This is a genomic window from Streptomyces sp. NPDC000345, from assembly GCF_042898825.1.
Classification (GTDB): Bacteria; Actinomycetota; Actinomycetes; order Streptomycetales; family Streptomycetaceae; genus Streptomyces.
Window position 1 is genome coordinate 55321 of record NZ_JBIAZE010000010.1, and the last position, 113897, is coordinate 169217.

Sequence of the window (113897 nt, forward strand, 5' to 3'; positions counted from 1 at the left end):
ATGTCCTTGCTGGCGCCCTCGGCGTCGCGGATGAGCTGCTGGCCGAGGTCGTCGCAGACGGTCCGTACGGCCGCCGCGAACTCCTCGTGCTGCGGGGTGACGCCGGAGGCGCCGGAGGCGAGCAGCAGCACCGTGTCGTTGGTGGACATGCAGCCGTCGGAGTCGACCCGGTCGAAGGTGACCTTGGTGGCGGCGCGCAGCGCCCTGTCCAGGGTCGCGCTGTCGAGGTCGGCGTCGGTGGTGAGGACGACCAGCATGGTGGCCAGGCCGGGGGCGAGCATGCCCGCGCCCTTGGCCATCCCGCCGACGGTCCACCCGTCGCCCTGGACCACGGAGGTCTTGTGGACGGTGTCGGTGGTCTTGATGGCGATGGCCGCCTTCTCGCCGCCGTGCGGGCTGAGCTGGGCGACGGCCTTGTCGATGCCCGGCAGCAGCTTGTCCATCGGCAGGAGCACACCGATGAGACCGGTCGAGCACACGGCGATCGTGCCGGCGGCGTGGCCGCCCGTCTCGTCGAGCCCGGCGCTGTTGAGGGACTCGGCCGCCTTCTCCGCGGTGGCGTGCGTGTCCTGGAACCCCTTCGGTCCCGTGCAGGCGTTGGCGCCGCCGGAGTTGAGGACGACCGCGGTCAGTTCGCCGCTCTTGAGGACCTGCTCGGACCACAGGACCGGCGCGGCCTTGACGCGGTTGGAGGTGAAGACGCCCGCGGCGGACAGACGGGGCCCGTTGTTGACCACGAGGGCCAGGTCCGGGTTGCCGTTCTCCTTGATCCCGGCGGCGATGCCCGCCGCCGTGAATCCCTTGGCTGCCGTGACACTCACGGTGCGACTCCGATCGTGGAAAGTCCCAGCCCCTCGGGGAGACCGAGGGCGATGTTCATGCTCTGGACGGCACCGCCCGCGGTGCCCTTGGTGAGGTTGTCGATGGCGCTGATCGCGATGATCCGGCCCGCGGCCGCGTCGTGGGCGACCTGCACCTGAACGGCGTTGGAACCGTACACGGACGCCGTGGCGGGCCACTGGCCCTCGGGGAGGAGGTGGACGAAGGGCTCGTCGGCGAGGGCCTTCTCGTAGGCGGCGCGGACGGACTCGGCGGTGACGCCCGCCCGGGCCTTCGCGCTGCACGTGGCGAGGATCCCGCGGGACATCGGCGCGAGGGTGGGCGTGAAGGAGACGGAGACCCGCTCGCCCGCAGCGGCGCTGAGGTTCTGGATCATCTCGGGCGTGTGCCGGTGGCCGCCGCCGACGCCGTACGGCGACATCGAGCCCATGACCTCGGAGCCCAGCAGGTGCGCCTTGGGCGCCTTGCCCGCGCCGGAGGTGCCGGAGGCGGCGACGATCACGGCCTCGTTCTCGGCGAGCCCGGCGGCGTACGCGGGGAACAGCGCCAGTGAGACGGCCGTGGGGTAGCAGCCGGGGACCGCGATGCGCTTGGACCCCTCCAGCGCGGCGCGGCCGCCCGGCAGTTCGGGGAGGCCGTAGGGCCAGGTCCCGGCGTGCGCGGAGCCGTAGAACCGCTCCCAGTCGGCCGCGTCCTTCAGCCGGAAGTCGGCGCCCATGTCGACGACGAGGACATCCGGGCCGAGTTGCTCGGCGACGGCGGCGGACTGTCCGTGCGGGAGGGCCAGGAAGACGATGTCGTGTCCCGACAGGACCTCGGCGGTGGTGTTCTCGAGGACGCGGTCGGCCAGCGGCAGCAGGTGCGGCTGGAGCGCGCCCAGCTTCTGACCCGCGTTGGAATTGCCGGTCAGGGCGCCGATCTCGACCTCGGGGTGCGCGAGGAGCAGGCGCAGCAACTCGCCGCCCGCATACCCGCTCGCTCCGGCCACTGCCGCACGTACCGCCATGGACTCCTCCTCTAGACGGCATGACTATACGTTTCGCTGCACGTTTATGCAATCCACGCTCGAGCCGTTCCGCGGGTGTCAGAATCGGCGAGCCGATGATCATGTCTACGACAAGGGGGAATACCGTGATCGCCATGACGCCGATGACCGGCCTCGACCTCACCGGCTTCACCGAGCGCGAGCCGGGGGTGTGGACCGATGAGGCGGGGCTCGTCCTGTCGGTCCACTTCTTCCCGCTGGTGCCCGACCTGCCGGCCCCGCTGCACGAGCCGGAGCGGCTGCGGGCGGGGCTCGCCCACGGCACGGCCGGAGCGGGTGGGGGTCTGATCGAGGCGGTGCCCGGTGCCGTGGACGGCGTCCCGGCCGTCCGCCAGCTGGTGAAGATGCCGCTGGGCAGCCGGCCCGGGCAGGCCTTCCTCGGCACGTGGACCGTGCCGAAGGAAGGGTGCAGCACCGTGGTGAAGGTGCAGGCCGCCGAGGGCGCGACGACCGGGATGCGGGAGGCGATGGTCATGGCCCAGGTGGGGCCGGCCGACTACTTCCGGCCGCACCCCTACGTGGGGGACCAGATCGGCGGTCTGCCGTACCACGTGGGTGACGAGGAGCGGTGGGACGCGCGGTTCCCCGGCCATCCGCTCACGCTCGTCCGTGCGGCGCTGGGGCGGATCACGCCGACGGTGACCTTCGACGAACGCTTCAAGGCGCTGCCCCCGTTCGGCGGACCCGCCCCGCAGTCGCCGCCTCCGCCGCCCCCGGCACCGGCGGCACCGTCGGCACCGCCGGCCGGACGGGGCTGGTTCCGGCGCAAGGACGCCTGACGGGCGTGGGCGGCGGCCGCCCACGCCCGTCGGCACCCGCTACCGCTGCCTGATCCTCAGGAAGGTGATCGAGTTCGCCGGGAAGGTGTACGTGAACGTGCCGGCGACTCCGGTGAAGGTGGACGTCACCGGGGCGACCGGGGTCTGCGTCTCCTTGTTGACCGCGTCCGGCGCCGCGGCCAGGGTGGTGACGCGGGCCTTGGACGCGACCTTGGCGCCGCCCAGATCGATCGCCGTGCGGGCGTCGGCGGACTGGGCGTTGACGACCTTCACGATCAGGTCGCCGGTCCTGTCGTCCTTGGTGACGACCTGACGGAACGGCTCGGCCGGCTTGTCGTCGGTGAAGCCGCCCCACTCCCGGCCGTCCAGGTAGAGCGTGACCTGGCGGCCCCGCACCTTGATGTCGATGTCGTAGGCCCGGCCCGTCTCGATGGTCCCGGCCTTGGAGATCAGTGTGGACTTGCCGCCGTCCACGGCCTGCTCGACGGCGGTGGTGGTGTTGTTCCAGCCGCCCAGGTTCCACCAGTAGTAGTTGCCGGTGTCCTTGACGCCGAAGGCGACCAGGAAGCCCTCCTTGCCGGACGTCTTGGTGGCCCTGACGTGCAGGTCGTAGTCGTGCCAGTGCACGTCACCGGCCGAGACCATGGTGTTCTCGGCGGCGACGTCGGTCTGCGCGTACTGCCCGTCCTGGAGGGACCAGCTGCCGCCCCCGGTGTGCGTCCACTGCGAGGCGTCGCCCGAGAAGTCGTCCGTCAGGAGCGTCGCGCCGTCCGCGTCCGTCACCTTCACCTCGTCGTACGCCGCCGTCGTCGCCCAGGTCGACAGGCCCACGGCGCCCGTGATGGGGCCCTGGAGGGAAGGGGTCCCGGTGGCCGTCGAGGGCACCACACGGTCGCCGACGTTGGTCATGAACAGTTTCTGGACCTCGTAGTTGGCCGAGTTCCAGGAGGCGTGGTTGTTGAACCACACCAGGTCCGGGCTCCACTGGACGTAGTCCTCGTTGGCGAACAGCGGGGCGTAGGAGGCGAGCTTGACGACGTCCGCGTTGCGTTCCAGGCCGGTCATGAAGGCGGCCTCGGCGAGGCCGTTCTTGAAGGCGTTCCCCCAGGAGGCGTACTCACCGAGGAAGACCTTCGGGCCGCCGCGGTCGTAGGAGTCGTAGCGGTCGTTGTTCTGCAGGAACCACTGGGGGCTGTTGTAGTAGTGCTCGTCGACCATGTCGACGCCGGCGTCCCGGTTGAGCTGCCAGGCCGTGTCGAAGGTGGAACCGGCGTCGTCCGGGCCCGAGTTGGAGATCACCGTCATGTACGGGTACTTCGCCTCGATCGCGGCGCGGAACTGCTGGAAGCGGGCGAAGAACTCCTCGGGGAGGTTCTCCTCGTTGCCGACCTCGATGTGGGTGAGGCGGAAGGGTCTGGGGTGGCCCATCTGCGCGCGCTTCCTGCCCCAGGGGGAGGTGACCGGGCCGTTGGCGAACTCGATGAGGTCGAGGGTGTCCTGGATGTGCCGCTGGAGCAGCGCGTCGTCGACGACGGCCTTGTTCTGGCCGCAGCCGGTCACCAGGGCCGGGACGACGGGCAGCGGCATCGCGCCGATGTCCTCGGCGAAGCGGAAGTACTCGTAGTAGCCGAGCCCGTAACTCTGGTTGTAGCCCCAGACATTGGAGTTGGTGGCCCGCTCCTCGACCGGGCCGACGGTGTCCTTCCACTGGTAGGAGCGGGCTCGCTGCCAGCCGGAGGCCTCGCTGTAGTCCTGCATGGAGCCGGTGTTGACCAGGCAGCCGCCGGGGAAGCGAACGAAGCCCGGGTGCAGGGCGGCGATCTTCTCGGCGAGGTCCTTGCGCAGGCCGTTGGGCTCGTGCTTGTAGGTGTCCCGGGGGAACAGGGAGACCATGTCGAGGGCGGTCGCGGCGGACGAGGCGACGGTCAGCCGGCCCTCGCTGCTGGTGCGGGTGGCGGTGAAGGAGGCCTGGTACTTCGCCCAGCCGCCGGCGCCCACGGCCACCTGGCGGGCGGTGGCGAGCGTGCCGTCGGCGTCCCGCAGGGAGACCGTCAGGGTGGTACCGCTCCCGGCGCGGGCCCACACCGAGAAGTCGTACGTCTCGCCCTCCTCGACGCGGACACCGGTGTTGTAGCCGGCGTTGGTGACGGACGAGCCGGCGCCCAGGGAGAGGTAGGCGCGGTTGCGGTCGTTCAGACGGCCCTCGTCGTTCACGACGTTCGCCGTGCCGGACACCGTCCAGGAGGTCAGCGGGGTGTACGCCTTGTTGTCGACGGTGGAGTACTCGAAGGACCGGTTCTGCACGAGCTCGGCGTACAGACCGCCGTCGGCTGCCCGGTTGATGTCCTCGAAGAAGACGCCGTACATCGTGTCGTCGATCTTCGCGCCCTTGGCGGCGGGGTCGACGGTGATGGCGTAGTCGGTGGCCTCGGCGGCCCCGGCGGGGGCGGGGACGAGACCGGCGGCCAGCAGGAAAGCGCTTGCTCCGAGGCCGAGCCTCAGACGGTTGCGGGTGGTGCGTGGCATGGACACTCCGCGACTCTCGGGGTCATGTGCAGTTGTCACAACACATGCGATCGTGTTCGAAATACAGAACAACGGTCAACACGTCGAACGGCAACATAAGGACGGGGCATGAGCGCGTCAATGGGGCGGGCACGTATCGTCGGGGGCGTGGATGCTCTGGTGCCCTCGCCGACGGAAGGGCCGGCCATGCCCGGCGGGTGCCGGCCGGTGGAGGACGTGCTCACCCATCTGGCCGGGCGCTGGCGCGTGGAGCGTACGGTGCGGGACCTGGCCGGAGGCGGCGAGGGGCACTTCCACGGCACCACGCTGTTCAGCCCGCTGGACGGCGGGGGCCTGCTGCACGAGGAGTCCGGCACCTTCACCTGGCAGGGCGTCTCCCGCCCCGCCGAGCGCACCCTGCGCTTCCTGCCGGGCCGGGCGCCCGGGACGGCGGACGTCCGGTTCGCCGACGGCCGCCCCTTCCACGGCCTGGACCTCACGACGGGCCGGCACACGGCCGACCACGCCTGTTCCGCCGACCTCTACCGAGGCGAGTTCACCGTCCGGGACGCGGACCACTGGCGCACGGTGTGGCGCGTGGGCGGCCCCGCCAAGGACCTGCTGCTGACCACCGACTACACCCGTGTGGGCTGAGTCGGCGCCCCCTCGAGCCGGAGGTTCCAGCGCCCGCCGCGGCCGGTGACGGTGGTCGTCGACAGCGGGCGGACGTCGATGTTCCAGTACGTCGACGGCGGCGCCTTCAGCGCGTACACGAGGGCCGCGCGGATCACGCTGGGTTCGGCCACGGCGACGATCCGGTCGCCGTCCGCGATCGGCCGGGTGTCGAGCCAGCCGCCCACCCGGGAGATGAACTCCAGCAGCGACTCGCCGCCGTGCGGAGTGGCCCGCGGGTCGGCCAGCCAGGCGTCCACGGCCTCCGGCTCCCGCGCCATCGCCTCACCGAGGGTGAAGCCGCGCCAGCGGCCCATGTCGCAGTCCCGCAGGGCGAGCTGCACGAGCGGGGCGTATCCGAGCGCGTCCCCGGTGGCACGGCTGCGCGGGGTGGGCGAACAGTAGCGCAGCTCGGCGGCCGCGAGCGGCACGAGGTCCGCGGCCACGCGCTGCACCTCGTCCCAGCCGGCCTGGTCCAGCGGCCGGTCGTCCTCGAAGCGCTCCGCCAGCAGCGGTGAGCTGCGCGCGGCGGCGACGAACGTGACCCGAAGTGGCATGCGGTGATGGTGAGCCGCACAAGTGCGCAGGTCAAGAGGCGGTGGGCGGCCGCCTGCAAGAAAACTTACCGACGGGTCAGGACCTGCCCGGACAACTCACGCCAAAACGAGCGTGCCGCTCACGCCGCGCCGAGCTTGTCGAAGATCAGGGCCATCCACCGGTCCGGCTTCTCCAGTGCCTCGAAGCCGGCCTTCTCGTACACGCCGTGCGCGTCGTGCGTGGCGAGCAGGATCCTGCGCAGCCCGTGGGGCAGCAGATGGTCGCGCACGGCCGCGGCCAGCGCCGTCCCGAGGCCCTTCCCGCGCACCGCGGGGTCCACGTACACGTCGCACAGCCACGCGAAGGTCGCGAGGTCCGTCACCACGCGCGCGTAGGCGACCTGCTCCCCCGAGGCGGAGTCGTACACCCCGAAGTTGAGCGACCCGGCGACGGCCTGCTCCTGCTTGTCCCGTGCGCGCCCGATCGCCCAGTACGCGTCGGTGGACAGCCAGCGGTGCACGCGCTCGATGTCGAGGCGGCCGGGGTCGGTGGAGATCTCGTAGCCCTCGGCGAGGGTCGTGCTGTCGCTCATGGCCCGGATCCTCACAGCAGGGCGCGGATCATGTCGAACGATTTCCCGGGAGTACCTCGTCGCAGGCCACCCGCAGCCGGCGCACCCCTTCCGCGATCTCCTCGGTCCCGGCGACGGCGGCGAAGCTCAGCCGGACGTGGGCGGCCGGGGGTTCGGCGCTGAAGTAGGGGCGGCCGGGGGTGAGCGCGACGCCGGCGCGCAGGGCGGCGGCCGTGAAGGCGGCCTCTCCCCCGGAGCCGAAGGCCCGGGAGGTGTCCCCGGTGCCGTCGGGCAGCCGCAACCACAGGTGGTAGCCGCCGGACGGGACGTGCGGGAGGGCGAGTTCGGGCAGGCGCAGCCGCAGCGCGGAGGTCATCGCGTCTCTCCGGGCCCTCAGTTCGGCCGCCACGGACCGCAGATGGCGCGGCCAGGCGGGCGAGCCGACGAGTTCCAGGGCCGCCTCCTGCAGCGGGCGGGGCACGAAGAAGGTGTCGACGACCTGGATGGCGCGCAGCCGTTCCAGCACGGGCCCGCGGGCGGCCAGGGCGCTGACCCGGAAGCTGGGCGAGGTGGCCTTGGTGAGCGAGCCGACGTGGACGACGACTCCGTGGGGGTCGTCGGCGACGAGCGGACGCGGCAGCGGCCCGGCGTCCTCGTGCGCGAGCCGCCGGACGAAGTCGTCCTCCACGACGAAGGCGCCCGCCTCCCGCGCGATGCGCAGCACCTCACCGCGCCGGCCGGGGGCGAGGACGGCGCCGGTCGGGTTCTGGAACAGCGGCTGGCAGACGAACACACGGGCGCCGGTGGCCCGGAAGGCGTCGGCGAGCAGGTCCGGCTTCACGCCGTCGGGGTCGACCGGGACCGGTACCGGGCGCAGGCCGGCGGAGCGGGCGATCGCGAGCATGCCGGGGTAGGTCGGTGACTCGACCAGCACCGGCGCCCCGGGTGGGGCGAGCGCGCGCAGAGCGGTGGTCAGCGCCGCCTGGCCGCCCGCGCCGATCAGCACCTCGGCCGCGCCCACGGCGCCGCCGATGGTGCGCGCGAACCATTCGCGCAGCTCCGGCAGTCCCTCCATCGGCGGCCGGCCCCATGCTCCGGGACGCCGTCCGGCGCGGGCCAGCGCAGCGGACATCGCGCGCTCGGGTTGCAGCGAGGGATGCAGATAGCCGCCGTTGAACTCGATCACGCCGGGCGGCGGGGCGGCCAGCGAGACCGTGACGCCGGAGGCGTCCACCGAACGCGGGACGAGGTCGGCGGCGCCGTCCGCGCTGAGCGCGACCTCCTGCCAGGAGGTGTCCCCCGCCGCCGCGACCGCGGGGCGCGGCCGGGCGCGGAACGCGCCCGCGCCGGGCCGGGTCACCACCAGCCCCTCGGCGGCCAGGTGGGCCAGCGCCCGCGAGACGGTCACCGGGCTCACCCGGAACCGTTCGACCAGCGCCCGGCTCGACGGGAGCTTTCCACCGGGAGAGTAGCGGTCCAGCTCCCGTCGCAGTTGGTCGGTCAGTTCAGCCACACTGCTACGCTCATGCATGAGGACACAGAGTAGCGCTATCGCCTCGGCGCCGATAGCAGTCAGCACCCCGTCGCCCCAGGGCCTCGGCACCCTCCAGGCCGCCCTCGGCGTCGTCGCCTTCTCGCTCACCTTCCCCGCCACCGCCTGGGGCCTGGAGGGCTTCGGCCCCTGGTCGCTGGTCGCCGTGCGCAGCGTGCTGGCCGCGCTGATCGCGGGCGGGGCACTGCTCGCCCTGCGGGTGCCGGTGCCCGTCCGGCGGCACTGGGCGGGCCTCGCGGTCGTGGCCGCCGGAGTGGTCGTGGGCTTCCCCCTCCTGACGACCCTGGCGCTGCGGACGTCGACCACCGCGCACGCCGCCGTCGTGGTGGGTCTGCTGCCGCTGACCACCGCGCTGCTGTCCGCCCTGCGCGTCGGCACCCGCCCCTCGCGCACCTTCTGGACGGCGGCGCTGGCCGGGGCCGCGGCGGTGGTGGCGTTCACCGTGCAGCAGAGCGGCGGGGCCCTGACCACCGCCGATCTCTATCTGTTCGCGGCGCTGCTGGTGTGCGCGGCCGGCTACACCGAGGGCGGCCGGCTGGCCCGGGTCATGCCGGGCTGGCAGGTGATCGGCTGGGCGCTGGTGCTCTGCCTGCCCATCGGCGTGCCCGCCGCCGCCCTCGCCGTCGCGTACGAACCCGTCCACCTGACCGCACACAGCGTGGCCGGGCTGCTGTGGGTCGCGGCGGGCTCGCAGTTCCTCGGCCTGGTCGTCTGGTACCGGGGCATGGCCGCCGTCGGCATCCCCAAGGCCAGCCAGTTGCAGTTGGCCCAGCCCCTGCTCACACTGGTGTGGTCGGTGCTGCTGCTGGGCGAGCACCTCACGCCCGCCGCTCCGCTGACGGCCGCGGCCGTGCTGGTCTGCATCGCCGTCACGCAGCGGGCGCGCGGCTGAACACGGCCGAGATCGACAAGACGGACCACTGCTCTCTCCCAACAGGCGAGGAGGCCCCGCAGATGCGTGCAACCGCGGGCGACCAGTTTGTCCAGCACGGCAGGGTGGTCGGCCAACACGACAAGATCGGCGAAATCGTCGAAGTACTGGGCCAGGACGGCAACCCGCCGTTCCGGGTCCGCTTCCAGGACGGCCACGAGGGGCTGTGCTCCCCCGGCCCCGACACCGAGATCCGTCACAGGACCAGGACCGAGGAACAGCGTTAGGTCAGCGCGGGGGCTTCGCCGGCTGCCCGTAGTGGTCGGCGACCACCCGTGCCATCGCGCCGATCCGGTCCTTGCGCACGTCCCCGGCGGCGAAGAACACGTGGCCGCGTACCTCCGGGTGCTTCTTGGCGAGGGTGAGGTGCCTGGTCAGCTCGGCCTTGTCGGCCCAGGCCCTCGGCTGCCCCGGGGCGCCGGCCTTGTAGAGGCCCTCGCCCAGGTAGAGCCGTGTACGGCTGCCCTTGGCCACGGCCGCCCACCAGGCCACGAGCTTGGCGTAGTCGGCGGCGGAGTTGCCGATCTCCCAGTACAGCTGCGGGACGACGTAGTCGATCCAGCCCTCGCGCACCCACTTCCGGCTGTCCGCGTGGATCTCGTCGTACGACTGGAACGCCCGGGTGTCCGAGCCGCGCGAGTCGGTGGAGGCGTTGCGCCACACCCCGAACGGGCTGATCCCGAACCGGGTGCCCGGCCGTACGGCCCTGATGCGGGCGGCCGTCTCCTGCACCAGCTTGTCGACGTTGGCGCGGCGCCAGGCGGCCCGGGTGGCGAAACCGCCGCCGTGCGCCTTGTACGCGGCGTCGTCGTCGAACCTCTGGCCGGCGACCGGATAGGGATAGAAGTAGTCGTCGAAGTGCACGGCGTCGACGGGGTACTTCTTCACCGCGTCCATCATCGCGTCCTGGACGAAGGCCCGGACCTTCGGCAGACCCGGGTTGTAGTACAGGCGCCCGCCGTGCTCCACCACCCAGTCCGGGTGCCGGCGGGCGGGGTGCGAGGCGACCAGCCGTGAGCGGTCGGCGTGCGTGGCGACGCGGTAGGGGTTGAACCAGGCGTGCAGCTGAAGCCCGCGGGCGTGTGCCTCGGCCACGGCCGTGCCGAGCGGGTCCCAGCCCGGCGACTTCCCCTGGGTGCCGGTGAGGACCTGCGACCAGGGTTCGTACGCGGAGGGCCACAGCGCGTCGGCGGTGGGCCGCACCTGGAAGAACACCGCGTTCAGCCGGTTGCGGACCGCCACGTCGAGCCAGCCGATCAGCTCCTTGCGCTGCTGAGCGGCCGTCAGCCCCGGCTTGGACGGCCAGTCGCGGTTGGCGACCGTCGCCAGCCACATGCCCCGCATCTCGCTCTTCGCGCGGCCTTCTCCCGCTCCGCCTGCCGCGCCCTCCCCTCCTTCCTTCTCCGCCTTTCCGGCCCCTCCTGCCTCTCCTGCCTCTCCTCCTCCAGCTCCCGCTCTCGGCGGAGCCGGAGCGGCCGCCGCGCCCGTCGTGGTGAACGCAGACAGCGCCGCCAGCGCGAACGCCCGCCGGGTCAGTCGCCCCATCGCACCCATCCCCACATCACTCTGCGGATCCGCTCGGTCACGGATCGTCTCCGCGCACAGCATGCACCCACCCCGGTGATCGATCATCGATACTTGCTAGTAACGTGCACGATCGGAGCAGGCCGACCGGGACCCGGCAGACCTGTCACAGTCGTCGTCAGTGTCAGCGCAGCGAAAGGGACGATGTGACCGACATCGAACGCGTGGGAGTGGTGGGCTGCGGCCAGATGGGGGCGGGCATCGCCGAGGTCTGCGCCCGCGCCGGACTTGACGTCAAGGTCGCCGAGACCACCGGCGAGGCCCTGGAGATCGGCCGGACCCGGCTGTTCAACTCCCTGGCCAAGGCCGCCGAGCGCGGCAAGATCAGCGAGGAGGAGCGGGACGAGACGCAGGCGCGCCTCAGCTTCACCACGGACCTCGGCGAGTTCGCCGACCGCGATCTCGTCGTCGAGGCCGTCGTCGAGAACGAGCAGGTCAAGACCGAGATCTTCCAGGTTCTCGACCAGGTGGTGACCCGCCCGGACGCGATCCTGGCCTCCAACACCTCCTCCATCCCGCTGGTGAAGCTGGCGGTCGCCACCGCACGGCCCGACCAGGTGGTCGGCATCCACTTCTTCAACCCGGCCCCCGTGCAGAAGCTGGTCGAGCTGATCCCGGCGCTGACCACCTCCGAGGGCACGCTGAGCCGTGCGCAGCTGTTCGCCGAGAAGGTGCTGGGCAAGCACGCGATCCGGGCCCAGGACCGCTCCGGCTTCGTCGTCAACGCGCTGCTGATCCCGTACCTGCTCTCCGCGATCCGGATGTTCGAGACGGGCATCGCCAGCCGCGAGGACATCGACAACGGCATGGAGATGGGCTGCGCCCACCCGATGGGCCCGCTGAAGCTGTCCGACCTGATCGGCCTGGACACGGTCGCCTCGGTGGCGCAGAGCATGTACGACGAGTACAAGGAGCCGCTGTACGCCGCTCCCCCGCTGCTCCAGCGCATGGTGGACGCGGGCCGGCTGGGCCGCAAGACCGGCTCGGGGTTCTACACGTACTGAGCACCTGCCGCGATCGGCCGGGCCCGGCACTCCGCGGAGTGCCGGGCCCGGCCGTTTCACACACCGTGTGCGCACCGGGCCCGCATATGCCGCACGCACACGCTCCCCTCCGGTCCACCCGGGGGGTTGACTCATCATGCGCATGCAAGGGATGCGGTACCACCACGTTCGACTACGGAAAGGAGTGGACCCGTGACCGCCGATCCGGAGCATCCCGTGGTCCATGGTGAACTCGCTGAGTTACGCCGTCGCCTCGATGTGGCGTACGCCCGCGTCGAGGGAGGACTGGCCCTGCTCAGCCATCGCACCGAGGAGACCGCGAAGGAACTGGACGAGCTCAACACCCGCATGATCTCGCTGGAGCACGCGCGCTGGCCGCTGCCCTCGCTCGCGGCACTCACGGCCCTGGGAGCGCTGGTCGTGACGGTCTGGCAGGCGCTGGCCCGCTAGGGCCTGAGGTGATGCAACAGCAGTAGCGCGGCCGCCATGTTGGCGGCCGGGACCTCCCCCCGGGCGACCATGTCGGGTACGAGCTTGAGGGGGACCCACTCCCGGCGGTCCGACTCGAAGTCGTCCACCGGGTGTCCCACGTACTCGCCCCGGTCCGACCAGTAGATGTGGTGGACGGCGTCGGTGAGGCCGTTGGACGGTTCCACGCTCATCAGGTGGTGCAGGGGCCCCGGTCGCCAGCCGGTCTCCTCCTCGAGTTCGCGGGCGGCCGCGTGGGCGATGTCCTCGCCGTCCTCGACGACGCCCGCCGCGAGCTCCCAGCCCCAGCTGTCGGTGATGAAGCGGTGGCGCCACAGGAGCAGGACCTCGTTCGCCTCGTTGACCACCGTGGCCACGGCGACCGGCCGCAGGCGTATCAGGAAGTGGTCCAGGTGCCGGCCGTCCGGCAGTTCCACATCGGCCAGGTTGACGCTGAACCAGCGGTTTTCATACACAGTTTGTTCGTTCTGTTTCGTCCACTGCACGGTTCTGCCACCTTCCGTCGGGTGAGTGGCAATATCGCAGCAGGGACTAGGGGACGCCGGTGTTCGTGTTCCCCTCGCGGAACCTCCGGGAAACGGTCCGCACGACCTGTCTACAGCGGTACGCGCAGTGCTCCGTCGATGAGTTCGGCGGCCTCGGCCGTGCCCGCGCAGTCGCTGCGCACCAGGTGTTCGCGCACCGCCCGGAGTCTGTCGCGCAGCCGCTGGGACTCCATTCCCCTGGCCTGCTCGGCCATCTGCACGGCGGTGACCACCGCCTTGTCGGCGTGGCCCTGGCGCAGTTCGATCGTGCTGAGCATGGCGAGCCGGTGCACCCGGCCCCGGTCGTGCGCCGGAGTGCCGACGGCGGCATGGGCGTGTTCGGCGGCCGCGGCGATCTCCCCGAGGCTGAGCAGCGCCTCCGCCACCTGGACGTTGACCAGACCCGGCTGGACATAGCCGGTCTCGTCCGGCTCGTGCCCCCGCCGGATGTGCTCGGCTGCCGTCTCCGCCCGCCGGATGCACGACAGGGCGCTCGTGCCGTCGCCGAGGTGGGCGTACGCCTTGGCCTGCATCGCGTACAGGTCGGAGGCGAGGGCGGGGGTGATGTGCTTGCCCGCGGCGCGCAGCGCGGCCTCCGCGAAGGCCACGGCCTGCCGGTACTCCCGCATGAACAGCGACTGGTTGACGAGGAGCGCGATGACGTACGCGCCAAGTCCCCGGTCCCCGCTGGCCTTCGCGAGTCTGAGCGCCTGGTGGAAGTAGCGCTGGGCGAGTCCGTGCGCGTCGGAGTCGTACGCGCAGATTCCCGCGACCGCCACCAGCCCCCCTGTGGAGCGGTGCAGTTGACGTCCCGTCTCATCGGTGTAGCTGCCCCGCAGCAGGGGCGCCGCCTCGGCGTTGAGGAAGCCGACGATACGGCTGCGGGTCGCGATGCCGCCCGCCTTGCGGTACATCTGCTCGTAGTGGGTGCGGGCGGCACGCAGCATGGCGATGTCGGCGGACGTGACGCGATGCCGGCCGCCCCGGGAGACGTCGACGTCCTCGGGCGGATTCTCCCACTCCCATACGGGCATCACGGCCGGGGTGCCGGTCACCGCGGGCGCGCCGAGGATGTGCGGGCGCTGCTGCTCGTCGGAGCGCCACAGGGCGGTGGCCCGCTCGACGAAGCCGGAGAGCGAGCCGCCGTGCGGGCTGGACGGCTCCCCCGGGACGCCGAGGCCGATGTCGTCGAGGGTGACCGGCCGGTGCAGGCGCCCGGCGAGGACCTCGCAGATCAGGTCGGGCACCTGGCCGCGCGGGCGCTGTCCTTTCAGCCACCGGGCGACCGCGGTGTGCTCGTACCGCAACGCGAGTCCGCGCGCCCGCCCGGCCTGGTTCACATGGGCGGCGAGGCCCGCGTGCGAGATGCCCGCCTCGTCCAGGATCGCGTCGAGCAGAGTGTTGGGCTGCATTGGGTGCCCCCCGGTGCCTCGGTGCCGCAAGCGTAGTGGGTCCGCCTTCACACGGGGTGTGAACGGAGTGCGCGTATCCGCCCTGTGCGCGCGCTGTCGCTGACGGTTTCCGCCCGCTTGACTGAAATGCCTCGCAAGAGGTTCGCCGGACCGTCGGCTCCCCCTCATAAAGCGGCGGTCCGGCGTTTGACTCCCAGGCACCGGACGCGCATCGGACCGGCCCCGAAGGACCGGTCCGATGCCGGTGCGGCGGTCGCCGCCGGAGTGTTTCGTCAGCCCCGCAGGACCGCTCCCGTCCGCTCGCCCGCGAGGGCGACCGCGGCGTCCCGGGCCGCCGACGCCTCGTCGACGGTCAGCGTCCGGTCCCCGGCGCGGAAGCGCAGGGCGTACGCCAGCGACTTCTTCCCGTCGCCGAGCTGGTCGTCGTTGACGTACACGTCGAACAGCCGGATGCCCTCCAGCAGGTCCCCGGCCCCCTCACGCAGCGCGGCCTCGACCTCGGCGTGCGGGACGAACTTGTCGACGACGAGGGCGACGTCCTGGGTGGCGACGGGGAACGTGGAGATGCCCGGCGCCTGCGGGGTGTCGTCGCCGACCGCCTCCAGCACGTCGAGGTTCAGCTCCATCGCGGAGGTGCGGGCCGGCAGACCGAGCGCCTTCACCACCCGCGGGTGCAGCTCGCCGGCATGGCCGACGACCCGCTCGGCACCGTCCACGACGACCACGAGCTCGGCGCACCGGCCCGGGTGCCACGGGCCGTACTGGCCCTGGCGGACGACCAGCTCCGCACCGGCCTCACGGGCCACGGCCCGAGCCGCCTCGACCGCGTCGGCCCAGTCGGCCGGGCGGCCCCTGCCCCACCAGCCGGCCTGCTCGCGGGCGCCCGCGAGGACGGCGGCGACATGGCGCGGCTGCTCGGGGAGCACGGCGTCGAGCGCCGCGAGCTCCTCGTCGGTCGGACGGCGGTCGACCGGGAGGTGGCCGGCGACGCCCTGCTCCTCGCGGGGGTGGAAGACCAGCCCCGTCTCGAACAGCGCGAGGTCGTGCGAGCCCCGCCCGTCGTTGCGCCGCAGCGCGCCCAGCAGGCCCGGCAGCAGCGACGTACGGAGCGCGGGCTCCTCGTCGTTGAGCGGGTTGGTGAGCTTGACGACACGGCGGGCCGGGTCGTCGGCGTCCAGGCCGAGCTGGTCGAAGACCTGCTCGCTGACGAACGGGTAGTTCGGCGCCTCGACGTAGCCGGCCCCGGCCAGGGCGCGGCCGACGCGGCGGTGGAGACGCTGGCGGTGGGTGAGACCGCGGCCCGAGGGGGGCTTGGGCAGCGTGGAGGGCAGGTTCTCGTAGCCCTCCAGGCGGATGACCTCCTCCGCCAGGTCGTTGATCTCGGTGAGGTCGGGCCGCCAGGACGGGACGGTGACGATCAGCTCGTCCTGCCCGTACACGTCGCAGCCGATCTCCTGGAGGCGGCGCACCACGGTCTCCCGGCCGTAGACGACACCCGCGACCTTGTCGGGGTGGTCGGCCGGGACGGTGACGGTGTGCGGGGCGGACGGGGCGGTGATCTCCGTGACGCCCGCGTCGGCGGTACCGCCCGCGAGGAGCACCAGCAGGTCGACCGTGCGCTGGGCGGCGGCCGCGGCGGCGGCCGGGTCGACGCCGCGCTCGAAGCGGCGGGAGGCCTCGGAGGACAGCTTGTGCCGGCGCGCCGTCCGCGCGATCGACACCGCGTCGAAGTGGGCGGCCTCGATGACGACGTCCACCGTGGAGTTGTCCACGTCGTCGTGGTCGGCGATCTCGGTGTCGGCGCCGCCCATGACTCCGGCGAGGCCGATCGGGCCGCGGTCGTCGGTGATGACGAGGTCCTCGGCGTGCAGCTTCCGGGTGACACCGTCGAGGGTGACGATCTGCTCGCCCTCGCCGGCCCGGCGGACGCCGATGGTGCCCTGGACCAGCCCGCGGTCGTAGGCGTGCAGCGGCTGGCCGAGCTCCATCATCACGTAGTTGGTGATGTCGACGGCGAGCGAGATCGGGCGCATGCCGACCTTCTGCAGCCGGCGCTTCAGCCAGATCGGGGAGCGCGCCTCGGGGCTCAGACCGGTGACGGTGCGGGCGGTGAAGCGGTCGCAGCCGAACGGGTCGGAGACCTGCACGGGGTAGCCGAAGGCGTTCGGCGCCGGTACGTCGATCAGGGCGGGGTCGCGCAGCGGCAGACCGTAGGCGATGGCGGCCTCGCGGGCGACGCCGCGGATGGACAGGCAGTCGCCGCGGTTGGCGGTGACGGCGATGTCCAGGACCTCGTCGACCAGCTCCAGGAGCTCGATGGCGTCCTTGCCGACCTCGGTCTCCGGCGGCAGCACGATGATGCCCTTGGTGCCGTCGTCGCCCATGCCCAGCTCGTCGCTGGAGCAGATCATGCCGTGGGAGGTCTTGCCGTACGTCTTGCGCGCGGCGATCGCGAAACCGCCGGGGAGGACGGCGCCCGGGAGCACGACGACGACCTTGTCGCCGACGGCGAAGTTGCGGGCGCCGCAGACGATCTCCTGCGGCTCGCCGGTGCCGTTGGCGGTGCCGACGTCGACGGTGCAGAAGCGGATCGGCTTCTTGAAGCCCTCCAGCTCCTCGATGGTCAGCACCTGACCCACGACGAGGGGGCCCTTGAGGTCGGCTCCGAGGTGCTCGACGGTCTCGACCTCGAGGCCGGCCGACACGAGCTTGGCCTGGACGTCACGGCCGGTTTCGGTCGCCGGCAGGTCGACGTACTCCCGCAGCCAGGAAAGCGGGACCCGCATCAGATCTCCATCCCGAAGGGCCGAGTGAACCGGACGTCACCCTCGACCATGTCTCGCATGTCTTCGACGTTGTGGCGGAACATCAGCATCCGCTCGATGCCGAACCCGAAGGCGAACCCGCTGTACTTCTCCGGGTCGACGCCGCAGGCGGTCAGCACCTTGGGGTTGACCATGCCGCAGCCGCCCAGCTCGATCCAGCCCTCGCTGGAGCAGGTGCGGCAGGGACGGTCGGGGTTGCCGACGGACTCGCCACGGCAGACGTAGCACACCATGTCCATCTCGGCGGACGGCTCGGTGAAGGGGAAGAAGTTCGGCCGCAGCCGGGTCTTCATGCCCTCGCCGAACAGGGCCTGGACCATGTGGTCCATCGTGCCCTTGAGGTCGGCCATGGTGAGGCCCTCGTCGACCGCCAGCAGCTCGACCTGGCGGAAGACCGGGGTGTGCGTGGCGTCCAGCTCGTCGGTGCGGTAGACGACACCGGGGCAGATCACGTAGACCGGCAGCTCGCGGTCGAGCAGGGAGCGGATCTGCACGGGCGAGGTGTGGGTGCGCAGCACGACACCGGACTCGGTGCCGCCCTCGGGGCCCTGCACGAAGAAGGTGTCGGCCTCGCCGCGGGCCGGGTGGTCCGGGCCGATGTTGAGGGCGTCGAAGTTGAACCACTCGGCCTCGACCTGGGGGCCCTCGGCGACCTCGTAGCCCATGGCCACGAAGACGTCCTCGATGCGCTCCGAGAGCGTGGTGAGCGGGTGGCGGGCGCCGGCCGGGACGCGGTCGTACGGCAGCGTGACGTCCACCGCCTCCTCGACCAGCACCCGGGCGTCCCGCTCGGCCTCCAGCTCCGTCTGGCGGGCCGCGAGCGCCTTGTTCACGGCTCCGCGGGCCTGGCCGACGCGCTTGCCGGCCTCGGCCTTCGCGTGCGGGGGCAGGGCGCCGATCTCGCGGTTGGCGAGCGCCAGCGGGGACGTGCCGCCGGTGTGGGCGACCTTGGCCTCCTGGAGCGCGTCGAGGGAGTCCGCGGCGGCGAAGGCGGCGAGCGCCTCGTCCCGCATGCGCTCGATCTCATCCGGTTTCAACGCCTCGACCTCGACAGGGTCGTACGACTTATTGGGTGCCGACATCTCTTCCCGTGCTTCCGATTGGCTGGCTGACGTCCCCGTCACCGACTCGTGGACAGATCGTCACGGTTTTTGGGACACAAAGGTGCCAAAGGCCGAGTCTAACGGGGTGTGGGTGTACGAACGCGCCCGCGGGCCGCTCCGGCGGATCTCACGCTCTCAGGCGAGATAGGCCGGGGCCGCCACGGGCAACGTAAATCGGAACTCCGCGCCGCCGCCGGGGGCGCGGCCGACCGTGATGGTGCCGCCGTGGGCCTCGACGATGCCCTTGACGATGTACAGCCCGAGGCCGGTGCCGCCGCGCTTGCTGCCCCGCCAGAAGCGGGTGAAGACGCGGTTCATGGACTCCTCCGGGATGCCGGCACCCTCGTCGCTCACGGTGACCGACGTGCCGGTGTCCTCCCCTTCCCGGGGGGACGCGGCGGGCGTGACGTCAATCGTGACGGTTCCCTCGCCGTGGCGCACCGCATTTTCGATCAGGTTGCTGAGCACCTGGTCGATCTTGTCGGGGTCGGCCCACAGGGCGGGCAGCGGCTGCTCGATGCGGAGCAGGAACCGGTCGGCGGGCTGCCCGGCGGCGACGTAGGCCTGGATGTGGCGTCCGACGGCGGCGCCCATGTCGACCGGCTGCCGGCGCACCTCCAGCCGTCCGGAGTCGATCCGCGATATGTCCAGGAGCTCGGCGATGAGCCGGGTGACGCGGTCGGCGTCGGCGTCGACGGTCTCCAGCATCAGCCGCTTCTGGTCGTCGGTGAAGCGGGCCCACTTGGCGAGCAGGGTGGCGGTGAAGCCCTTGACCGAGGTGAGCGGCGAGCGCAGCTCGTGGGCGACGGTGGCGATCAGCTCGGCGTGGCTGCGTTCGGTGCGGCGGCGGGCCTCGGTGTCACGGAGGGAGACGACGACGCGGCGGACGGGTCCGGTGGGGCGGGTGCGGACGTACCGCACGGACACGAGCACCTCCCGGCCGCCGGGCAGCAGCAGGTTGCGCTCGGGCTGGGCGACGCGGATGGCGAGGCCGCCGTAGGGGTCGGTGAGCTGCCACCAGCGGCGGCCCTCGAGGTCCTCTAAGGGAAGGGCCTTTTCCAGCCTCTGGCCGAGCGCCTCGGCGGCGGGGACGGCGGTGATGCGGGCGGCGGCCGCGTTGAAGCAGATGACCTGGCCGTGCTCGTCGGCGACGACGAGCCCGTCGGGCAGGTCGTCGGGGTCGATGCCGAGTTCGGCGAGGTCACCGGCAGGGCGGGCCGCTCCCGGTGCGCTGCTCGTGCCGACACTCATCCCCGTACCTCAACTCCCGTCCCTCTGGAAGAGGCCCCCGAGCTGGTCACCCTACTAGCTCTCGGTGACGGAGCGGCACCCTCCGGAGGCGCGCTGTGCACGGGCCGACGCGTAGAGACATACGGCCGCGGCGGTCGCCAGGTTCAGGCTCTCGGCCTTCCCGTGGATCGGGACGCGCACGACGGCGTCGGCGAGGGCGCGGGTCTCCTCCGGCAGCCCCCAGGCCTCGTTGCCGAACACCCAGGCGGTGGGCCCGCCCATGGTCCCGTGGTCGAGCTCGTCGTCCAGGTCGTCCTCCCCCGCGCCGTCGGCGGCGAGGATCCGCACCCCGGCGCCCTTGAGTCCGGCCACGGCCTGCTCGACGGGGACGCCGACGGCGACCGGCAGGTGGAACAGCGAACCGACGGAGGCGCGGACCGCCTTGGGGTTGTAGAGGTCGACGGAGGCGTCGGTGAGCACGACCGCTTCGGCTCCGGCGGCGTCGGCGCAGCGCAGCACGGTGCCGGCGTTCCCGGGGTCGCGCACGTGCGCCAGGACGGCGACCAGCTTCGGCCGTGCGGCGAGGATCTCCTCGAAGGGCGTGTCGACGAACCGGCAGATCCCGACCAGGCCCTGCGGGGTGACGGTCGTCGAGATGTCCGCGATGACCTGCTCGTCGGCGAGATGGATCCGGGCGCCGCTGGTCCTGGCCTCCCCGATGATGTCCGCGTACCGCTCCGCGGCCTCGACGGTGGCGAACAGCTCGACCAGCGTCTCCTTGCCGTACGCCGCCGCCTCCCGCACGGCCTGCGGCCCCTCCGCGAGGAACAGCCGCTCCTTCCCCCGGAAGTTCCGCCGGGCGAGCCGCCGGGCGGCGGAGACCCGGGGGGAACGGGGGGAGACGAGGTCGGGACTGGCGGAGGGCATCTTCTGGTCACCTTCGGAAGCTCAGTGGTTCCGGTACCGCCGGGGCGGCCCGCACCCACACGACGGCCCATGGGGTCAGCAGCAAAGGACCCGCAAGCCATAAGCCTGCGGGTCCTCGGTCACGTCGGCTCAAGGCCGGCGCAGCGTCACGCGGCCTTCGGCGCGTTGACGTCCGACGGCAGCGCCTTCTGCGCGACCTCGACGAGCGCGGCGAACGCGCCCGCGTCGTTCACGGCGAGCTCGGCCAGGATCTTGCGGTCGACCTCGACGTTCGCGGCCTTCAGACCCTGGATGAAGCGGTTGTAGGTGATGCCGTTGGCGCGGGCAGCGGCGTTGATGCGCTGGATCCACAGCTGACGGAAGTCGCCCTTGCGCTTCTTGCGGTCGTTGTAGTTGTAGACCAGCGAGTGGGTGACCTGCTCCTTGGCCTTGCGGTACAGGCGCGAACGCTGACCGCGGTAGCCGGAGGCCTGCTCGAGGATCGCCCGGCGCTTCTTGTGGGCGTTGACTGCCCGCTTGACGCGTGCCACTTGTTAACTCCTTGTAGCGGGGCCGTGGGTGTCGTCACACGGCCCGGAATCGATTGGGTCCCGGTGTCTTGGGAGGGTCAGGCGCTGAGCGCCCGGCCTCACTTGCCGAGAAGCTTCTTGATCTTCGCGGCGTCGCCCGGGGCCATCTCGGCGTTGCCGGTGAGGCGACGCGTCACTCGGGACGACTTGTGCTCGAGCAGGTGGCGCTTGCCGGCGCGCTCACGGAGCACCTTGCCGGAGCCGGTGACCTTGAAGCGCTTGCTGGCACCGCTGTGCGACTTGTTCTTCGGCATAGCGCCGTTCTCTCCTCGTCGGTGGCGCTCCGGTGCCCGGTCGTGAAACCGGGCACGGTGGAGCGTCGCTGCTGTTTGGGTTGCATCCAGGGGACTCGCGTCCCTCGGATCACGCCTCGGCGGAAGCCTCGGCCGGGGCCTCGGCGTCTACCTCGGCGTTCACGGCGTCGGCGTCCGCGGCGTTCTGCGAACGGCCGGGGTTGGCCTTCGCCTCGGCCTTGCGGGCCTCCTGCGCCTGACGGGCCTCGGCCATCGCCTCGGTCTTCTTCTTGTGCGGACCGAGAACCATGATCATGTTGCGGCCGTCCTGCTTGGGGTTCGACTCGACGAACCCGAGCTCCTGGACGTCCTCCGCGAGGCGCTGCAGCAGTCGGTAGCCCAGCTCGGGCCGGGACTGCTCGCGACCACGGAACATGATCGTGATCTTGACCTTGTCGCCCTGCTTGAGGAACCGGACGACGTGACCCTTCTTGGTGTCGTAGTCGTGCGGGTCGATCTTCGGCCGGAGCTTCATCTCCTTGATGACCGTGTGCGCCTGGTTCTTGCGCGCCTCACGGGCCTTCATGGCCGACTCGTACTTGAACTTCCCGTAGTCCATGAGCTTGCAGACCGGCGGGCGGGCGTTCGCCGCGACCTCGACCAGGTCCAGGTCGTACTCCTGCGCAAGCTCCAGTGCCTTGGCCAGGGGGACGATGCCCACCTGCTCGCCACTGGGACCGACAAGTCGCACCTCGGGAACGCGAATCCGGTCGTTGATGCGGGGCTCGGCGCTGATGGATCCTCCTCGGTAGCACCACGCGGCGGTCTGGCGGACGGCCGCGTAACGTCTGTGTTCGTTAGGCCTGTAACCACGCCGAAGCACAAAAAATGCCCCGAACGATCACACGCGGGGCTCCAAGCACTACCGGAGCACCTTCGCGGGGAACGCGGGGCGCACTACCGGGCGACTCCATCGTCCGTACGGAACGATGGTGGCCGCCTGACCGGGGTGACCCGCCGCCCCAGAGGGCAGTCGGGTGGGAGCTCGGAGTCTCCACTTGTGGGCCGGGCCCGCTTGCTGAGGGGCACGCGTGTCCGACCGGTCGTTACACGAGATTACCAGGCCGCGCACGCGTGCGCTAATCCGGTGTCTCATGCCTCCTGCTGTCAAGGGGGCGGGCGACGGGCCCTATCGTGTCCTGCATGAGTGAGACCTCCCCCGCCGGCTCCGCAGACGGCCCCGGTTCCCCCGACTTCGACGAGATGACCCGCGACATCGCCGAGGTCCCGGCCGTCGAGGTGATCGTGACGGTCGCCGTCAACCTGATGAGCGCGGCGGCCGTGAAGCTCGGGCTGACCGAGGAGGGCGACAAGTACAAGGACCTGGACGAGGCCCGCAAGCTGGTCACCGCCCTCGCCGGGCTGCTGGACGCGAGCGCGACCGAGATCAGCTCCTTCCACGCGGCCCCGCTGCGCGACGGCCTGAAGTCGCTGCAGCTGGCGTTCCGCGAGGCGTCGATCGTCCCGGACGAGCCGGGTCAGGGCCCGGGCGAGAAGTACACCGGACCCGTCTACGGCTAAGCCGGTCCCACGGCCGACGGCTGTGGCTCACGGCCACGGCCGAGGGCTAGGGCCGCACGTACAGGGGCTCGCCCGGAGGCGTCGTCCCGGCCGGCAGCAGTGCCAGGTCGAGGCCGCGCACCAGGCGGGCCCTCAGTGTGTCGTCGGCGGCCAGGCGCGCGGCGACGGCCCGGGCGGCCTCGGCGGGAGCGGCGGCCGGGTCCAGGACGAGCGCGAGGGTGCCGTCCGCCTGCCCCGGCCCGAGGTGGGCGCTGACCACGGCCGACTCGGCGGCCACCGCGTCGCGCACCGCGTCGCGCACCGCCGGGTCGGCGAGCGGATCGGCCGTCGTACGGCCCTCGGCGAGCGCCAGCAGCGCCGGTCCCGTCAGTTCGAACGCCACCGGCCCCGCCATGTCGAGCACGACGGTGTCCGCCTTCTCGTGCGCGGCGGCCTGCAGCGCCTGGTGCAGCGGTACGGCGACGGGGCGGGCCGCGGGGTCCCAGCGGGCCAGCGAGTCGGTGGACGTGAAGGCGGGCAGGGCGGTGCGGGTGCCCGCCTTCAGGGTGGGGACGGCCATGTCGCTGGTCTTCTCGCGGCGCAGTCCGTTCTCGTCCTCCTCGACCTCACCGAGGACGGCCACCACGGGCACGAGCAGCCGGGTGCCCTTGAGCGCCTCCAGGACGGGTCCCACGGCGCTGCGGTCCTCGGCCCAGGCGGCGAGCGCCGCGGCGAGCCGGGGATCGGCGGAGCCGTCGTCGTCGGAGTAGCCGGGGTCGGGAATGTTCTTGTTCGCCACGGTCACCGACCTTATCGGGGGGATGCTGCTGGGCTTGTGCGGGGGCGGAAACGTGACGGTGACGACTTTCACAGGATTCTCAGTCTCCGCTGACGTACCTCTTACGTCCGTCTAACGGCCCGCACAGTCGCCGCCGCCACGATCACGGGCATGGAGTCTCGCAGAGCCCGTCGCAGCCGCCGCGCTCGCCCGTCCCGGCGCCGTCCGCTCCTCTACACCGCGCTCGCCGCCGTGGCCGTCCTCGGCGCCACCGCGGGCGGAACCGTCTATGTGAAGGCCCAGGCGCACTCCGGTACGGGAGCCGTATCGTCGTCCTCTCCGGCGCCGTCGGCGTCGGCGTCGGAGTCGGTGGACGGAGGAGTGTCGGTGGAATCGGTCGCGGCACCGGAGGTGGACCACGACGCGCTGCTGGCCGAGGCGATGACGTCGGTGACCGTGCCGGGCGACGCCTCCGTGTCGGTGGCCGTGCTCGACCTGGACTCCGGGGACGGTGCCACGTACGGCGACGCCGCGTTCGACACGGCGAGCATCGTGAAGGTGGACATCCTGGCGACGCTGCTGCTCCAGGCGCAGGACGCGGACCGGCGTCTCACGGCCACCGAGAAGACGTACGCCACCGCGATGATCGAGAACAGCGACAACGCCTCGGCGTCGGCGCTGTGGCGGTCCATCGGGAAGGCGCAGGGGCTGGACGCGGCGAACGAGCGGTTCGGGCTCACCGGCACCGAGGGCGGCGACGACATGCTGTGGGGGCTGACCCAGACCACGGCCGCCGACCAGCTCACGCTGCTGCGGCAGGTCTTCGGGGAGGACTCCGAGCTGAGCGAGGCCTCCCGGTCCTACATCCAGGGGCTGATGGGGCAGATCGCCGCCGGTCAGCACTGGGGTGTCTCGGCGGCTGCCGACGGCTCGTCGTGGGCCCTGAAGAACGGCTGGCTGGCGCGGAGCACCACCGGTCTGTGGGACGTCAACAGCATCGGGCGGGTGACCGCCGGCGGGCGCGCGTACCTGGTGGCGGTGCTGTCGAACGGCAACGCGACGCAGGCGAAGGGCATCTCGCTGGTGGAGGCGGCGGCGCGGGCGGCGGTGGCGGCGTTCGCGGACGACAGCACGTCCGCGTCGGCTTCGGCTTCGGCTTCGGCCACCGAATAGCCGGGCGTCAGTAGGTCTCGAACTCGTCCGGCTCGCGGCGGCCGCGCCACAGGACGACGGCGCCGATCAGGAGCACCACTCCGGCGCCGCCCGCGACCGGGGCGGCCCAGCTGGAGGTGTCGTCGTCGGAGCGGGCGGCGTCGGGGCCCGAGCCGAAGTACCGATCGCCGTAGGAGGCGGACTTCAGTCCCTCCGGCTTGAGACCGGCGGCGGCCCTGATCGCGGCGGCGGGGTCGATGAAGCCGAAGCCACGGGAGTCGTCGCGGCCGCCGGAGGGGGCGTTGCGGGCGGTGTCCTCCAGGAGCTTCTTGATCTGCGCCGGGGTGAGCCCGGGGTGGGCGGCCTTGACGAGCGCCACCGCTCCCGAGACGAACGCCGACGCCGCGCTGGTCCCCCACCCCTGGTAGTACTTGTGGTCGGGGTCGGCGATGACGACGTCGACGCCGGGCGCGCTGACCGTGGCGTACCAGCGGCGGGTGGAGAACGACGCCCGGGTGCCGTAGCGGTCGACGGCGGTGGCGGCGATGACGCCCGGGTAGGCGGCCGGGTAGGAGATGTGGTCGCCCTTGTCGCCGCCGTTGCCGGCCGAGGCGACCACGACGGCGCCCTTCTTCAGCGCGTACTGGACGGCCTCGTCCTCGGCGGGTTCGGGGTGGGCGGAGGCGGAGTCGTCGCCGAGGGAGAGGTTGATGACGTCGGCGCCCTGGTCGGCGGCCCAGCGGATGCCCTCGGCGAGGGCGTTGCCGCGGGTGTTGCGGGCCTTGGTGCGCTGCGGGTCGCCGTCCTCCAGGATCACCCGGACGGGGAGGATCCTGGCTTCCGGGGCGATGCCCATCACGCCGTCGCCGTCGTCGTAGCCGTGCCCGTGGCCCGCGATGATGCCGGCCATGGCGGTGCCGTGCCGGGCCCAGGCCCGGTCGCCCTCCTTCGCCCCGAAGCCGACCATGTCCTTGCCCTCGAGCACGTTCCCGTCGAGGTCGGGGTGGTCGGCCTCGACCCCGGTGTCCAGGACGGCGACGGTGACGCCCTTGCCCTTGGTGGTCTGCCAGACCTCCTGGGTGTGCAGGGCGTCGAGGGCCCACTGCTGGGCGCGGATGCTGTCGGCGTACGCGGGGGCGGCGGGCAGCAGGGCGACGGAACCGGCGAGGAGGCAGCACAGGAGCCCGGCCCCGCGGGTGGTCCTACGACGGCTGCGACGGCTCATGAGGGCTGCTCCGAGGGCGGCGTGACGGCGGTCTTGCGCAGGCTCCGCTCGATGCGGTCGGCGAGGCCCTGGGCCTCGTTGCCGACGCCGGCCTGGGCGGGGGCCGTGGTGGCGCCGGTGGCGGTGGCCTGCCGGGCGGGCTCCGGGCTGTCGACGGTACGGCCGTCGGCCCAGCCGGAGACGGCGTACACGACGACGGGCGCGTCGGTGAGGACGGAGATCGTCCACGAGGCACGCTGCTTGTCGCCGAAGCCGGCGGCGACGGTGCCCTTGGCGGCGTACGCCCGGGGCATCAGGTCGGTCCGCCTGGTCAGCCCCTCCCTCTCGAACCGGGTGCCGAGGGAGCGCATCGCGGTCGCGTCGGCGGTGGTGAACAGCAGGCCGACGGTGGTGACGTAGCTCTGGGTGGCGTCGGTGTACGTGGCGCGCAGGAGCCGCCGGCAGCCGACGGGGGTGAGGGCCTGGCGCAGCAGCGGGTCGAAGGCGTCGGCGCAGCCGCTGTCCGGGGCTACGGCGATCCGCGTCCAGGTCCGGTCGGCGCCGCCCGGACCCGCGCCCTGTCCCTCGACGGTGGGCGGGAACAGCTCGTCCACGGGAACGTTGTGCCAGAGGCCGCCGGCGACGGCGTACGTGTCCCGCCCGACGCCGCCCTCCGCGTCCCCGATGAGCCAACTCCCGGTGACGGCACCGCCGATGAGTCCCAGTCCGAGCACGACACAGGCGGCGGCCATGACGGTACGAGTCCGCCGGCCGACCCCTCGGGGCGCGCCCCCGAAGCCTTCCGGCTGCGCGAACGTGACGACCGGGCGGGTGGCACCGGGAGCGCCGCCCGGGACCATGGGAGCGCTCCAGGACAGTGCCGGGTCGGGCGAGACCCCGCCGGCGCCGGCATCGGGCGCCCCATCAGGACGTGGCGGAATCACCCCCGGGCCGAATCCGGAACGGTGCGGGCCGGTACGGGGTGCGGCGTCAGGGCGAGAAGGGTGGGCGCCGGGGACGGCCGCAGGGCGCGGGGGGTGGTCGCCGGAGGGCGCTCCCGTGCGAGACGGGTAGGCGCCGGGGGCCGCCGCGGGGCGCGGAGGGTGGTCGCCGGGGGCGGCCTCGGGGCGAGCAGGACGGGCCCCGGAGGGGGCTCCAGGGCGAGAAGAGTAGGCGCCGGGGGCCGCTTCAGGGCGCGGAGGGCGGGCGCCGGAGGGGGCTCCGGGACGTGACGGGGGCATGGGGGGAGCGGGCCGGGCGGATGTGTCCTGGCTCGCCGACGGCACGTCGAAGTCGGGATGCCGGACGGGCGAGGCGGGAGTCCAGGCCGGCTCCACGTCCGCGGCGGGCGGCGGCGTACCGGGACGCGGTACGGAGGCGGCGCCCCGCGGCGCGGAGCCCTGACCCGCGTCCGCCCGGACAGCCCGGTTCGGGGCAGGCACCCAACCGCGGGGCAGCGGGCTCCAGGCGCTGTCGTGAGCACCCTCGGCAGCGGAACGCGCACCGCCGGAGTCCCGGGCCTGTGCGGCCGCCGCCTCTCCGGGACGCGGCGCCCCCGGCGTACCGGGGCGCGAGCCGCCGGAACCGTCCCGGCGCGAGCCACGGGGACCGGAGCCCGGCTCAGCGGCCGGACCTGCCGCGGAACCCGCGGAACGCGGCACCGCCGGACCGGACGAACGAGGCGCCGCAAGACCGAACGGCCGAGCCGCCCCAGGCCCAGCGGAAGGAGACGCCCCCGGACCGGAAGGACCACGTGTACCCGAGCCGGAGGACCGAGGCGCCGCCGGCCCGGAGGAAGGGGACGCCGCCGGGCCGGCAAGCCGGGATGCCTCTGCCTCGGACGAACGAGGTGCCACGGGACCGTAAGGCCGAGCCGCATCCGGCTCCGCGGAAGGAGACGCCCCCGGACCGGAAGGACCGGCTGTGGTCGGGCCGGACGGCCGAGGCGCCGCCGGGCCTGCCGAACGGGACGCCGCCGAGCCGGAGGACCCAGGCCTGTCCGGGCCGGAGGGCCGAGACTGCGCCTGCCTCGGGGAGGCAGGCGGCGGGTCCGAGGGTTGAGGCGCCGCCGGGGGCGCGGAAGCAGGCGCCGGCGGGCCGGAGGGACGGGAGACCGCCGGGCCGGTGGAACCGGAGGGAGCCGGGGCGAAGGGGCGGAACACCGCCGAGCCCGCGGAGCTGGCGGAGGGGGCCGGGGCCGAGGGGCGCCGGGTGGTCGGCGTTCCGTCGCCGGGTTGATCCGGGCGGCCGGGACGGTGGCCGGGCGGGTGCGGCGCGGTCGAGCCGGTCGGGTGCGGGCCGGACGGGTGCGGGCCGGTCGGGCCCGCGGCGCGGGACGGGTGCGGGCCGGTCGGGCCCGCGGCGCGGGACGCGGCCGGGCCATCAGCGCGGGACGCGGGCACGCCGTCAGGACGGAACACGGCCGGGCCATCGGTGCGGGGCGCGGCCGAGCCCTCGGTGCGAGACAGGGGCACGTCGTCAGGACGGGGCGCCGCCGGGCCGTTGGTGCGGGGCGCGGACACGTCATCGCTACGGGGCGCCGCCGGGCCGTCGCCCCGGGGCGCGGGCACCTCTCCGGAACGGGGCGCCGCCAGGCCGTTGCCCCGGGGCGCGGGCACCTCTCCGGAACGGGGCGTGGCCGGGGCGTTGCCCCGGGGCGCGGGCACCTCTCCGGAACGGGGCGTGGCCGGGGCGGTGCCGGGGGAGCCTGCCGGTCGGGGGGCGCCGGGGGCCGGGGGGCGGGCGGATTCCCGCGAGGGCGCCTCGTCGTGTGCGGTCGGGCGGCCCGCCTGGGGCGGGGTGTCCGGGAAGCGTGCCGACGCGGGCGGCGGGGGCGGGTTCATGGGGTCCGTGGGGTGGGGGGAGGACGAGGTCCGCCGGGGAGGGGCGGCGTCGGAGGCGCGCGTCCCGGGCACCGGTGCGTACGGCCGGACCCAGGGCGGGGTGTCCCTGCCCGCCGGGGTGTCCCTGCCCGCCGGGGTGTCCCTGCCCGCCGGGGTGGACGTGCCCTCCGTGACGGCCCCGTCGGTGCGCGCCCCGGAAGAGCCCGGTATGCCCGGCTCGGAGGACTCGGACGTACCCCTGCCGAGAGAGTCCGGCGTACCCGGCTCCGAGGAGGCCTGCGTGCCCGGCTCCGCGGGGGCGGACGGGGGCTGGGGCGGGGGCGGGGGGGTGGTGGGCTGGGGCGGGACGTTCGGGCGTGGAGGGATCTGGGCGCGGCGTGCTTCCGTGCTCATGCACCCCCCGTTTCCTCGTGCCCGGGCCGTCGTTCTCGTACTCGGGCCGTCGTGCGTGTGCCCCGGCGGCCCGGTGCGGACGCGGTGATCCGTCCAGGCACGCATACCCGCGCGGACGGGCCGGCATCCCGGCGCGGATCTCCGGCCGGAGCCGTCCTCCGTGCGTGCGCGTCACTCTACGGCTTGTTGCCGGGCGAACGGGAACCAGTCCGCGACCTGCGGGGCATCTGCCCGGAACGTCCCCCTACCCTGCGGTAATCCAGTCTGGCAGGCTTCGTTCATGACTGCGCGCGCCGCCGACCGGGCCCGGTACGACCGGGCCACCGAGCATCTCGACGCCCCTCTCGCGATCGTCGACCTGGAAGCGTTCGACGCCAACGCCGAGGACCTCGTCCGGCGGGCCGGCGGCAAGCCGATCCGCGTGGCGAGCAAGTCCGTGCGCTGCCGGACCCTGCTGGAACGCGTCCTCGCGAAGGACGGCTTCGCGGGCATCATGTCCTTCACCCTCGCCGAGTCCCTCTGGCTCGCCCGCTCCGGCTTCGACGACATCCTGCTCGCCTACCCCTCCGCGGACCGCGCCGCCTTCGCCGAGCTCGCCTCCGACCCCAAGCTCGCCGCCGCCGTCACCGTGATGATCGACGACGTCGCCCAGCTCGACGTGATCGACGCCGCACGCGGCGGCGGGACCGAAGTCGTCCGTGTCTGCCTGGAGTTGGACACCGCGCTGAAGCTGCTCGGCGGCCGGGTACGGGTCGGTGCGCTGCGCTCCCCCCTGCACTCCCCCGCCCAGGTCGCCGACGTGGCACGCGCGGTGGTCCGCCGGCCGGGGTTCAGGCTCGTGGGGATCATGGCGTACGAGGGGCACATCGCCGGGGTGGGTGACGCGGTCGCCGGGCGGCCCTTCAGGTCCCGGGCGATCCGGCTGATGCAGGCCGCGGCCCGCCGGGAACTCGCCGAGCGGCGCGCCGCCGTGGTCCGCGCGGTGCGGGCCGTCGCACCGGATCTGGAGTACGTCAACGGCGGCGGCACGGGCAGTGTGCAGCACACCGCCGCCGAGGACGCCGTGACGGAGATCGCCGCCGGGTCGGGGCTCTACGTCCCGCGTCTCTTCGACAACTACACGTCGTTCAGCGGGCGTCCGGCCGCACTGTTCGCCCAGCCCGTGGTGCGCAGGCCCGGTGTCGGGGTCGTCACGGTGCTCGGCGGCGGCTACCCGGCCTCCGGTGCGGCGGGGCCCGACCGGCTGCCGGTGCCGTACCTCCCGGAGGGCCTGCGCTACGACCCGCAGGAGGGCCCCGGCGAGGTGCAGACCCCGCTCCTCGGCTCCCCCGCCGACGACCTGCTGATCGGCGACAAGGTGTGGTTCCGGCACGCGAAGGCCGGTGAGCTGTGCGAGCGGTTCGACGTGCTGCACCTCGTCGAGGGGGACACGGTCACGGCGACCGTGCCCACCTATCGCGGCGAGGGCCACACGTTCCTCTAGGACGCAGGACGGCAAAGTCCTACAGCGGAGTGACGTACGCCCCGGCGATCCCGCCGTCCACCAGGAAGTCGGTGGCGTTGACGAAGGAGGAGTCGTCGCTGGCCAGGAAGGCGACGGCGGCGGCGATCTCCTCGGCCTCGGCGAACCGGCCGACCGGGATGTGCACCAGACGGCGGGCCGCCCGCTCCGGGTCCTTCGCGAACAGCTCCTGCAGCAGCGGGGTGTTGACCGGCCCCGGGCAGAGGGCGTTCACGCGGATGCCCTCCCGCGCGAACTGCACGCCCAGTTCACGGGACATGGCCAGCACGCCGCCCTTGGAGGCCGTGTACGAGATCTGGGACGTGGCCGCGCCCATCCTCGCCACGAACGACGCCGTGTTGATGATGGAGCCCCTGCCCTGCCGCCGCATGTACGGGATGGCGGCCTTGCAGCACAGGTAGACGGAGGTCAGGTTGACCTCCTGGACGCGCTTCCAGGCCTCCAGGCCGGTCTCCAGGATGGAGTCGTCGTCGGGCGGGGAGATGCCCGCGTTGTTGAAGGCGACGTCGACACTGCCGTAGGTGTCGTAGGCCGTCCTGAACAGCGCCTCGACCTGTTCGGGGTCGGTGACGTCGACCTTCACGAAGGTCCCGCCGATCTCCTCGGCGACCGCCTTGCCGCGGGCCTCGTCGACGTCGCCGCAGACGACGTGCGCGCCCTCGGAGGCGAGCCGGCGCGCGGTGGCGAGGCCGATGCCGCTGCCGGCTCCGGTGATGACGGCCGTACGGCCGACGAGACGGCGGCAAACGATGTCTTCGGTCACTGTGCGGAGCCCTCCGTGCTGATGAAGACGTTCTTGGTTTCGGTGAAGGCGGTCAGGGCGTCCGGGCCCAGTTCACGGCCCACGCCGGACTGCTTGAAGCCGCCGAACGGGGTCCAGTAGCGGACGCTGGAGTGGGAGTTCACGGACAGGTTGCCCGCGCGCACGGACTGCGAGACGCGCAGGGCGCGGCCGACGTCCCGGGTCCAGACGGAGCCGGAAAGGCCGTAGGGGGTGTCGTTGGCGAGCCGGATGGCGTCCGCCTCGTCGGTGAAGGGCAGCAGGACGGCGACGGGGCCGAAGATCTCCTCGCGGGCCGCGTCGGAGTCGGGCGCGGCACCGGTGAGGACGGTCGGCGGGAACCAGAAGCCGGGCCCCTGGGGGGCGGTCCCGCGCAGTGCCCGGGCGTCGTCCGGCACGAACGACCGCACCCGGTCCACCTGCTGACGGGAGATCAGCGGGCCCATCTGCGTCGCCTCGTCGGCCGGATCGCCGACCACGACGGCGGACAGGGCGGCCGCGAGCAGGTCGGCGACCTCGTCGTACACGGACTCCTGGACGAGGATCCGGGTGCGGGCGCAGCAGTCCTGGCCGGAGTTGTCGAGGAAGGAGAAGGGATCGACGGCGGCCTTGAGGTCGGCGTCGGCGAAGACGAGGTTCGGGCTCTTGCCGCCGAGTTCCAGGGTGACGGGTTTGACCTGCCGGGCGCAGCGCTCCATGACCTCGCGGCCGGTGCGGGTGGAACCGGTGAACACGATCTTCGCCACGCCGGGATGGTCGACGAGGGCGCGTCCGGTGACGGCGCCGTGGCCGGGCAGGACCTGGAACAGCCCCTCGGGCAGGCCGGCCTCCAGCGCGAGCCGGGCGAGTTCCAGGGCGGTGAGCGGGGTGGTCTCGGCGGGCTTGAGGACGACGGCGTTGCCCGCCGCGAGGGCCGGGAAGGAGCCCCAGGCGGCGATCGGCATGGGGAAGTTCCAGGGGGCGATCACGCCGACCGTGCCGAGCGGCTCGTGGAAGGTGACGTCCCAGCCGCCGGGGACGGGGATCTGCCTGCCGAGGAGCCTTTCGACGCCACCGGCCGCGTAGAGCAGCAGGTCACGGGCGTTTCCGGCTTCCCAGCGGGCGTTGCCGAGGAGGTGGCCGGCCTCGCGGACCTCCAGCTGCGCGAGCTCTTCGAGGTGGGCGTCGACGACGTCGGCGAAGCGGCGCAGCAGCCGGGCCCGGTCGGCGGGGGCGGTGGCCGCCCAGACGGTCTGGGCGGCGCTCGCGCGGGCGACCGCGCGGTCCACGTCGGCCGCGTCGGCGGCGGGGACGGTGGCGACGACCTCCTCGGTGGCGGGGTTGAGGACCGTCAGCTCGTGCGGGTACGGGTCGGACACGGAAGGGCCTTTCACGGGCGGGTGCGGCACGGGCGGACGGGTCACAGACGTTCGAAGGAGCGGCGCAGCTCCCAGTCGGTCACCGCGGCGTCGAAGGCCGCCAGCTCCACGCGTGCCATGTTGTGGTAGTGCGCGACGACCTCCTCGCCGAAGGCGGCCAGGGCGATCGGGCTGTTCGCCCAGAGTTCGGCGGCCTCGCGGAGGGTGGTGGGGACGTGCGCGTACTCGGCGGTGTAGGCGTTGCCGGGGCAGGCCTCCGGCAGCTCCAGCTTCTGTTCGATGCCGTACAGCCCGGCCGCGACGAGACCGGCGACGGCGAGGTGGGGGTTGACGTCGCCGCCGGGCAGCCGGTTCTCGAAGCGGGTCGAGCGGTCGTGTCCGACGACCCGCAGCGCGCAGGTGCGGTTGTCGTGGCCCCAGGCGACGGCGGTCGGGGCGAAGGAGCCCGGCTGGAACCGCTTGTAGGAGTTGATGTTGGGGGCGTAGAGCAGGGAGAAGTCGCGCAGGGCGGCGAGCTGTCCGGCGAGGAAGTGCCGCATGACGTCGGAGAGGCCGCCGTTCCCGGCGGCGAACACGTTCCGGCCGTCCGGGTCCGTCAGCGAGAGGTGGATGTGACAGGAGTTGCCCTCGCGCTCGTTGTACTTGGCCATGAAGGTGAGGGAGACGCCCTCCTGGGCGGCGATCTCCTTGGCGCCGGTCTTGTAGATCGCGTGCTGGTCGCAGGTGACCAGGGCTTCGTCGTAGCGGAAGGCGATCTCGTGCTGGCCGGGGTTGCACTCGCCCTTGGCGGACTCGACGGTGAGTCCGGCGCCGGCCATCTCGTTGCGGATGCGGCGCAGCAGGGGCTCGATACGGCCCGTGCCGAGGACCGAGTAGTCGATGTTGTACTGGTTGGCGGGCGTGAGTCCCCGGTAGCCCGCGTCCCAGGCCTGCTCGTAGCTGTCCTTGAAGACGATGAACTCCAGCTCGGTGCCGACCTGGGCGGTGAAGCCGTGCTCGGCGAGGCGCTCGAGCTGGCGGCGGAGGATCTGGCGGGGGGCGGCGACGACGGGCGAGCCGTCGTTCCAGGCGAGGTCGGCGATCAGCATGGCCGTGCCGTCGTTCCAGGGCACGCGGCGCAGGGTGGACAGGTCGGGGTGCATGGCGAAGTCGCCGTAGCCCCGGTCCCAGGAGGACATGGCGTATCCGTCGACGGTGTTCATCTCGGTGTCGACGGCGAGGAGGTAGTTGCAGCCCTCGGTGCCGTGCTGGAGGACCTCGTCGAGGAAGAACCGGGCGGCGAAGCGTTTTCCCTGCAGACGCCCTTGCATGTCGGGGAAGGCCAGGACGACAGTGTCGATCTCACCGCCCGCGACGAGGGTGTGCAGTTCCTCGACGCCGAGCGGGGGTGTGCGGTCTGCCACGGGAGGGCCTCCTTGGGGCTTCCCCGGCTGATTCGGGCAGCCGGGAGCCATAAGGTATTGCCGAGAACCATTGCTTGGGAAGGGGGCACGGCCAGATGTCGGTGGACGCTGACGGCGGACTGGACGACCGGTTGACGCCGGTGCTGCGGCCGGTGCGGGCGGGGAACGGCTTCGAGGAGGCGCTGGAGCAGATCCTGCAGGTCGTACGGCTGGGTCTGGTGCCGGGGGGCGAGCGGCTGCCGGCCGAGCGGGACCTGGCGGAGCGGCTCGGGATCAGCCGCGTGACCCTGCGCGAGGTGCTGAAGGTGCTCCAGGACCAGGGTCTGGTGGAGTCCCGGCGGGGCCGCTACGGCGGAACGTTTGTCCTGCCGCGCGCGGACGCCGGCGGCGAGGACGAGCTGCGGCGCCGGATCGCCGAGGTCGACATCGAGGACGTCCTGCGGTTCCGCGAGGTGCTCGAGGTCGGCGCGGCGGGGCTGTGCGCGGCGCACGGGCTGACCGGCGAGCGGGCGCAGCGGCTGCGCGACGCGCTCGCCCGGACCGCGGACGCCCCGCTGGCCGACTACCGCCGCCGGGACACCCTGCTCCACCTCACCCTGGCCGAGCTGTGCGGCTCGCCCTCGCTGACGGCGCAGTACGCCGCCGTACGGGCGACGGTGAACGACCTGCTCGACTGCATCCCGCTGCTGGTGCGCAACCTGGAGCACTCGCAGCGCCAGCACACCGCGCTGGTCGAGGCGGTGCTGGACGGGGACGCGGACGGGGCGCGGGAGATGATGCGCGAGCACTGTGCGGGCACGGCGGCCCTGCTCAGGGGCTTCCTCGCATGACATGCTATTGGTCTGGAGACGGTCCATTGCGGGGGCGGGAGGCCATATGACGGACGGCGGGCGGCCGCTGATCGGCGTCAGTACGTATCTGGAGGCCGGGGCGCGCTGGGGCGTGTGGGAGCTGGAGGCGGCGCTGCTGCCGGCCGGCTATCCGCGACTGGTGCAGCGGGCGGGCGGCCTGGCCGCGATGCTCCCGCCGGACGCGCCGGAACACGCGGCGGCCACGGTCGCCCGTCTCGACGGGCTGGTCGTGGCCGGCGGCCCGGACGTCGAGCCGGTCCGCTACGGCGCCGAGCCCGACCCCCGCACCGGTCCGCCGGCGCGGGAGCGGGACGCGTGGGAACTGGCCCTCATCGACGCCGCGTTGGCGGCGGACGTCCCGCTGCTGGGCATCTGCCGGGGCATGCAACTGCTGAACGTGGCCCTCGGCGGGACCCTGACCCAGCATCTCGACGGGCACGCGGAGGTGGTCGGTGTCTTCGGCCGCCATCCGGTCAAGCCGGTCCCGGGCACGCGGTACGCCGCCGCCGTCCCGGAGGAGAGTTCCGTCCCCACGTACCACCACCAGGCCGTCGACCGCCTCGGCAGGGGCCTGGTCCCGAGCGCGTACGCGGCGGACGGGACGGTGGAGGCCGTGGAGCTGCCCTCCCCCCGTGGCTGGGTGCTGGGCGTGCAGTGGCATCCGGAGATGGGCGAGGACGTACGGGTGATGCGGGCCCTGGTCGAGGCCGCCCTGGCCGCTACGGCCGCTCCCACCGCTTCCTGAGCCAGGCGAGCGCCGCCTCCCCCTGGGCGCGCTGGAAGGCGCGCAGGGTGGGCAGACCGGGCGGCGACGGGCGCAGGGAGCTCTCGGCGAAGTAGCCCGCCAGCGCGGCCAGGGCGACGGTCACGCGGTGCGGGTCCGCGTCGCGGCCGCAGGGGTGCGCGGTGAACAGCTCCTCCGGGTCCGGTCCGCCCTGGGCCCGCACACAGGGCAGCATGACCAGCAGGTCGAACCAGGGGGCGGCGCGCACGGCGTGCGGCCAGTCGACGAAGACGACCCGGTCGTCGGCGGTGAGCAGCATGTTGTCGGCGCGCAGATCGCCGTGGGCGAGGGTGTCGCCGGCGGTGGCGTCCGCCCAGCCCGCGGCGAGGTCGGCGAGGGCCGGCAGCCGGGCGAGGGCCCAGGGGTCCAGGCGGGAGCGCAGGGGCAGCGCATCCGGCGCCAGCAGGCGCTCCCAGCCGGCGAAGGACTCCCCGAGCGACTCGGCCGCGGGCGGGGCCGGGACGGGTGCCGGGGTGAGGGCGCGGCTCAGCTCGGCGACCGCGCCGAGGACCCGCCGCAGCTCCGGTGGGCGCCAGGGGACGTGGGGCTGGCGGCCGGGGACCTCCTCGAAGAGGAGGGCGACCCAGGTGCCGTCGTCGTAGGTGCCGAGGAGGCGGGGTGCGGGGACGCCGGGTGGGAGGGCGGCGGCGTTGCGGGCCTCCGCACGGTGCAGGTCGGGACTGTGCGGGTTGGTGTCCGCGCTGACCGCCTTGACGAAGGCGCGGTGGCCCGCGGCGGTGCGGAGCCTGGCGGCGACGCCCGGGGAGAAGCCGCCGGGCTGGGTGGCGGCATGGGTGACCGGCGCGCCGAGGAGGTCGGCGACGGCTGTGCGGACGGGGGTGGGCAGGGCTTCCCAGGGGGTACGGGTGCCCTCGGCGGGCGGCGCGGGGGTGGTCATGCAGCATGGTGGCCGCCGTACACGCCGTCGGGCCAACGGTTTTCGCCCCCGCCACCCTCGCGCCTCCCGTCCCCGACGGCACACCCCTGCCATCCCGCACGCGGGAGCGGTGGCCCCGCCACCCCTGCCCGTCCGCCCCCGGGGGTGCGCCCACCACCCTGCGCGTCCCGCCCCGGGCATGCGCCCCGCCGCTCCCTGCCGGCCCGCACCCAGGGGTGCGCCCACCACCCTTGCGCGTCCCGTCCCCGACGGCGCCCCCGCCGCCCATCCCGCCTCGCACCCGGGGGTGGTGCGCCCCCGGCCACCCCTGCCCGTCCGCCCCCCGGGGGTGCGCCCCCACCACCCTGCGCGTCCCGCCCCCGGGCATGCGCCCCGCCGCTCCCTGCCGGCCCGCACCCAGGGGTGCGCCCACCACCCTTGCGCGTCCCGTCCCCGGCGGCGCCCCCGCCGCCCATGCCCGCCTCGCACCCGGGGGTGGTGCGCCCCCGGCCACCCCTGCCCGTCCGCCCACCGGGGGGAGTCGCCGCCACCCTTGTGCGTCCGGTCCCCGGGGGCGCTCCCCTGCCGTCCCGCGCCCGAGGGCGGTGCGCCCCGCCACCTCCGCCCGCCCCGCACCCGGGGCGCCCGGATCCCCGCCGTCGGTCCTCGACCCGTCTCGTCCTCGGGCCTCGGGCGGCGGGTGGGCTGTGGCGCTCACCCTCGGGTGAGGGAGAGCAGTTCTCTTGCCGGGCCGGTCGGTCGGTGTCCCGTCGGCCAGACCGCGCGGAGGTCGCGTGCGAGGGACACGCCCTCCACCGGTATGCCGACCAGCCGGCGCAGCGCCAGCTCCTCCCCCACCGCCAGTTCGCTCAGCACCGCCGGCCCGGCTCCGCCGACCGCCGCCGCCTTCACGGCCGTCGTGGAGGACAGTTCGATCAGGGGCCTGGCCAGGCCGCCCAGGGCCGTGTCCAGGACCTGCCGGGTGCCGGAGCCCCTCTCCCGGAGGATCAGCGGCGTCGACGCCAGCTCGGCCGCGGCCAGCGCGCGCCGCCGCCGGGCCCACGCGTGCCCCGGCGCGACGACGACGATCAACCGGTCGTGGGCGATGACCGCGGAGTCCAGCCCCGTGGGCACCGTCAGCCCCTCCACGAACCCCAGATCGGCCTCTCCGGACAGCAGCCGCTCCGCCACCGCCGCCGAGTTCCCTGCGTGCAGCGACACCGCCGTGTCGGGCCGGCCCGCGCGCAGCGCGACCAGCCACCCCGGCAGCAGGTACTCCGCGATCGTCATGCTCGCCGCCACCCGCAGCCGCGAGTCCCGCCGGTCCCGCAACGCCTGCGCGCCGGCGTCGAAGGCCTGGGCCGCCTCCACGATCCGCCGCGCCCAGTCCGTCACCAGCGCCCCGGCGTCGGTGAGCCGGGATCCGCGCGGCGAACGGTCCACGAGCGCCACGCCGAGCTGCCGTTCCATGGACCGGACCCGGCTGCTCGCGGCCGGCTGGGTGATGCCCAGCTCGCGCGCGGCCGCGCCGAGACTGCCCAGCCGGGCCACGGCCAGCAGCAGCTCCAGCGCCCCGAGATCGGGGACGCGATGCGCCAGGGGCCCGCCCGCCCCGGGCTGTTCCTCGGCCGTACCCGCCCTGTCCGCGTCACCCATAAGGCCAGTTTATGCCCTCATAGAGACATCGTCCCTGGTCGCGAACGTCTCGGTGGACGACGGTGGAGCCCATGATCACCGACGCCCCGCCGCCCCCGCCCCTGGCCCTGGCCCTGTCCCTGCGCACCGCCGTCCGGCACCTCGGACCGAACTGGTACGCCACGGTCATGGGCACGGCGATGGTGGGCACGGCGGGAGCCGCGCTCCCCGTGCGCCCGCCGGGGCTGCGCCCGGCCTGCGCCGCAGTGTGGGCGCTCTCCCTGGCCCTCCTGCTGGCCCTCCTCGCCGCCCGCGCGCTGCACTGGCGCCACCACCCCGACCGGGCCCGCGCCCACCTGCGCGACCCGGCGACGGCACCCTTCTACGGCTGCCTCGCGATGGCGCTGCTCGCCGTCGGCGGCGGCGCCCTCACCGTCGGGCGGGACTGGATCGGCACGGACGCCGCGGTCGCCCTCGGCGCCGTGCTGTTCGCCACCGGTACGGTCGTGGCGCTCGCGGCCGCCGTCGGAGTGCCGTACCTCATGGCCGTACGCCACGCGGTGCAGCCGGGGCAGGCGTCGCCGGTGTGGCTGCTGCCGCTCGTCGCGCCCATGGTGTCGGCCGCGTCGGGCCCGCTGCTCGTGCCGCATCTGCCGCCCGGTCAGCCCCGGCAGACCCTGCTCCTCGCCTGTCTCGCGCTGTTCGGGCTGAGTCTGCTCGGCACGCTCCTGATGCTGCCGGTCGTGTTCGGCCGGCTGATGACCGGCGGTCCGCTGCCGCTCGCGCTCACCCCGGCCCTCTTCCTCGTCCTGGGCCCGCTCGGCCAGTCCACCACCGCCGTCGGGAAGTTCGCGGACGTCGCACCGGGCGTGGTGCCGGGGCCGGACGGCCGGGAACTCACGGTGCTCGCCGTGCTGTACGGCGTGCCGGTCATGGGGTTCGCGCTGTTGTGGCTGTGCCTGGCCGGCGCCCACCTGGTGCGCGCACGCCGACAGGGGATGGGGTTCTCGATGACGTGGTGGGCGTTCACCTTCCCGGTCGGCACCTGTGTGACCGGATCGGCGGCCCTGGCCCGGCACACCGGGCTGCTCGCCTACGACGGGCTCGCCGTCGTGCTGTACGTCGTCCTCGCGGCGGCCTGGGCCGTTGTCGCCGCGCGCACCGTCCGCGGCGTCGTCAGCGGAGCGCTGCTCGCAGGGCCCCGCCCAGCGCCCGTGGTGCTTCGGCGAGCGACGGGCCGTACCACGTCAGGTGCCGTCCGCTGACGAGCGCGCAGGGCAGGCCGGGGAACGCCTCGGGGCCGTCGTCGGGGGTGAAGCGGTAGGGCTCGTCGGGCAGGACGACGAGGTCGGGGGCGGCCGTGCGCAGTTCCTCCAGGGGAACCTTCGGGTAGCGCTCCTCGTGGGCCGTGTAGAGGTGGTCGACGCCCAGGCGGGCCAGCACGTCGCCGGCGAAGGTGTCCCGGCCCAGCACCATCCAGGGGCGGCGCCAGATCGGTACGACGGCCGTCCTGCGGGCGCCGAACCGGTCCGGCGCGGCCCACGCCTCCTCGGCCTCGTCCAGCCAGCGCGGCCGGGACCGCGCTCCGCACGCCGCCAGCACCCGGGCCAGTTCCCCGAAGGCCTGCGGGACGTCCCGCACCTCCGTGACCAGCACCTCCAGGCCCGCGGCCCGCAGGGCGGCGAGGTCGGGCACGCGGTTCTCCTCCTCGTTGGCGATCACCAGGTCGGGGTCGAGCGCGGCGATGCGTTCGACGGCCGGGTTCTTGGTGCCGCCGATCCGGGTGACGCCGAGGTCCGCCGGACGGGTGCACCAGTCGGTGGCGCCGACGAGCACGCCGGGCAGGGAGACGGCCACCGCCTCCGTCAGCGAGGGCACGAGGGAGACGACCCGCACTACCGCTTCCGGTTCCGGACGGCCTCGATGTGCTCCGCCACGGCGACGACGACCACCCGGGTGTCCGGGACGGTCGCCCGCCAGCGGTGGCGTACCCCGCCGGTCAGGTAGAGGGTGTCGCCCCGGCCCAGACGGTAGGCGCGGCCCTCCGCCTCGATCTCCACCGCGCCGTCGGCGACGAACAGCAACTGGTCGTTGCGGTACTGGAACTCACGGCCGGCGTCGTGGTCGCCGGTGAACTCCGTGGCGTGCATCTGGTGGTGTCCGCGCACCAGGGAGCGGGAGCGCGGCTCGGGACCCGGCGGCTCGGTGTCCTCGGCGCGGACGACGTCGACGCTGCACGCCGGGTCGGCGGCGGCGAGGAGTTCGACGGCGGTGGTGCGCAGGGCGTCGGCGAGCTTCTCCAGGGAACTGGTGCTGGGCCGTGCGCGGTCGTTCTCGATCTGGCTCAGGAACGGGACCGACAGGCCGCTGCGCTCGGCCACGACGGCGAGGGTGAGGTCCAGGGAGCGGCGTCGCCGCCGCACGGCCGCGCCGACCCGCAGGGGCTGCTCTTTGTGGTCGCCCATCGCTCCGGCTCCCTCCTTCGCTCGTCGGAATCCTCGGTGCTCTGATGAGTTCTCTGCACCCTACGCATGTTCGGCAAACCGTTTCATGGGCCCGTCACATCGAGGACACGCGACGTCACGCACGACCTCACAGATCGCGCCAGCCGATCGGCCCCGGGCACCCGCCGGGCCCGGACGCGCACGGCTCTTTTCCGGTTCAATGCGCGAACGGCCGCCGGTGTTCCCGCTCGTCCCGGGAGTCACGGAAACGCGCCTCAGGCCCGGGCGTAGCTGTGCGTGGTTGGCCGGATCCTTGCCGTGGCGACGGCGGGAGGATCGCGTCGGCAGCCCCGCGGGATCGTACCGACAGCACGAGGGGGCGGGCCCCGCCGCACGCGTCGCGTCGCACGTCGGTGCCCGCCCCCCGACAGGCGGTGACGGGGCTGTCAGGTCACCCGGCCGCCCGGCTCTTCCCCGCCACGCCGGCCACCGGCGCCCATCGGCCGGCCAGACCGGGGTGGGCCTTCAGCCAGATGCGCACCGCGTCCTGCAGCACCGGTCATGCGCTCCAGGTAGAGGGCGAGGACGACGATGCCGAGGCCCGCCTCGTTCGGGGACGGGGACGGAGGGCGCGGTCGCGTCCGTGCGGAGTTCACCTATGGGCGACGTCCTCATGGATCGCGAATGGTTGACCATGCAACCGGCACCGCTCCGAAGCGGCGCCTGTCCTGGCCCGGTGGGGTCAAACGCGCGAGTGGCTCAGTTCACAGGATGCGCAAGCGTCGTTCACGTGTGCCACGGGAGTGAATACCCGCCGGTCACCGGGGCACCCGTGCGGCATGATGCGAGGCGTGACCGGACGACTGATGCTCCTCGACACCGCCTCGCTGTACTTCCGCGCCTACTTCGGCGTCCCGGACTCCGTGAAGGCCCCGGACGGCACGCCGGTGAACGCCGTGCGCGGACTGCTCGACTTCGTCGAACGGCTGGTCCGGGACCACCGGCCGGCCGAACTGGTGGCCTGCATGGACGCCGACTGGCGCCCGAAGTGGCGGGTCGACCTGATCCCCTCCTACAAGGCGCACCGTGTCGCCGAGGAGCACGCGGCCGGTCCGGACGAGGAGGAGGTGCCGGACACGCTCTCGCCCCAGGTGCCGGTCATCGAGGCCGTGCTGGACGCGCTGGGCATCGCGCGGGTGGGCGTGGCCGGGTACGAGGCGGACGACGTGATCGGCACGTTCACCGCGCGGGCGAAGGGCCCGGTCGACATCGTCACCGGCGACCGCGACCTGTACCAGCTGGTGGACGACGCGCGCGGGGTGCGGGTGCTGTACCCGCTCAAGGGTGTGGGCACCCTGCAGAGGACCGACGAGACGTGGCTGCGCGAGAAGTACGGCGTGGACGGGCGCGGGTACGCCGATCTGGCGCTGCTGCGCGGAGACCCGAGCGACGGACTGCCGGGCGTGGCGGGCATCGGGGAGAAGACGGCGGCCAAGCTGCTGGCCGAGTTCGGCGACCTCGCCGGGATCATGGCGGCGGTCGACGACCCCCGGGCGAAGCTGACCCCGTCGCAGCGCAAGCGGCTGGACGAGGCGAGGCCGTACGTCGCCGTCGCGCCGACGGTGGTCAAGGTGGCCGCCGACGTGCCGCTGCCGGACGTGGACACGACTCTGCCCCGCACGCCGCGTGACGGGGCGGCACTGGACGCGCTGGCCGAGCGCTGGGGCCTCGGCGGATCGCTCCAGCGGCTGCTGCTGACGCTGAGTGCCGTCGGGGCGGCAGGCGCGTAGGCATGTTCTCGCGGCGCGGCACGACCGGCGCGGTGACGGCAAGCCGTCCTCGACGAGGGAGCCGGATGAGCCTGAGGAAGCCGAGGGCGTCACCAGGGGCATCTCCGGGGGGAGAGATGCTAACTTAGGTAACCCTAACCATAGAAATGGGAGGCCGTCATGGCAGAACGTCCGGCGCGCAGGCCGCGGAAGCCCCACTCCGCGCAGGTCGTCCGCACCGAACGGCTGACCCCGCACATGCAGCGCGTGGTGCTCGGCGGCGAGGGGCTGGCCGAGTTCTCGGCGGGCACCTGCACGGACCACTACGTGAAGCTGCTCTTCGGGCCCGAGGGCGTGACCTACCCGGAGCCCTTCGACCTGGAGCGCATCCGCGCCGAGTTCCCGCGCGAGCAGTGGCCCGTGACCCGGACGTACACCGTGCGCCACTGGGACGCCGAACACCGTGAGCTGACCCTGGACTTCGTGATCCACGGCGACGAGGGGCTGGCCGGACCGTGGGCGGCACGCGTCCAGCCGGGCGAGACCGTGCGTTTCATGGGCCCCGGCGGCGCCTACGCCCCCGACACCGGCGCCGACTGGCATCTGCTCGCCGGCGACGAGAGCGCCCTGCCCGCGATCGCCGCCGCGCTGGAGTCCCTGCCCTCCGGCGCCGTGGCGCACGCCTTCATCGAGGTCGCCGGCCCGGAGGAGGAGCAGAAGATCGACTCCGACGTGGAGGTCACCTGGCTGCACCGCGGGGACCGGCCCGTCGGCGAGAAGCTCGTCGAGGCCGTCCGCGCGCTGGAGTTCCCCGAGGGCCGGCCGCACGCGTTCGTGCACGGCGAGGCCTCCGCCGTGAAGGAACTGCGCCGGATGCTCCGCGTCGAGCTGCAGATCCCCCGCGAGGACCTGTCGATCTCCGGCTACTGGCGCCTCGGCCACAACGAGGACGGCTGGCAGGCCTCGAAGCGGGAGTGGAACGCGCGCGTGGAGGCGGAGCAGGAGGGCGCGGCCCCTGCCGTGTAGCCCTCACGGCGGGGGAGCGTGAGGAGTTGGGCCCGCACCGGACATGACGGCGTGACGCCTCCGAAACAGGGCGTCCCTAATTTCTGTCGCCCGACAGGAATTCGCGCCCAAGGCAGGTGCCGCCGTGACGACCACCTCTCCCACCGACGTACGTCCCGACCCGCCGCACCCGGCCGCCGACGACCGCTCGCTCACCGAGTTCGGCTACCGCCAGGAACTGCACCGCAGCCTGGGCCGGTACGCCTCGTTCGCCGCCGGGTTCTCCTTCATCTCCGTCCTGACGACCGTCTTCCAGTTCTTCGCCTTCGGGTACGCCTTCGGCGGCCCGGTCTTCTTCTGGGCCTGGCCGGCGGTGCTGGCGGGGCAGTTGCTCGTGGCCGCGTGCTTCGCGGAGCTGGCGGCCCGCTATCCCCTCTCGGGCGCGATCTACCAGTGGTCCTCGCGGCTGTCGACGCCGTCGTTCGGCTGGTTCGCCGGCTGGATCATGGTGATCGGCCAGATCGTCGTGGTCGCGGCGGCCGCGCTGGCGCTGCAGATGGTGCTGCCGGCGATCTGGTCCGGCTTCCAGCTGATCGGCACGGACCCCTCGCCCGTCTCCCCCGACGGCGCGGCCAACGCGGCCCTGCTCGGGATGGGCCTGCTGGTGCTCACGACCCTCCTGAACGTCGTCGACAACCGCGTGATGTCCGTCGTCAACCGGGTCGGTGTGACCGCCGAGATCATCGGCGCGGTGCTCATCGTCGTCCTGCTGCTCACCCACTCCGAGCGCACGCCCGGCATCACCTTCCACACCACGGGCGCCGCCCAGTCCGGTCTGTTCGGGGCGCTGGCGGTGGGTTCGTTCACGGCCGCCTACGTGATGATCGGCTTCGACAGCGCGGGCGAGATGAGCGAGGAGACCCACAACCCCCGGCGTACGGCACCCCGTACGATCCTCACCGCACTCGGCGCGGCCGGACTGCTCGGCGGGCTGATCGTGCTCGGCGGACTGCTCGCCGCGCCCAGCCTCGCCGACGGGCACCTCGCCGTCGACGGGCTCAGCTACGTCCTCACCAGCAGCCTCGGCGACGGCGTCGGCAAGCTGCTCCTCGCGGACGTGGTGGTCGCGATCGCGGTGGCCACGCTCGCCATCCAGACGGCGGCCTGCCGGATGCTGTTCTCCATGGCCCGCGACGGCCAACTCCCCTTCTCCGCCCGGCTCGCGCGCGTGAACCCCCGCACCGGCATGCCCAGCGCCCCCGCGCTGGTGGTCGGTGTCCTCGCGGCGGCCCTGCTGCTGCTCGACTTCGCCTCGCCGGACGCCTTCCTGGCCATCGGCACCACCTGCATCGTGATGCTGTACCTGGCCTACGCGATGGTCACCGGCCCGCTCCTGGTCCGCCGCCTGCGCGGCGGGTTCCCCTCGGCCGGCACGGACGAGACCGGCGCCCCGCTGTTCTCCCTGGGCCGCTGGGGCGTCCCCGTCAACGCCCTCGCCCTGCTCTACGGCCTGCTGATGACGGTCAACCTGGCCTGGCCCCGGGCGGCGGTGTACGACCCGGCGGGCGGCCACTGGTACTTCCGGTGGTTCACCGTGCTGTTCCTCGCGGCGACGCTCGCGACGGGCGCGGCCTACCGGGCGTACCGCGCCCGGACGACGGTGCCGGCTCCCGCCGTGGCGGAGACGGCGGCGGTCTAGGAGGTGTTTGCCGGACGCGCGTGCGGGGCGGCTGGTTCAGTCGCCCTGTACGCGCGCGTGCAGATGCATGTCGTGCCAGCCGTCCTGGTGCAGGACGGCGCTGCGCTTGGTGCCCTCCAGCGTGAAACCGGCCTTGGCGGCGACGCGGCAGGAGGCCTCGTTGGCGGTGGCGTGCATCAACTCCAGGCGGTGGAAGCCGATCTCGTCGAAGGCCCAGCGGGCGAGCGCCGTCGTCGCACGGGCCGCGATGCCCCCGCCGCGGGCCGTCGGGGCGGTCCAGTAGGCCACCTCGGCCGTCCCCTCGCTGAGCAGGATCTCGCGCAGCGCGACCCGCCCCAGCACCCGGTCGGTGTCCGCGTCGGCGACGGCCCACTGGGCGCTGCGCTCCGTCTCCCAGGCCTTCTGCCACTCCTCGATCCAGCCGGCGACCTCCTCCAGCGAGTCGGCGGACCTGATGTGCCACTGGTGCATGAGCGGGTCCTGGAAGACGGCGTGGACGACGGGGGCGTCACCGGCCCGCCAGGGGCGCAGGACCAGTCCGTCCCCGGTGGTGAGCACGGGCTGCGGGGCGCGGGACAGGCTTCCGGCGGGCAGCACGAAGTCGGCGGTGAAGGGCATGATCCGCATCCTGCCAAGCGGGCACGCCCCGGCCAACGGGTTTTCCGGCCCCGTGGCCCGCGCCCCGGCCTCCCGTCGCCCGGCCTCCCGTCGTCCGGCCCGCTTGATCGGCCCGCATGATCCGGCCCCCGTACCCTGGACCCCGATGAGACGCCGTCGCACCCCTCCTCCGCCCTCCCCCCTGCCCCAGCGTGACGGGGTGGACCCGGTGCGGGTGCGGCTGCCGGGAACCGGGGACTGGGCCACCGTGCGGGAGCACCTCGTGGAGCGGCTCAGCGGGGCGGGCGCCGGGGTCGTCGACGGGATGCTGCGGGCCGGGCTCGTGGTCGGCGCCGACGGGACGGCGGTGACCCCGGACGCGCCGTACGTGCCGGGGATGTTCGTGTGGTTCCACCGGGACCTGCCCGCCGAGGTGCCCGTGCCGTTCCCGCTGGAGGTCGTGCACCGCGACGAGCACATCGTCGTCGTGGACAAGCCGCACTTCCTCGCCACCACCCCGCGCGGCAGCCACGTCACCGAGACCGCGCTGGCCCGGCTGCGGCGGGAGCTGGGCATTCCCACGCTCGGCGCCGCGCACCGCCTGGACCGGCTCACCGCCGGGCTGGTGCTGTTCACGGTCCGGCCCGAGGAACGCGGCGCCTACCAGACGCTGTTCCGCGACCGGATGGTGCGCAAGGTGTACGAGGCCGTCGCCCCGTACGATCCGGCGCGCGCGTGGCCGGTGACCGTGCGCAGCCGGATCGTGAAGGAGCGCGGGACGCTGACCGCCCGCGAGGTGCCGGGTGAGCCGAACGCGGCCAGCGACATCGAGCCGGTCGAACACCGGGCGGACGGGCTGGCCCGCTACCGGCTGGTCCCCCGTACCGGGCAGACGCACCAACTGCGGGTCCACATGACCGCCTTGGGCGTGCCGATCCTCGGCGACCCCCTGTACCCGGAGGTGACCGCGCCCGTGCCGCCAGGCGACTTCCGGCGCCCGCTGCAACTGCTGGCACGCGAGCTGGAGTTCACCGACCCGGTCACGGGAACACGGCACCGCCTGCGCAGCGGCCGCGCCCTGGAGGCCTGGACGTCGTACACCCGCTGGGCCCGCTAGACCGCGGGGCCCGGCAGCACCACCGCGCTCGTGGGCGCCGCCGGGCGTCGTCGGCGGACCGACCGCTGCCTACCCCCGCCACCAGGCCACGAAGCGCCGCCAGGCGTCGGGGCCCCGCAGGCGCCGCGGGTACGGCGGGCACCGGCTCGAAGGCCGACGGGCCGAAGAGCACCGGCGCGGGCGCAGGGGGCACGGGGCCCGGCAGCGCCGCGAGGCCCAGCAGCGCCGGCGGGCTCGTAGGGGGGCTCGTCGGCGGACGACCTCGCCTCGGACTACCTCCGCCACCAGGCCAGGAAGCACCGCGGGCCCGGCAGCACCACCGCGCTCGTGGGCGCCGCCGGGCGTCGTCGGCGGACCGACCGCTGCCTACCCCCGCCACCAGGCCACGAAGCGCCGCCAGGCGTCGGGGCCCCGCAGGCGCCGCGGGACGGTGGGCACCGGCTCGGCGGGCAACGGCTCGTAGGCCGGCGGTTCGAAGGGCGCCGGCTCCGGCGCGGGCTTCGGCTCGATGGTCAGCGGGCGGAAGGAGCGCTGCGGCGGGACGGGGGCGTGGGTGGGCCTGAGCTTGACGTCCTGCTGCGGCTTCGGCTCGAAGTACACCGGCAGCGCGACCAGGTGCCGGGAGGCGATCGAGGTCGTCCAGCGCAGCTCCTCCTCGTCGCAGTCGAGCTGGACGTCCGGCAGCCTCGACAGCAGCGCGTCGACGCCGACGTCGGCGATGGCGCGGCCGATGTCCTGGCCGGGGCACTCGTGCGGGCCGCTGCCGAAGGCGAGGTGGGAGCGGTTGCCCCGCATGTTGGCGGCGAGGTCGGGGCGTACGCGGGGGTCGACATTGCCGGGGGCCGGCGCGAAGAAGAGACCGTCACCCGCGCGGATGCGCTGGCCGCCCAGCTCCGTGTCCTGCTTGGCGAAGTAGCCGAAGATCGTGCTGAACGGCGGTTCGTCCCACAGGGACTGCTCGACCGCCTCCGGCACCGTCATCTCGCCGCCGTTGAGCCGGGCGACGAAGCGCGGGTCGGTGAGCACCATGCGCAGCACGTTGGACAGCAGGTTGACGGTGGCCTCGTAGGCGGCGAAGAGCACCAGGCGCAGATGTTCGCGGACCTCGTCGTCGGTCAGTCCGGCCGGGTGGGCGATGAGGTGGCTGGTGAAGTCCTCGGCGGGCTCGGCCCGGCGGAGCGTGGTGAGCCGGCTCAGCGCGTCCACGACGTACTGGTGGCTGGCGACGGCGGTCTCGCTGCCCTTCAGCGCGTCCCGGGCTGCGGCGACCATCCGGTCGTCGTAGGCGTCGGGCATGCCGAGGATCTGGCACATCACCGCCATCGGGAGGTGCTCGGCGAACTGGCTGACCAGCTCGGCCCGGCCCTCCTCGCAGAAGCGGTTGACCAGGGTCTGCGTGGCTCGGTAGATGTACCGGCGCACACTTCGCTCGTCGAGGGTCTCCATGGCGGCGGTGACCGCGCCCCGCAGTCGCTTGTGCTCGTCGCCCTCGGCGTGTGCGCAGATGGGCTGCCAGGCGATGTGCGGCATGAGCGGGTGGTCGGGCCTGACCATGCCGTCCCGCTGCGGCGCCCAGACGCGGGTGTCCTTGGTGAAGGTCGAGGGCGTACGCACCATCTGCAGGTTCTCGGCGTGACCGAGGACCATCCACATCGGCAGGTCGTCCTGGAGCAGGACCGGTGCCACGGGACCGTACTGCTCGCGGAGCTGCTCGTACAGCATGCCCAGGTCCTCCGCGCCGGGGCCGTAGAGCCGTTGCAGTCCGCCGGGGCCCCGGCCGTGGGCGGGGCAGCCGGGCGGCGGGTCCAGGGCGAGGTCGTGTGATCCGGTGGTGAGGGGGTGTTCAGGCGTCACAGGGGGTCGCTCCGAAACTGTGGGGATCCGGTGTCGGGGGGTGTCGGGGGTGGGGGTGGCTCGGAGGGTCAGGTGAGACGGCCCCTGAGCGACAGAGAGTGCAGGAAGCGCATCAGGGTCATCAGGACGTCGCGGCTGGAGGCCCGGCGGCGGGCGTCGCATTCCACGATCGGCACCTCGGGGGGCAGGTCGAGGGCGGCGCGGAGGTCGTCGAGGGGGTAACGGGGGCCGTCGGGGAAGGTGTTGACGGCGACCACGAAGGGCACACCGCCCTCCTCCAGCCGGCCCATGACCTCGTAACTCACCTCGAGGCGGCGGGTGTCGACCAGGACGACCGCGCCCAGCGCGCCCTCGAACAGGCCGTTCCACAGGAACCAGAAGCGCTGCTGGCCGGGGGTGCCGAAGAGGTAGAGCACCACCTGGTCGGTGATGCGGATGCGCCCGAAGTCCATGGCGACGGTGGTGGCGGTCTTGGTCTCGGAACCGTAGTCGTCGTCGACCCCGATGCCGGCCTGGGTCATGGTCTCCTCTGTGGTCAGCGGTTTGATCTCGCTGACGGAGCCGACCATGGTGGTCTTGCCGACGCCGAAGCCGCCCACGATGACGATCTTCGCCGCGGCCGTGGTGGTCTGCGGGAGCCGGTCCTCGGCCCGTGGACCGGGGATCGTGTCAGAGCCTTTGAAGTCCATGCATCACCGCTTCGAGGAGGGAACGGTCGGGAAGCTTCTGCCGGACGATCGGGGCGCGCGCATGCACGAGCTCGGCGGCCAGCATCTCGGTGAGCAGCACCGACACCACGCTGAACGGAAGGCGGAGATAGGCCGACACCTCCGCCACCGACAGCGGGGCGGCGCACAGGCGCAGCACCGCCGTCTGTTCCGGCGTGGCCGACGAGGGCTGCTCGGCCCGCGCCACGATCAGCGTCACCAGGTCGAGCGGTGCCCGCTCCCCGTCGGGCCCGGTGATCGTGTAGAACCGCTCCGGCTTCCTCTCCCCCTCCTCCCGGGGCTCGGGGGAGGTGACCGGCTCAGGGGGCGTGACCTCCTCGGGCGGCACGACCGCCTCGGGGACGGGGTGCGGGACGTGGTGCCGGCGCCGGCGTTGCGGAGGCGTCATACGGTCTGCCCGTTGCGGCGGGGCGGGCTGGTCAGATGGGCGCCGATCCGGACGACGAGGTCACGCATGGAGGCGCTCATCCGGCCCGGTTCGCAGCACACGTCGGAGAGGACCGCCAGGTAGGCGTTGGCGCCGGCGGACATCATGTAGAAGTAGCCGCCGTCCATCTCGATCATGATGAGGTTCATGTCGCCCTCGACGCTCTCCATCTCCTGGGCGATGGCGGTGGCGAGGCTCTGCATGCCCGCGCAGGCGGCGGCGACGCGGTCCGCGGCGTCGGGCTCGCCGGCGTAGCGGGCGATGCGCAGTCCGTCGGCCGAGAGCACGACGATCATCTCGATGCCCGGCACACCGTCGTAGAGCTCCTTGAGCACCCAGTCGAAGTTCTGGCGCTGCTGGATCACGTGAGGTCCCCTTCGTCGTCGGCCGCGGGCTTCGGCTTGTCTTCGATCAGGTGCAGGTACGCGGTGGGATTGCGGGTGAAGTCGGTGGGGTGGACGCCCGGAGGGGCGACCTTCTTCAGGCCCTCCCAGAAGGCCTCGAACGCCACGCCGGGCTCCTTCTTCTTCTTTTTCGCGGGCTCGGGCCGGGCCTGCGCGAACGGGTCCGGGATGCCCTCGCGCTCGGCCCGCTCGGCCGCCTCCTGGGCGGCGTACGCCTCCGCGTAGCGCTGGCTGATCGGGATCGTCGCCTTGCTGCGGCGCTGCGGAAGGCCCTTGTCGGTCCACTCGGTGATCACGGGCACGTCGTCTTCCAGCGAGACGTTGGCCGGGATCTTCGGGTTGGTGGGGCGGCGGCGCTTGGGCGGGCGCTTGGGGCCTTCGAGCCCTCCGCCCAGATCGATCTGCGCGGCGGCGGCGCCGATGCCGTGGGCGTAGCCGGGAGCCGGCTCGGAGGTCATCATCTCGCGGGGCACGATGAGCACGGCGCGGACTCCGCCGTACGCCGAAGTGCGCAGGGACACCTGCAGGTTGAACGCGGTGCACAGCCGGCCGACGACGGCCATGCCCAGCCGTGGGGCGCCGCCGAGGTCCTGGATGGTGAGGCCGCGCATGGCGTCGGCGAGCATCCTCTCGGTCTTGGCGCGGGCCTCCTCGCTGAGGCTGACGCCGGCGTCCTCGATCTCGACGGCGATGCCGGTCTGCACCTCGACGGCGTTGACGTGCACCTTGCTCTGCGGGGGCGAGAAGCGGCAGGCGTTGTCGAGGAGTTCGGCGAGCGCGTGGATGAGCGGCTCGACGGAGATGCCGCGGATGTTGACCTTGGCGATGGAGTTCAGCTGGACCCGGGGGTAGTCCAGGATCCGGGACATGGCGCCGCGCAGCACGCTGTACATGGGGACCGGCTTGGGCCAGCTGCGGCTGGGGCGGCCGCCGCCGAGCACGCCGATGGAGTCGGCGAGGCGGCCGATCATCGTGGTGCCGTGGTCGATGCGCAGCAGGTCGTCGAAGACCTCGGGGTTGCGGCCGTGGTCCTCCTCCATCTCCCGCAGTTCCGCGGACTGCTGATGGACGATCGCCTGGACCCGGCGCGCGACGTTCACGAAGGCGCGCTGGGCGGAGTCACGCAGGGCCTGTTCGAAGTCGATGACGTCCAGGAACTTCTTGACCAGGGCGCGCTGGCCGTCGCCGATGTCACGGAAGAACGGTTCACGGTCCCCGAGGTGGTCCATCACCTCCTCGGGGGAATTCCCGACGCGCATCCACTCGACGCAGAGCGGCATGAGCTCCTTGGCGATGTAGAGGTTCTCCTGCTGCTGGGCGGCGAGGCGCCGCTCCAGGTGGGCGACCCGCTGGTCAGAGGCGGCGCGCAGCTCCAGCAGCCGGCGGCCGCGACGCCGCGCGTCGGCCCCCACCGCGGTCACCACGACGGTGGCGACGGCTCCGCAGACGCCGACGGCGAGCCGGGCCTGCCCCGCCACCAGGGCGACGGCGGCTCCGGTCGCCGCGGCCGTCAGTATCGCCGGCAGCAGGAGGAGGCGCGCGAAGGAAAGTTCTCGGCGACCGGGTGGGGACTGAACACTCACCATGTGGGCACCCTCGTTAGGGGATCTGTCGGCATCTTCGGAGCATTTGGGAACAGGCGCACGAATACACCTCAACTCGGTGCGCCGCGGGCGAGCTTAGTCCGACCGGATCATCGCTGTGTCATATTCAGCAACCGCATGAAACCGACCGTGCGAGTGCAGTAACCTCAGCCCCATTTGCACGCTCTGACACCATTCGAACACACCGGGTAGCGACGTACGGGCGTACGAAAAGGGCCCACCCGGACGGGTGGGCCGGCACCGGGAGCCGGCGGTCAGACCCCGGTGATGCGCAGGGCCGCGTCGGCGGTGGCGCGGGCGAAGTCCGAGACGGAACGCTCGGGGTCCGAGCGGTGGACGAGGATGACACCCTCGATCAGCCCGAAGACGAGATCGGTCCGCAGAGCCAGCTCCCCCTTGGCGAGCCCGCCCCCCACGGCCGTCGCGGCGATCAACTGCCGGTAGGCGTGCTTGAGTTCGCCCCGCACCGCATGGAAGCCGGCGAACCGCTCGGTGCGCACCTCGGGCAGCAGATACAGCCCGCCGAGGTTGTGCGGGCCGCCGCACAGCAGTTCCACGTCGGTGCGGCACAGCTCCCACAGCCGCTCCTCGGCCGCCCGCCCGTCGTCGGCGAGCAGCGTGCGGGCGCACGTCAGCGAGGGCGTGACCGTGGACTCCAGCAGCTCGGCGAGCAGCTCCTCCTTGCCGGAGACGTAGTGGTACATCGAGGCCTGACGCATGCCGGCCCGCTCGGCGACGGCCCGGGTGGTGGTCGCGGCGTAGCCGCGCGTGGTGAACAACTCGGCTGCGGCGGACAGGAGTTCGGCCCGCGGTTCGAGACCGCTGTCCGGCCGCTGCGCGGCCCGCGGCCTGCCGACCCGGCGCCCGCCGTGTCCGTCGTTCGTCCCCATGCGATCGATCCTCGCACACGGCGGCGCGCGGCGATCTTCGGGCGGCCCGCCCCGGCCGTCCGGTGAGGAGTCGGTAACCGGCCCGCAACCGGAGGGCAATGGCGCCGACCCGGCCCGCCCCTAATTTCTGTCGGGCGACAGAAATTCGATCACCCCGGAAAGACCCGACCGGAAAACCACAGTTGCGGAGGTCCGCGATGGCGACAGCGACCACCTACGGGGCACGCGCCCACGCCCGCGCCCAGGAAGGCGCCCGCGCCGAGGCCATGCCCGTCGTCCCGGCGGCCGACTGGCCGGCCCCGCCCTGCGAGGCGGGCCACCTGGTGTGGGCCGAGACCGTGGCGGGCGGCAACTACACCCACCGCGTCCTCGCCCGGGGCACCGAGCTGCGCCTGACCGACCTGCGCGGCGACGCCTGCGCCCACCTGCTGCTGTACGCGGACGGCCGACCCTGGGAACGGCTGAACGTCGCCGACACGGTCAAGGTCCAGTGGAACGCCTACCTCGGCGAGGGCGTACTGCTCCTGTCCGACCAGGGCCGGGTCCTCGCCTCCGTCGTCGCCGACAGCTCAGGGCGGCACGACGCGCTGTGCGGCACCTCCACCCTCGTGCACAACACCGAGCGCTACGGCGACGGCACCCCGCAGGGCCCCTCCCCCGCCGGACGCGAGCTGTTCATCCTGGCCGCCGCCAAGAACGGCCTGGAACCCCGCGATCTGCCGCCCTCCCTCTCCTTCTTCCAGGGCGTGGAGATCCGCGACGACGGCACCCTCGACTACACCGGCTCCGCCGGACCCGGCGGCAGCGTCACCCTGCGCGCCGAACAGGACGTCACCGTCCTGATCGCCAACGTGCCACACCCGTGCGACCCCCGCCCCGACTACGTCAGCACCCCGCTGGAGGTGCTCGCCTGGCGGGCGGCGCCCACCCGGCCGGGCGACCCGCTGTGGGACGCCACCCCCGAGGGCCGCCGCGCCTTCCTCAACACCGCCGAATTCCTCACCGCGAGGGGGCTCGCATGAAGACCGTCGTCCCGGCCCGCGCCGCCTGGTCCTCGACCGTCCGCGAGGGCGAGACGCTCACCATCACCGACCTGCACGGCAACCAGGCCGTCGACTTCCTCGCCTACGACGCCCACGACACCTCCGTCCGCTACAGCGCCCCCGACACGATCCAGGCCCAGGGCGGCATCTTCCTCACCACGGGCAGTGTGCTGATGTCCAACGAGCACACCCCGCTGATGACGGTGACCGCCGACGCCGTGGGCCGCCACGACACCGTCGGCGGCGCCTGCTCCAAGGAGTCCAACACCCTGCGCTACGGCCACCACACCCACGCGCAGCACGCGTGCGTGGACAACTTCCTCGCCGAGGGCGCACGGTACGGACTCGGCAAACGGGACCTCGTCTCCAACATCAACTGGTACATGAACGTGCCCGTCGAGAAGGACGGCACCCTCGGCATCGTCGACGGCCTGTCCGCCCCCGGCCTCGCCCTCACCCTGCGCGCCGAACGCGACGTGCTCGTCCTCGTCTCCAACTGCCCCCAGATCAACAACCCCTGCAACGGCTTCGAGCCGACCGCGGTGGCGATGACGGTCAGCGGGGCGGACGCATGACCTTCGACACGCTGCTGGTCGCCAACCGCGGCGAGATCGCCGTCCGCATCCTGCGCACCGCCCGCGAACTGGGCCTGCGCACGGTCGCGGTGTACTCCGACCCCGACCGCTCGGCCCCCCACGTCCGGCTCGCCGACGAGGCGGTACGGCTCGGCCCCGCGCCCGCGAAGGAGTCGTACCTCGACGCCGACCTCGTCCTGAAGGCGGCCAAGGACACCGGCGCGGGCGCCGTCCACCCCGGCTACGGCTTCCTCTCGGAGGACGCGTCCTTCGCCCGCCGCTGCGCCGACGCCGGGATCGTGTTCGTCGGCCCGACACCCGAGCAGCTGGAGCTGTTCGGCGCCAAGCACACCGCCAGGGCGGCGGCCGAGGCGGCGGGGGTGCCTCTGGCGCCGGGCACGGGGCTGCTGTCGGGGCTGGCCGAAGCACTCGAGAAGGCCCAGGTCATCGGCTATCCGGTCATGCTGAAGGCCACGGGCGGAGGCGGCGGGATCGGCATGTCAGCCTGCCGCTCCCCGCAGGACCTCACCGACGCCTGGGAACGCGTCCAGCGTGTCGCCGCCGCCTCCTTCTCCTCCGCCGGAGTCTTCCTCGAACGGCTCGTGGAGCACGCCCGCCATGTCGAGGTCCAGGTGTTCGGCGACGGCGAGGGCAAGGTCGTCACCCTCGGCGACCGCGACTGCTCGCTCCAGCGCCGCAACCAGAAGGTCCTCGAGGAGGCCCCGGCGCCCAACCTGCCCGACCACGTACGGCGCCGACTGGCCACGGCGGCACATGACTTGTGCGCCTCCGTCGGCTACCGCTCGGCCGGCACCGTCGAGTTCGTCTACGACGCCGCCCGCCGGGAGGCGAGCTTCCTGGAGGTCAACACCCGTCTGCAGGTGGAGCATCCGGTCACCGAGGAGATCTACGGCGTCGACCTCGTCGCCTGGATGCTGCGCCTGGCGCGCGGCGAGCGGGACGTCGTACGCGACCCGGGACCGCCGCGCGGGCACGCCGTCGAGGCCCGCCTGTACGCCGAGGACCCCAGCCGCGGCCACCGGCCCGGCGCGGGCCTGCTGACCCGGGTCGAGTTCCCCGGCGGGGTGCGCGTGGACGGCTGGGTGGAGACCGGCACCGAGGTGACGACGTCGTACGACCCGATGCTCGCGAAGGTCGTCGCGTACGGCACGGACCGCGCCCATGCGCTGCGCCGGCTGGACGAGGCGCTGGCCCGCACCCGTGTCGACGGCATCGAGACGAATCTGGGCCTGGTGCGGGCGGCGCTCGCGGACCCCCGTTTCGTCACGGCGGCCCACTCGACGGCCACCCTCGCCACGATCGGCGATCCGACCCCGCGCATCGAGGTCGTCTCCGGCGGCACCCTCACCACGGTGCAGGACTGGCCGGGCCGCACCGGCCACTGGCAGGTCGGGGTCCCGCCCTCCGGCCCCATGGACGACCGCTCCTTCCGGCTCGGCAACCGGGCCCTCGGCAACCCCGAGGGCGCCCCCGGCCTGGAGTGCACCCTCCACGGGCCGGCCCTGCGCTTCAGCCACGCCACCACGGTGTGTGTGACGGGCGCGCCGGCCCCGGTCACCGTGGACGGCACCGCGGTGGCGCAGTGGGAGCCGGTGACGGTCCCGGCGGGAGCCGTGCTGGAGGTCGGTGCACCGCTGGAACACGGCCTGCGCACCTATGTCCTGTTCGCGGGCGGCCTGGACGTCCCCGCGTTCCTGGGCAGCGCGAGCACCTTCACACCGGGCCGCTTCGGCGGCCACGGCGGACGGGCGCTGCGGACCGGGGACGTACTGCACGGCGGCACGGTCACGGACGGCGCCCGGGTCGCGAACCGCCCGTCCTTCTCCTCCGTCTGGCACATCGGCGCGGTCGAGGGCCCGCACGCGGCACCGGAGTTCTTCACCGAGGAGGACATCCGCGACTTCTACGCCGCCGACTGGAAGGTCCACTTCAACTCGGCCCGCACCGGTGTGCGCCTGGTCGGGCCCAAGCCGCGCTGGGCGCGCACCGACGGCGGCGAGGCGGGCCTGCACCCCTCCAACATCCACGACACGCCGTACTCCGTCGGCGCCGTCGACTACACCGGTGACATGCCGGTGCTGCTCGGTCCGGACGGCCCCTCGCTCGGCGGGTTCGTCTGCCCGGCGACCGTGCTGAGCTCCGAGCGCTGGAAGCTGGGCCAGTTGCGGCCGGGCGACACGGTCCGCTTCCGGCCGGTGGACGTGGACGGCGTGCCGCGTCCCGAGATCGTGGACGGGGGCGTGCTCGCACGGGACGGCGACGTCACGTTCCGCCGCAGCGGCGACGACAACCTGCTGGTCGAGTTCGGCCCGATGCAGCTGGACCTGGCCCTGCGGATGCGGGTGCACGCCCTGATGGAGTCGGTGTCCCAGGCCGGACCCGAGGGTGTCACCGACCTCACCCCCGGCATCCGCTCCCTCCAGATCCAGGCGGATCCGGTACGGCTCCCCCCACACGAACTCCTCGCGACCGTGCGGGAGATGGTGCGGTCCCTGCCGCCCACGGACGAACTGGTCGTCCCCTCACGCACCGTGCACCTGCCCCTGTCCTGGGACGATCCGGCGACCCGCGAGGCGATCGCCCGCTACATGGCGGGGGTCCGCGAGGACGCGCCGTGGTGCCCGTGGAACATCGAGTTCATCCGCCGGGTCAACGGCCTGGACTCGGTCGCGGACGTCTACGACACGGTGTTCGCCGCGGAGTACCTGGTCCTGGGCCTCGGCGACGTCTACCTGGGCGCCCCGGTGGCCACCCCGCTCGACCCCCGCCACCGCCTCGTGACCACGAAGTACAACCCCGCGCGCACCTGGACTGCGGAGAACTCGGTCGGCATCGGCGGGGCGTACCTGTGCGTCTACGGCATGGAGGGCCCCGGCGGCTACCAGTTCGTGGGCCGGACGACGCAGGTGTGGTCGCCGTGGCAGCAGCGCGGGGCGTTCGAGCCGGGCTCGCCCTGGCTGCTGCGCTTCTTCGACCGGATCCGCTGGTACCCGGTCGACGCCGACGAACTCCTCGGCCTGCGCGCCGACATCATCTCCGGCCGCTTCGTCCCGCGCATCGAGGAGGGCACCTTCTCGCTGGCGGAGTACCGGTCGTTCCTCGCCGAGCACGCCGACTCCACCGCCGTGTTCAGGCGGCGCCAGCAGTCCGCGTTCGCTGCGGAGCGGGACGCCTGGGAGGCGGCGGGCGAGTTCACGCGCGCACAGGCCGCGGCGGCGCCGCACGCCCCGCCGGCCGAGGTGACGGTCCCGGCGGGCGGACGCCTGGTCGAGGCCGAGTACGCCGCGTCCGTATGGCAGGTGAACGTGTCGCCGGGTGACCAGGTAGAGGCGGGACAGCCGCTGCTCGCGCTGGAGGCGATGAAGATGGAGTCCCGGGTGCACGCGCCGATCACCGGCGTGGTGGCGGAGGTCCTGGCCGGGCCGGGCGACCAGGTGGAGGCGGGGACGGCGCTGGTCGTCCTGGCCCCGGCCGCGAGCTGAGAGAGGAACCGCGCATGTCCACGTCCACCGAAGGCTCCACCACCCTCTCCCGGGTCCGCGCCGCCTACGCCCGCATCGAGGCCGTGGACCGTCCCGAGATCTGGATCGACCTGCGCGCCCGTCAGGAGGTGGAGGCTCAGGCGCGGGCGATCGACGAGCGCGTGGCCGACGGGGTCGACCTCCCGCTCGCCGGCCGTCTCTTCGCCGTCAAGGGCAACATCGACGTGGCGGGCCTGCCCACGACGGCGGGCTGCCCCGCCTACGCCTACCACCCCGCCGCCGACGCCCCCGTGGTCGCCGGACTGCGCGCGGCGGGCGCCCTGCTGCTGGGCACGACCAATCTGGACCAGTTCGCCACCGGCCTGGTGGGCACCCGCTCCCCGCACGGCGCGGTCCGCAACGCCGTCGATCCGGCGCGGATCAGCGGCGGCTCCAGTTCCGGCTCGGCCGTCGCGGTGGCCCTCGGCATCGTCGACTTCGCGCTCGGTACGGACACGGCGGGCTCGGGCCGGGTCCCGGCCGCCTTCAACGGCATCGTCGGCCTCAAGCCCACCCGTGGTCTGGTCCCGACGGAGGGTGTCGTGCCGGCCTGCGCCTCGCTGGACTGTGTGACCGTGTTCGCCCGCACCCTCCCGGAGGCCGAGCAGGCGCTGGCCCACATGACCACCGGCGCCGCCCCGGCCCTCCCCGGGCGTCCCGGCGGCCCCTGGCGGGTCGCGGTCCCGCCGCCCGACCAGCTCGGCGCGCTGGACGAGGGCTGGGGGCAGGCCTACGAGGCGGCGGTACGGCGGCTCGCGGCGGCCGGGGCGGAGATCCGCCCGATCGACCTCACTCCGTTCACCGAGGCGGCGGCGATGCTCTACGAGGGCGCGTTCGTCGCCGAGCGCTACACCGCGGTGGGGAGCTTTGTCGACAAGTTGATCGAAGAGGGCGGTGAGGGCCTGGATCCCACGGTCGCCGGCATCATCGCCCGCGCCCGTGACATCCCGGCCCACCGGCTCTTCGCGGACCAGGACCGGCTGGCCGTCCTGCGCGGCCGCGCCCGGTCGGAACTCGGCGACGCGGACGCGCTGCTCCTGCCGACCGCCCCCGGCCATCCCACCCTGGAGGAGGTCGCCGCCGACCCCCTGGGCGCCAACGCCCGCCTGGGCCGCTTCACCAACTCCACCAACCTCTTCGACCTGGCGGCGGTGGCCGCCCCGGCCGGCGAGGTGAACGGCCTGCCCTTCGGCGTGATGCTGATCGGTCCGGCGTACACCGATGAGCGGCTGGCGCGGATCGCGGCCCTGCTGCGGCCTGCGGCCCAGGTGGCCGTCGTGGGCGCCCATCTGACGGGCGGGCCCCTGAACCCGCAGCTTCTGTCCCTGGGCGCCGTACTGGACCGCACCACCACGACCGCCCCGGTCTACCGGCTGCACGCCCTGCGCACGACCCCGCCGAAGCCGGGCCTGGAGCACGTCGGCGAGGGCGGCGCGGCGATCGAGGCGGAGGTGTGGCGCCTACCGGCGGAGGGCCTGGGCCGCCTGCTGTCGTCGCTGCCCCGCCCGATGGCTCTGGGGAGCGTGGAACTGGCGGACGGAACCAGCGTCCCGGGCTTCCTGTGCGAGCCGGGCGCACTGAGGGAAGCCGAGGACATCACGGCGTACGGAGGCTGGCGCGCCTGTCTGGACGAGGGGTAGGACACGTCACCGAGGGGCGCGGGGGGTGCGGCTCCGCCGCGGGGGCGCGACCCGCCCCCTCTCCCCGCACCCGCCGGACGACAGCTCACCCCACGGACGAGTAGGCGACGACACCCCGCAGCAACTGATCGACCGCCTTGCGCGCGGCCTTCGCCACCGTGGAGCCCTCCGCGGGAGACGCCGCGGAGATCTGGCCGAGCACGTCGATGACCTGCTTGCACCACCGCACGAAGTCCCCGGCCGGCATCTCCACCTCCCGCAGCACCTCGTCGAGCCCCTTGCCGGAGGCCCACATGTACGCGGCCCAGGCGAACCCGAGATCGGGCTCACGCTGCCCGACCCCCTCGGTCTGGCTGATCCGGAAGTCCTCCTCCAGGGCGTCGAGCCGCCCCCAGATCCGGACCATCTCCCCGAGCGCGGCCTTGGCCTTGCCGGCGGGCAGCTTCGGTGCCATCGCGTCGTCCCCGACCCGGGACTCGTAGACCAACGCCGAGACGCAGGCGGCCAGTTCGGCCGGGGCTAGCCCCTCCCAGACGCCCGCGCGCAGGCATTCGCTGGCCAGCAGATCGAGTTCGCCGTAGAGCCGGGCCAGCCGCTTGCCGTGCTCGGTGACCTCGTCGGCGCGCAGATAGTCGAGCTCGGTCAGCAGCGCCACGATCCGGTCGAACGTACGGGCGATGGTGTTCGTGCGTCCCTCGATGCGCCGCTCCAGCTGCGAGGTGTCCCGCAGCAGCCGGTGGTAGCGCTCGGCCCAGCGGGCGTGATCCTCACGCTCGTCGCACCCATGGCAGGGATGCGCGCGGATCGCCGTCCGCAGCCGGGCGATCTCCCGGTCGTCGGCGGCCTGGGACCGCTTCTTGCGGGCCCGCTCCGGCGGGATGTGCCCGGCCTTCGTACGCAGCGCGGACGCCAGATCCCGACGCGACTGCGGCGAACGCGGGTTGAACGACTTCGGGATCCGCATCCGCTCCAGCGCCTCGACCGGCACCGGGAAGTCCATCGACGCCAGCCGCTTGACCTGCCGTTCCGCCGTCAGCACCAGCGGGCGCGGCCCGTCGTGCGCCTCGAAGCCGCGGTGGCCGTTGGCCCGCCCGGCGGGCAGGCCCGGGTCCAGCACCAGGGCCAGACCGGCGTACTTGCCGGTGGGCACGTGGATGACGTCCCCCGGCTTCAGCTTCTCCAGCGCGACGGCGGCCTCGGCGCGCCGCTGCGCGGCGCCCTGGCGGGCCAGGTCGGTCTCACGGTCCTTCAGCTCGCGGCGCAGGCGCGCGTACTCCTCGAAGTCGCCGAGGTGGCAGGTCATGGAGGCCTTGTAGCCCTCCAGTCCCTCCTCGTTGCGCTGCACCTGCCGGGAGATCCCGACGACCGAGCGGTCCGCCTGGAACTGTGCGAACGAGGTCTCCAGCAGTTCCCGGGAGCGGTGCCGCCCGAACTGTTCGACCAGGTTGACCGCCATGTTGTACGACGGCTTGAAGCTGGAGCGCAGCGGGTACGTACGGGTGCCCGCGAGCCCGGCGAGGTGGTCGGGGTTCATGGCGCGCTGCCACAGCACCACCGCATGGCCCTCGACGTCGATGCCGCGCCGGCCGGCGCGCCCGGTGAGCTGGGTGTACTCGCCGGGGGTGATGTCGGCGTGCTGCTCGCCGTTCCACTTGACGAGCTTCTCCAGCACCACGGAGCGCGCGGGCATGTTGATGCCCAGCGCCAGCGTCTCGGTGGCGAACACGGCCTTGACGAGGCCGCGCACGAACAGTTCCTCGACGACCTCCTTGAACGTCGGCAGCATGCCCGCGTGGTGGGCGGCGATACCGCGCTCCAGGCCCTCCAGCCACTCGTAGTAGCCGAGGACGTGCAGGTCCTCGCGCGGGATCGCGGCCGTGCGCTCCTCGACGAGGGAACGGACCTCCGCCCGCGCCTCCTCGTCGTTGAGCCGCAGCCCGGCGTACAGGCACTGCTGGACGGCGGCCTCGCAGGCGGCGCGGCTGAAGATGAAGGTGATGGCGGGCAGCAGGCCCTCGGCGTCGAGGCGCTCGATGACCTCGGGCCGCCCGGGCGTCCACACCCGGGACCGCTGGCGCCGCTCCCGCTCCCGGTCGGCCTCGCGCAGGGTGTTGCGGCCGCGCCTGCGGTCCTGGTACGAGGGGCGGCTGGCCTCCATACGGGCCAGGCGGGTGAGGTCGGGGTTGACGGCCCTGCGGTGGCCCTCGCCCTCCTCGAACAGGTCGTACATCCGCCGCCCGGCGAGGACGTGCTGGAACAGCGGCACGGGCCGGTGCTCGGAGACGATCACCTCGGTGTCCCCGCGGACGGTGTCCAGCCAGTCGCCGAACTCCTCGGCGTTGGACACGGTCGCGGACAGCGAGACCAGGGTGACCGACTCGGGAAGATGGATGATCACTTCCTCCCACACGGCGCCCCGGAAGCGGTCGGAGAGGTAGTGCACCTCGTCCATCACCACGTATCCGAGGCCGAGGAGGGTCTGCGAGCCGGCGTACAGCATGTTCCGCAGGACCTCGGTGGTCATCACGACCACGGGGGCGTCGGAGTTGACGCTGTTGTCGCCGGTGAGCAGGCCGACCTTCTCGGTGCCGTAACGACGGCACAGGTCGGAGTACTTCTGGTTCGACAGCGCCTTGATGGGGGTCGTGTAGAAGCACTTCTTGCCCTGCTGGAGGGCGAGGTGGACGGCGAACTCGCCCACGATCGTCTTGCCCGAGCCGGTGGGGGCGGCCACCAGCACGCCCTTGCCCGCCTCGAGTGCCTGACACGCCTCGATCTGGAAGGGGTCGAGCCCGAAGTCGTACATCTCGCGGAAGGAAGCGAGCGCGGTGGCCTGCTCAGCGGCACGCCTGCGCGCCGCCGCGTACCGCTCGGCCGGTGAGAGGTCCTCTGTCATCGTGCTTTCCACCGTACCGGGAGCCACTGACAACAGGACGATCATTATCCGGATCGGGGCCGGTGAAACCTGTGATCGCGCAGTTCAGGGGCGAAGACGAAGACGGCCGGCTGCGCTGCGTGAGCGCCCCGGCCGTATCCGTTCACACCCTGGATCAGGTCACGTCGTCGTACCCGTTGACCCGCTCCGTGGTCGCCTGCTCCGGCAGGGCGCGCGAGGCGGAGACCGACTCGACCTCGCCGATGTCCTCGGGGGTCAGGTCCAGCTCGGAGGCCTCGTCGTCGGCGGGGCCCAAGGCGTCGCGACGGCGCTTGCGGCGGTCGTTCAGCAGGGAGAACGCGGTCGCGCAGAAGTAGAGGATCCAGATGGGTCCGGCGAGCGCGAGCATGGTGAGCGGGTCGGTGCTGGGCGTGGCCACGGCCGCGAAGACCGTGATGCCGATGATCATGGCCCGCCACCAGCCGAGCATGCGCTGACCGGTCAGCACCCCCGTCAGGTTGAGCATGACCAGCAGCAGCGGCAGCTCGAAGGACAGACCGAACACGAGCACCATGCGGACGATCAGGTCCAGCAGATCGTCCAGCGGCAGCTGGTTGTCCAGGTCCGCCGGAGAGAACTCCAGGAGCACCTTCGCCATCGTCGGCAGCGTCTTGTACGCGAAGAAGGCACCGCCGATGAACAGCGGGACGCCCGTCCCGACGAAGGCATAGGCGTACTTGCGCTCGTGCTTGTGCAGGCCGGGCGCGACGAAGGCCCACAGCTGGTAGAGCCACACGGGCGACGCGAAGATCACACCCGCCATCAGGGAGACCTTGAGGGCGAGGGTGAAGGGGGTGAGCAGACCGTTCAGGACGATGCGGGCGCAGGTGCCGCTGCGTTGCTGCGCCAGCTCGGAGAAGGTCGAGTCACACCCCACCGCGTTCAGAATCGGGTTCGTGAAGAACTCGATGATGTCCTTGTAGAAGAAAGCGGCGACGATCGTCACAAGAACAATGGCCAGCATCGCCTTGGCGAGCCGGTTACGCAGCTCACGCAGGTGATCCGCGAGGGGCATCCGCCCCTCGGGGTCCTTCTCCTGCTTGCGGGCAGACTTCAGCAACCCACGTTCCCATCTCGTGCGGCGGGCCGGAGGTCACCGGCCCTGCGTCAGCGCTTGGTCGTGTCCGTCGGCTCGGTGACCGGGCGGGAGCTGGTCACATCGCCGGGGGCGGCCTGGATGGTGCGCTGCGCGGGGGGCTGCTCGCCGTTGTTCGGCGGGCCCGCCGGGGTGGCGGTGCTGCTGCCCTCTTCCTTCATCGCCTTGGCCTCGCTCTTGAGGATGCGCGCGGACTTGCCGAGCGAGCGGGCCATGTCCGGAAGCTTCTTCGCGCCGAACAGCAGGATGATGACGACGAGGATGAGAATGATCTCGGGAGCGCCGAGCCTTCCGAACATAAGTCTTTACCTTCTCACCGAGGCGGCTGGGTGGGGGTGCTGCGTCCGACCGGTCGGACAAGTGTCCGAACGATCGTGCTGGCAGCGATCGTAACGCTCAGGGGTAAACGTGAGGCAATCCCCGTGCGTACTCCCGGTCCGCGGTCCGGGCCTCGTTCTCCGGGCCGCGATCAGCAGCGTACCCGTCCGCACCGCCGGGGCGGGAGGGCGAAGTGGTCCAAAACGCATGAGGCGCCCGACTCACAGAAGCGCCACAGCCCCGCGCAAGGGTCACCACAGCGCCGCTCACAGCGAGTCGACAGCACGGGCCGCGCTCAGCGACGCCCGCTCGAGGTCCTCGGCGGCCCGGTTGATACGGCGGGCGGACTCCGCGACCTGCAGGCCCAGCCGCCGCGCCTCCAGAAAGACCCGGACGGCGAACACCGCGAGGACGGCGAGACCCACGAAACCCACGGCTACCGCGAACATCGGCCAGAACATGACGCCGAGCCTAGACCCTGCTACGGCGTGTGCAGGCGCAGGGTCCGCACCCCGCCGCCGGTGAGGAGCTCCACGATCCGCTCCCCCGCCGGCTTGCGGACGGCCGCGCCGCAGTCGGGGCAGGTGAACGAGTAGAAGGTGGTACGGCTGGTGGCGCCGATGGCCAGCCGCAGGGCACCGGCGGTGAGCTCGAAGCGGCCGCGGCAGTCCGGGCACCCGGCCCTGAACATCACGGGGGCCACGCTCCGCATGCCCGCGAACGCCGAGGCCACCGAGATGCCCCGCGCACCGGACGTCACCGACTCGCTCACAGCTGCTCCCGCCCGTCGAACTGCCCGTCGATCCGCCTGTCGTCCCGCTGCCCGTCCCGCTGTCCGGCGCCGGAAGCCGGCGGCCCGCCGGCCACTCCCTGCGCCTCGACCCCGTCGTACGCCGCCAGCGCCTCGCGGGCGGCCCGCCGGGCGCTGTCGGCGAGGTCCGGCGGCGAGACGATCCGGCCGTCGCGTCCGAGCCGCAGCGCCAGCCGCCTCAGCGAGGCCGGGTCGGGCGTGCGCAGAGTGATACGCAGCCCGCCGTCGGGAAGCTCATCGGCACTGTCGTGCGGGTAGTACTCGGCGACCCAGCGGCCGCCGGGACCGACCTCGACGACGACCTCCGGGTCCTCGGCGGCCGGCTGCACCAGCGCCTCCGACAGATCCCGCAGCTCGATCTCGGGCGGCGCCGACGGCTCGTCGAGAATGCGGATCTCGGCGACCCGGTCCAGCCGGAAGGTCCGCCGGGCCTCGGACCGGCGGCACCAGGCCTCCACATACGTGTGCCCGACGCTGACCAGGCGGATGGGGTCGATCTCGCGCTCGGTGACCTCGTCGCGCGCGGGCGAGTAGTAGCGGATCCACAGCCGCCGGCGCTCGGAGATGGCCCGGTCGACGTCGGCGAAGACCCCTCCCTCGGACTCGAACGTCACCGACAGCCGCGAGCTGGCCCCGGCCGCCTCGCCCGCGGCGGTCTCCACCTTGGCCGTCGCCCGCAGCAGCGCCTGCCGGTCGCCCTCGCGCAGCCCCGGCAGCGTGGCCACCGCGCGGGCGGCCACCAGCAGCGCGGTCGCCTCGTCCGCGGCGAGCCGCAGCGGCTCGGCGGCCTCCGCGCCGAGGGCGGCCGGGTTGTGCCACCAGATGCGCTCGCCGTCGGTGTCGATGTCGAGGAGATCCCCGCCGCGGAAGCTGGTGCCGCACATGGGCAGCACGTCGAGGTCCGAGACCAGCTCGTCCTCGGTGATGCCGAAGGCGCGCGCCACGTCCTCGATCCGCGCCCCGGGACGCTCCCTGAGATAGGTCACCAGAGAGAGCATCCGCCGCGTCTGGTCGATCGCGTTCGCCGGCCTGACCGGTTTGCCTGCCACTGTCTTGCTCCGCTCCCCCTCAGCCCTTGGCCACGGCCCGTAGCCGGTCCACGACGTCCGCCCGCAGTTCGGCGGGCTCCAGGACCACCACGTCCGGCCCGAACTCCACCAGCCAGGCGTCCAGCCCGTGCCCGTACGGAATCTCCAACTCGTCCCAGCCGTCACCGAGTTCCCGCACCGCGGTGGCCTTCGCCCGCAGGGGGTACCCGGCACCGGCGCGCAGCCGGATCAGCGCGCTGCGGTCGGCGGTCTCCCCCGCCCAGCTCGCGACGGTCTCCCGGACGGTGACCACGTCGGGGACGGGCGCGGTGAAGCTCGCGCCGCGCGAGCGCACCTTCCCGGTGATCCGCGACAGCCGGAACACCCGCTCGGCACCCCGGTCCCGGTCGAAGCCCGCCAGATACCAGTGGCCGCGCCAGCACTCCAGGGCCCACGGCTCGACGTGCCGGGTCTCGGGACGGGCGGCGGTGGCCTTGCGGTAGTCGAACACGACCGGCCGGCGGTCGCGGCAGGCCAGCATCAGCGGCTCGAACGCCGCCTCGTGCACCGGGATCCGCGGCTCCAGCGCGCCGTGCGCGCCGTACGGGTCCACGTCCTCGGGCAGGCCGGCCGCGCGCAGCTTCTGCAGGGCGCCGCTGGCCGCGCCCGCGAGACGGGCCTGCTGCCACACCTTGGCGGCCAGGCCCAGGGCGGCCGCCTCCTCGGCATCCAGAGTGATCGGCGGCAGACGGTTGCTGTCCCGGCGGGCCAGATAACCGATCTCGCCGTCCAGGCTCTCCACGGTCTCGATGACCAGGCCGAGCTCGCGCAGATCGTCCTTGTCCCGCTCGAACATCCGGTTGAAGGAGTCGTCCGAACCGGCCGCACCCTGATCCGGCCTGGCGCTCACCCCCCGGCCCGGCCTCGAGGCCTCGACATAGGCCTCGATGGAATCGCGCAGCTCACGCTTGCTCAGCGGCCTGCGCGTCCCGAGCAGGCACAGCGCGAGGTTCATCAGCCGCTCGGCCTTGGCAATGGCCATCGACGCCCTTCGCCTCCCCTTTTGTGCTTACGATCGACGACCGTACCGCCCCGCGGTCCCCCCGCAAAAGCCGAGGGTCCATGCCCGCGCGGGCATGGACCCCAGGTGGTCGGGACCGGTCTGCGGCGATCAGACGCCGAGCAGGTCCACGACGAAGATCAGCGTCTCACCGGGCTTGATCGCCGGGGTGGGGCTCTGGTTGCCGTAGGCCAGGTGCGCCGGGATGGTCAGCTGGCGGCGGCCGCCCACCTTCATGCCCTGAACGCCCTGGTCCCAGCCCTTGATGACACGGCCGCCACCCAGCGGGAAGCGGAACGGCGTGCCACGGTTCCAGCTGGCGTCGAACTCCTCGCCGGTGCTGAAGGCGACACCCACGTAGTGGACGGTGACGGTCTGACCGGCCTGCGCAACCTCGCCGTCGCCCTCCCAGATGTCCTTGATCTCGAGGTCCGCCGGGGGCTCGCCGCCGGGGAAGTCGATCTCGGGCTTCTCGTTGCTCACGTCACTGCTCCTGCTTGTCTACGGAAAGGCAACACGGACAGTCTTTCATCCCGGAAGGCGTCACGACGCCGCGAGGATGTCCACCACGAACACCATGGTGGAGTCCTTCTCGATGCCGCTGCCACTCGGCGGATTGTCGCCGTAACCCAGCGACGGCGGGATCACCACGAGGACCCGGCTGCCGACCTTCTTGCCGGTCAGACCCTGCGCCCACCCCTTGACGACCTGCTGCAGCGAGAACGACGTCGGCGCGTTGCGGCTGTACGAGGAGTCGAACTCCTTGCCGGTGTCCCAGACGACGCCGACGTACTGCACGACCACCGTGCTGTCCGCCGCGACCTTCGCGCCGTCACCCTCGATCACATAGTTGGCCACCAGCTCCTTCGGCGGGTCCACCTTGGGGATCTTGACGGAAGGCGCCTTCCCGTCGGTGTTCGTGCCGACCGTCGGAAGCTTGGCGTCGTCCTGGGGGACGTCCGTGCCCTTCGCGGAGCTCTTGGAGTTGAACGTGTCCTCCAGGTCCACCACGAACACCAGCGTGTCGGTGCCCTTGATCCCGGCCTGCGACTGGCCCTCCTTGCCGTAACCCCAGGTCGGCGGCACCGAGAACTCCACCCGGCTGCCGACCTTCTTCCCCGTCAGGGCGTAGCGCCAGCCGTCGATGATGCTGCCCTGGGAGAGCTGGATGAACAGCGGCGTCTTGCGGTCGTAGGAGTTGTCGAAGACCTTCGCGGTGTCCCAGATCTGCCCCAGATAGTTCGCCCAGATGAAGTCCTTCTCCGCGACCGTCTGACCACTGCCGGCGATCACCGTCTTCACCGCGAGCTGGTCCGACGGATCACCGCTGCCCTTGGCCACCGTCGGCTTCTCACCGAACTTCACACCCGCCGTGATCGCCGGCAACGGACCGTCCACGATCTTCGGCGGAGGCGCGGCCGACGTCTGGGAAGCCGAGGGCGACGCGGAGTCGCTCGCCTTGCTCGAGTCGGACTTGTCGTCACCGCACGCGGACAGGGTGACCAGTCCGGCGGGTACGGCGGCAAGGAGGAGAGAGCGTCGGCGCACGATGAGGGCCTCGTAATCGGTCGATCTTGTGAAGGGCGTGCGCGCAACTCTACGGCGTGAGAAGGGCGCCGTACGGGAAACGTACGGCGCCCGCGTTGCGTTCCGGGGATCCTCCGGAACGTGCCGCTCACATACCGGCGATCAGCTTCTCCACCCGGTCGTCCACCGAACGGAACGGGTCCTTGCACAACACGGTGCGCTGCGCCTGGTCGTTGAGCTTCAGATGGACCCAGTCCACCGTGAAGTCCCTGCGCTGCTCCTGCGCCCGCCGGATGAAGTCACCGCGCAACCGCGCCCGAGTGGTCTGCGGGGGCACCGACTTGCCCTCGAAGATCTTCAGGTCGTTGCAGATCCGCGCAGCCTGGCCCTTGCGCTCCAGCAGGTAGTACAGACCACGACGACGGTGGATGTCGTGGTAGGCGAGGTCTATCTGCGCCACGCGCGGATGCGACATCGTCATGTTGTGCTTGGCCCGGTACCGCTCGATGAGCTTGTACTTCATCACCCAGTCGATCTCGGTGCCGATCCGGTCGAGATCCTCCGACTCGATCGCGTCCAGCGTGCGGCCCCACAGCTCCAGGACCTGCTCGACCGTTCCCGTACGGATGCCGCGGCGCTCGCAGAAGTCCACGGCCTTCTCGTAGTACTCGCGCTGCACCTCCAGCGCCGACGCCTCACGCCCGCTCGCCAGACGCACCTTGCGCCGGCCCGTGATGTCATGGCTGACCTCGCGGATCGCCCGGATCGGGTTCTCCAGGGTCAGATCCCGCATCACCGTGCCCGCCTCGATCATGCGCAGCACCAGATCGGTCGCGCCGACCTTCAGCAGCATCGTCGTCTCGGACATGTTCGAGTCGCCCACGATGACGTGCAGTCGGCGGTAACGCTCCGCGTCCGCGTGCGGCTCGTCCCGCGTGTTGATGATGGGCCGGGAGCGGGTCGTCGCCGAGGAGACGCCCTCCCAGATGTGCTCCGCCCGCTGGCTGACGCAGTAGACCGCCCCACGGGGCGTCTGCAGCACCTTGCCGGCGCCGCACAGCAGCTGCCGGGTCACCAGGAACGGAATGAGGATGTCCGCGAGCCGGGAGAACTCCCCGTGCCGGGCCACCAGGTAGTTCTCGTGGCAACCATATGAGTTGCCCGCCGAGTCGGTGTTGTTCTTGAAGAGGTAGACGTCGCCCGCGATTCCCTCCTCGTGCAGGCGTCGCTCCGCGTCCACCAGGAGTCCTTCGAGAATGCGCTCGCCGGCCTTGTCGTGGGTGACCAACTCGGTCACGTTGTCACATTCCGGTGTCGCGTATTCCGGATGTGATCCCACGTCGAGATAGAGGCGGGCGCCGTTCCGCAGAAAGACATTGCTGCTACGGCCCCATGACACGACACGGCGGAAGAGGTACCGCGCCACCTCGTCAGGCGACAGGCGGCGCTGTCCCCTGAACGTGCACGTGACGCCGTACTCGTTCTCCAGCCCGAAAATGCGGCGGTCCATGACTGAACATTACGCCCGATCCCCTGAACTGAAACGGGGTTCGGCAGCACGGTTTGGATCATTTTCCGGTGAAGACGCAACCACCGCACTTCCCACAGGAGCCGCCAGTACCCGCCCCGTGACCAGCAAAACCAGCAAGGACACGGCACCCGCGACAGCCGGCGCGGCGAACCCCCACAGCGCGCCGCCCTCCTCGACGAGAGGCCCCGCGAGGCCCGTTCCGACCGACGCGCCCACCGTGAAGGTGGTCACCAGCCACGAGAACGCCTCCGTGACCGTCCCCCGCGGTGCGTGCCGGTCCACGATGACGAACGCACAGGCGATCGACGGCGCCAGGAACACCCCCGCGAGCGCAGTCAACGCCACCATGGCCACCGCGCCCGGCATCAGCATCAGCGGCAGGTAACACACCGCCAGAAACGCCACCAGCACCCTCAGCCGCCGCTCCGGCGCACCCGCCCACTGCCGCGCCCCGTACCCCATCCCGCCGACGAGCGCCCCCAGACCCAGGGCCGCCATCATCCAGCCGTACACCGCGTCCCCGCCGTGCTCGTCCGCGTACGGCACCGAGGCGACCGTGATGGAACCGAGCGCCATGCCCACGAACAGGAAGGCGCCCAGGAGCACCAGCAGACCCGGCGAGCGCAGCGCGCCGAGCCAGTGCGCCTCCCGCGGCGCCGAGCGCCACGCGCGCGAGGGCGGCGACACCACCACCGAGAGCGCCCCCAGCACCCCGACACCGTTCAGGACGAGCAGCGCGGCCTGCGCCGACCACAGCGCCACGCACACGGTCACCAGCAGCGGGCCGACCGTGAACATCACCTCCTGGGCGACCGCGTCCAGGGCGTACGCGGTGTGCACCTGGTCCTCGCGGCGCAGGACACTCGGCCACAGTGCCCGCAGACCGCCCTCCAGGGGCGGTGTGAAGAGCCCGGCGGCCGCGACGGCCGCGTAGGCCAGCGGCAGCGGGTCCAGGCCGGCCAGGGCGAACACCGCCATCGCCAGCGCCGAGGCGAGCGCGGCGGGCAACTGGACGCGCGGCTGTCCGTGCAGATCCACCAGCCGGCCGAGCAGGGGCTGCCCGACCGCGTTGGCGACCCCGTACACCGCCGCCAGCGCGCCCGCGAGGCTGTACGTGCCGCCCTCGGCCCGCACGAAGAGCACGACCGCGATGGCGGCGGTGGCACAGGGCAGCCGGCCGACGAGCGTGCCCGTCAGCAGCCGGGCGGCGTGCCTCGCCCTGAGGATCTCCAGGTAACCCGCGGCCAAATATCCCGCCTCCGTCGGCTCGACCGGGGCGGTGAGCCACCCCGAAGTTTTACGTATAACGCCTCTCGTCATACGTACCATGAGCGCTGTTCACCCGTCCAGAAGAAGGAGCACGCCCCCGGTGGCACGAGGCAACACCCGCCCCACCAGCCGCGACGTCGCCCAGGCCGCAGGAGTCTCCCAAGCCGCCGTCTCCCTGGTCCTCGGCGACAAATGGCGCGGCCGCGTCTCCGAAACCACGGCCGAACGCGTCCGAGAAGCAGCCCGCGAACTCGGCTACCGCCCCAACCTCGCCGCCCGCAACCTCCGCCTCGGCCACACCCGCACCGTCCTCCTCGTCGTCCCCGCCCTCACCACCGAATTCTTCGCCGGCGTCTACACCGGCGCCGCACGCGTCGCCGCCGACCACGGCTTCGGCGTCGTCCTCTACCCCTCCCCCGAAGGCATCGGCCCCGCCCGCGACCCCTTCGCCTCCGCCCAGGCCGCCCTCGACGGCGTCATCGCCTCCTCCATGGCCGCCGACGCCCTCACCGCCATCCGCGGCGACCAGCTCCCCCTCGTCATGCTCGACAGCGACCCCACCGGCAGCCTCGGCGCCGCCACCGTCAACCTCGACATCACCGACGGCACCCGCCAGGTCGCCGACCACCTGCTCGGCCTCGGCCACCGCCACTTCCTGCACCTCGCGGCCGACATCCCCTCCTGGACCTTCGACATCCGCGCCCGCGAACTCGCCGCACGCGTCGCCGCGATCCCCGGCACCACCCTGCGCACCGCCCACACCCCCATGACCATCGAAGGCGCCCTGGCCGCCACCGAGACCGCCCTGGACACCCCCGGCCCCCACCCCACCGCCGTGGTCTGCGACGACGACAAACTCGCCGCCGGCGTCTACAAGGCCCTGCGCCGCCGGGGCCTGCGCATCCCCGACGACGTCTCCGTCACCGGCGTCGACGACATCGCCCTGGCCGCCGCCCTCGACCCCGAACTCACCACCGTCCGGCTCGACGCCGAACTCTTCGGCGAACGCGGCATGCAAGCCCTCCTCGCCGTCCTGGACGGCCGCACTCCCGACGCCGGGGACATCCCCGTCCACCTCGTCGTACGGGCCTCCACGGCCCCACCAGGCGCCTCCTGAAACGCCCTGTGCCCCGGCCGTCCACCGGCCGGGGCACAGAAAAGGGTGAAGACGAGGGCGGCCTACTCCTCCCCGGAGCTCTCCTCCTCGGAACTCTCCGCCTCCGTCGCCGCGCCGTCCGCCTCCAGCAGACGCGACAGCTGACGACCCACGATCCGCTTGAACTTCCGCTTCTGCGGCCGCGTACGGTCCAGCACCGCGACCTCCAGCCGCTCCGCCGGAATCTCCCGCTGCGTACCGTTCGTGTCCCGGGACAGCGCCTGCACCGCCAGCTTCAACGCCTCGGCCAGACTCATGCCGTCCTGATGACGCTGATCCAGGTAGCTGCTGATCTGCTCGGCATTACCACCGACCGCCACCGAACCGTGCTCGTCCACGATCGAACCGTCATGCGGCAGCCGATAGATCTGGTCACCGTCCGGAGTCTCGCCCACCTCCGCCACGACCAGCTCCACCTCGTACGGCTTCTCACCCGCCGAGGAGAAGATCGTGCCCAGCGTCTGCGCGTACACGTTCGCCAGACCGCGCGCGGTCACATCGTCACGGTCATAGGTGTAACCACGCAGGTCGGCGTACCGCACACCACCGATCCGCAGATTCTCGTACTCGTTGTACTTACCGGCGGCCGCGAAACCGATCCGGTCATAGATCTCGCTGAACTTGTGCAGCGCACGGGACGGGTTCTCACCGACGAACACAATGCCGTCGGCATACTGCAGCACAACCAGGCTGCGGCCACGAGCGATGCCCTTGCGCGCGTACTCCGCGCGATCCGCCATCGCCTGCTGGGGTGAGACATAGAACGGCGTCGACACCGGTTATCCGTCCCTTTCTGTCGAAATCACTGGATCACCTGCGATGAGAACGGAACCGACCGCTAGAGCAGCGCCGCACGCGGACCGTCCGGCTGCTCCAGACGGCGCTCGAGGATCGAACGGGCGATCTCGGACGACTCCTCGTCCGTCAGCCTGCGGAAACCGTCCTCGGTGATCACGGTGACGATCGGATAGATCCGGCGCGCGACATCGGGACCGCCCGTCGCCGAGTCGTCGTCGGCCGCGTCGTACAGGGCCTGCACCACCAACGTCGTGGCCTGGCTCTCCGACAGATCGCCACGGAACAACTTCTTCATCGCCCCGCGCGCGAAGATCGAGCCCGACCCGGTCGCGGCGAAATTGTGCTCCTCGGAACGACCGCCCGTGACGTCGTACGAGAAGATCCGCCCCCTGCCGCGGTCCACGTCGAACCCGGCGAAGAGCGGCACCACGGCCAGACCCTGCATGGCCATGCCCAGGTTGGAACGGATCATGGTCGACAGCCGGTTCGCCTTGCCCTCCAGCGACAGCTGCGCGCCCTCGACCTTCTCGAAGTGCTCCAGCTCCAGCTGGAACAGCTTCACCATCTCCACGGCCAGACCGGCCGTGCCGGCGATACCGACGGCCGAGTACTCGTCCGCCGGGAACACCTTCTCGATGTCCCGCTGCGCGATGACGTTGCCCATCGTCGCCCGCCGGTCACCGGCCAGCACCACGCCACCGGGGAACGTGACGGCCACGATCGTCGTCCCGTGCGGGGCCTCGATCACGCCCTGCGTCGGGGGCAGCTGACGCTTTCCGGGCAGCAGCTCCGGCTGGTGCTCGGACAGGAAGTCCATGAAGGACGAGGACCCAGGCGTCAGGAAGGCAGCTGGTAGACGCCCGGTGCTACGAGTGTTGGCTTCCACGCGTTTCCTTCCACGTATGTCGCAGCCCGCCTTATGACGTCGGGCCGATCCCTGAACTGCCCCAGTGCAGCGTTGCAGCTGAAGCACAGTACGCCTCGGACCCTACCCGTCTCGTGGCAGTGATCCACATGCTCCGCAGGAGCCGCTGGGCAGATACAGCAGACGCCGTGCTGCTCTGCGACCATCGCTTCCAACTCGGCCGGGCTCAGGCCGTACTTGCGTCGGAAGTAGCTGATCCGGTTCCGCTCGGCACGACACTCACGGCAGTAACTCGACCAGCCATCCGAGGACGACTTGTTGCGCTCCCACCCGGAGTAGGGCTTGACCTGCTCGCACTGCGGGCACCGCTTGTGGCCCCGAGGAACCGGAACCTTCACGCGGACCGTCCTGCCCCGAGCTTCCCGCCGGCGCCGGTAGTACTCCGCGGCGCATTCGCGACAGTTGGCCTGAAGCCCGTCAGGCCTGGAGTTGTTGCTCGCGAATGCGCCGACCGGAAGGTGCTTCTGACACGCCGAGCACTTCTTCGCTCCCCCGTCGTTCACGGATGTGACTACTGTCCACCCTTTTGAACGAATGACCTCACGAAATCCTCGGCGTTCTCTTCCAATACGTCATCGATTTCATCCAGGACGGAGTCCACGTCGTCGCTCAGCTTCTCGTGGCGCTCCTTGAGGTCCTCGGAGCCCTGCGCCTCCGCGGTCTGCTCCTCGACCTCCTCCGTGGAGCGCGTCGCCTTCTGCTGGCCGCCGCCGGTGTCCTTGGTCGCCATAACCCTCACCCCGCTCAGTTCGCCCGACATGGTCGACAGGTCGGCTTTCCTGCCGATCGGTGGTGATCAGACCCTACAAGCCTGGTCCGACATCGGCCCTGTAGTTGTTCCAACGTACGAGGGCCACCTTTCGATGATTCCCTTGCGGCGGGGTTTCCACCCCGCCGCGGGAAAGGCTCCTGGTGTCCGCTCAGCCGCCCGACAGGACCCTGACCAGGTCTTCTGCGGTGCGGCATCGGTCCAGGAGCGCCTTGACGTGATTTCGCGTTCCGCGAAGCGGTTCCAGGGTTGGGACGCGTTGGAGCGAGTCCCGGCCCGGGAGGTCGAAGATGACCGAGTCCCAGGAGGCGGCGGCGACGTCGTCGGCGTACTGCTCGAGGCAGCGGCCGCGGAAGTACGCGCGGGTGTCCTCCGGGGGCTTGACCTTGGCTCGCTCGACCTCCGCCTCGTCCAGGAGCCGCTTCATGCGGCCGCGGGCGGCGAGGCGGTTGTAGAGGCCTTTCTCGGCCCGTACGTCGGCGTACTGGAGGTCGAGGAGGTGCAGCTTCGCCGCGTCCCAGTCGAGGCTGTCGCGGCGGCGGTAGCCCTCCATGAGTTCCCGCTTGGCGACCCAGTCCAGTTCGCCGGCCAGGCTCATGGGGTCGTTCTCCAGGCGGGTGAGGGTGTCCTCCCAGCGCGTGAGGACGTCCCTGGTCTGGTCGTCGGCGTCGGCCCCGAACCGTTCCTCGACGTATTTGCGCGACAGTTCGTAGTACTCCATCTGGAGCTGTACGGCGGTGAGTGTGCGGCCGCTACGGAGGGTGACCAGCCTCTTCAGCGTCGGGTCGTGCGAGACCTGGTGGAGCGTGCGTACGGGCTGGTCGACGGCGAGATCGACCGCGATGAAGCCGTCCTCGATCATGGACAGGACCAGGGCCGTGGTGCCCAGTTTGAGGTAGGTCGAGATCTCGGACAGGTTCGCGTCGCCGATGATCACGTGGAGGCGGCGGTATTTCTCGGCGTCCGCGTGGGGCTCGTCGCGGGTGTTGATGATGGGCCGCTTGAGGGTCGTCTCCAGGCCGACCTCGACTTCGAAGTAGTCGGCGCGCTGGCTGAGCTGGAAGCCGTGTTCGTGGCCGTCCTGGCCGATGCCGACGCGGCCGGCGCCGGCGAAGACCTGGCGGGAGACGAAGAAGGGGGTGAGGTGGCGCACGATGTCGGAGAAGGCGGTTTCCCGCTTCATCAGGTAGTTCTCGTGCGTGCCGTAGGAGGCGCCTTTGTTGTCGGTGTTGTTCTTGTAGAGGTGGATGGGCTGGGCGCCGGGGAGCTGGGCCGCGCGTTCGGCGGCTTCGGCCATGATCCGTTCGCCGGCCTTGTCCCAGAGGACGGCGTCGCGGGGGTTGGTGACCTCGGGGGCGCTGTATTCGGGGTGGGCGTGGTCGACGTAGAGGCGGGCGCCGTTGGTGAGGATCACGTTGGCGAGGCCGATGTCCTCGTCGGTGAGCTGGCTGGAGTCGGCGGCCTCGCGGGCGAGGTCGAAGCCTCGGGCGTCCCGGAGCGGATTCTCCTCCTCGAAGTCCCAGCGGGCTCGGCGGGCCCGGTGCATCGCCGCGGCGTAGGCGTTGACGATCTGGGATGAGGTGAGCATGGCATTGGCGTTGGGGTGGCCGGGGACGGAGATCCCGTACTCCGTCTCGATGCCCATTACTCGCCGTACGGTCATGCGGCCCTCCTTGCCCGGCGGCGCCCTCGGTCGTGGGCGCCGCTCAGATACCGGTGGTGCTCCGGTGTGGGTGCGGTGCCCGTCCTCCCGGCACTGCGCAACCCGTCGGTAGGGAAGAGCCTAGAACGCCTCTGCGCTGGTGGGGAGATCATTTGCGTCATTGCCTTGCTCCAGCCGTGGCCTGAAAAACAGTCGGCTGCGGGTACCCGTTGAGGGCACCCGCAGCCGCCCTGTTTCTTACAGGTACTGTCCGGTGTTCGCCACCGTGTCGATGGAGCGTCCGGTGTCCGCGCCTTGCTTTCCGGTGATGAGGGTGCGGATGTAGACGATCCGTTCGCCCTTCTTTCCGGAGATTCGGGCCCAGTCGTCGGGGTTGGTGGTGTTGGGGAGGTCCTCGTTCTCCTTGAACTCGTCCACGCAAGCCTGGAGGAGGTGGGAGACGCGCAGGCCCTTCTGGTTCTTTTCGAGGAAGTCCTTGATCGCCATTTTCTTGGCGCGGCCCACGATGTTTTCGATCATGGCGCCGGAGTTGAAGTCCTTGAAGTAGAGGACTTCCTTGTCGCCGTTGGCATAGGTGACTTCCAGGAAGCGGTTTTCCTCGGATTCGGCGTACATGTGTTCCACGGCCGTCTGGATCATGCTCTGGGCGGTCATGGCCTTGTCGCCGCCGTGCTCGCCGAGGTCGTCGGAGTGCAGGGGGAGGCGTTCGGTGAGGTACTTACCGAAGATGTCCTTGGCGGCTTCGGCGTCCGGGCGCTCGATCTTGATCTTCACGTCGAGCCGGCCGGGCCGCAGGATGGCGGGGTCGATCATGTCCTCGCGGTTGGAGGCGCCGATCACGACCACGTTCTGCAGGCCTTCCACACCGTCGATCTCGGCGAGGAGCTGGGGGACGATGGTGTTCTCCACGTCCGAGCTGACGCCGGAGCCACGGGTGCGGAAGAGGGACTCCATCTCGTCGAAGAAGACGATCACGGGGGTGCCCTCGCTGGCCTTCTCCCTGGCCCGCTGGAAGACGAGGCGGATCTGCCGCTCGGTCTCGCCGACGTACTTGTTCAGGAGCTCGGGGCCCTTGATGTTGAGGAAGAAGCTCTTGCCGGCGGCCTGGCCGGTGACCTCGGCGACCTTCTTGGCCAGCGAGTTGGCGACGGCCTTGGCGATGAGCGTCTTGCCGCATCCGGGGGGCCCGTAGAGCAGCACGCCCTTGGGCGGCCGCAGTTCGTGCTCCTTGAAGAGGTCGGGGTAGAGGTAGGGGAGCTCGACGGCGTCCCGGATGGCCTCGATCTGGCCGCCGAGGCCGCCGATCTGCTCGTAGCCGATGTCGGGGACCTCTTCGAGGACGAGTTCCTCGACCTCGCTCTTGGGGACGATCTCGTAGACGTAGCCGGAGCGGGGTTCGAGCAGGAGGGCGTCGCCGGGGCGGATGGTGACGTCCAGCAGCGGCTCGGCGAGCCTGACCACCCGTTCCTCGTCGGTGTGCCCGATGACCAGGGCGCGCTCGCCGTCCTCGAGGATCTCCTTGAGGGTGACGATGTCCCCGACCCGCTCGAACTTCATGGCCTCGACCACGTTGAGCGCTTCGTTGAGCATCACTTCCTGGCCGCGCCGGAGCTCGTCGAGCTCGACGCTGGGGCTGACGTTCACGCGGAGTTTGCGGCCTCCGGTGAAGATGTCGGCCGTGCCGTCCTCGTTCGCCGCGAGGAAGACACCGAAGCCGGCCGGGGGCTGTGCGAGCCGGTCGACTTCTTCCTTGAGGGCCACGATCTGGTCGCGGGCCTCGCGGAGTGTGTTGGCGAGTCGCTCGTTCTGGGCGGACACGCCGGCCAGGTTGGTCTGCAGCTCGACGATCCGCTCTTCGAGAATCCTCGTGTGTCGCGGAGAGTCGGCGAGCTTGCGTCGCAGGACGGCGATCTCCTGCTCAAGGTAGGCAATCTGCCCGGCGGGGTCGTCGGACCCTCGTCCCGGGCGGATGCCGCGGTTCATGTCGTCGTCGTGGGCTGCCACGGTCCTCACCTCCTCCAAGGGGAGCTGGACGCTTCCAGACCCTACCTGGGCGGGTGTCGATTGAAACCCCTAGATCACAAAGACTGTCGGGGTGTGTCCGATCTTCACCCTTGCGCTCTCCCTCACGCCAGGGGAATACCCACCGAACATGATTGGAAAGCGGGCGGGGGTAGGGTCGAAGTGTTCAACGCCCGTCAGAGCCTGCATCGTTCCCGTGCGGCTCGACACTAAACGGCAGGAGAGATGAGCGTGCAGCAGGAGGCCGGTGTCGGCGCGGAGGAGCTGGAGGTCTGGATCGACCAGGATCTCTGTACCGGCGACGGTATCTGTGCCCAGTACGCGCCGGAGGTGTTCGAGCTGGACATCGACGGTCTGGCGTATGTGAAGAGTGCCGAGGACGAGCTGCTGCAGGCCAAGGAGGCGGCGGCGCCGGTGCCGTTGCCGCTGTTGACGGACGTGGTGGACTCCGCGCGGGAGTGTCCCGGTGAGTGCATTCATGTACGGCGCGTTTCGGACAGGGTGGAGCTGTACGGTCCGGACGCGGAGTGACGGGCCGGGTACGCACCGTGGTTGTTGTCTGATTTCTCACAGGCCTTGATGGCCGGATTCAGACGCTGTGGGCTCCGGCGGGTGTCGAGCGGACGAACGCGTTGTCCTTCCACTGCCACTTGGCGCTGTCCCTGACGTCGGGGCAGCAACTGGGCACGTCCGCCGACGAGTAGCCGAGGAGTGTGGCGAGGACGGCACCGTCGGTCACGGTGAGGCTGGTGACGGTGGTGCGGTCCTTCGGGTCGACGAGGGTGGCGACCACGCGTGCGTGGGTGCCGCCGGCGCTCCGGGTGAGGACGTAGACGCCGTCGGGCGGGGTGCCCATGGGGGCGTCGCAGTGGACCGAGACGACCGTTTCGGGGGTGCCGTCGCCGTCGAGGTCTCCGCTGGCCTTCTTCTGGACGAGGGCCTTGACGGGGCCGCAGTCGATCGGGAAGTCGACGCCGGTGGTGACGGGGGCGGCGGCGGTGGCGCGCGGGGGTGCCTCGGCGGCCTGGGCGGCCGTCGCCGGTCTCGGCTGCAGGACCGAGGAGAGGGCCACGACGCCGGCCACGGCGGTGGCGGTGGCGACCCAGTGGATCGGCCGGGTGTGGGTGTGTGCCAGTTCCGGGACGGCGGATTGCTGCACTAGGAGCGTCTCCTGGGATGGCGGTGCCGGTGGGGTGGCCAGCATCGTGCCACACGTCACAGGGTGGGGGAACGGCGGGGTGCGGGGCGGAGCGGTCCGGTGCGCGATGCCGGGGTGTGCGGGCCCACGTGAGGGCGCGGTGGTTTTCAACATGAGGGCGCCGTGGCCGAGTTCCCGGGGTGTCACGGGAACTCGGCCACGGCGCCCTGTCGTTGTCCGTGGCGCGAAGGCGGCGTCAGCGGCCGCTGCCTCCGTCGGCATTGGGGCCGGCGTAGTCCTCGCCGTAGGCGCCCTTGGCGGGGCGGCGGCGGCGCATGGGCGGCTCGACGCCGTCGGCGAGGCGGCGGGCGGTGAGGAGGAAGCCGGTGTGGCCGATCATCCGGTGGTCCGGGCGGACGGCGAGGCCCTCGATGTGCCAGTTGCGGATCATCGTCTCCCAGGCGGTCGGCTCGTTGAAGCAGCCGATCTCGCGGATGGACTCGACGGTCCGGGCGAGCTGGGTGGTGGTGGCGACGTAGCAGCAGAGGATGCCGCCGGGGACGAGGGCCTTGGAGACGGCCTCCAGGCACTCCCAGGGGGCGAGCATGTCGAGGATGACGCGGTCGACGTCAGTGTCGGACAGGTTGTCCTGGAGGTCGCCGACGGTGAGCTGCCAGGCGGGGTGGGGGCCGCCGAAGTAGCGCTCGACGTTCTGCCGGGCGATGTCGGCGAAGTCCTCGCGGCGCTCGTAGGAGTGCAGCATGCCCTGGTCGCCGATGGCGCGCAGCAGGAAGCTGCTGAGCGAGCCGGAGCCGACGCCGGCCTCGACGACGCGGGCGCCGGGGAAGATGTCGGCGAAGGCGAGGATCTGCCCCGCGTCCTTCGGGTAGACGACGGCTGCCCCGCGGGGCATGGACAGGACGTAATCGGGGAGCAGGGGGCGCAGCGCGAGGTAGGCGACGTTTCCGGTGGTGCGGACGACGCTGCCCTCGGGTGCGCCGATCAGCTCGTCGTGCGGGAAGGAACCCTTGTGGGTGTGGAAGTTCTTCCCGTCCTCGAGCGTGAACGTGTAGTGGCGGCCCTTGGGGTCGGTCAGCTGAACCTGGTCCCCGACCTTGAAGGGCCCGCGCCTGCGGGCGGCACCGGTCGGTTCGGACATGTGAACAGCCTACCGGCGTTTGCGGGGGCCGCCGACCACGGTCGGGGTGGGCTTCTCAGCTGGGGCGGGCCATGGCTTTGACGAAGGCGCGTTCGACGTCGGCGGCGGAGAGGACGCCGTAGATCTCGCCGGTCTCCTCGACGACGAGGTATTCGGTGGCGGGGGTGGCGCGCAGGACGTCGAGGAGGTCTTCGCCGGCGAGTTCGGCGGAGACGCGCATGCCGTCGGTGAGGTCCTGGGCGAGGCCGCTGACGGCGACCCAGGGGCGGCGGTGTTCGGGTACGCCGACGATGGCGGCCTCGCGGACGAGGGAGAGGGGTTCGCCGTGGGCGTCGACGACGACGAGGGCGCGGGCGCCGGCGGCGTTGGCGCGGCGCAGGGCCTCGGAGAGGGGGGTGTCGGTCTCGACGGGGACGGCGCGGCGGGTGAGGGTGCGGGCGCGCAGTTCGGGCAGGTGTTCGCGCAGGCGGGCCATGCGCAGGCTGTTGCCGGCGCCGGTCCAGATGATCGCGGCGAGGATGGCGGCGAGCAGGGCGTCGGTGACGGTGTCCATGCCGACGCTGTCCTCGGCGCTGGAGCCGAGGGCGCCGGACTGGGTGAGCAGGGGCAGGCCGATGAGGACGGAGACGGCGAGGGCGCGGCCGACCCAGGCGGCGGCGACGGTGCCGCTCATGGGTTTGCCGGTGATCTTCCAGACGACCGCGCGGAGCATGCGGCCGCCGTCGAGGGGGAGCCCGGGGAGAAGGTTGAAGATCGCGACGATGAGGTTGGAGATCATCAGGCCGGCGAGCAGGACGCCTGGGACGGTGCCGGGTTCGACGGGCTGCATGGCGAGGTAGAAGACGCCGGCCAGGGCGAGGGAGAGCAGCGGGCCGACGAAGGCGAGCCAGAACTCGCGGCCGGGGGTCTCGGCCTCCTTCTCGATCTCGGAGACGCCGCCGAAGAACTGGAGCTGGATGCGGCGGACCGGGAGTTTGAAGCGGAGGGCGGCGAGGGTGTGGGCGAGTTCGTGGATGAGGACGGAGGCGTAGAAGGCGACGGCGAAGAAGAGGGAGACCAGGTAGCGGGCGGCGCCGAGTTCGGGCAGGACGCGGTCGAGTTGCCCGCCGAACACCCAGGTGATCAGCGCGGCGACGAGGAACCAGCTGGGTGCGACGTAGACGGGCACGCCGAAGGGGCGTCCCATGAGCAGCCCGCCTCGTGGCTGCTCGGGGGGTCGTTGCGGCGGGGGGCCCTTGGTGAGGGCGGGGGTGGGGCCGGTGGTGCGGGTGCCGTCCGGGTCGTGGCTGCCGGCGTGGGCGTGGGCGCGGTCGGGATGGGTGTCGCCGGGTTCACCGGCCGGGGCGGGCTCGGAGGGGTGTCCGTTCGTGGTCTCGTCCGCCGCTCCGGCCGGGTGGGCGGGGGCGTCCCTGCCGGTGGCGGGCGGTTCGCCGGGTGCCGTGGCGGCCGGGGGCGGGGAGGTTTCCGCGGTGGTGGCGGGCGTGCCGCCGGGTGCGGTGGTGGTGCGGGGCCCTTGCGGGGGCGTCGGGGCGGGTGCGTGGTCCTGCCGCGGTGCTTCGGGCGGTGTCGGAGCGGGGTGCGGGCGGGGGGTGTCGGCCGCGGGGCGCTCGGCGGGCGGGGCCGGCTCCTCGTCGGGGGCGGAGGGGTCCGCGGGGGCCGGGTCCGGCCGGTGTGCGGGGCGGTCGGCCGGCTCTCCCGCCGGGGCGGCGGCGCGGGGCGTGTCGGCGGGCGTGCCGGGCCGTCCGGCCGGCCGGTGGTCGTCCTGCGGGGCCCGTACGGCCTCGGCCTCGGGCTGGGACGGGTGGGGGCCCGGGGGCTCCGCGGGGGCGGTGGCCCGGGGCGCTGGTGTCGCGGGGTGCTCGGCCGACTCTTCGTTGTCCGGCCGCGGCCGCCCGCTCCCGCCGCTTTCCACCACGATGTCCCCTCGTTCGAAGCGTCTTCCGCTCCTGCCGGGCGGAAGGGTCTCGGGACCGATGGTATGCGGCCGTCGTGACGTGTTCCGCCCGGCACCCCCGTGTTTCCCGGGCGGTCGCCGGGTGGGCCGGGCGGGGAGTGGGTGACTGTCAGTGGCGGGCCGTATGGTCTGGGGCATGGAGAGCAGCAGCGAGGGCGTCGGCGGTGCGGGCGTCGAGGGTGGGGCCGTGGAGGACGCGGCGCGTGCGGGGGCGGTCGTGCCCGAGGCGGTGAGGGGTGCCGTGGCGACGGCTCCGGCGTCGCTGTCGCCGTCGCGTGCGGGTGACTTCATGCAGTGTCCGCTGCTGTACCGGTTCCGGGTGATCGACCGGTTGCCGGAGAAGCCGAGCCCTGCGGCCACGCGGGGGACGCTGGTGCACGCGGTCCTCGAGCGGCTGTTCGACGCTCCGGCGGCGGAGCGGACGGCGCCGAAGGCCAGGGCGCTGGTCCCGGGCCAGTGGGACCGGCTGCGGGAGACGCGGCCGGAGCTGGTGGAGTTGTTCGCCGACGATCCGCGGGGCGAGCGGCTGGCGGGCTGGCTGGCGGAGGCTGAGGCGCTGGTGGAGCGCTGGTTCACGCTGGAGGATCCGACGCGTCTGGAGCCCGCCGAGCGGGAGCTGTTCGTGGAGGCGGAGCTGGAGTCGGGGCTGCGGCTGCGCGGGATCATCGACCGGGTCGACGTGGCGCCGACCGGGGAGGTGCGGATCGTCGACTACAAGACGGGCAAGGCGCCGCGGCCGGAGTACGCCGAGGGCGCGTTGTTCCAGATGAAGTTCTACGCGCTGGTGGTGTGGCGACTGAAGAACGTGATCCCGCGTCGGCTGCAGCTGGTCTACCTGGGCAGTGGGGACGTTCTGACGTACGACCCCGTCCTCGCCGATCTGGAGCGGGTGGAGCGCAAGCTGCTCGCGTTGTGGGAGGCGATCCGGCAGGCGACGGAGACGGGTGACTGGCGGCCGCGGCCGACGAAGCTGTGCGGCTGGTGCGATCACCAGGCGCACTGTCCGGAGTTCGGCGGCACTCCCCCGCCCTATCCGCTGGCGGTGAGGGCGGCCGAGTCGGAGGGCGGGGCGCAGGGCAGAATGGGGCCGGACTAGCGAAGGAGACTTACGTGGCCATCCGCGTCCTACTGGTCGACGACCAGCCGCTGCTGCGTACCGGCTTCCGGATGATCCTGGAGGCCGAGCAGGACATCGCGGTCGTCGGTGAGGCCGGAGACGGTCTTCAGGCCCTCGACCAGGTGCGGGCGCTGCAGCCCGATGTGGTGCTCATGGACATCCGTATGCCCCGGATGGACGGGGTGGAGGCGACCCGGCAGATCACCGGGCCGGGGCGGGACGGCCCGGCGAAGGTGCTGGTGCTGACGACGTTCGACCTCGACGAGTACGTGGTGGAGGCGTTGCGGGCGGGGGCGAGCGGCTTCCTGCTGAAGGACGCGCCGGCGAACGAACTGGTGCAGGCGATCCGGGTGGTGGCCGGTGGCGAGGCCATGCTGGCGCCGAGCATCACGCGCCGGCTGCTGGACAAGTACGCGACGCATCTGCCGTCGGGCGACGAGCCGGTGCCGGACACGCTGCACACGCTCACCGATCGTGAGGTGGAGGTGCTGAAGCTGGTGGCGCGGGGGTTGTCGAACGCGGAGATCGCCGCGGACCTGTTCGTCAGTGAGACGACCGTGAAGACGCATGTGGGGCATGTGCTGACCAAGCTGGGGCTGCGCGACCGGGTGCAGGCCGCGGTGTACGCGTACGAGAGCGGTCTGGTGCGCCCGGGCGCGCAGTAGGACGCGCGCGGACCACGCGGGTACGACGGCGAAGGGCGCCCCTGCCGAGCGGGGGCGCCCTTGGTCGTGGTGGGGGCGGTCAGCTCTTGCTGAGTTCCCAGAAGCGGAACACGGTGGAGGCGTCGAGGCAGTTCTCGAGGCCGTAGACGTTCTCTCCGACGACCGCGTACTGCTTGGCCTGCCAGATCGGCAGGACGGGCAGTTCCTGGGCGACGATGTCCTGGAGGGCGGCGTAGTCGTCGTCGGTGGCGGTGCGGTCGCTCTGGGCGGCGGTGCGCGGGATGAGCGTGCCGGTGATGGTGCGGTTGGCGTAGTTGTTGTCGAGGACGTTGCCGTCGCCGAAGAAGGGGGCGGTGAAGTTGTCGGCGTCCGGGTAGTCGGGGACCCAGCCCTTGACGTAGACGCCGTACTTGCCGTCGGCGATGTCCTTCTCGTACTGGTCGAAGGCGACGGACTTGACGTCGGCGTCGAACAGGCCGCTGTCGTTGAGCTGGGCGGCGATGGCCTTGAGTTCCTGGTCGGTGGCGGGGCCGTAGCGGGAGGGCGTGGACCAGAGGGTGAGCTTGACCTTGCCGGTGATGCCCTCGTCCTTCAGGGCGGCGGCGGCCTTGGCCGGGGAGGGGCGGGCGCCGTAGCGGTCGAAGAACGCGGTGTTGTGGCCGGCTATGCCGGCCGGGATGATCGAGTACAGGGGGTCGGCGGTGCCCTGGTAGACGTCCTTGATGAGGGCGTCGCGGTCGATCAGGTAGGCGATGGCGCGGCGGACGCCGAGCTTTCCGGCGACGGGGTCGTCGGTGTTGAAGACCAGGTGCTGGACCTCGGCGCTGCTGCCCTCGACGACTTCGGCGCCGCCGTCGTCGGTGCTCTGGTCGATGTCGGCGATGTCGGCGGCGGTGAGGCCGCGGTAGGCGATGTCGACATCGCCGTCGAGCAGGGCCTTCTTGAGGGCCTTCTGGTCGCCGCCGAAGAACTTCAGGGTGACGCCCTGGTTCTGGGGGTCCGTGGCGGAGCCCTTGTAGTGCTCGTTGACGGAGAAGACGGCCTGGTCGTCGTCGAAGGAGTCCAGTGTGTAGGGGCCGGAGCCGGTGGCGCCGCCGTCCTCGCGCAGGCCGTCGGCGTCGTACTCCTTGTGGTCGACGATGGAGCCGGCGCCGGAGGCGATCTTGCTGGGGAAGGTGGCGTCGGGGACCTTCAGCCGGAAGACGACGGTCTTGTCGTCCGGTGTCTCGACCTTGTCGAGCATGGGGAACATGATCGCGGGGCCGGAGTCGTCGTTGATCTTCAGCATGCGGTCGAAGGAGAACTTGACGTCCGCGGAGGTGAGATCGTCACCGTTGGAGAACTTCAGGCCGTCCTTGAGCGTGCACTGGTAGACCTTGGCCTGCCGGTCCGTGAAGGAGCACTCCTTCGCCGCGTCGGGCTCGGGTTCGGTGCCGCCCTTGGGGAAGCTCAGCAGAGACTGGAAGACGTTGTTGAACAACATCCAGGATCCGGGGTCGTAGCCGGAGGCCGGATCCGTGGCGAGGACGTCGTCCGACATCCCGAGCACCACGGCGGAGCCGTCGCCGTCCGAGCTCCCGGTCTGGGCGCCGCAGCCGGTCAACAAGCCGGAGGCCAGTCCTGCCACGATAGGCAGGACCGGCCACTGGTTACGCATGTTCACGAATTACCTTAGTCGTCGGGTCCCGTCACACCGGGGCCGCCGTCCCGGGCCCCGGCCGCGAAGAACGTATCACCCGACCGCTGAGGTCTCTCAGTTGCTCACCCCTCGGCCGAGCTCCCACAGCTGGAGGGTGGCGGAGGAGTTGAGGGCGTACGCCGTGCCGGTGATGTCAGTGCTGGCGGCGACGTACTGCTTGCCCTGCCACAGCGGGAGGACCGGGACGTCGTCGGCGACGATGTCCTGGATCTTCGTCAGGCTATCGCCCGCGCTGAGGCGGTCGGCCTCCCGGCGGGACTGCGGGATCAGGGTGTCGATGATGTCGCTGTTGGCGTACGGGGACTTGAGGAAGTTGTCCTCGTCGAGGAACGGCGCGACGAAGTTGTCGGCGTCGGGGAAGTCGGGGAACCAGCCCATGCCGTAGACCGCGTACTCGCCCTTGCGCTCGGCGGGGACGAACGTCTCCCAGGAGGAGCCCTTGATGCTGACGTCGAACAGGCCGCTGTCGTTCAGCTGCTTCTTCAGCAGCTCGAACTCCTTCTTGGTGGCCGGTCCGTAGTGGTCGGTCGTGTAGTTCAGCGTCAGCTTCACCGGGGTGCTGATGTTCGCCTTGGCCAGCAGTTCCTTGGCCTTGGTGACGCTCGGGTCACCGTACTTGTTGAAGAACGAGTTGGAGTGGGCCGTGAGGGAGGCCGGGACCAGCGAGTAGAGGGCTTCGGCCTGGGAGCCGTAGACCTGCGAGACCAGTTCGTTGCGGTTGATGACCTGGGCCATGGCCTGGCGCACGGCCCGGGACTTCACGACGGGGGCGTCGGTGTTGAAGGCCAGGTAGCGGATTTCCAGGCCGGCGAGCTCGACGAGGTCGATGTCGCTGTCGGCGGCGGCCTCGGAGAGCTTCTGGATCTGCTCCGGGGACATGGTGCGGGTCATCAGGTCGATGTCGCCCTTTTCGAGGGCGGTGCCCATGGCGTCGGCGTCGTCGTAGGACACCATGTCGACCTCGTCGTTGTTCACCGTCAAGGTCCCCTTGTAGTGGGGGTTCTTGGTGAACACGGCCTTGGTGACGGCGTCGCCGTCGGTCTCGGCCTTGAGGGTGTAGGGGCCGGAGCCGTCGACCTCGAAGCCGTCGCGCAGCGCGTCCTTCTCGTAGTCGTCGGGGTTGACGATGCCGGCGACGGGCGTCGACAGCTTGTACGGGAAGGTGGCGTCGGCGGTCTTCAGATGGAAGATGACTTCGTTGTCACCCTGGGTCTCGACGGTGTCGATCGTGGAGAGCAGGGCGAAGACGCCGGAGTCGGCCTTGATGGCCCGGGCGCGGTCGATGGAGAACTTGACGTCCGCGGCGGTGATCGCGTCGCCGTTGGAGAACTTCAGGCCGTCGCGGAGCTTGCAGGCGTAGCGCTCGTTGCCGCTGTCGGTGAAGCCGCAGGACTGGGCCGCCTCCGGGACGGGCTCGCCCTCACCCTTGGGCTGGATCATCAGGGTCTGCACGGTCTGGCGCAGGATGTTCCAGGTGCCGACGTCGTAGGCGTAGGCGGGGTCGAGCGGCGCGGGGGCGTCCTTGGTGGCGGTGAACCGGTCGGTGGTGCCCACGACGATGGCGTCGCCGCTGCCGCTCCCGCTGTCGGCCCCGCCGCAGGCGGCGAGTACGGGCGCGAGCAGACCGACCACGGCCGGCAGCACCAAAGTCTTGCGGTTCATGCTCGAGTTTCTCCAGAGCTGTCGGTCCGCGTATCCGGCATGCAGGGGTGTCGCGGCGGATCACGGGGAGAGGGGTGATGTTCCGCGACGAGATTAGTCCGCACCGGCACGAGGGTTCGCAGCCACCGGAGTTGAAAGCCCATCACGGAGCGAAACCGTATGCGGACGCATTGAAAAACCCTCGGCGGAACGATCCGCGCAGCTGTCCATCAATCGGGACACAAGGGCACGCCGAAACGTCCGGAACGGGGTGTTGCGACACAGGGAGGCCCCCCTGTCGACCCCCTGAGAGGTGGGGAACGTCACACGTCAACAGGGTCGTCCGGTACGTAATCCAACCGTTGCCGAAGACCGGAATTCATCCGTGCGTACACCCGCCGAAAGGGTGTGCCATCGGCGGTGCACGCTCGGTGAACGCCTATCGCATTTCCGTCATCGAGAAATCACCGATGATCGGAGTGCTGATCATCGGAGCGGCGTCAGAGGGGCATCAGGCCGCGCAGGAATGTCAGGTCGACGTGTTCCAGGGAGGGCACCACGGTGCGCCGGGCGGCCGCGGCGATCGGGGCCACGGACGGCACCGCCACGACATGGCAGCCCGCCGCCTCCGCCGAGGCGACTCCGGTCGCGGTGTCCTCGACGACGGCGCACCGGGCCGGGTCCACGCCGAGGCCGCCGGCCGCGAGCAGATACGGGTCGGGGTAGGGCTTGGTGCGCGCGACCTCGTCGCCGGCCACGGTCAGCGTGAAGTGCCGCGGGCCGAGCGAGGCGATGACGCGGTCGATGATGCGCCGGTGGGAGGCGGAGACGAGAGCCGTGGGGACCTCGTGCTCGGCGAGTTCGGCGAGCAGCCGGGCGGCGCCCGGCATCAGGGGCAGGGCGCGGTTGATGCGCTCCTCGAATCCCTGGTTGAGCAGGACGGACAGTTCGGCGAGGGTGATGTCGGCCCCCGTCGACTCGATGAGGAAGCCGGCACTGCGGCTCATCGGTCCGCCGACCACGACATGGCGCCAGGAGTCGTCGAGGGTGTGGCCGAGGTCGGCGAAGACCTCGACCTCGACGTCCCACCAGAAGCCCTCGGTGTCCACCAGGGTGCCGTCCATGTCGAGGAGCACGGCCTGCAGGGCCGAGCCCTCGGCCGTGCGGGTTACGGGCGCGGGAACCGTGCTGGTCATCCACGTACCTCCTTTGAGGGACGAGCAGGCCGGTTCCCGCGGGGGAACCGGCCTGCAGTGGACCGACCAGTGTACGACTTATCGGATCAGCGTGCTCAGCGGCACACCTGTCACCGTGCGTTGAAGTACTTCGCCTCGGGGTGGTGGATCACGATCGCGTCCGTGGACTGCTCGGGGTGCAGCTGGAACTCCTCGGACAGGTGGACGCCGATCCGCTCGGGCCGGAGCAGGTCGGCGATCTTGGCGCGGTCCTCCAGGTCGGGACAGGCGCCGTAGCCGAGGGAGAAGCGCGCGCCGCGGTACTTCAGGGCGAACATGTCCTCGATGTCGGCGGGGTCCTCACCGGCGAAGCCCAGTTCCGAGCGCACGCGCGCGTGCCAGTACTCGGCGAGCGCCTCGGCCAGCTGCACGGACAGGCCGTGCAGTTCGAGGTAGTCGCGGTAGGAGTTCGACTCGAAGAGCTTCGCGGTCTCCTCGCCGATGCGGGAACCGACGGTGACGACCTGGAGGCCGACGACGTCGGTCTCGCCCGACTCCTGGGGGCGGAAGAAGTCCGCGAGGCACAGCCGGCGGCCGCGGCGCTGGCGCGGGAAGGTGAAGCGGGTGCGTTCGTTGCCGTGCTCGTCCAGGATGATCAGGTCGTCGTCCTTGGACACACAGGGGAAGTAGCCGTAGACCACGGCGGCCTCGAGGAGGTTCTCCGTCTGCAGCCTGTCCAGCAGTCCGCGCAGGCGCGGGCGGCCCTCGGTCTCGACGAGTTCCTCGTAGGTGGGTCCCTCGCCGGTGCGGGCCTGCTTCAGGCCCCACTGGCCCTTGAACAGGGCGCCCTCGTCCAGCCAGCTCGCGTACTCCTTGAGCTGGATGCCCTTGATCACGCGGGTGTCCCAGAAGGGCGGGGTGGGCAGGGGGTTGTCGGTGGCGACGTCGGAGCGGGCGTGGCCCTCCTGCGGGCGCTCCTCGACCGCGACGGCGGCGGCCGGGCGGACCCGGCGCTGCCTGAGCTCGGGCAGCTTGGCGCCGGGAACGCCGCGCTTGACGCCGATGAGGGCGTCCATCAGGCGCAGTCCCTCGAAGGCGTCGCGGGCGTAGCGGACCTCGCCCTCGTAGATCTCGTGCAGGTCCTGTTCGACGTACGCCCGGGTCAGGGCGGCGCCGCCGAGGATGACCGGGTAGGTGGCGGACAGGCCGCGCTGGTTGAGCTCCTCCAGGTTCTCCTTCATGATCACCGTGGACTTGACCAGGAGGCCCGACATGCCGATGACGTCGGCGCGGTGTTCCTCGGCGGCTTCCAGGATCGCGGAGACCGGCTGCTTGATGCCGAGGTTGACGACGTTGTAGCCGTTGTTGGACAGGATGATGTCGACGAGGTTCTTGCCGATGTCGTGGACGTCGCCGCGCACGGTGGCGAGGACGATGGTGCCCTTGCCCTCGGCGTCGGACTTCTCCATGTGGGGTTCGAGGTAGGCCACGGCGGCCTTCATGACCTCGGCGGACTGCAGGACGAACGGCAGCTGCATCTGGCCCGAGCCGAAGAGCTCGCCGACGACCTTCATGCCGTCCAGGAGGGTCTCGTTGACGATGTCGAGGGCGGGGCGGTCCTTCAGGGCCGCGTCGAGGTCGGCCTCCAGGCCGTTGCGCTCGCCGTCGATGATGCGGCGCTTGAGGCGCTCCTCCAGCGGCAGGGCGGCCAGTTCCTCGGCCTTGCCGGCCTTCAGGGACTTCGCCGTGGCGCCCTCGAACAGCTGCATGAGCTTCTGGAGGGGGTCGTAGCCCTCGCTGCGGCGGTCGTAGATCAGGTCGAGGGCGGTCCGCACCTGCTCCTCGTCGAAGCGGGCGATCGGGAGGATCTTCGACGCGTGGACGATGGCGGAGTCCAGGCCCGCCTTGACGCACTCGTCGAGGAAGACGGAGTTGAGCAGGATGCGGGCGGCCGGGTTGAGGCCGAAGGAGATGTTCGACAGGCCGAGGGTGGTCTGGACCTCGGGGTGGCGGCGCTTGAGCTCGCGGATCGCCTCGATGGTGGCGATGCCGTCCTTGCGGGACTCCTCCTGACCGGTGCAGATGGTGAAGGTCAGGGTGTCGATGAGGATGTCCGACTCGAGGATGCCCCAGTTCCCGGTGAGGTCGTCGATGAGCCGTTCGGCGATCTCGACCTTCTTCTCGGGGGTGCGGGCCTGGCCCTCCTCGTCGATGGTGAGGGCGATCAGGGCGGCGCCGTGCTCCTGGGCCAGCCGGGTGACCTTGGCGAAGCGGGACTCGGGGCCGTCGCCGTCCTCGTAGTTCACGGAGTTGATCACCGCGCGGCCGCCGAGCTTCTCCAGGCCGGCCCGGATGACCTCGACCTCGGTGGAGTCGAGGACGATCGGGAGGGTGGAGGCGGTGGCGAAGCGGCCGGCGAGTTCCTCCATGTCGGCGACGCCGTCGCGGCCGACGTAGTCCACGCACAGGTCGAGCATGTGCGCGCCCTCGCGGATCTGCTCGCGGGCCATCTCGACACAGTCGTCCCAGCGGCCCTCCAGCATGGCCTCGCGGAACTTCTTGGAGCCGTTGGCGTTGGTGCGCTCGCCGATGGCCAGGTAGGAGGTGTCCTGGCGGAAGGGGACCGTCTGGTAGAGGGAGGCGGCGCCGGGCTCGGGCTGGGGGCTGCGCTCGACGGGGGTGGTGGCCTGGACGCGCTCGACGAGCTGCCGCAGGTGCTCGGGGGTGGTGCCGCAGCAGCCGCCGATGAGGTTCAGTCCGTAGTCGCGTACGAAGGTCTCCTGGGCGTCGGCCAGGCCCTCGGGGTCGAGCGGGAAGTGGGCGCCGTCCTTGGTGAGGATCGGCAGGCCGGCGTTCGGCATGCACAGCAGCGGGGTGCGGGAGTGCCGGGCCAGGTAGCGCAGGTGCTCGCTCATCTCGGCGGGGCCCGTCGAGCAGTTCAGGCCGATCATGTCGATGCCGAGGGGCTCGAGCGCGGTCAGCGCGGCGCCGATCTCCGAGCCCAGCAGCATGGTGCCGGTCGTCTCGAAGGCCATCGAGACCAGCAGCGGGACCTCGGTGCCGGTCGCCTCCATGGCGCGGCGGGCGCCGAGGATCGACGACTTCGTCTGCAGGAGGTCCTGGGTGGTCTCCACGATCAGGGCGTCGGCGCCGCCGGCGAGCAGGCCCTCGGCGTTGGCCTGGAAGCCGTCGCGCAGCGTGGTGTAGCCGATGTGGCCGAGGGTCGGCAGCTTCGTGCCGGGGCCGATCGAGCCCAGTACCCAGCGCTGGCGGCCGTCGCGGGCGCCGAACGCGTCGGCGGTCTCGCGGGCGATGCGGGCGCCGGCCTCGGACAGCTCGTAGACGCGGTCGGCGATCTCGTACTCGGCCATGGCCGAGTGGTTTGCGCCGAACGTGTTGGTCTCGACGCAGTCGACGCCGGCGTCGAAGTACGCCTCGTGGACCGAACGGACGATGTCGGGCCGGGTGAGGTTGAGGATCTCGTTGCAGCCCTCGAGGTCCTGGAAGTCCTCGAGGGTGGGCTCCTGGGCCTGGAGCATGGTGCCCATGGCCCCGTCGGCCACCACCACACGGGTGGCCAGGGCCTGGCGGAGCGCGGACACACGGGTCCGGCTGTCGGCGGAAGGGGTCGGCGGCACAGAGGCCATGGAAGGGCTCCCTCGGATGCGACGGCTGTCGGCTTTGCGTCACCTCTTCCCGAGGTGTGCGCACGCCGTCAGGGTAGCCGGGACGGGGGCCGTATGGTCAGGGCGTCCACGGGACGGGACGGGGACGGCGGGCGCGGCCGCGGTCTCCGCCCGGTCGGGCCACGGCCGCACTGCCGTCGTGTCGCTCCTGGGGACGAGTGGCGTAACAGGTGTCGGCCGACCATTAGCGGGAGGTCGGCATGGACCGGTAGTGTTCGACATTGCCGAACGCCGGTACTTGCGTATCGCGCGTGGACGGTCGAAGGGGACGGAGGCAGGACGGCGATGGCACGGAACATCCAGTCGGTCGAACGGGCGGCCGCGATGCTGCGGCTGCTCGCGGGCGGGGAGCGGCGGCTGGGCCTGTCCGACATCGCCTCGGCGCTGGGCCTGGCCAAGGGCACCGCCCACGGCATCCTGCGCACCCTCCAGCAGGAGGGCTTCGTCGAGCAGGAGGACGCCTCGGGGCGTTATCAGCTGGGCGCGGAGCTGCTGCGGCTGGGCACCACCTATCTGGACGTCCACGAGCTGCGCGCGCGTGCCCTGGTGTGGACCGACGACCTGGCGCGGTCCAGCGGCGAGAGCGTCCACCTCGGCGTGCTGCACCAGCAGGGCGTGCTGATCGTGCACCACGTCTTCCGGCCGGACGACAGCCGGCAGGTCCTGGAGATCGGGGCCATGCAGCCGCTGCACTCCACGGCCCTGGGGAAGGTGCTGTCGGCGTACGACCCCGTGGCGCACAGCGAGGCCACGGAGGCCGACCGCAAGCCCTTCACGGACCGCACGGTGTGCGAGCTGGAGGACTTCGAGCACATCCTGGACGTCACGCGCGCGCGTGGGTACGCGGCGGACGTCGAGGAGACCTGGGAGGGCGTGGCCTCGATCGCCGCGCCCATCCACGACCGGCGGCGCATGCCCGTGGGGGCGGTCGGCATCACCGGCGCCGTGGAGCGGCTGGCCCGGGACGGCGAGCTGCGGCCCGAGCTGATCGCGGCGGTGCGGGACTGCGCCCGCGCGGTGTCGCGGGACCTGGGCGCCGGGCGCTTCTGAGCGGCCCGCCGAGGCCGAGGAACACACAGGAACACACAGGAACACACCGGGACGCCGGCCGGCGTCCCGGCTCTCGCCGTGTCCGGGCACGCGTGTCCGGCGGGCCCTGCGCGGCGGGAGCGGAGCCCTGTCCACGAGGCCGGCGGGAACTGATGGCCGACGCCGATCAATAACGATCGCGCTTTCGATAACAGAACCCTTGACGCACACCTGACGCCGGGGCAAGACTCCCGTCCATCGGTCGGCATTGTCGAACACCTGACGGCAATACGCGCTAGAGTGTGGCAACGCCAAGGACCGGAATCGCTCTCACCCCCGAGGGCGCCAGTACCCCCGGAGGGACCCGGGGAGAACGGCTTCCCTGGACGAAGGACAAAGGAGTCGCGGGTGTCCAGCTCCGACATCTTCATCGGCGAGACCATCGGTACCGCCATACTCATCCTGCTCGGCGGCGGCGTCTGCGCCGCCGTCACACTGAAGGCTTCCAAGGCCCGCAACGCCGGCTGGCTCGCCATCACCTTCGGGTGGGGCTTCGCCGTGCTCACGGCGGTCTACACCTCGGCGCCGCTGTCCGGCGCCCATCTGAACCCGGCCGTGACGCTCGCGCTCGCGATCAAGGACGACGACTGGAGCAACGTTCCGGTCTACTGGGCGGGCCAGCTGCTCGGCGCCGCGCTCGGCGCGGCCCTGGTCTGGGTCGCCTACTACGGTCAGTTCCACGCGCACCTCACCGACAAGGAGATCGTCGGCGGTCCGGGTGCCCAGGCCACCGCGGCCAAGGCGGTCGAGGCCCAGGAGCAGGGCGCGGGCCCGGTGCTGGGCGTCTTCTCCACCGGTCCGGAGATCCGGGTCGCCTGGCAGAACCTCGCCACGGAGATCGTCGGTACGGTCGTGCTGGTCCTCGCCGTCCTCACGCAGGGCCTGAACGACAAGGGCAACGGACTCGGCACCCTCGGTGCCCTCATCACCTCGCTCGTGGTGGTCTCCATCGGTCTGTCCCTCGGCGGCCCGACCGGCTACGCGATCAACCCGGCCCGTGACCTCGGTCCGCGCATCGTGCACGCCCTCCTGCCCCTGCCCAACAAGGGCGGCTCCGACTGGGGCTACGCCTGGATCCCGGTGGTCGGTCCGCTGATCGGCGGCGCCATCGCTGCAGGCATCTACAACGTCGCCTTTGCTTAAGAGCACCAGCCGCACCTCTTGACCATCAGCGCCGTACAGACAGCCCCTTACCCACGGAACTCCAGGAGCACTCAGTGACCGACGCCCACACCGCCGGCCCCTTCATCGCCGCGATCGACCAGGGCACCACCTCCAGCCGCTGCATCGTCTTCGACCGCGACGGCCGCATCGTCTCCGTCGACCAGAAGGAGCACGAGCAGATCTTCCCCAAGCCGGGCTGGGTCGAGCACGACGCCAACGAGATCTGGACCAACGTCCAGGAGGTCGTCGCCGGAGCCATCGAGAAGGCCAGCATCACCCGCGACGACATCAAGGCCATCGGCATCACCAACCAGCGGGAGACCACTCTCCTGTGGGACAAGAACACCGGTGAGCCCGTCCACAACGCCATCGTCTGGCAGGACACCCGCACCGACGCCCTGTGCAAGGAACTCGGCCGCAACGTCGGCCAGGACCGCTTCCGCCGCGAGACCGGCCTGCCGCTGGCCTCGTACTTCGCCGGCCCCAAGGCGCGCTGGCTGCTCGACAACGTCGAGGGCCTGCGCGAGCGCGCCGAGGCGGGCGACATCCTCTTCGGCACCATGGACACCTGGGTCATCTGGAACCTGACCGGTGGTGTCAACGGCGGCAAGCACTACACCGACGTCACCAACGCCTCCCGCACCATGCTGATGAACCTCCACACCCTGGAGTGGGACGACAAGATCGCCGAGTCCATCGGCGTCCCGATGGCGATGCTCCCCGAGATCCGCTCCTCCGCCGAGGTCTACGGCGAGGTCACCGGCGGCAAGCTCGGCGAGCTGCTGGGCGGCATCCCGGTGGCCTCCGCGCTCGGCGACCAGCAGGCGGCCCTGTTCGGCCAGACCTGCTTCTCCGAGGGCGAGGCCAAGTCGACGTACGGCACCGGCACCTTCATGCTGATGAACACCGGCGAGAAGATCATCAACTCGTACTCCGGCCTGCTGACCACCGTCGGCTACCGGATCGGCGACGAGGCGCCGGTCTACGCCCTGGAGGGCTCGATCGCCGTCACCGGTTCGCTGGTGCAGTGGATGCGCGACCAGATGGGCCTGATCTCCACCGCCGCCGAGATCGAGACGCTCGCGCTCTCCGTCGAGGACAACGGCGGCGCCTACTTCGTGCCGGCCTTCTCCGGTCTGTTCGCCCCGTACTGGCGCTCCGACGCCCGCGGTGTGATCGCCGGTCTGACCCGGTACGTCACCAAGGCGCACCTCGCGCGCGCCGTGCTGGAGGCCACCGCCTGGCAGACCCGTGAGATCACGGACGCCATGACCAAGGACTCGGGCGTCGAGCTCGCGGCCCTCAAGGTCGACGGCGGCATGACCTCCAACAACCTGCTGATGCAGACGCTCTCGGACTTCCTGGACGCCCCCGTGGTGCGCCCGATGGTCGCCGAGACCACCTGCCTCGGCGCCGCCTACGCCGCCGGCCTCGCCGTCGGCTTCTGGACCAGCACCGACGACCTGCGCGCCAACTGGCGGCGGGCCGCCGAGTGGACCCCCCGCATGGACGCGGAGACCCGCGACCGTGAGTACAAGAGCTGGCTCAAGGCCGTCGAGCGGACCATGGGCTGGCTCGAGGACGAGAGCTGACGCGGAGCCCTCCACCAAGGCTCAGCACGCTCTGATGAGGAGTAAGAACCCGACATGACCACTCAGTCCACCCTGCAGTCCGTACCTGCCCTGGGGACGCACCCGGCCACCGGCTCGAACCCGAGCCGCGCCGAGACCAGGGAGCAGCTCTCCAAGGCGTCGTACGACCTTCTCGTGATCGGCGGCGGCATCCTGGGCATCTCGACCGCCTGGCACGCCGCGCAGTCCGGGCTCAGGGTGGCCCTGGTCGACGCCGGCGACTTCGCCGGCGCCACCTCCTCCGCCTCCTCCAAGCTTCTCCACGGCGGTCTGCGCTATCTGCAGACCGGCGCGGTGAAGCTGGTGGCGGAGAACCACTTCGAGCGCCGTGCGGTCTCCCGCCAGGTGGCCCCCCACCTGGCGAACCCGCTCACGTTCTACCTCCCCGTGTACAAGGGCGGGCCGCACGGCGCCGCGAAGCTCGGGGCTGGCGTGTTCGCCTACTCCGCCCTGTCGGCCTTCGGTGACGGCGTGGGGCATCTGCTCTCGCCGGCCCGGGCCGCACAGGACGTGCCCGAGCTGCGCACCGAGAACCTCAAGGCCGTGGCCGTGTACGGCGACGACCAGATGAACGACGCGCGCATGGCGCTGATGACGGTCCGCGCGGCCGTCGGGGCCGGCGCGGTCGTCCTCAACCACGCCGAGGTCACCGGCCTGCGCTTCACCAGGGGCCGGGTCACGGGCGCGGACCTGCGGGACCGCGTCTCCGGTGACGAGTTCGGCGTCGACGCCCGGCTGGTGCTGAACGCGACCGGCCCGTGGGTCGACCACCTGCGCAGGATGGAGGACCCCCATGCGGCCCCGTCGATCCGTCTGTCGAAGGGCGCGCATCTGGTCCTGAAGCGGACCTCCCCCTGGAAGGCCGCGCTCGCGACCCCCATCGACAAGTACCGGATCACCTTCGCCCTGCCCTGGGAGGACATGCTCCTGCTGGGCACCACCGACGAGGAGTTCGAGGGCGATCCGGCGGACGTCGCGGTCAACGACAAGGACATCACGCAGATCCTCGACGAGGCCGCGTTCTCCGTCCGCGACCAGCAGCTCTCCCGCGACCTGATCACGTACGCCTTCGCGGGTCTGCGGGTGCTGCCGGGCGGCCCCGGCGACACCGCGAAGGCGAAGCGGGAGACGGTGGTCACCGAGGGCAAGGGCGGCATGCTGTCCGTCGCGGGCGGCAAGTGGACCACCTTCCGCCACATCGGCCGTACGGTGATGCAGAAGCTCGAGGCACTGCCGGGCCACCCGCTCGGCGACGACTTCGAGCCGGTCTCCTCGCTGCCGAAGAAGCTGCCGCTGCCGGGTGTCGCCAACCCGCGCGCGGTCGCCCACCGGCTCCTGGTGGACCACCCGGCGCCCGGCCCGCGGATGGCGGCCGACACCGCCAGGCACCTGGCCACCCACTACGGCTCGCTGGCCTTCGACATCGCCCGTCTGGCGAACGAGAACCCGGAGCTGGGCGAGCGCGTCCACCCCGACGCGCCGGAGATCTGGGCGCAGGTCGTCTACGCCCGCGACCACGAGTGGGCCGAGACGGCGGACGACGTGCTGCGCCGTCGTACGACGCTGACGATCCGCGGCCTGGCCACGGACGAGGTGCGCGGCAAGGTGCAGGACCTGCTCGACAGGAAGTAGGCGCACCGCGAGAAGTCCCACTGCCGGCCCACTCCCCTGACCAGGGCCGGCAGCGGGGAACCGGCCCCTTCGCACCGGGGCCGGAACGACGGAAGGGGCGGCTGCCGCCGATGCTGCCGCCCCTTCCGCATGCCCGCCTCCCCTCGCGGACCGGCTGTCGGTGGCGGGTGTTTTCATGGGGGCATGAACATGGATCAGGCCGATACCGCCGAGCTGGCCGCCCTCCGCGAGGCCTTCACCGTGGACGACGGCGGCGCGTCGGCGCTCGGCTGGGAGGCGGTGCGCGCCTTCGAGGAGGAGCACGGGGTGGTGCTGCCCGAGCCGTACCGGACGTTCGTGGCGGAGATCTCCGACGGGTCCCGCCAGGGGCCGCCCGCGTACGGGCTGGTGGGGCTGGCCGAGGGCGCCGCGCAGCAGGATCCGGCCAAACCCTTCCCGCTCACGCGGGCGTGGCTGTGGGAGGAGGACGACGGGCCGTACGAGGACCCCGGGGCCGTCGTCGACCAGGTGGGTCAGCACGGGTCGATCGCGCTCGGCACGGACGGCTGCGGCATGGACTGGCACCTCGTCGTCACGGGCCCCCATCGCGGGCACATCTGGCACATCACCGATGTCGGCGCCATGCCCTTCGGCGCGGAGTTCGGTCATACGACGGCCGCGCCCGGATTCGCCGGCTGGGTGGCGCACTGGGCGGGCGGGAAGGAATGGTTCGACGCGGCGTGACTCCGCGCACCCTCCGTCCCTCGGGAGCAGGTTCATGACGCAGGAGGTCCTGCCCGTCACCCGGGTCCCGCGCACCGGGCTGCCGGCGCGTGCCGTGGTCGTCGGCGATCCGGCGCGTGCCGCCGCGGTGGCCGGGCTGCTCGACGGTGCCGAGGAGGTGTCCTACCACCGCGAGTACCGGGTGTTCCGCGGGAGCCGGCGGGGCGTGCCGGTCGTCGTCGCCTCGCACGGGGTGGGTGCTCCGGGCGCGATCCTGCTGTTCCAGGAGCTGGCGGACGCGGGGGTGCGGACCTTCCTGCGGCTGGGTACGGCGGGCTCGATGAAGCCGGGGATCGGCGACGGCGACCTGGTCGTCGCCGAGGCGGCCGTCCGCGACGACGGTGTCACCCCTCAGTTGCTGCCCCCGGAGTATCCGGCGGTCTGTGCTCCGGAGGCGGTGCTCGCCCTCCAGCGCGCCGCGCGTGAGGCCGGCGCGCCGCACCACCGGGGCATCGTCTGGACCCGGGCGGCCTTCCGGCCGGGCCTGCTCCCCCTCTTCCGGTACGGCGGTGCCGGGCTCGCGGCGATCGAGATGGAGCTGTCGGCGTTGCTGGTCACGGCCTCCCTGCGCGGGCTGGTGGCCGGTGGCCTCCTGGTCGTGGACGGGGTGAACGCCGACGAGACGGCCGCCGGGGGGTCACCGCTGTCCACGGGCGGCTACGACCCGCACCGCGAGGTCGTCGCGGCCGGTGTCGCACGGGGCGCGGTCGTGGTCCTGGAAGCGCTGCGCCTGCTGGCAAAGGAAGAGCGGGCGTGAGCGTCGGGGCTGTCCTCCGATCACTCCCCGGTGACCCGGTCAGCCGCTCATAATGAACTGAGACATCCGATGTCTGAGCGGATGGTCAGGAAGCGACAGGGAGGCCGGTCATGGCAGTCACCGACGAGGCGATCGAGAAGATCAAGGGCATGATCGTCTCGGGTGCGCTGCGCCCCGGCGACCGGCTCCCCAAGGAGAGCGAACTGGCGGCCGAGCTGGGCCTGTCCCGCAACTCGCTGCGGGAGGCGGTGCGCGCGCTGTCGCTGATCCGGATCCTGGACGTGCGCCAGGGCGACGGCACGTATGTGACCAGTCTCGACCCCCAACTGCTGCTCGACGCGATGTCCTTCGTCGTGGACTTCCACCGGGACGACACGGTCCTGGAGTTCCTGGCCGTGCGCCGCATCCTGGAGCCGGCCGCGACCGCGATGGCCGCCCTGCGTATCAGCGAGCAGCAACTGGACGCGCTGCAAGCCCGGTTGGACAAGCTCGGCGACGCGCCGTCGGTGGAGGAACTCGTCGCCTCGGATCTGGAGTTCCACCGGGGGATCGTGCAGAGCGCCGGCAACTCGGTGCTGTGCTCGCTGCTGGACGGTCTGTCCGGGCCCACCACCCGGGCCCGGATCTGGCGCGGGCTGACCCAGGAGGACGCGGTCGCCGGCACCCTGCGCGAGCACCGCGCGATCCTGGCGGCGCTGCGCGACCGGGACACGGAGGCGGCGCGTTCCTGGGCGACGGTGCACATCGCGAGCGTGGAGCAGTGGCTGCGGTCCACGCTCTGACGGGCGGGGCCCGAGAGGGGAACGGCGCGGGGTGTTCAAGGGTGGTGAACGGGGCAGTGATCCGTTCACTCCCCCGTGCAAGGGGGCTGCGGGCGCCCGCGCGGAACGCCGTAAGGTTGGGTGGTCAAGCGAGGGCACGTCGGAAGGAGGCGCTGGGTGATCGAGCTCGAGGGGGTTCCCGAGCTGATCGACCCGGTCATGGTGGCCGCGTTCGAGGGCTGGAACGATGCCGGCGACGCCGCCTCCACCGCGGTCGCGCATCTGGAGCGGGAGTGGAAGGGCGAGGTGTTCGCGGCGCTGGACGCCGAGGACTACTACGACTTCCAGGTGAACCGCCCCACGGTGTTCATGGACGGCGGCGTGCGCAAGATCACCTGGCCCACGACAAGGTTGTCGGTGGTGCGGGTCGGCGGCGACAAGCCGCGGGACCTGGTGCTCGTGCGCGGTATCGAACCGTCCATGCGCTGGCGCTCGTTCTGCAACGAACTGCTCGCCTTCGCGCACGAACTGGGCGTGGAGCTGGTGGTCATCCTGGGCGCCCTGCTCGGTGACACCCCGCACACCCGTCCGGTCCCGATCAGCGGGACGACGTCCGACACGGATCTGGCGCAGCGGATGGACCTGGAGGAGACCAAGTACGAGGGTCCGACGGGCATCGTCGGCGTCCTGCAGGAGGCGTGCACGCACGCGGGCGTCCCGGCGGTGTCCCTGTGGGCGGCCGTACCGCACTACGTGTCGCAGCCGCCGAACCCGAAGGCGACGCTGGCGCTGCTCAACCGGCTCGAGGACCTGATCGACGTGCGCATCCCGCTGGGCGAGCTGCCCGAGGACGCGCGCGCGTGGCAGGTGGGCGTGGACCAGCTGGCGGCGGAGGACAGCGAGGTCGCGGAGTACGTGCAGACGCTGGAGGAGGCCCGTGACACCGCTGAGCTGCCGGAGGCGTCCGGCGAGGCCATCGCCCGCGAGTTCGAGCGCTATCTGCGCCGCCGGGACGGCGGAGGCCCGCCGGACCCCGGGGAGCGGACGCGGCCGCCGAAGCCGCCGAAGCCGAGTGGGGACGCCTCGGACGACGAGGATTCGTCGGAGGAGTGAGAGGGGAAGGGCGGTGCGCTCGGGGCGCACCGCCCTTTCCGTCATGCCGGGACGGCGACCACCGCGTACGTCGTCTGCGGGGTGGGGGGCGTCGTGAAGCGGGCGTTGGGCAGATAGAGCCGGTCGCCGTAGGCGGCGACCGTGGTCGGCACGTCGAAGTCCGCGTCGGTGATGCGGCGCTCGAACACCCCGCTGCGGGCGTCGGCGGCCAGGGTGAACACGTCGACGGCGTTCTGCCGGTTCTGTACGGCGTACAGCGTCCGCCCGGTCCGCAGCAGCCCGTCGCCGTTGGTGAGGGGGGCGGCGTCGCCGAGGTCGACCAGGGTGGTGACGCCGGTGCGCGGGTCGACGCGGTGCAGTCCGCCGGCCCCGCTCTGGACGACGAGCAGCGCCGAGCCGTCGGGGGTGCGGGTGATGCCGTTGGCGTTCACTGATCCGTCGTCCATCTGGGTCCAGTCGCCGCTCAGCGGGAGGCGTACGACGTCCGCGGCGTCCGGGAGTTCCCCGCGCCGGCCGAGCGGCAGGGCGTACAGCGTGGGCCGGTAGGAGTCCGTGAACCAGGCCGCGCGCGGGGTGAGACACACGTCGTTGGTGAACGTCGGCGTGGTGGTGGCGAGTTGGTAGGACGCGAGGATCTCGCCGCTGCGCACGTCCACGACGCGGGCGCCGGCGTCGCGTCCGGCGACGAACAGCCGCCCGCGGTCGTCGAGTTCGAGGCCGACGGAGGGGGTGCCCGGGCCGGTGGAGACGATGCCGCCCTCGCCGGTGCGCAGGTCGGCGCGGTAGATCGAGCCGTCGCCGAGCGAGCCCAGGTAGGCGTACGGGCCGCGTCCGACGGCGATGCCCTCGGGGCGGAAGCCGTCGGGCAGGGGGATCACGTCGGGCCAGGCGGCGGCGTGGGCGGGCGGGCCGAGGGAGGCGGCGCCCAGGGTCGCGGCGCCGAGCGCGAGCAGCCGGCGGCGTGTGAGGGGATGTGCGAAGGAACCGTGTGTGGGTGCCACGGGACGTCCTTCCGCGAGGGGACCGGTGTCGGCCGGTCCGACGGGGTCGACTTGCGCCCACTTCACCACGGACACCGCTGTGGTCACAGGTGCCGACAGCCGGTCGACAGCACCTCGACAGTGGGGGAGGGGCCCCTCCCGCGCCGGGCGGGACGAGCCCCTCACTCAGTGGATCAGCGGGTCACAGCGCGACACCCAGCAGGGCGTCCACGGCCCGGGAGACGACGCCGGGCGCACTGATGTCCGTGCCGCCCTGCTCCTGCTGGAGGGCGGCCCAGCGGTCGACGGCGGCCAGCGCCGCCGGGGCGTCGAGGTCGTTCGCGAGGGCTTCGCGGATCTCCTCCACCAGGGCCTCGGCGGGCGGCCCGTCGGGCCGGGAGACGGCCGCGCGCCAGCGGCCGAGCCGGGCCACGGCGTCCACGAGCACCTGGTCGGTCCACTCCCAGTCGGCCCGGTAGTGGTGGGCGAGCAGGGTGAGCCGGATGGCGGCCGGGTCGACGCCGTCCCGGCGCAGCCCGGAGACGAAGACGAGGTTGCCCTTGGACTTGGACATCTTCTCGCCGCCCAGGGCGACCATGCCGGCGTGGACGTACGCCTTGGCCATGGGGAACTCGCCGGTGAGCACCTGGGCGTGCGAGGCGCCCATCTCGTGGTGCGGGAAGGCCAGGTCGGAGCCGCCGCCCTGGACGTCGAAGCCCATGCCGAGGTGGTCCAGGGCGATGGCGACGCACTCGATGTGCCAGCCCGGCCTGCCCCGGCCGAGCGTGCCGCCGTCCCAGCTGGGCTCGCCCTCGCGGGCCGCCAGCCACAGGATCGGGTCGAGGGGGTTCTTCTTGCCGGGGCGGTCCGGGTCGCCGCCGCGCTCGGCGGACAGCAGGCGCATGGCGTCGGCGTCGAGGCGGGAGACCTTGCCGAAGTCCGGGTCGGACTCGACGGAGAAGTAGGTGTCGCCCTCGAGCTCGTAGGCGGCGCCCGCGTCCCGCAGTCGCTCGACGAGCGGGACGATGCCGGGTATCGCCTCGACGGCTCCTATGTAGTTCTGGGGCGGGAGCATCCGCAGGGCGGTCATGTCCTCGCGGAAGAGGGCCGTCTCCTTCTCGGCGAGGGCGACCCAGTCGACGCCGTCGCGGTCCGCGCGCTCCAGGAGCGGGTCGTCGACGTCGGTGACGTTCTGGACGTAGTGAACCTGCCGCTTGGTGTCGAGCCACACGCGCTGGACGAGGTCGAACGCGTTGTAGGTCGCCGCGTGACCCATGTGGGTCGCGTCGTACGGGGTGATGCCGCAGACGTAGAGACGGGCGACGGGACCGGGTTCAAGGGTGACCAAGCCACCGGTCGCGGTGTCGTGGATCCTCAGGTCGCGGCCCTGACCAGGCAGGGCGGGGACCTCGGAAGCGGGCCAGGCATGCATGTCATGAGCCTAACCGGACGGAAGTTGCGTATACGAACCGGAGCAGGCCGGATGACCGGGAAGGCGCTCTTGTGTGATTCCGTCCGGTGTGCTTGCGGCCTGTCACACCGGTGGCCAGGGGATGGCCGGCCACTCGCCGCCGGGCTCGGGGTGCTTCCCGGACTCAAGGAGCGCGTCGACACGCGCGCGTGTGGCGTCGAGCTCGGCGGGCGTGACCAGGGCGGTCAGGGTGCCCGTGAGCCGCCCGGAGGGCTCCAGGGCGGCCCTGAGCCCCTTGAGGACGTCGACCGCCTCTGCGGTCAGGGGCTCACCCGCCCAGCCCCACAGGAGGGTGCGCAGCTTGTTCTCGGTGTTGAAGGTCACGCCGTGGTCGATGCCGTAGAGGCGGCCGTCGGCGGTGGGCAGCAGATGGCCGCCCTTGCGGTCGGCGTTGTTGATCACCGCGTCGAGGACGGCGAGCCGCCGCAGCCGCTCGTCGTCGGCGTGCACCAGCAGCGCGGTCCGCCCCTGCCCGACCTCGGCGAACCCGATCGCCTTCCAGCCGGGCTCCGGCTCCTCGGCGTCGACGAGCGCGAGCAGTTCGGACTCGGCCGTCGCCTCGATCCACAGCTGGCACATGCCCTCGCCGTACGGTCCGTCGCGCAGCACGGTGGGCGGGACGAGCCCCCAGCCGGTCGCCTCGGACACCTCGTAGGCGGCGACCTCACGCTGGGCGAGGGTGCCGTCGGGGAAGTCCCACAGGGGTCTCTCCCCCGCGACGGGCTTGTAGACGCAGGTGGCCTCGCGGCCCTCGTGGACGACGGTGCAGTACAGGGCCGCGTTGGAGGCCTCGCGGATGCGGCCCCGGACGGTCAGCTCGCCCTGGGCGAGGAGGTCGGCGGAGGCCGGGTCGGTGGTCGTCACGCCCCGCGGCGGTATCCGTTCTGGCGCGGACATACGTGTCCTTCCGGGTCGAGCGGCAGGCTGCACAGCGGGCACGGCGGCCGGCCGGCGTTGACGACGTCGAGGGCGCGCTTGGCGAAGGCTCTCGCCTGCGCGCCGGTGAGCCGGACCCGCAGCATCGGGGGCCCGTTCTCCTCGTCCTGGAGCAGCCGTTCCTCGGCCTCGGCGAGGTCCTCCTCGGAGTCCGCCTCCAACTCCACGAGGGCCTGCGCCTCGACGATCATGCGCTGCTCCTCGCCGTCCCAGGCGAGGGCCATGGTGCCGACCCGGAACTCCTCCTCGACGGGGGTCTCCAGAGGGGCCGTGTCGGAGTTGTCGGCGGGCGCCACGGCGGGCACGGCCGCGTTGCCGCCGCTACGGCGTACGACCTCGTCCAGCAGTTCGTCCATGCGCTCGGCGAGCGCGGCGACCTGGGTCTTCTCCAGGGCCACACTGGTCACTCGGGAGCCGGCGGTGGCCTGGAGGAAGAAGGTACGGCGCCCGGGCAGTCCGACCGTACCGGCCACGAAGCGGTCCGGTGGGTCGTAGAGGAACACCTGACGGGACACGTCCTGTCTCCATGGGAGTCGTGGGTTCGGGAACGTCCATGCGTGTACGCGCGTGTGTGGACCGCTTCACCCTACTGCGGCCGACGATCACGGTGCGCCCGCGCCGCCTCCGACCGTCGCGTCGCCGGTCGGGGGTTCCTCGCGCGGTGCCAGCGAGGCGAAGTCGCCGGTGTCGCCGAGCCGCACGAGAAAGGGCCGCAGCCGGGTGTAACGGATCGCGGTGATGGAACACGGTTCGACAGAGATCCGCTGGAAGAGGTCGAGATGAAGCCCGAGCGCGTCCGCCACGAGCGACTTGATGATGTCGCCGTGCGAGCACATCAGATAGACGGCGTCGGCGCCGTGGTCGCGCTCCACGCGCGCGTTCCACTCGCGCACGGCCTCGGCGGCGCGGGTCTGCATGGCCCGCATGGACTCGCCGCCCGGGAAGGCGGCGGCGGACGGGTGCGCCTGCACGACCTCCATCAGGGGTTCGTCCTTCAGTTCGGCGAGCTTGCGGCCGGACCAGTCGCCGTAGTGGGCCTCCCCGATCCGCTCGTCGGTGTGGACGGGCAGGCCGGGGCGGGCTTCCAGGAGCGGCTGGACGGTCTCCTGGCAGCGCTGCAGGGGGCTCGCGACGACCTCGGCGATCGGCAGTCCCTCCAGCCTGCCGGGCAGGGCGGCGGCCTGCGCGGCCCCGCGCTCGTCGAGGGCGACGCCGGGCGTCCAGCCGGCGAGCACTCCGGAGGTGTTGGCGGTCGAACGTCCGTGCCGGACGAGGATCAGCGTGGGCATGCGGACCAGCGTAGGCGTACGCGTGGGTACGCCGGAGAGCACCTGAAGGAGGAATGCGCTCCGTGATCGTCGACTGCGCGGTCTACCGTGAGGGACACCGTACGGACGGGCCGCAGGACCTGTCGGACGCCCTGGACGAGGCGCGTACCGCGGGCGGTTTCGTGTGGATCGGGCTGTACGAGCCCACCGAGAAGGAGTTCGACCGCGTCACCCGGGAGTTCGGCCTGCACCCGCTGGCCGTGGAGGACGCCCTCAAGGCCCATCAGCGGCCCAAGCTGGAGGTGTACGAGGACTCGCTGTTCCTGGTGTTCAAACCGGTCGTGTACGAGCCCGAGAGCGACACCGTCTCCTCCGGCGAGGTGATGGTGTTCCTCGGGGACTCGTTCGTGGTGACCGTCCGGCACGGCGAGGGCTCGCCGCTGGCCGCGGTGCGGCGCCGGCTGGAGGACGAGCCGGAGATGCTCGCGAAGGGGCCCACGGCGGTGCTGTACGCGATCGCCGACGCCACCGTCGACCACTATCTGGACGTGGCGACCGAACTGGGGACCGATCTGGAGGAGCTGGAGGCGGAGGTGTTCTCGCCGGACGGCGGCGGCTCGCGGCACACCGCGTCGCGGATCTACACCTTCAAGCGGCAGGTCCTGGAGTTCCGGCGGGCCACCGGTCCGCTGGGGCCCCCGGTGAACCGGCTGGCGGACACGGGCGCCCTCGGCTCGGGACTGCCCTTCGTGGACGACAGGGCGCGGCCGTTCTTCCGGGACGTCAGTGACCATCTGATGCGGGTGAACGAGTCCGTGGAGGGCCTGGACCGGCTGGTGTCCGACATCCTCTCCGCGCATCTCGCGCAGATGAGCGTCCGGCAGAACGACGACATGCGGAAGATCTCCGCGTGGGCGGCGATGGCCGCGGTCCCCACGATGATCGCGGGGATCTACGGGATGAACTTCGACCACATGCCGGAGCTGCACTGGCTGTGGTCGTATCCGGCGGTGGTCCTGGTGATGGCGGCCCTGGAGGTGCTGCTGTACCGGCTGTTCAAGCGGCGGGGCTGGATGTAGGCGGCTGCGGCGGGGCTCAGGCGAACTCGGGCGCCGGCACGGGCGGGCCGCCCAGGGCGTCGCGGCGTTCGGGCATCTCCAGGGAGACCATCCGCCGCCAGCCGGCGAACCGCTCCCAGGCGTACACGGCGTGGATGCCCGCCGCGAGGACGGCCGACTTGGCCTTCGGCCAGCCGAGGATGCGGCCCATGTGGGCCATGACGGCGAGGCTGACGTCGCGGTAGACGCGGATCTCGGCGAGCGCGCACGCGCGCAGCGTCCGCTGGATGGCGCGGCCGTGCCCGGCGTAGGCGAAGCGCAGCAGTTCCTCGTGGCAGTAGGCGAGGTGGTTGTCCTCGTCGTGCGAGATCATCCTGACCGCGCGGCCGATGTCGGGGTGGTCGGCGAAGTGCCGGCGCAGCAGTTCCATCTGCTCGGAGGCCCGCTGCTCGGTGACCCGGCTGTGGGCGAGGTAGGTGACGATGTCCTGGACGGTCAGCGGCCGGTCGGCCCTGAGCTTGTCGTGGGCGAGGCCGATGCCGTGGCGCTCCAGGAGCATCGTGTAGTCGGTGTCCGGCGGCACGGGGACGGGCCGGAGGCCGCGCTTCTTCATGAGGGCGTCGAAGATGCGCCCGTGCTTGTCCTCGTCGGCTCCGTGCCGGGTGATCTTGGGGGCGAGGTCGCGCTGCTCCGCCGGGACGAGCGCGGCGATGCGGGCGTTCTCCCAGCCGCCCTGCGACTCCCCGCTGGCGGCGATGGAGCAGAACAGCGCGAAGGACTCGTCGTTGTCGATGATCTCCTGGAACAGACTCTTGGCGGAAAGCATGCACATCAGTCAAGAGCGGCGGAACAGGGCCCGCAACAGCTGTGTCCGGGGGCTCGGCCGAAAGGATGACGGCGGGGGTCTCGACGGGGGCGTAACCGGGCGCGCTCCGGCGCGTTGTTCTCCGTGACGGCCGTGGCGGGGAAGACCCCCGAGCCCCCACCACGGCCGCTGAACTTCCTCGTTACGCCAGCCCGGCGCGTTCCATCGCCTGCACGCCGGCCCGCAGCGAGGCGAGGCGCTCGTCCAGGGTGAAGCCCGCGGGGGCGAGGGTGAGGGTGGTGACGCCGGCGGCGGCGTAGGCCTTCATCCGGTCGGCGATCCGCTCCACCGAGCCCAGCAGCGTGGTCCGGTCGATCAGCTCGTGCGGTACGGCGGCCGCGGCACCCTGCTTGTCGCCGGCCAGGTACTTGTCCTGGATCTCCGTCGCCGCCTCGTCGTAGCCCATGCGCCGGGCGAGCTGGTTGTAGAAGTTCTGCTTGCGGCTGCCCATGCCGCCGACGTAAAGGGCGGTGTAGGGGCGGAAGGTGTCGGCGAGGCGCTCGACGTCCTTGTCGTCGCCGAGGGCGAGGGGCAGCGTCGGACAGACGTCGAAGCCGTCCATGGTCAGCCCGGCCTTCTCGCGCCCGGCCCGCAGGTGCTTGATCGCGGTGTCCTCGAGGTGGTCGGCGGAGGGGAAGATGAGCAGCGCGCCGTCGGCGATCTCGCCGGTCTGCTCCAGGTTCTTCGGGCCGATCGCGGCGATGTAGAGCGGGATGTGCTCGCGCTGCGGGTGCACGGTGAGCTTGATCGGCTTGCCGGGGCCGTCCGGCAGCGACAGCGTCCAGTGCTCGCCGTCGTACGACAGCCGCTCCCGGGTCATCGCCTTGCGCACGATCTCGACGTACTCGCGGGTGCGGGAGAGCGGCTTGTCGAACTTGACGCCGTACCAGCCCTCGGAGACCTGCGGCCCGGAGACGCCGAGGCCGAGGCGGAAGCGGCCGCCGGACAGGGAGTCGAGCGTGGCGGCGGTCATCGCGGTCATCGCGGGCTGCCGCGCCGGGATCTGGAAGATCGCCGAGCCGACGTCGATCCGCTCGGTCTGCGCGGCGACCCAGGTGAGCACGGTGGCGGCGTCCGATCCGTAGGCCTCGGCGGCCCAGCAGACGGCGTACCCGAGCCGGTCGGCCTCCTGGGCCACGGCCAGGTTGTCCCCGTCCATTCCGGCACCCCAGTAGCCGAGGTTGATCCCGAGCTGCATGGCCGATTCCCCTTACTGATCAGTAACGACGCTGTCGTGCCGACCTTAGCGCGGGGGGCCGGGGGCGGGGAGGGCGGTGTGGTGAGGGTCGCGTGTCCCCGTACCGGCCGCGTGGCCTGCGCGGCCACGGGACCCGGGGTGGCCCGGACCTGGGGGTGACGCGCGGAGATTCCGTTGTCCACAGGCAACCCACGGCCCAGTTCTGGCCAGTAATCTCGGCGTTCATGGAGCAGAGGCATCTCGGCCGCACCGGCCTGCGTGTGTCCCGCATCGGGCTCGGCACCCTGACCTGGGGGCGTGACACCGACGAGCACGACGCCGCGGACCTCTTGAAGACGTTCTGGGAGGCCGGCGGCACCCTCGTCGACACGGCGGACGTGTACGGCGACGGGGAGGCCGAGTACCTGCTGGGACGGCTCATGGAAGGCCTGGTGCCGCGCCGCGACCTGATCATCTCCACGAAGGCGGGCAGCGTGCCCGACCCCGACCGCCGTTTCGACGGCTCCCGGGGCCATCTGCTGGCCGCCCTGGACGCCTCTCTCGCCCGCCTCGGCACCGACCACGTCGACGTGTGGCACGTCCACGCCTTCGACCCGGACACCCCGCTGGAGGAGACCCTCCAGGCCCTCGACATAGCTGTCGCCAGCGGCCGCGCCCGCTACGCCGGTGTCTCCAACTTCTGCGGCTGGCAGCTCGCCAAGGCCGGCACCTGGCAGCTCGCCGCGCCGGGCACCCGCACCCGGCTGGCCAGTACGCAGATGGAGTACTCGCTGCTGCAGCGCGGCGTGGAGCGCGAGGTGCTGCCGGCCGCGCTGGACCTGGGCATCGGCCTGCTGCCGTCCTCGCCGCTCGGCCGCGGCGTGCTCACCGGCAAGTACCGGGGCGACGCCCTGCCGCCCGGCTCGCGCGGCGCCTCGGACCACTTCGCGCCCTTCGTCGAGCCCTATCTGGACGACACCGCGAGCCGCATCGTCGACGCCGTGACGACCGCGGCGGACGGGCTCGCCGTGACCCCGCTCCAGGTCGCCCTCGCCTGGGTCCGCGACCGGCCCGGGGTGGCCGCGCCGGTGGTCGGCGCGCGCACCGCGCAGCAGCTCACGGCGGCACTGTCAGTGGAGGCCCTTAGTCTTCCTGACGAGATCTGCCGGGCGCTCGACGACGTGTCGGCGCCCGTGCACCGCTATCCCGATCACGACTGGAGCACGCTGTGAGCACGGAGCCGGACCCCTCGGAAAGCACCGAGAACACCGGGCCGCAGACCCCGGACGGTGACGGCGGCGGCCTGGGTGACGGCGGCGGCCCGGACGCGGTCGAGGGCGCCGCCGAGGAGACGCCGACGCCGCGGCCGGCCGGGGGCGAGGCCGCCCCGCTCGTCGAGGGCGAGGCCGCCGCGCGGCTCTCCGAGGCCGAGGCCGAGCTCGCCGCGCAGAAGCTGGAGCGGGAGCGGATCGAGCGGCGCAAGGCCGAGAAGGCGAAGCCCATCGACAGCGGGACCAAGCTCAGCGGCAGGGCCGCCGACCTGCTCGCGGCGGTGCGGGCGGTGGAGAGCGGGGCCAGGCCCCCGGCGACCGTCTTCAGCGAACCGGAGGCCCCCCGCCGCCCCGCCGCCCCACAGCCCGTACGACCACCGCAGCCCGTGGCCGCCGAGGTCACCGCCGCTCCCCCGCCACCCGCCCCGGACACCGTGGAGGCCGTGCGCCGCGTCCTGAGCGACGGCGGCGCGCCCGAGGCGCTCGCGCCGCAGGTCGCCGGGTCGCTGGGCGAAGGAGCACAGGAGCTGCTGCGCGAGGATCCCTGGCAGCTGCTGCGCGTCACCGGGGTACGGCCCGAGCAGGCCGACGGCTTCGCGCGGGCGCTGCTCGGACCGGCGTGCGCCCCCGACGACGAGCGGCGGGGCCGCGCGATGACGGTCTGGCTCCTGGAACAGGCCGCCCTGGCCGGCCACACCGCCCTGGAGCTGCCGACGCTCACCGCCGCGCTCGGCCGGCAGGCCGTGCCGGACGCCGACGCGGCCGTGCAGAGCGCCCTCTTCGAGGGGGACGCGCTCGCCTTCCAGGACGCCCTGGAGGAGCCCGGCGCCGCCGCGGGGAGAGCCGACGCGGAGGAGGGCGACGAGGAGGAGGACCGCCCGGTCCGCGTCCTGGTCGGCCTCGAACGGTACGCGCTCGCGGAGGAGAGCCTCGCCGACGGCCTGGCCCGGATCGTGAACTCCCTGACCAAGGAGGCGTCCGCGGCGAGCGAGTGGGAGCCGGCCGTGGCCTCGGCGTCCGGCAGCGCCGCCGAGCTGATCCGGGCCGTCGCCGGTCACGGCCTGGTGCTGCACACCGGCGGCGAGGCCGCCCGCGCCGAGCCGGCCGCGCTGCTCACCGCGGCCCGCGCCCTGGGGCTGCGGGCGGTCGCGGCCTGCCACACCCGGATCGGCCGCCGCGCGTTCGGCGCGCTGCTGGGCGGGGCGGAGGACGCCGTCGTCACCGTGTCGGGTCTGTTGTCGGGCACGGAGGGTCCCGGCCGGGACGCCGACGGGGCTTTCGCCCTGGACCTGCTGGTCGTGCCGGACGCGCCGCGACTCGACGTGGAGCGTGCCGCGATGCTGGTGGAGTCGCTGCCGGACGGTGCCCGGCTGGTGCTCGGCGGGGATCCGGCGGAGCTGTGGTCGGCAGGTCCCGGCCGGGTCTTCGCCGATCTGCTCGCGGCCCGGGTGTGCCCGCAGGTCGCCTCGCGCACGCCCGACCCCGGGCCGCTCGGCGAACTCCTCTCCGGGATCGGCATCGGCGAGCTCAACCAGGTCGAGGCACCCGGCAAGGAGCTGGTGATCGTGCCGGTGCGGGACGCGGCCGAGGCCGTGCACCGGACCATGCAGCTGGTCTTCGAGTCGGTGCCGCGGGCCTTCGGCCTCGCGCCCGGGGAGACGGTGGTGATCACCCCGGGCCATGGCGGCCCGGCCGGTACCCGCGCGCTCAACGCCGGGCTCAAGGAGCGTCTCAACCCCGGCCCGGGCCGCTTCGGCGGCTTCGACCCGGGCGACGTGGTCGCCCACTCCCCCGTGCCGGGACAGCTGGAGCTGGGCCGGGTGGAGAAGGCGGACGCCGACGGGCTGCACCTGTCCTGCTCGGGCGCCCCCGTCGTCGTACCGAGGGAGCGGGTGGAGCACACCGTGCGGCACGGCTGGGCGCTGACCGCGCACCAGGCCGCGGGCAGCCGCTGGCCCGCGGCGGTCGTGGTGCTGCCCGGGGATGCCGCGCAGGCCCTGTCCCGCCCGTGGGTGTACACGGCGTTCAGCCGCGCGGAGCGCCATCTGTCCGTGGTGCACGGCGTCGAGCAGGCGCTGCCGAGAGCCGTCGCCGAGGTGGCGTCGAAGCCCCGCACGACCCGGCTGCCGGTACTGCTGCGCACCCAGGTGCCGGCGGCCGGCTGACCCGGCCCCGGGTACACGCGGGCGGCGGCCGTGAAGGGCTTTCCCTTCCCGGCCGCCGCCCGCGTCTCGTCCCGCCCTCTAGCGCCGGTCCGCGTCCAGCGGCTCCAGATCCCCGTCCAGGTCCTCGTCCTCGACGTCGTCCACGTCCTCGAGGTCGGCCACGAGGTCCTCTTCGTCGCCGTCCTCGCCGTCGCCGTCCTCGCCGTCCTCGTCGTCGTCCTCGAGGTCGTCGAACACCGCGCTCACGTCGAACCGGCACACCACCCGCTGCGGGTCGGCCTGCTCGAAGGGGGTCTCCAGCCACTCGCCCGGTTCGGCCGGCTCGTCGGCGGCCAGCACCCACAGCGTGGAGTCGCCCTCCTCGAGGCCGAACTCCTTGTGCCGGGAGGCGATCTCGTCGGCCTCGAACTCGCCGAACAGGATGCCCAGGGCCCCGTGCACGGTGCCCGCTGCCTCCGTGCCCTCGTCTTCGGCGGCCTCGATCCGCTGCGCCTGCGCGAGCAGCCGGTGTGGCTCCGCGACCGCGTAGTCCCGGCGGATCAGCACACTCAGCGCGTTCGGTTCCTCGGGACCCGTGTACGGCGGCAGGGAGTCCTCCGCGCCGGGGATCTCGAAGGGCGTGACCTCGTCATAGCGGTCGTACAGCAGTTCGTCGTACACCTCGGCGGCCGCGGCCAGCTCGTTGAACGCCTCGTAGACGGCCGGGTCGTCCTCCCCCGCCCTGCGTTCGACCGCCGCCAGATGGCGGTCGAGCGCGGTCTTGACCGCCTCGGCGGCGGCGCGTACCTCGGCAGCTGTGGGCTGCGCAGCATCAGACATAGTGCAGACGCTATCCGTACGAGGC

At 72.1% G+C, this 113897-nt stretch carries 100 protein-coding genes (1 of these 100 running past the window's edge); 35 read left to right on the forward strand and 65 right to left on the reverse strand.

Annotation, left to right across the window (positions count from 1 at the left end; all coding sequences use genetic code 11):
- Positions 1–821: the 5' portion of a bifunctional glutamate N-acetyltransferase/amino-acid acetyltransferase ArgJ gene (gene argJ, locus ACFY30_RS24165; RefSeq protein WP_390847220.1), read on the reverse strand. It extends 358 nt beyond the left edge of the window; the window shows 821 of its 1179 coding nt (coding positions 1–821); the start codon lies at positions 819–821; its stop codon lies beyond the left edge, outside the window.
- Entirely contained in the window at positions 818–1846 is a 1029-nt protein-coding gene (gene argC / locus ACFY30_RS24170) for an N-acetyl-gamma-glutamyl-phosphate reductase (RefSeq protein WP_390847221.1), read from the reverse strand. Before argC ends, argJ begins: the two co-directional genes overlap by 4 nt.
- A 134-nt stretch (positions 1847–1980) precedes the next feature.
- Between argC and ACFY30_RS24175 the strand changes: the two genes are divergently transcribed.
- Positions 1981–2664, forward strand: coding sequence for a hypothetical protein (locus tag ACFY30_RS24175; protein ID WP_390847222.1), 684 nt, complete (start codon positions 1981–1983; stop codon positions 2662–2664).
- 39 nt (positions 2665–2703) lie between these two features.
- Here the strand turns inward: ACFY30_RS24175 and ACFY30_RS24180 are convergent, their stop codons facing one another.
- Entirely contained in the window at positions 2704–5190 is a 2487-nt protein-coding gene (locus tag ACFY30_RS24180) for an alpha-L-arabinofuranosidase C-terminal domain-containing protein (protein ID WP_390847223.1), read from the reverse strand.
- 186 nt (positions 5191–5376) lie between these two features.
- Here ACFY30_RS24180 and ACFY30_RS24185 point away from each other — a divergent pair, with 186 nt between their 5' ends.
- Positions 5377–5823 (forward strand): DUF6314 family protein, encoded by a 447-nt coding sequence (locus tag ACFY30_RS24185; protein WP_390847425.1) that lies wholly within the window; start codon positions 5377–5379, stop codon positions 5821–5823.
- Here ACFY30_RS24185 and ACFY30_RS24190 read toward each other — a convergent pair.
- From ACFY30_RS24190 to ACFY30_RS24200, 3 genes are all read right to left on the reverse strand, one after another.
- Positions 5805–6398, reverse strand: coding sequence for a histidine phosphatase family protein (locus tag ACFY30_RS24190; RefSeq protein WP_390660834.1), 594 nt, complete (start codon positions 6396–6398; stop codon positions 5805–5807). The genes ACFY30_RS24185 and ACFY30_RS24190 overlap by 19 nt on opposite strands.
- A gap of 119 nt (positions 6399–6517) precedes the next feature.
- Positions 6518–6970 carry a GNAT family N-acetyltransferase gene (locus tag ACFY30_RS24195; RefSeq protein ID WP_390847224.1) on the reverse strand — a complete coding sequence of 151 codons (453 nt, stop codon included), beginning with the start codon at positions 6968–6970 and terminating at the stop codon, positions 6518–6520.
- 28 nt (positions 6971–6998) lie between these two features.
- A complete protein-coding gene (locus tag ACFY30_RS24200) occupies positions 6999–8480 on the reverse strand; it encodes a PLP-dependent aminotransferase family protein (RefSeq protein WP_390847225.1) in 1482 nt (493 codons plus the stop codon).
- Between ACFY30_RS24200 and ACFY30_RS24205 the strand changes: the two genes are divergently transcribed.
- The gene (locus ACFY30_RS24205; protein WP_390847226.1) at positions 8479–9393 is read left to right on the forward strand and encodes a DMT family transporter; all 915 of its coding nucleotides are present in this window, start codon (positions 8479–8481) and stop codon (positions 9391–9393) included. The two genes, ACFY30_RS24200 and ACFY30_RS24205, sit on opposite strands and share 2 nt — an antisense overlap.
- A 62-nt stretch (positions 9394–9455) precedes the next feature.
- Positions 9456–9659, forward strand: a complete 204-nt coding sequence (locus tag ACFY30_RS24210; RefSeq protein ID WP_390660830.1) for a DUF1918 domain-containing protein — start codon at positions 9456–9458, stop codon at positions 9657–9659.
- Between the two features lies 1 nt (position 9660).
- On the opposite strand, the gene ACFY30_RS24215 is transcribed toward ACFY30_RS24210, so the two are convergent.
- Positions 9661–10977: a glycoside hydrolase family 10 protein gene (locus ACFY30_RS24215; protein WP_390847227.1), complete on the reverse strand. Its 1317-nt coding sequence runs from the start codon at positions 10975–10977 to the stop codon at positions 9661–9663.
- Positions 10978–11162: 185 nt separating this feature from the next.
- On the opposite strand from ACFY30_RS24215, the gene ACFY30_RS24220 reads away from it, so the two are divergent.
- Together ACFY30_RS24220 and ACFY30_RS24225 are read left to right on the forward strand one after the other, a co-directional pair.
- Positions 11163–12020 (forward strand): 3-hydroxybutyryl-CoA dehydrogenase, encoded by an 858-nt coding sequence (locus tag ACFY30_RS24220; RefSeq protein WP_390847228.1) that lies wholly within the window; start codon positions 11163–11165, stop codon positions 12018–12020.
- A gap of 192 nt (positions 12021–12212) precedes the next feature.
- Positions 12213–12470 (forward strand): hypothetical protein, encoded by a 258-nt coding sequence (locus tag ACFY30_RS24225; protein ID WP_390660827.1) that lies wholly within the window; start codon positions 12213–12215, stop codon positions 12468–12470.
- Here ACFY30_RS24225 and ACFY30_RS24230 read toward each other — a convergent pair.
- From ACFY30_RS24230 to infC, 9 genes are all read right to left on the reverse strand, one after another.
- Positions 12467–12994: an NUDIX hydrolase gene (locus ACFY30_RS24230; RefSeq protein WP_390660826.1), complete on the reverse strand. Its 528-nt coding sequence runs from the start codon at positions 12992–12994 to the stop codon at positions 12467–12469. The genes ACFY30_RS24225 and ACFY30_RS24230 overlap by 4 nt on opposite strands.
- Before the next feature lie 110 nt (positions 12995–13104).
- Positions 13105–14445: a transcriptional regulator gene (locus tag ACFY30_RS24235; RefSeq protein ID WP_390847229.1), complete on the reverse strand. Its 1341-nt coding sequence runs from the start codon at positions 14443–14445 to the stop codon at positions 13105–13107.
- Between the two features lie 272 nt (positions 14446–14717).
- Entirely contained in the window at positions 14718–17231 is a 2514-nt protein-coding gene (gene pheT / locus ACFY30_RS24240; protein ID WP_390847230.1) for a phenylalanine--tRNA ligase subunit beta, read from the reverse strand.
- On the reverse strand, positions 17231–18352 hold the full coding sequence (gene pheS, locus ACFY30_RS24245; RefSeq protein WP_390660823.1) for a phenylalanine--tRNA ligase subunit alpha: 1122 nt from the start codon (positions 18350–18352) through the stop codon (positions 17231–17233). The genes pheT and pheS overlap by 1 nt, the downstream gene beginning before the upstream one ends.
- A 156-nt stretch (positions 18353–18508) precedes the next feature.
- The gene (locus tag ACFY30_RS24250) at positions 18509–19624 is read right to left on the reverse strand and encodes an ATP-binding protein (protein WP_390847231.1); all 1116 of its coding nucleotides are present in this window, start codon (positions 19622–19624) and stop codon (positions 18509–18511) included.
- A 54-nt stretch (positions 19625–19678) separates the two neighbouring features.
- A complete protein-coding gene (locus ACFY30_RS24255; protein ID WP_390847232.1) occupies positions 19679–20530 on the reverse strand; it encodes a TrmH family RNA methyltransferase in 852 nt (283 codons plus the stop codon).
- 146 nt (positions 20531–20676) lie between these two features.
- Positions 20677–21060, reverse strand: coding sequence for a 50S ribosomal protein L20 (gene rplT, locus ACFY30_RS24260; protein WP_004002577.1), 384 nt, complete (start codon positions 21058–21060; stop codon positions 20677–20679).
- Between the two features lie 98 nt (positions 21061–21158).
- Complete coding sequence (gene rpmI / locus ACFY30_RS24265) at positions 21159–21353, reverse strand: 50S ribosomal protein L35 (RefSeq protein WP_004933563.1); 195 nt, start codon at positions 21351–21353, stop codon at positions 21159–21161.
- A 109-nt stretch (positions 21354–21462) separates the two neighbouring features.
- Positions 21463–22128 (reverse strand): translation initiation factor IF-3, encoded by a 666-nt coding sequence (gene infC / locus ACFY30_RS24270; RefSeq protein WP_390660939.1) that lies wholly within the window; start codon positions 22126–22128, stop codon positions 21463–21465.
- Positions 22129–22535: 407 nt separating this feature from the next.
- Between infC and ACFY30_RS24275 the strand changes: the two genes are divergently transcribed.
- Positions 22536–22913, forward strand: coding sequence for a DUF1844 domain-containing protein (locus ACFY30_RS24275; RefSeq protein WP_390660820.1), 378 nt, complete (start codon positions 22536–22538; stop codon positions 22911–22913).
- Positions 22914–22959: 46 nt separating this feature from the next.
- On the opposite strand, the gene ACFY30_RS24280 is transcribed toward ACFY30_RS24275, so the two are convergent.
- A complete protein-coding gene (locus ACFY30_RS24280; RefSeq protein ID WP_390847233.1) occupies positions 22960–23691 on the reverse strand; it encodes an SseB family protein in 732 nt (243 codons plus the stop codon).
- Between the two features lie 150 nt (positions 23692–23841).
- Between ACFY30_RS24280 and ACFY30_RS24285 the strand changes: the two genes are divergently transcribed.
- Positions 23842–24843, forward strand: coding sequence for a serine hydrolase (locus ACFY30_RS24285; RefSeq protein ID WP_390847234.1), 1002 nt, complete (start codon positions 23842–23844; stop codon positions 24841–24843).
- A gap of 7 nt (positions 24844–24850) precedes the next feature.
- Here the strand turns inward: ACFY30_RS24285 and mycP are convergent, their stop codons facing one another.
- Positions 24851–26047 carry a type VII secretion-associated serine protease mycosin gene (mycP, locus tag ACFY30_RS24290; protein ID WP_390847235.1) on the reverse strand — a complete coding sequence of 399 codons (1197 nt, stop codon included), beginning with the start codon at positions 26045–26047 and terminating at the stop codon, positions 24851–24853.
- Positions 26044–26778, reverse strand: a complete 735-nt coding sequence (locus ACFY30_RS24295) for a hypothetical protein (protein ID WP_390847236.1) — start codon at positions 26776–26778, stop codon at positions 26044–26046. The genes mycP and ACFY30_RS24295 overlap by 4 nt, the downstream gene beginning before the upstream one ends.
- A gap of 2764 nt (positions 26779–29542) precedes the next feature.
- Between ACFY30_RS24295 and ACFY30_RS24300 the strand changes: the two genes are divergently transcribed.
- Positions 29543–30745 (forward strand): amino acid deaminase/aldolase, encoded by a 1203-nt coding sequence (locus tag ACFY30_RS24300; protein ID WP_390847237.1) that lies wholly within the window; start codon positions 29543–29545, stop codon positions 30743–30745.
- Positions 30746–30764: 19 nt separating this feature from the next.
- Here the strand turns inward: ACFY30_RS24300 and ACFY30_RS24305 are convergent, their stop codons facing one another.
- Genes ACFY30_RS24305 through ACFY30_RS24315 form a run of 3 tightly spaced genes read right to left on the reverse strand, consistent with a single transcriptional unit; the run spans position 30765 to position 34326 of the window.
- Complete coding sequence (locus ACFY30_RS24305) at positions 30765–31547, reverse strand: 3-oxoacyl-ACP reductase (protein WP_390847238.1); 783 nt, start codon at positions 31545–31547, stop codon at positions 30765–30767.
- On the reverse strand, positions 31544–32923 hold the full coding sequence (locus tag ACFY30_RS24310; protein WP_390847239.1) for an aldehyde dehydrogenase family protein: 1380 nt from the start codon (positions 32921–32923) through the stop codon (positions 31544–31546). Before ACFY30_RS24310 ends, ACFY30_RS24305 begins: the two co-directional genes overlap by 4 nt.
- 41 nt (positions 32924–32964) lie before the next feature.
- Positions 32965–34326, reverse strand: coding sequence for a glutamine synthetase family protein (locus ACFY30_RS24315; RefSeq protein ID WP_390847240.1), 1362 nt, complete (start codon positions 34324–34326; stop codon positions 32965–32967).
- Positions 34327–34421: 95 nt separating this feature from the next.
- Here ACFY30_RS24315 and ACFY30_RS24320 point away from each other — a divergent pair, with 95 nt between their 5' ends.
- Together ACFY30_RS24320 and ACFY30_RS24325 are read left to right on the forward strand one after the other, a co-directional pair.
- A complete protein-coding gene (locus tag ACFY30_RS24320) occupies positions 34422–35156 on the forward strand; it encodes a FadR/GntR family transcriptional regulator (RefSeq protein ID WP_390847241.1) in 735 nt (244 codons plus the stop codon).
- A 46-nt stretch (positions 35157–35202) separates the two neighbouring features.
- Complete coding sequence (locus ACFY30_RS24325) at positions 35203–35922, forward strand: gamma-glutamyl-gamma-aminobutyrate hydrolase family protein (RefSeq protein ID WP_390847242.1); 720 nt, start codon at positions 35203–35205, stop codon at positions 35920–35922.
- On the opposite strand, the gene ACFY30_RS24330 is transcribed toward ACFY30_RS24325, so the two are convergent.
- Together ACFY30_RS24330 and ACFY30_RS24335 are read right to left on the reverse strand one after the other, a co-directional pair.
- On the reverse strand, positions 35897–36859 hold the full coding sequence (locus ACFY30_RS24330; protein WP_390847243.1) for an aminoglycoside phosphotransferase family protein: 963 nt from the start codon (positions 36857–36859) through the stop codon (positions 35897–35899). The two genes, ACFY30_RS24325 and ACFY30_RS24330, sit on opposite strands and share 26 nt — an antisense overlap.
- Before the next feature lie 693 nt (positions 36860–37552).
- The gene (locus tag ACFY30_RS24335) at positions 37553–38494 is read right to left on the reverse strand and encodes a LysR substrate-binding domain-containing protein (RefSeq protein ID WP_390847244.1); all 942 of its coding nucleotides are present in this window, start codon (positions 38492–38494) and stop codon (positions 37553–37555) included.
- A 71-nt stretch (positions 38495–38565) separates the two neighbouring features.
- Between ACFY30_RS24335 and ACFY30_RS24340 the strand changes: the two genes are divergently transcribed.
- Entirely contained in the window at positions 38566–39738 is a 1173-nt protein-coding gene (locus ACFY30_RS24340; protein WP_390847245.1) for a TDT family transporter, read from the forward strand.
- Here ACFY30_RS24340 and ACFY30_RS24345 read toward each other — a convergent pair.
- Both ACFY30_RS24345 and ACFY30_RS24350 read right to left on the reverse strand, forming a co-directional pair.
- On the reverse strand, positions 39650–40369 hold the full coding sequence (locus ACFY30_RS24345) for a helical backbone metal receptor (protein WP_390847246.1): 720 nt from the start codon (positions 40367–40369) through the stop codon (positions 39650–39652). The genes ACFY30_RS24340 and ACFY30_RS24345 overlap by 89 nt on opposite strands.
- Positions 40369–40938, reverse strand: a complete 570-nt coding sequence (locus tag ACFY30_RS24350; RefSeq protein WP_390660805.1) for a helix-turn-helix domain-containing protein — start codon at positions 40936–40938, stop codon at positions 40369–40371. The genes ACFY30_RS24345 and ACFY30_RS24350 overlap by 1 nt, the downstream gene beginning before the upstream one ends.
- 821 nt (positions 40939–41759) lie before the next feature.
- Here ACFY30_RS24350 and ACFY30_RS24355 point away from each other — a divergent pair.
- The 3 genes from ACFY30_RS24355 (at position 41760) to ACFY30_RS24365 (ending at position 45390) form a co-directional block, all read left to right on the forward strand.
- Positions 41760–42707 carry a 5'-3' exonuclease H3TH domain-containing protein gene (locus tag ACFY30_RS24355; RefSeq protein ID WP_390847426.1) on the forward strand — a complete coding sequence of 316 codons (948 nt, stop codon included), beginning with the start codon at positions 41760–41762 and terminating at the stop codon, positions 42705–42707.
- Between the two features lie 159 nt (positions 42708–42866).
- A complete protein-coding gene (locus tag ACFY30_RS24360) occupies positions 42867–43712 on the forward strand; it encodes a siderophore-interacting protein (protein WP_390847247.1) in 846 nt (281 codons plus the stop codon).
- Between the two features lie 124 nt (positions 43713–43836).
- Positions 43837–45390: an amino acid permease gene (locus ACFY30_RS24365; protein ID WP_390847248.1), complete on the forward strand. Its 1554-nt coding sequence runs from the start codon at positions 43837–43839 to the stop codon at positions 45388–45390.
- A gap of 36 nt (positions 45391–45426) precedes the next feature.
- Here ACFY30_RS24365 and ACFY30_RS24370 read toward each other — a convergent pair whose 3' ends face one another.
- Positions 45427–46017: a GNAT family N-acetyltransferase gene (locus ACFY30_RS24370; protein ID WP_390847249.1), complete on the reverse strand. Its 591-nt coding sequence runs from the start codon at positions 46015–46017 to the stop codon at positions 45427–45429.
- A gap of 136 nt (positions 46018–46153) precedes the next feature.
- On the opposite strand from ACFY30_RS24370, the gene ACFY30_RS24375 reads away from it, so the two are divergent.
- Positions 46154–47104, forward strand: coding sequence for an RluA family pseudouridine synthase (locus ACFY30_RS24375; protein ID WP_390847251.1), 951 nt, complete (start codon positions 46154–46156; stop codon positions 47102–47104).
- Between the two features lie 366 nt (positions 47105–47470).
- Here the strand turns inward: ACFY30_RS24375 and ACFY30_RS24380 are convergent, their stop codons facing one another.
- From ACFY30_RS24380 to ACFY30_RS24405, 6 genes are all read right to left on the reverse strand, one after another.
- A complete protein-coding gene (locus tag ACFY30_RS24380; protein ID WP_390847252.1) occupies positions 47471–48958 on the reverse strand; it encodes a cytochrome P450 in 1488 nt (495 codons plus the stop codon).
- Between the two features lie 68 nt (positions 48959–49026).
- The gene (locus tag ACFY30_RS24385; RefSeq protein ID WP_390847253.1) at positions 49027–49647 is read right to left on the reverse strand and encodes an ATP/GTP-binding protein; all 621 of its coding nucleotides are present in this window, start codon (positions 49645–49647) and stop codon (positions 49027–49029) included.
- Complete coding sequence (locus ACFY30_RS24390) at positions 49628–50074, reverse strand: DUF742 domain-containing protein (RefSeq protein WP_390847254.1); 447 nt, start codon at positions 50072–50074, stop codon at positions 49628–49630. Before ACFY30_RS24390 ends, ACFY30_RS24385 begins: the two co-directional genes overlap by 20 nt.
- A complete protein-coding gene (locus ACFY30_RS24395; protein WP_390660795.1) occupies positions 50071–50478 on the reverse strand; it encodes a roadblock/LC7 domain-containing protein in 408 nt (135 codons plus the stop codon). The genes ACFY30_RS24390 and ACFY30_RS24395 overlap by 4 nt, the downstream gene beginning before the upstream one ends.
- Positions 50475–52103, reverse strand: coding sequence for an ATP-binding protein (locus ACFY30_RS24400; RefSeq protein WP_390847255.1), 1629 nt, complete (start codon positions 52101–52103; stop codon positions 50475–50477). Before ACFY30_RS24400 ends, ACFY30_RS24395 begins: the two co-directional genes overlap by 4 nt.
- A gap of 272 nt (positions 52104–52375) precedes the next feature.
- The gene (locus tag ACFY30_RS24405; RefSeq protein ID WP_390847256.1) at positions 52376–53011 is read right to left on the reverse strand and encodes a TetR/AcrR family transcriptional regulator; all 636 of its coding nucleotides are present in this window, start codon (positions 53009–53011) and stop codon (positions 52376–52378) included.
- Positions 53012–53208: 197 nt separating this feature from the next.
- On the opposite strand from ACFY30_RS24405, the gene ACFY30_RS24410 reads away from it, so the two are divergent.
- The 4 genes from ACFY30_RS24410 to atzF are packed head-to-tail and all read left to right on the forward strand — an operon-like array spanning position 53209 to position 59811.
- The gene (locus ACFY30_RS24410; RefSeq protein WP_390847257.1) at positions 53209–54033 is read left to right on the forward strand and encodes an urea amidolyase associated protein UAAP1; all 825 of its coding nucleotides are present in this window, start codon (positions 53209–53211) and stop codon (positions 54031–54033) included.
- Positions 54030–54629, forward strand: coding sequence for an urea amidolyase associated protein UAAP2 (locus ACFY30_RS24415; RefSeq protein WP_390847258.1), 600 nt, complete (start codon positions 54030–54032; stop codon positions 54627–54629). Before ACFY30_RS24410 ends, ACFY30_RS24415 begins: the two co-directional genes overlap by 4 nt.
- Positions 54626–58132 (forward strand): 5-oxoprolinase/urea amidolyase family protein, encoded by a 3507-nt coding sequence (locus ACFY30_RS24420; RefSeq protein WP_390847259.1) that lies wholly within the window; start codon positions 54626–54628, stop codon positions 58130–58132. The genes ACFY30_RS24415 and ACFY30_RS24420 overlap by 4 nt, the downstream gene beginning before the upstream one ends.
- A 14-nt stretch (positions 58133–58146) precedes the next feature.
- Positions 58147–59811 carry an allophanate hydrolase gene (atzF, locus tag ACFY30_RS24425; RefSeq protein WP_390847260.1) on the forward strand — a complete coding sequence of 555 codons (1665 nt, stop codon included), beginning with the start codon at positions 58147–58149 and terminating at the stop codon, positions 59809–59811.
- Positions 59812–59896: 85 nt separating this feature from the next.
- On the opposite strand, the gene ACFY30_RS24430 is transcribed toward atzF, so the two are convergent.
- The 11 genes from ACFY30_RS24430 to ACFY30_RS24480 all read right to left on the reverse strand — a co-directional run bounded on the left by ACFY30_RS24430 (position 59897) and on the right by ACFY30_RS24480 (position 71365).
- Positions 59897–62752 (reverse strand): DEAD/DEAH box helicase, encoded by a 2856-nt coding sequence (locus ACFY30_RS24430; RefSeq protein ID WP_390847261.1) that lies wholly within the window; start codon positions 62750–62752, stop codon positions 59897–59899.
- A gap of 109 nt (positions 62753–62861) precedes the next feature.
- A complete protein-coding gene (tatC, locus tag ACFY30_RS24435) occupies positions 62862–63806 on the reverse strand; it encodes a twin-arginine translocase subunit TatC (RefSeq protein WP_390847263.1) in 945 nt (314 codons plus the stop codon).
- A gap of 47 nt (positions 63807–63853) precedes the next feature.
- The gene (gene tatA, locus ACFY30_RS24440; protein WP_390847264.1) at positions 63854–64141 is read right to left on the reverse strand and encodes a Sec-independent protein translocase subunit TatA; all 288 of its coding nucleotides are present in this window, start codon (positions 64139–64141) and stop codon (positions 63854–63856) included.
- A 285-nt stretch (positions 64142–64426) separates the two neighbouring features.
- Entirely contained in the window at positions 64427–64621 is a 195-nt protein-coding gene (locus ACFY30_RS24445; RefSeq protein ID WP_390847265.1) for a hypothetical protein, read from the reverse strand.
- Between the two features lie 20 nt (positions 64622–64641).
- Entirely contained in the window at positions 64642–64932 is a 291-nt protein-coding gene (locus tag ACFY30_RS24450) for a hypothetical protein (RefSeq protein ID WP_390660784.1), read from the reverse strand.
- Entirely contained in the window at positions 64929–66020 is a 1092-nt protein-coding gene (locus ACFY30_RS24455) for a helix-turn-helix transcriptional regulator (RefSeq protein WP_390847266.1), read from the reverse strand. Before ACFY30_RS24455 ends, ACFY30_RS24450 begins: the two co-directional genes overlap by 4 nt.
- Positions 66021–66039: 19 nt before the next feature.
- Entirely contained in the window at positions 66040–67041 is a 1002-nt protein-coding gene (locus tag ACFY30_RS24460; protein WP_390660782.1) for a helix-turn-helix transcriptional regulator, read from the reverse strand.
- Positions 67042–67170: 129 nt separating this feature from the next.
- Positions 67171–67542, reverse strand: a complete 372-nt coding sequence (locus ACFY30_RS24465; protein ID WP_390660781.1) for an FKBP-type peptidyl-prolyl cis-trans isomerase — start codon at positions 67540–67542, stop codon at positions 67171–67173.
- A 60-nt stretch (positions 67543–67602) separates the two neighbouring features.
- Positions 67603–68607: an FKBP-type peptidyl-prolyl cis-trans isomerase gene (locus ACFY30_RS24470; RefSeq protein WP_390847267.1), complete on the reverse strand. Its 1005-nt coding sequence runs from the start codon at positions 68605–68607 to the stop codon at positions 67603–67605.
- A 127-nt stretch (positions 68608–68734) separates the two neighbouring features.
- Positions 68735–70096 (reverse strand): Pup--protein ligase, encoded by a 1362-nt coding sequence (pafA, locus tag ACFY30_RS24475; RefSeq protein WP_390660779.1) that lies wholly within the window; start codon positions 70094–70096, stop codon positions 68735–68737.
- Positions 70097–70105: 9 nt separating this feature from the next.
- The gene (locus ACFY30_RS24480) at positions 70106–71365 is read right to left on the reverse strand and encodes an MFS transporter (RefSeq protein ID WP_390847268.1); all 1260 of its coding nucleotides are present in this window, start codon (positions 71363–71365) and stop codon (positions 70106–70108) included.
- Between the two features lie 121 nt (positions 71366–71486).
- Here ACFY30_RS24480 and ACFY30_RS24485 point away from each other — a divergent pair, with 121 nt between their 5' ends.
- Positions 71487–72503, forward strand: a complete 1017-nt coding sequence (locus tag ACFY30_RS24485; RefSeq protein ID WP_390847269.1) for a LacI family DNA-binding transcriptional regulator — start codon at positions 71487–71489, stop codon at positions 72501–72503.
- A 62-nt stretch (positions 72504–72565) separates the two neighbouring features.
- Here ACFY30_RS24485 and prcA read toward each other — a convergent pair whose 3' ends face one another.
- From prcA to arc, 6 genes are all read right to left on the reverse strand, one after another.
- A complete protein-coding gene (gene prcA, locus ACFY30_RS24490) occupies positions 72566–73318 on the reverse strand; it encodes a proteasome subunit alpha (protein WP_390847270.1) in 753 nt (250 codons plus the stop codon).
- A gap of 62 nt (positions 73319–73380) precedes the next feature.
- Positions 73381–74226 carry a proteasome subunit beta gene (prcB, locus tag ACFY30_RS24495; RefSeq protein WP_390847271.1) on the reverse strand — a complete coding sequence of 282 codons (846 nt, stop codon included), beginning with the start codon at positions 74224–74226 and terminating at the stop codon, positions 73381–73383.
- Entirely contained in the window at positions 74178–74768 is a 591-nt protein-coding gene (locus tag ACFY30_RS24500; protein WP_390847272.1) for an endonuclease VII domain-containing protein, read from the reverse strand. The genes prcB and ACFY30_RS24500 overlap by 49 nt, the downstream gene beginning before the upstream one ends.
- Before the next feature lie 8 nt (positions 74769–74776).
- Positions 74777–74995 carry a ubiquitin-like protein Pup gene (locus tag ACFY30_RS24505; RefSeq protein WP_188287069.1) on the reverse strand — a complete coding sequence of 73 codons (219 nt, stop codon included), beginning with the start codon at positions 74993–74995 and terminating at the stop codon, positions 74777–74779.
- Between the two features lie 190 nt (positions 74996–75185).
- Positions 75186–76697, reverse strand: coding sequence for a depupylase/deamidase Dop (gene dop / locus ACFY30_RS24510; protein WP_390847273.1), 1512 nt, complete (start codon positions 76695–76697; stop codon positions 75186–75188).
- Positions 76698–76934: 237 nt separating this feature from the next.
- The gene (arc, locus tag ACFY30_RS24515; RefSeq protein ID WP_390660773.1) at positions 76935–78701 is read right to left on the reverse strand and encodes a proteasome ATPase; all 1767 of its coding nucleotides are present in this window, start codon (positions 78699–78701) and stop codon (positions 76935–76937) included.
- 243 nt (positions 78702–78944) lie between these two features.
- On the opposite strand from arc, the gene ACFY30_RS24520 reads away from it, so the two are divergent.
- Positions 78945–79250 (forward strand): ferredoxin, encoded by a 306-nt coding sequence (locus tag ACFY30_RS24520; RefSeq protein ID WP_390847274.1) that lies wholly within the window; start codon positions 78945–78947, stop codon positions 79248–79250.
- A 58-nt stretch (positions 79251–79308) separates the two neighbouring features.
- Here the strand turns inward: ACFY30_RS24520 and ACFY30_RS24525 are convergent, their stop codons facing one another.
- The 3 genes from ACFY30_RS24525 to ACFY30_RS24535 all read right to left on the reverse strand — a co-directional run bounded on the left by ACFY30_RS24525 (position 79309) and on the right by ACFY30_RS24535 (position 82931).
- Positions 79309–79878: a hypothetical protein gene (locus ACFY30_RS24525; protein ID WP_390847275.1), complete on the reverse strand. Its 570-nt coding sequence runs from the start codon at positions 79876–79878 to the stop codon at positions 79309–79311.
- Positions 79879–80113: 235 nt separating this feature from the next.
- A complete protein-coding gene (locus ACFY30_RS24530; RefSeq protein ID WP_059203278.1) occupies positions 80114–81016 on the reverse strand; it encodes a tRNA (adenine-N1)-methyltransferase in 903 nt (300 codons plus the stop codon).
- 55 nt (positions 81017–81071) lie between these two features.
- A complete protein-coding gene (locus ACFY30_RS24535) occupies positions 81072–82931 on the reverse strand; it encodes a site-2 protease family protein (RefSeq protein WP_390847276.1) in 1860 nt (619 codons plus the stop codon).
- A 175-nt stretch (positions 82932–83106) separates the two neighbouring features.
- Here ACFY30_RS24535 and ACFY30_RS24540 point away from each other — a divergent pair, with 175 nt between their 5' ends.
- On the forward strand, positions 83107–84066 hold the full coding sequence (locus ACFY30_RS24540; RefSeq protein ID WP_390847277.1) for a RecB family exonuclease: 960 nt from the start codon (positions 83107–83109) through the stop codon (positions 84064–84066).
- 14 nt (positions 84067–84080) lie between these two features.
- A complete protein-coding gene (locus ACFY30_RS24545) occupies positions 84081–84752 on the forward strand; it encodes a response regulator transcription factor (RefSeq protein WP_016434400.1) in 672 nt (223 codons plus the stop codon).
- A gap of 79 nt (positions 84753–84831) precedes the next feature.
- Here the strand turns inward: ACFY30_RS24545 and ACFY30_RS24550 are convergent, their stop codons facing one another.
- The 4 genes from ACFY30_RS24550 to metH form a co-directional block, all read right to left on the reverse strand.
- The gene (locus ACFY30_RS24550) at positions 84832–86415 is read right to left on the reverse strand and encodes an ABC transporter substrate-binding protein (protein ID WP_390847278.1); all 1584 of its coding nucleotides are present in this window, start codon (positions 86413–86415) and stop codon (positions 84832–84834) included.
- Positions 86416–86505: 90 nt separating this feature from the next.
- A complete protein-coding gene (locus ACFY30_RS24555; RefSeq protein WP_390847279.1) occupies positions 86506–88113 on the reverse strand; it encodes an ABC transporter substrate-binding protein in 1608 nt (535 codons plus the stop codon).
- A 479-nt stretch (positions 88114–88592) separates the two neighbouring features.
- On the reverse strand, positions 88593–89288 hold the full coding sequence (locus ACFY30_RS24560) for an HAD family hydrolase (RefSeq protein WP_390847281.1): 696 nt from the start codon (positions 89286–89288) through the stop codon (positions 88593–88595).
- Positions 89289–89398: 110 nt separating this feature from the next.
- The gene (gene metH / locus ACFY30_RS24565; protein WP_390847282.1) at positions 89399–92914 is read right to left on the reverse strand and encodes a methionine synthase; all 3516 of its coding nucleotides are present in this window, start codon (positions 92912–92914) and stop codon (positions 89399–89401) included.
- Positions 92915–93238: 324 nt separating this feature from the next.
- On the opposite strand from metH, the gene ACFY30_RS24570 reads away from it, so the two are divergent.
- The 8 genes from ACFY30_RS24570 (at position 93239) to ACFY30_RS24605 (ending at position 101862) form a co-directional block, all read left to right on the forward strand.
- Positions 93239–94003 carry an IclR family transcriptional regulator gene (locus ACFY30_RS24570; RefSeq protein WP_390660764.1) on the forward strand — a complete coding sequence of 255 codons (765 nt, stop codon included), beginning with the start codon at positions 93239–93241 and terminating at the stop codon, positions 94001–94003.
- Positions 94004–94390: 387 nt separating this feature from the next.
- On the forward strand, positions 94391–95185 hold the full coding sequence (locus ACFY30_RS24575; protein WP_390847283.1) for an MIP/aquaporin family protein: 795 nt from the start codon (positions 94391–94393) through the stop codon (positions 95183–95185).
- A gap of 74 nt (positions 95186–95259) precedes the next feature.
- Positions 95260–96798, forward strand: coding sequence for a glycerol kinase GlpK (gene glpK / locus ACFY30_RS24580; RefSeq protein WP_390847284.1), 1539 nt, complete (start codon positions 95260–95262; stop codon positions 96796–96798).
- 54 nt (positions 96799–96852) lie between these two features.
- On the forward strand, positions 96853–98469 hold the full coding sequence (locus ACFY30_RS24585; protein WP_390847285.1) for an FAD-dependent oxidoreductase: 1617 nt from the start codon (positions 96853–96855) through the stop codon (positions 98467–98469).
- A gap of 183 nt (positions 98470–98652) precedes the next feature.
- Positions 98653–99192: an SMI1/KNR4 family protein gene (locus ACFY30_RS24590; protein ID WP_390847286.1), complete on the forward strand. Its 540-nt coding sequence runs from the start codon at positions 98653–98655 to the stop codon at positions 99190–99192.
- Between the two features lie 34 nt (positions 99193–99226).
- The gene (locus ACFY30_RS24595; protein ID WP_390847287.1) at positions 99227–99988 is read left to right on the forward strand and encodes a nucleoside phosphorylase; all 762 of its coding nucleotides are present in this window, start codon (positions 99227–99229) and stop codon (positions 99986–99988) included.
- A gap of 110 nt (positions 99989–100098) precedes the next feature.
- Positions 100099–100770: a FadR/GntR family transcriptional regulator gene (locus ACFY30_RS24600; protein WP_390847288.1), complete on the forward strand. Its 672-nt coding sequence runs from the start codon at positions 100099–100101 to the stop codon at positions 100768–100770.
- A gap of 156 nt (positions 100771–100926) precedes the next feature.
- Entirely contained in the window at positions 100927–101862 is a 936-nt protein-coding gene (locus tag ACFY30_RS24605; RefSeq protein WP_390660757.1) for a PAC2 family protein, read from the forward strand.
- Between the two features lie 41 nt (positions 101863–101903).
- Here the strand turns inward: ACFY30_RS24605 and ACFY30_RS24610 are convergent, their stop codons facing one another.
- The 5 genes from ACFY30_RS24610 to ACFY30_RS24630 form a co-directional block, all read right to left on the reverse strand.
- Positions 101904–102863 carry an SMP-30/gluconolactonase/LRE family protein gene (locus ACFY30_RS24610; RefSeq protein ID WP_390847289.1) on the reverse strand — a complete coding sequence of 320 codons (960 nt, stop codon included), beginning with the start codon at positions 102861–102863 and terminating at the stop codon, positions 101904–101906.
- Between the two features lie 181 nt (positions 102864–103044).
- A complete protein-coding gene (gene mshC, locus ACFY30_RS24615; RefSeq protein ID WP_390847290.1) occupies positions 103045–104274 on the reverse strand; it encodes a cysteine--1-D-myo-inosityl 2-amino-2-deoxy-alpha-D-glucopyranoside ligase in 1230 nt (409 codons plus the stop codon).
- A 102-nt stretch (positions 104275–104376) separates the two neighbouring features.
- Positions 104377–105210: an SCO1664 family protein gene (locus ACFY30_RS24620; protein WP_390847291.1), complete on the reverse strand. Its 834-nt coding sequence runs from the start codon at positions 105208–105210 to the stop codon at positions 104377–104379.
- Positions 105174–105764, reverse strand: coding sequence for a DUF3090 domain-containing protein (locus ACFY30_RS24625; RefSeq protein WP_390660753.1), 591 nt, complete (start codon positions 105762–105764; stop codon positions 105174–105176). The genes ACFY30_RS24620 and ACFY30_RS24625 overlap by 37 nt, the downstream gene beginning before the upstream one ends.
- A gap of 87 nt (positions 105765–105851) precedes the next feature.
- A complete protein-coding gene (locus tag ACFY30_RS24630) occupies positions 105852–106538 on the reverse strand; it encodes a histidine phosphatase family protein (RefSeq protein WP_390847292.1) in 687 nt (228 codons plus the stop codon).
- 62 nt (positions 106539–106600) lie between these two features.
- On the opposite strand from ACFY30_RS24630, the gene corA reads away from it, so the two are divergent.
- A complete protein-coding gene (gene corA / locus ACFY30_RS24635; RefSeq protein ID WP_390847427.1) occupies positions 106601–107596 on the forward strand; it encodes a magnesium/cobalt transporter CorA in 996 nt (331 codons plus the stop codon).
- Between the two features lie 16 nt (positions 107597–107612).
- Here corA and ACFY30_RS24640 read toward each other — a convergent pair whose 3' ends face one another.
- A complete protein-coding gene (locus ACFY30_RS24640) occupies positions 107613–108401 on the reverse strand; it encodes a ferritin-like domain-containing protein (protein WP_390847293.1) in 789 nt (262 codons plus the stop codon).
- Between the two features lie 181 nt (positions 108402–108582).
- On the reverse strand, positions 108583–109638 hold the full coding sequence (locus tag ACFY30_RS24645; protein ID WP_390847294.1) for an LLM class F420-dependent oxidoreductase: 1056 nt from the start codon (positions 109636–109638) through the stop codon (positions 108583–108585).
- A gap of 224 nt (positions 109639–109862) precedes the next feature.
- On the opposite strand from ACFY30_RS24645, the gene ACFY30_RS24650 reads away from it, so the two are divergent.
- Positions 109863–110849 (forward strand): aldo/keto reductase, encoded by a 987-nt coding sequence (locus tag ACFY30_RS24650; RefSeq protein ID WP_390847295.1) that lies wholly within the window; start codon positions 109863–109865, stop codon positions 110847–110849.
- A complete protein-coding gene (locus ACFY30_RS24655; RefSeq protein WP_390847296.1) occupies positions 110846–113053 on the forward strand; it encodes a helix-hairpin-helix domain-containing protein in 2208 nt (735 codons plus the stop codon). Before ACFY30_RS24650 ends, ACFY30_RS24655 begins: the two co-directional genes overlap by 4 nt.
- A 78-nt stretch (positions 113054–113131) precedes the next feature.
- Here the strand turns inward: ACFY30_RS24655 and ACFY30_RS24660 are convergent, their stop codons facing one another.
- Positions 113132–113872: a hypothetical protein gene (locus ACFY30_RS24660; protein ID WP_390847297.1), complete on the reverse strand. Its 741-nt coding sequence runs from the start codon at positions 113870–113872 to the stop codon at positions 113132–113134.
- Positions 113873–113897 lie beyond the last annotated feature (25 nt).

Excerpts from the sequence above, each read along its gene's own strand:
- ACFY30_RS24430 (WP_390847261.1), bottom strand. The coding sequence starts at position 62,752 with ATGATCGTCCTGTTGTCAGTGGCTCCCGGTACGGTGGAAAGCACGATG.
- pheS (WP_390660823.1), bottom strand. The coding sequence starts at position 18,352 with ATGTCGGCACCCAATAAGTCGTACGACCCTGTCGAGGTCGAGGCGTTG.
- ACFY30_RS24295 (WP_390847236.1), bottom strand. The coding sequence starts at position 26,778 with ATGGCCGCCGCCTGTGTCGTGCTCGGACTGGGACTCATCGGCGGTGCC.
- ACFY30_RS24205 (WP_390847226.1), top strand. The coding sequence starts at position 8,479 with ATGAGGACACAGAGTAGCGCTATCGCCTCGGCGCCGATAGCAGTCAGC.
- ACFY30_RS24650 (WP_390847295.1), top strand. The coding sequence starts at position 109,863 with ATGGAGCAGAGGCATCTCGGCCGCACCGGCCTGCGTGTGTCCCGCATC.
- ACFY30_RS24555 (WP_390847279.1), bottom strand. The coding sequence starts at position 88,113 with ATGAACCGCAAGACTTTGGTGCTGCCGGCCGTGGTCGGTCTGCTCGCG.
- ACFY30_RS24645 (WP_390847294.1), bottom strand. The coding sequence starts at position 109,638 with ATGCAGCTCGGGATCAACCTCGGCTACTGGGGTGCCGGAATGGACGGG.
- ACFY30_RS24200 (WP_390847225.1), bottom strand. The coding sequence starts at position 8,480 with ATGCATGAGCGTAGCAGTGTGGCTGAACTGACCGACCAACTGCGACGG.
- metH (WP_390847282.1), bottom strand. The coding sequence starts at position 92,914 with ATGGCCTCTGTGCCGCCGACCCCTTCCGCCGACAGCCGGACCCGTGTG.
- ACFY30_RS24410 (WP_390847257.1), top strand. The coding sequence starts at position 53,209 with ATGGCGACAGCGACCACCTACGGGGCACGCGCCCACGCCCGCGCCCAG.
- ACFY30_RS24285 (WP_390847234.1), top strand. The coding sequence starts at position 23,842 with ATGGAGTCTCGCAGAGCCCGTCGCAGCCGCCGCGCTCGCCCGTCCCGG.
- ACFY30_RS24620 (WP_390847291.1), bottom strand. The coding sequence starts at position 105,210 with ATGTCCGCGCCAGAACGGATACCGCCGCGGGGCGTGACGACCACCGAC.
- ACFY30_RS24180 (WP_390847223.1), bottom strand. The coding sequence starts at position 5,190 with ATGCCACGCACCACCCGCAACCGTCTGAGGCTCGGCCTCGGAGCAAGC.
- ACFY30_RS24300 (WP_390847237.1), top strand. The coding sequence starts at position 29,543 with ATGACTGCGCGCGCCGCCGACCGGGCCCGGTACGACCGGGCCACCGAG.
- ACFY30_RS24210 (WP_390660830.1), top strand. The coding sequence starts at position 9,456 with ATGCGTGCAACCGCGGGCGACCAGTTTGTCCAGCACGGCAGGGTGGTC.
- dop (WP_390847273.1), bottom strand. The coding sequence starts at position 76,697 with ATGACCGTACGGCGAGTAATGGGCATCGAGACGGAGTACGGGATCTCC.
- ACFY30_RS24330 (WP_390847243.1), bottom strand. The coding sequence starts at position 36,859 with ATGACCACCCCCGCGCCGCCCGCCGAGGGCACCCGTACCCCCTGGGAA.
- rpmI (WP_004933563.1), bottom strand. The coding sequence starts at position 21,353 with ATGCCGAAGAACAAGTCGCACAGCGGTGCCAGCAAGCGCTTCAAGGTC.
- ACFY30_RS24445 (WP_390847265.1), bottom strand. The coding sequence starts at position 64,621 with ATGTTCTGGCCGATGTTCGCGGTAGCCGTGGGTTTCGTGGGTCTCGCC.
- pafA (WP_390660779.1), bottom strand. The coding sequence starts at position 70,096 with ATGGACCGCCGCATTTTCGGGCTGGAGAACGAGTACGGCGTCACGTGC.
- ACFY30_RS24375 (WP_390847251.1), top strand. The coding sequence starts at position 46,154 with ATGAGACGCCGTCGCACCCCTCCTCCGCCCTCCCCCCTGCCCCAGCGT.
- tatA (WP_390847264.1), bottom strand. The coding sequence starts at position 64,141 with ATGTTCGGAAGGCTCGGCGCTCCCGAGATCATTCTCATCCTCGTCGTC.
- ACFY30_RS24355 (WP_390847426.1), top strand. The coding sequence starts at position 41,760 with ATGCGAGGCGTGACCGGACGACTGATGCTCCTCGACACCGCCTCGCTG.
- ACFY30_RS24185 (WP_390847425.1), top strand. The coding sequence starts at position 5,377 with ATGCCCGGCGGGTGCCGGCCGGTGGAGGACGTGCTCACCCATCTGGCC.
- ACFY30_RS24250 (WP_390847231.1), bottom strand. The coding sequence starts at position 19,624 with ATGAGTGTCGGCACGAGCAGCGCACCGGGAGCGGCCCGCCCTGCCGGT.
- ACFY30_RS24405 (WP_390847256.1), bottom strand. The coding sequence starts at position 53,011 with ATGGGGACGAACGACGGACACGGCGGGCGCCGGGTCGGCAGGCCGCGG.
- ACFY30_RS24630 (WP_390847292.1), bottom strand. The coding sequence starts at position 106,538 with ATGCCCACGCTGATCCTCGTCCGGCACGGACGTTCGACCGCCAACACC.
- ACFY30_RS24460 (WP_390660782.1), bottom strand. The coding sequence starts at position 67,041 with ATGGCCATTGCCAAGGCCGAGCGGCTGATGAACCTCGCGCTGTGCCTG.
- ACFY30_RS24530 (WP_059203278.1), bottom strand. The coding sequence starts at position 81,016 with ATGTCCGAACCGACCGGTGCCGCCCGCAGGCGCGGGCCCTTCAAGGTC.
- ACFY30_RS24590 (WP_390847286.1), top strand. The coding sequence starts at position 98,653 with ATGAACATGGATCAGGCCGATACCGCCGAGCTGGCCGCCCTCCGCGAG.
- ACFY30_RS24385 (WP_390847253.1), bottom strand. The coding sequence starts at position 49,647 with ATGGACTTCAAAGGCTCTGACACGATCCCCGGTCCACGGGCCGAGGAC.
- ACFY30_RS24400 (WP_390847255.1), bottom strand. The coding sequence starts at position 52,103 with ATGGTGAGTGTTCAGTCCCCACCCGGTCGCCGAGAACTTTCCTTCGCG.
- ACFY30_RS24275 (WP_390660820.1), top strand. The coding sequence starts at position 22,536 with ATGAGTGAGACCTCCCCCGCCGGCTCCGCAGACGGCCCCGGTTCCCCC.
- pheT (WP_390847230.1), bottom strand. The coding sequence starts at position 17,231 with ATGCGGGTCCCGCTTTCCTGGCTGCGGGAGTACGTCGACCTGCCGGCG.
- ACFY30_RS24415 (WP_390847258.1), top strand. The coding sequence starts at position 54,030 with ATGAAGACCGTCGTCCCGGCCCGCGCCGCCTGGTCCTCGACCGTCCGC.
- mycP (WP_390847235.1), bottom strand. The coding sequence starts at position 26,047 with ATGAGCCGTCGCAGCCGTCGTAGGACCACCCGCGGGGCCGGGCTCCTG.
- ACFY30_RS24420 (WP_390847259.1), top strand. The coding sequence starts at position 54,626 with ATGACCTTCGACACGCTGCTGGTCGCCAACCGCGGCGAGATCGCCGTC.
- ACFY30_RS24215 (WP_390847227.1), bottom strand. The coding sequence starts at position 10,977 with ATGGGGCGACTGACCCGGCGGGCGTTCGCGCTGGCGGCGCTGTCTGCG.
- ACFY30_RS24255 (WP_390847232.1), bottom strand. The coding sequence starts at position 20,530 with ATGCCCTCCGCCAGTCCCGACCTCGTCTCCCCCCGTTCCCCCCGGGTC.
- ACFY30_RS24235 (WP_390847229.1), bottom strand. The coding sequence starts at position 14,445 with ATGCAGCCCAACACTCTGCTCGACGCGATCCTGGACGAGGCGGGCATC.
- ACFY30_RS24505 (WP_188287069.1), bottom strand. The coding sequence starts at position 74,995 with ATGGCGACCAAGGACACCGGCGGCGGCCAGCAGAAGGCGACGCGCTCC.
- atzF (WP_390847260.1), top strand. The coding sequence starts at position 58,147 with ATGTCCACGTCCACCGAAGGCTCCACCACCCTCTCCCGGGTCCGCGCC.
- ACFY30_RS24335 (WP_390847244.1), bottom strand. The coding sequence starts at position 38,494 with ATGGGTGACGCGGACAGGGCGGGTACGGCCGAGGAACAGCCCGGGGCG.
- argC (WP_390847221.1), bottom strand. The coding sequence starts at position 1,846 with ATGGCGGTACGTGCGGCAGTGGCCGGAGCGAGCGGGTATGCGGGCGGC.
- ACFY30_RS24390 (WP_390847254.1), bottom strand. The coding sequence starts at position 50,074 with ATGACGCCTCCGCAACGCCGGCGCCGGCACCACGTCCCGCACCCCGTC.
- ACFY30_RS24175 (WP_390847222.1), top strand. The coding sequence starts at position 1,981 with ATGACGCCGATGACCGGCCTCGACCTCACCGGCTTCACCGAGCGCGAG.
- ACFY30_RS24600 (WP_390847288.1), top strand. The coding sequence starts at position 100,099 with ATGGCAGTCACCGACGAGGCGATCGAGAAGATCAAGGGCATGATCGTC.
- ACFY30_RS24325 (WP_390847242.1), top strand. The coding sequence starts at position 35,203 with ATGACGGACGGCGGGCGGCCGCTGATCGGCGTCAGTACGTATCTGGAG.
- ACFY30_RS24585 (WP_390847285.1), top strand. The coding sequence starts at position 96,853 with ATGACCACTCAGTCCACCCTGCAGTCCGTACCTGCCCTGGGGACGCAC.
- ACFY30_RS24195 (WP_390847224.1), bottom strand. The coding sequence starts at position 6,970 with ATGAGCGACAGCACGACCCTCGCCGAGGGCTACGAGATCTCCACCGAC.
- ACFY30_RS24570 (WP_390660764.1), top strand. The coding sequence starts at position 93,239 with ATGGCACGGAACATCCAGTCGGTCGAACGGGCGGCCGCGATGCTGCGG.
- ACFY30_RS24640 (WP_390847293.1), bottom strand. The coding sequence starts at position 108,401 with ATGCTTTCCGCCAAGAGTCTGTTCCAGGAGATCATCGACAACGACGAG.
- ACFY30_RS24370 (WP_390847249.1), bottom strand. The coding sequence starts at position 46,017 with ATGCGGATCATGCCCTTCACCGCCGACTTCGTGCTGCCCGCCGGAAGC.
- ACFY30_RS24520 (WP_390847274.1), top strand. The coding sequence starts at position 78,945 with ATGAGCGTGCAGCAGGAGGCCGGTGTCGGCGCGGAGGAGCTGGAGGTC.
- ACFY30_RS24350 (WP_390660805.1), bottom strand. The coding sequence starts at position 40,938 with ATGGGCGACCACAAAGAGCAGCCCCTGCGGGTCGGCGCGGCCGTGCGG.
- ACFY30_RS24540 (WP_390847277.1), top strand. The coding sequence starts at position 83,107 with ATGGAGAGCAGCAGCGAGGGCGTCGGCGGTGCGGGCGTCGAGGGTGGG.
- ACFY30_RS24340 (WP_390847245.1), top strand. The coding sequence starts at position 38,566 with ATGATCACCGACGCCCCGCCGCCCCCGCCCCTGGCCCTGGCCCTGTCC.
- ACFY30_RS24320 (WP_390847241.1), top strand. The coding sequence starts at position 34,422 with ATGTCGGTGGACGCTGACGGCGGACTGGACGACCGGTTGACGCCGGTG.
- ACFY30_RS24190 (WP_390660834.1), bottom strand. The coding sequence starts at position 6,398 with ATGCCACTTCGGGTCACGTTCGTCGCCGCCGCGCGCAGCTCACCGCTG.
- ACFY30_RS24360 (WP_390847247.1), top strand. The coding sequence starts at position 42,867 with ATGGCAGAACGTCCGGCGCGCAGGCCGCGGAAGCCCCACTCCGCGCAG.
- ACFY30_RS24595 (WP_390847287.1), top strand. The coding sequence starts at position 99,227 with ATGACGCAGGAGGTCCTGCCCGTCACCCGGGTCCCGCGCACCGGGCTG.
- mshC (WP_390847290.1), bottom strand. The coding sequence starts at position 104,274 with ATGCATGCCTGGCCCGCTTCCGAGGTCCCCGCCCTGCCTGGTCAGGGC.
- ACFY30_RS24560 (WP_390847281.1), bottom strand. The coding sequence starts at position 89,288 with ATGACCAGCACGGTTCCCGCGCCCGTAACCCGCACGGCCGAGGGCTCG.
- ACFY30_RS24660 (WP_390847297.1), bottom strand. The coding sequence starts at position 113,872 with ATGTCTGATGCTGCGCAGCCCACAGCTGCCGAGGTACGCGCCGCCGCC.